A 115,343-nucleotide genomic window follows, 5' to 3' on the forward strand; every position below is an offset into this window, starting at 1 on the left:
TCCTTATCTATTTAAATCGTGTCAATTAAGAAACAATACATAATTACAAAGAGAATTAACATAAATACAAAATAGGACCTGTCAATTTAATTTAAAAAAAGATACCCCCCCTATTAGTAAGAGGGGGGTATCAGTCCAACATCTGCGATACCCAATATAAAAAGCTATTAACGCTCCGCTGTGGCTCGTTGCCACGAGAGGCAGTTCGATAAGAGCAAAAGCCCCACTTACACAACAACATTTAGTAAATGATGGCCGTGCCACTTTAACGGTATCCCAGAGGGAGCCCTCCGTGAAAGCAAGTCATTGACAAAATGCCGTTGTTCCAGTTCTTCGTAGTCACTCAGGTAAGCGCGGGCTAAAAGCTGCAAAAAAACGCAGCATTAGACCTTACTTACTGACTGATACAAAGGGGCTTAAAGATGTTAAACCATGTAAATATTGAAGTACTTACCAAGAAAGACGTATTAGACGAAGTTGTAGAAGCTAAAAGCGTTCCTGAAGCTCTTGCTATGGCGTTTGGTGGTAAAGAGTCTGATTACTACCCCTGTAATAACATTAGCGAAACTGGCGTGCTCTATTGTACTGAATGCAACGGAGTTTATGAGATGTTTGCAAAAGTTATAGAGGGTAAGTAATGGCTTATACGATCAGAACAAACGAAGAAGACGAAAAAGCGATAAAGCTCTTAATGTCTATGATGAATGAAAAGTCAGCTTCAAAAGTATTACTGAAATCAGCAAAGCTACTTCCTGCGAAATTTGAAAAAATTTATGCGCTAGAAAAAAAACTTAAGTCATTGAAAATAAGACTCGCAAATATACAGTACTACAAGCAAGAATATGACAATGCTAAGAGTGCCTTAGACAATCTTATTGATGAGGATATTTGATTGCAAAAATGAACCAGGTTCAGGAGCCGGCGAAGCAAAAATGATTGCAATGTTATTTCCTGCAGGTGTTTCCCTGGATTAATTTTGATTGCAGTTAATTAAGAGAAGCAATATTTGTAAATGGTAGGTTAGGTTTCGTCGTTTCGCTCTCCCGAGCGGCCTCCGAAACCGTAGCTGAACAAGTTATAAAATGATAATCATTAAGACCAATAAGCTTAGCTTTACAGGGACCAGACCAATTCACTTTATAGCCATAATCTTCTGGATGATAAATCTCATCGTTTTTGTAAAACACGTAATCAAAACCGTCACTATGCTTAACAGATGCTGAAATATATACACTATCAAGATCATTAATGTGCTTTATTTCTGGCTTTAAAGCTTTGTCTTTTGGTGAGTCTGGCTGAGTAACAACTTTTGTCTTTTCTTCTGTTCCAAATATTAACCCCGTAATACTAAAATTAATATCATCAGGTAAAAACAAACCGCCGCTAATCAGCCCTACTAAAAAAGTAAGACGCTTAGCCCTACCGAACGCAGCAAGCCACTTAACTGTGTTTTCTTTGAATCTTCGTTTTTCATAATCCCACTTCTTAATTGTACAACCGTAAACGTTGTATGCTGGCAACATAGAATGTAAACCGCAGTCGTTTGAACCGAATACCTGCCTTGTGTCGTAAGCATTGAATAAATTGTTACCACGATAAACCCATCTATCATTCAAAGGAGCAGTTGAATGTGTACCGTAACGAACCTCAGCCACATGTATACGAGGTGGCCTAAGTGGTATACCCAACATACCGAAAAATGGCGTAAAAAACGGTATTCTGAGCCTATCGGCCCGCCTGCAAGTAGCAACTAATTCTCCAAGCCCTTCACGAACCTGCTTATCTATCATTTCAATATGCTGAATGATAAACATAACGTCCCAACCTGCCTTCCTAATATGAAGCATTTTATTAATGACTGGTTGGCGACTCTTATCGCGGTATTCCCTAGTATTGAACCACGTTCCACATTCATCAAGTACTATAAGCCCTGTTTTAGACTCATCATAATCGCCTTCATATGGAGCTGGTAAATTTTCAAAATCATCAACTGTAGGTTTATCAGGTAATCGAAATATACGAGTTTTTTTTGCCCAAGGGTTACCAAAGTTTTCAACATATAAATCTAGATTAGTTGCTACCATTCGCCCTTCGGCCAAATAATCTCTAATTTTGCCAACAGTACAAAGAGACTTACCGCCTCCTAACTTCCCTGTTACCAGATGTACAGTCATTAGCTTACAGCTTTAGCTTGAAACTCTAGAGCTTTAACAGTTAGCGACCAAGTAAGACAAGCAACCTCAACGCTAACTAAAACAGACAAACAAGAAACCGTATTACTAGGAAGTGCCATACCAATTGCTGCGACCTCTGCAGGCGCGCCAGTCATGACAGATGCGGCTATTCCAGAAAGGAAACTTAATAAAGTGTTAGTCGCAGCATATAAAGCGGTAACAACAAGTAATATTATAGCTAGCCGCTTAGCAGCCTTTGTAAAGAAAAAGTCTATTGCTGCCTTTACTAACTCTGATATTACAGAGCCTAAAGCACCAAGACCGAGAATCGCTTGAATAGCCATTAATCAACCCCTTTCAATGTACCAGTAACCCTATAGAACGCGTATAGAGTAGTTAAAACTGCAAATATCCAATACAAGTAAGGCTGCACTTTTTCAGCAGCTCCACACACATCAACTTGAGCTGAGGTATTAGGAATTAAAATCGAGTTTGCACAGCCTGAAGGGGTCAAAGCCGAAATAACCGAATCTAGGCTATCACCGTAATTATTCTCATTAAGTGTTTCTGCTAAATTAAATTTTTCATCGGCCAGCGCTTCATCAACTTTTGTTTCTAGACTTTGGCCAACAGCGTCAATTTCTGATTTAGTACTTGTAGATAGAGTATCCAAGTTAGTAGATTCTGTTAAACCATCTAAACGAGATTCAACCCCTGAATTATCTACATAAACAGAAGCATAAGCAGAAGAACCGCCCGAATACGTTGGGTCGTCTTGGCCGTCTCCATCAGCATCTAAATCATCATCATTTGCTATTCCATCACCGTCAATGTCTGGATCTAAATAATCCGCTAAACCATCATTATCAGTGTCAGGTGATAAGCAAACAAAAGCAGAACCAGTAGAAGTCTCAATATTTCCACAGCCTTCATCACAAGTGCCAGACGAATCACAAACGTTTACAGGGTCTTCTACGCAAGATGGTAAACCGAATCCTAAATCCTGACATTCGTCACCAGTCTCGTCGACTGTTGGTAAATTTTCGTTGAAATATTCTTCTAATTCAGAATCTACATAACAAAGACCACTCGGAACACTTCCATATGATTCACCATCTGTAGACATTACATATTCACAATAGGAACCATCATCCTCTTTTTTACATACACTAGTTGACGTATACGACAAAACCGGAATTAAATCGGAACCATAATCACTATCGTCACATGAGTCCCGTTCATTAATGTCTGATGCATCAAAACAATAATTATCTGTACCAATATTAGCCATAATTACATAGGTAGCATTAGCACCGGAGAAACCATTCGGAGGACAAACATCAATTAATGTATACTCTCCTTGAACTTGAATAGCCCCGAGACTAATTAGAGAGCCGTTTTGACTCCAGCCGCAGTCGGTCTGGTCTGAATTGCAATTATATTGTGAAGTTCTAACTGTCGCGTTGTCTACAGAAGCATAACAACGGTCAGGATCTGTAAATTCTTCTAGTACAGCAGATGAACCTGAAGACTCTAGAACGTATTTAACACTTGAATTTGAAGTAGCGATTTTGTCAGAAACGACTTGAGAACGATATTCTGTAACATACTGTGTAGCACCCTGACCGTTATAGGTACATGAGCTAGATTGACCAGCAGCAACACCATAATCATAGTCAAACAATTCATCTCCAGAGCTACCTGAAGGGTTATCATTTCCAATACCATCAATAGAATGTGCAAAAAAAGGCACTAATAGCACCATGAATACTATTAATGCCTTCATAACTTAACTAATACCTTTTTTAGCCCAAGAACGAACTAAAATGATACCGATTGAAGCAACAAGACCAACTGCCAAAATTGCATAACCGAAGGTTTCAGCTTCGCCTATTTTTGCAATTATTGCAGCTTCAACCTCCGCCAAATCAGCCATTGCAGACCCAGAAGCGGCAAGTAACGAACCAGCTAAAAGTGTCTTTGGTGACTTCATGGCAGAGAATGCCTTTTTACGTAATGCCAATTTGTTAAGCATATTTAATACTCCTTAAAAAAATGAATGTGAATATCTTCGGATTAGCATCATCACATAACCAGCGCCATAACCAGCACACCACGCTAGAACAGCTAACCCCAAGATTGTTGATAAAACATCAACATTGATTAAGGCGACGAATTCTTCACTTGTCATTGAAAAGCATTCCCCGCCCTAAACCCTAGAAACCCACTAAGCGCACATATCAACGCAATAGTGAGAGTTACAGAATCACCAGCCCCAAGACCAGCTTGAGAGAAAGTGAATTCCTGATATTCATCATGTGTAACAAGTAAATACTCGTTTGAATCTACAGAACCGCACTCGTCAGAAGTTGTAGAAACTTCATAATAAAGTTCACTGTTATCTTGATAAGTTGCGGAATGAAGCATACATCTCATATTTATTTACTCGTTACGGAATAAGTGATTGTTATTAAGCAAGCTTCTTAACATCTGTTACGATGTTTTTACTTGGGTCTTTCGGGTTGGCATTAAGGAAAAGTTCAACTTCTGTTAGTGGCTTAACTTGGTTAAATTTCTGAAATACTTCCTGAGAATTGACCATTTCAATTTGCTTCACTTCAAAGCCATTCTTTTGAATGTTGTGGTCACCTTGTATAAAGTTCTCAGCTGGAACCAAGTACTCAACATACGAAAAGTTATAAGGTTTAGGTGTCCCTGATTTTTTAGAAACCCCTTCACCTTTTGATGCACATAAAAACACTGCTCTTAAAGCCATAATTGTTACCTTTTGTTTAGGTTGATAAAACGAGTGCATCGGATTTGATGCGAGTTGGAAAATCATCGTCATCAAGTTCAGCCGTGAATAAATCGACTATTTCCTGTGATGAATATTGATGAATTTGTTTGAGTAAATTAATTACTCTGCGACTGTGAAGTACTGCGTATTTAATGCAGTGTTCAGCAGTGGCATTTAATTTTTTAGACTGAAGCTGTATGCGTTCTGGTTGCGTGCCAAATTGGTTTAAGCATGGATAGCTACCAGCAAAATATTTGCTTGGATTGAGCAGCGCATCGAGTGGAATTTCTCTGTCTATGTTTCTTAGTTCTACTTCCCAGCGAACCCAATCAGGATTCTTTTCATCTTTAAGGTGTAAGCCTTTTTCATAGACTCTTAGCATTTTCCCATTGGTACGTTTGCCAACATAGAAAGAACGGCCAGCACTGGCACAGAGACGACCATTTTTAGCGAGCACACCTGATTCATAATAAGCGTAGCTAGGTGGAGTTGTGACTGTGAAAAGTCCTTGCTTAAACATCTTGCGACAGGTATCGATATTGAAGTGGCCTTGAAAATCATCGTAAGCCATATCGATTCTGGTAATTCTGACATAACCTAATTCAATACAAAGGTCGTGTAGTTCTTCGAACTTAATAGAGCCACACGCTTTACCCGTGAGTGAGACCATAGCACCAAAATTTTCAGCGCCCCAACAAGCCACACCTACCGGAACACTATCAAACTCTAGGTTTGCACTATTTGGATATCTAAAGCGGCCGTAATGATTATTTTTCACAGTCCACATTTCATGATCTGAATAACTGAATTCTTCGCCTGACGCATCTTTCCAATCCGATAAATCTTTGTAGTGCTTACTCATGCGTGTGTTTAGCTGTGAGATGAATTTAGAGATGTTATCGAACAATATATTATCTGTTGTGGTGACCATTTCTTCTGTAAGAAGGGCTTTATAGTGGTCGCGGAAATTAATGGTTCTATCTGCTTCAAAGTGTAGTTTTGCTTCCATTTTTAAGCGTTCTAGCTCGACATAATCAAAAGACAGTGTCAGATAGTCGATAATGCACTTATCAGTCGAAGGCGCCAGAGTCATAGAGTCGCTGCCAGTTTTCGGGGGTAACTTCATAAAATTCTATCTCTTCGCCGTAGGCTTTAAGGCAGTGATGGACAAGTTGAGCGTATGAATCGAACTCAAGAGGGAAATCAATAGAATCTGGCTGAAAAGACCACATGCCACATACTCGGTCAAAGTAAATAATGCGCTTCTTATGCGGCTCATTGTCGAAGGTGAAGCAATTGTTTGGCATTTGGTTACACCTTGGTCAATTGTAGTTACTGTTGTTGCTGGCTTTATCGCTATACAGCGACTGGTGCAAATGCCGTCAACGCAATGTTTGCAAGTCATGATAAACCCACAAATAATTTAACGGGTTGAAGGATTTTCTCGCCATTCTTAAGGGCTTTTAGCAATCTTGATGCTGTAGGACTGGAAAATATTATTTGTGTTGGTCTATCGGTGAATTCGAGGCTTTGCTCGTAATTTTCAGGGCATGTATTACAAAGCTCTAAGTATTCTTCAAGCGTTACAGTGCAAGCTGTTTTATGTGTGACAGTTTCGTAAAATACTTTGTTTAGTATTTCCGATGAATCCTCAAGGTTAATTATGGCGTTTTGTGTCACCACTGCTGTTAAATTATTCATTTTGAGAACACGCTAACGCCAGAGGCGCGAAGACGTTCAACCGTGATTTTTGTTAGGTCTACGTATCGAGTGACGCGCTTACCTTGACCCTTTGTTCTAGAAACAGCGTTTGCATGTCGGTACTCTGGAATATCACCTTTATCTAATTGGCCTCTAATCGCTCCCTCGGTTTCACCTGTCATTTTTGCGTACTCAGACGGGCTCACGTAAGGTGCTGGTATAGCTAGTAATACTTGCATGGCATATACTTCTTTTAGTGGTTTATAGGGTTATCCCAATAGGTTTAATATTAGTTATCCCTATAGGGATAATGCAAATAACATTTACATCTATAGGTATTCTTTTATGGAATTAGACGCTATTTTAGAGAGGTTGATGCTAGTAACTGGGCAAAAATCAAATAGGTCTTTATGTATTTTTTTGGGGATTCCACCGACAACAGCAGGCAATTGGAAAATGAGAGGAACAATTCCCTATCAAGCCTGTTTAATTGCTGAAGAAAAAACTGGCTATTTAATGAAGTGGCTATTGACTGGCGAGGGTCCCCAAAAACATGGAGAACCCATCATTAAAACTGTAGATGAAGAAAAGTTAATTGAAGACTTTGTTGAAGTAGTCGCTCAAGGTTTTAACCTTAAGTTTATGAAAATGACCGAAGATACGACAGAAGAAACAATGGGGTATTTAGCTAAAATGCTTTATACCAAAACCACTGGGCAAATATCTATTCCTAAGGCTAATGCTGAAAGTAAAAATCAGAAGCCGAAAGTTACTATGAAGTATCCGTGAAGTTGTTAGGGTAATAGGAAATTAAATGACAAAAGAGCAACAATATAAATACAAAGGAAATAGATGCTCAATATGTGGTATGACTGTCCAAGAAATGGTGAGCCGTTATGGTACCTTCAGTCGAATGTTCGAACTTCACCATATTGATCCGGATAAAAAAGATTCTAATTACAATAATCTCATAAAACAAAACCTTTCAGCAAAGCAACTTGATGAAATAGATAAATGCATTTTACTTTGTCGCGTTTGTCATGGCGTGGTACATGCGCAAGATGTAAAAATAAATGGAGAAATAAAATTAAGCTTCAATGGTCGTGAAGTATCGCAAAAAATATCAGGTTGGTTAGTTATCGATCAGAAAAAACAATCATTCCAATTTTTATGCGAGGAAAAATTATTAATTGAGCCTTACGTTGATCAAGTTGCAAAACAAAGCAAAGGAATTATATTCGGTGTGGATATAAATGACGGCAATCATCTGATAAGTCAAATAAAGCTTTTAAAAAATAACGAAAGTTACAAGGTTTGGAAAGCTGAAACAAATGAGTTAATGCTTCAAGTGACAAGAAGAGACCAAACTCTTATATTTGAAATTAAAATAGCCTTCAGGTTTTGTGAATTGGATGGTAGTGGACTACCAAAGGGTGAAAGGTATTGGTATCGGAATGGAATTATTCTCTATGAAAATGGAGAAGTTCAAACAGAAGGTGTATTAATAAACCATCTAGACATTGATTATTTACCTTAACAAGCCAGCCAATAGGGCAAATAAAAATGTTTAGATATTTCGCTACAAAGTTGGCTTCAAGAAAACTATTCCCCAAATACAATAACAATGTGTCTTTCTCTTTCCTCTTCAAGGTCGGTCAGAACCTGTAATTACTTGAACTAGATAAATCAGTTAAATTCTTGTCCGTTGGTAAATTTTTAGTGAATGCTTCCCATTTTTCTAACTCTCTTGCTCTCTGTAACGGTGGCATACCTTGCAAAGATTGAAACCAATTTACAGAACGGTTATGAGCGGCGTGGGGTATATTGATTAACGTTTCATCATGCTTGAATAAACCTATAAACAAAGCTATTACAAATCCAATTTGAATTGTTGATTTAGCAAACAAAATAATAAACCACGTCATTTCATGATTAATGGTATACCTGTCAATACAATCAATAATATTAAAAGCTACGGTTGTAAGGAATGCTATTCTTATTAACTTAAACGAAATGCTTTTCACTAAAGAAAGTCTTTTATGAAAGTAATCTAAAATCCAGACCGCAATTAGGCTAAATAAAATCCATGAGCAATACCATACCACTCGGCCGGAATGGATTCCCAAAGTAAGGATGAATTCAAATAGAGGGTTCTCTAAAAGAGTAATGATTTCAAAAAAAATCATTACTATAGAAGATACAACATGGCTATTTAACCGCTTAAACAAAAGAATACTCGTTATCAACGACAACGAGTAAAAATATATGAAATAGCTTTCAACTCCTATAAAGAATTGTTCCATTGAATTCCTTGACCAATAACTACAGGTGGCCTCTTAGTACCTAAGCCTGCATTAGCTGAGAAACTTGAGACAATCAATACTGACAAAAGAGTAAATATATATCCGATTTTTTTCATTGTTACAATCCTAATTAGTTAATTCAAGTTAAATATGGGTAATTTCCCACTCCTAAATTATCGGCAAATATTGTGGAATCAAATCAATATTTTGTTATTTTAAGGCTTTGTGATTTATAAGGTTTAGCTTTGAGCATTAAGAAGCAGAAGGACGGAAGGTATAAACTCGAAATTTATCCTGATGGTAGAGAAGGTAAAAGAGTAAGAAAGCTATTTGAAACTAAGTCTGAAGCGATCCGTTATGAAAGGCATATTTTAGATTCTGCTAATAATGACCCATGGAACAAAAAAGAAATAATAGATAATAGAAAGTTAAGCGAACTGGCCAAACGGTACTATGAACTATATGGCAAATCACTTAAGGATTCTGTTAATGCGATGCGTTATATAAATAGAACGGTAGCAGCATTAAACGACCCTAAAGGCATTGATTTAACAAAAGCTATATATACAGAATATAGAACACAAAAGATAAAGGACGGCTTTAAAAACAATACACTGAACAATGAGCTAATGCGTATTAAAGGAATGTTTAATAAGTTATTCGAACTAAAAGACATTCATTATAAGCCACCTCTTTTAGGCCTTAAAAAGCTTAAAGTTGATGATGCTGAGAAGACTTACTTAGAATTGCCAGAGCTAAAAATACTTATGGAAGCCCTTAAGAAAGCAAATAATGATTGTTATATGACTGCTAAGTTATGTGCCAGTACAGGGGCTAGATGGGGCGAAGCTGAAAGCATGGAATCCAGACGACTAAAAAAATACAGTGTGTACTACTCCAAAACAAAAAGTGCTAGAAATAGAACTGTTGGTATTACCTCTGATTTTTATAATGAATTACCCAAGAAAAGAGGCTTGATATTCTCGCCTACTTACAAGGTTTTTCTAGCTGTTTTTCATGGGTTAAAGCTTGATGTTCCAAAGGGCCAAGCAACACATATATTAAGACATACATTTGCTACTCACTTTATGAAGAATGGCGGTAACATTTTAGATTTACAAAAAATATTAGGTCATTCAGATATCAAGATGACCATGATTTATGCCCATCACAGCCCAGAGTATACTGAGCACGCTATTAAACTAAATCCAATCGCAAAGATACTTGAGTAATGGCGGCAAAATGGCGGCATTTGTTTGGTTTAAGGTGTTTTTATGTGTTTTTTGGTGTGCTTTACTATTTTTATAAGCAGAGCTTAAACCTTGTGTAGCGCTGCATGACGTGTTTTTAGAGAGATTTTTGAGCATAAAAAAAAGGCTCATTAAGAGCCTTTATTAGAACAGTAAATATTATTTTTTTCTTCTCGCTAATCCACCTAGACCTATCAAGCCAAGACCTAGCAGAGCAATTGATGCAGGGGCCGATACTTCAACCGGTACCAATTCAGAATCTATTCTAAACTCGGCAACTAATTGGTTGGACATTTCTTCAGTTGTTAAGAAACCAATACAGCCCGCTTCTAAACCAATTGTTACACAAGCAGTGTCTGTAATTAATTGAAGACCCGATAATACAGTGGTTATAGTGTATTCGTAATCATCTAAAATGAAGCTACCTGAAAACTCTACATTACCACCGACAATGTCAAAGTCTGTAGTATCAGAAGTAATTGCAAAAATATCCGCACAGCCATTTAGGTTTACACCGGTGCCGTTTAAAGTTCCATCAGGGCAGATTAAGGTATCATCTAAAAGCGCTTCGTCTACAGTGAAGCCTCCACTTAGATCATAATCCACACCATTAATAGTCTCTAAGAAACTAATTTCAAACCCTAAAGTAGGAGCATCTATTACTAGCGCTGGTCCAACGTAAGGAACCCCATCTAACTCAGTAGCGGTTAGTTGTAACGCGTCTAAAAAGCTCGCACCGATTAAAAGGCCGTCACCTGTTCCTACTACCCAGTTATTGTGAAATAAATCAGTACCTTGCTCTAGGCCTCCATTTGTAACAACTGTACCGAGTACAGGGCTAGCAGATTGGAAAGAGCTTTGGATACCATCAACACCACCGTTTATGACTACGTCTCCACTTGTGAGGCCCTCACCCCAAGTAAGATCCGTGGAAGCCGGAACTCCAAGTAAACCATTTGGTGTTGCGTCACCAGATGCGGTTACACTTCCGCCGGTTGTTTGAGTGAAGTCAGTGAAGCCTGCTTCGTTGATATAATTCCAAGATGTAATTTGTGCTGCGTTAGCGGTACCTACTGCAGCTAACGTCATTGCTGCGAATACCGTATTTAACTTTTTCATTGTTATTTCCTTTTAATAGCTAGTTAGCTGGAGTAATTCCAATTAGCTGTAGCATGTAGTGTGCCATAAGAAAATAACGTATATTAAACAGATGGTTAGGTTTTTCTGTGGCTATTTAATTTAGTATTTTGTAAAAAAAATGGACATAAATGCATTTAGTTATTAATTAGGTTTGTGGCCAGTTTTATTTTTAACCTTTGTAACAAGCCGTTATTACCAAAGGGCAGATAAGTCTTCTTTAGTTTGTTTTTGTAGGCATCAAAATGGAGCCCTGTCGGTGCACATAGAACCTCTCCCCGTTTTAATAATATTTTTAAGGCATAAGTTCCTGCGACGCCTGCACACATCTTTACAGCCATTGGCATCGAAGGCCCTGTTTCTTTTTGAAAATTCGCACTTTCGGGAATGACTAAATAATCTCTTTGTAATAATGAAGGTGAGAGGCCCACTAGAAAACGTATAAGTTGGTCATTTCTGCTGTGCTGCTCAAATCTGAAGTATTCTTCATAGGACATTTTACCGGGCATAAAGCACAGAAAAGCGACTCCCATACCTATTGGGGCTGCCGTAACATAAGGAATTCTAAGTTCTTCACACTTTTTGAATACTAGCTTTCTAGCGTCTAAAGCAAAGAAATCTAAACTATCGATATATAGATCTACATCAATTAAAAAATCATCTACATTATGCTTGTTGATCCCTTCATTAAATGACTTAATCAGAGAGTCGGGATTTATGTCTTTGGCAATGTTTTCCATTACTGCAGATTTGGGTTGATTAACTGTAGATAAAAATGCTCCAGCTTGACGGTTGAAGTTATGAACTTCAAACTTGTCAAAATCTGAAATGTTAAACTTTTCAACTCCTAGTCGAGTCATAGTTATGAGGTGTTCTCCTCCTACTCCTCCAGCTCCCGCAATTGCAATTCGTTTAGAACGTAATATTTGCTGTTCATCTGGCGTTATCCATCCAATATTTCGAGAGAAGGCACGGGTATAGTCAAACATTTTTAAGTTCCTTGAAGGCTACACACAATCAACTCAAGCTATTTTAGTAGAACTGGCTTACTTAGCGTTAAATTGATCACTAATATCTTTTTCTATTACACTTAGTATGCTTTTGAAACCAGGAGTCAAGCCTGAAAAAAGTAATTCTCGATTGATATAATACGGAGCCCTTTTACCGTGATATTCAACTACTGGGCCAACTTTTGTAAATACTATACCTACAAACTTTAAACTTCTAGCAAGTCTAGGTTCCATCATTACAAAGCAATGCTTTATCCCCATATTTAAACAAACGGAAGCGGCTGAAAGGTATAAGCCTACTGCTATAAATGGGAAGCATCTGAGTTCTTTTTCGGAATAATTATATTCATTAATTGAACCTGTAGCAGAGCCTTGAAATTTATCAGTTGCTCTTTTTCTAAATTGTTTCGGGATGGCAAGTCGAGATATCTCACACACTTCCTCTCTTGGAAAGTCTGAAGGATGTACACTTTTTTCGTTAATTGCGCTGAGGCAAAATTTCTCGATTGGAAGCATTTGTTTTGGGTCTTTACTGGTTACAACTCTTACTGTCCCAGCAAAGGCCCCAGTTGGTTTATGTTTAATTAGGCAATGAAATGCTCTTGAGTCAAATTCATCAAGTTCTTCGTTGGTAGGTTGAAGCTTCTCAAACTTTAGCTCTTCACAATATACCTTATGTCTAATTTTAAATGATTCAGATTTATGACTTCTATTAATAGCAACAACAGCAGATAGGTATTCTGAAAAATGTTTGGATATTTGGTTTGCTTGTCTGCTTATCGCAAAGTTAATGAATAGCTTAACAAGCGGGCCAATAATTGGTTTTTCAGCGTACTTTCTTAATTTTTTCACTATTTTTTGAATCCCTACCTAAGGCTCCAACTCCATCATAATTTAAGAGCTCAATTTGAAATGAGCAAAAGATAAATGTTAACTCAGTTCTAATTATTTATCATAATACTTTTATAGGTCACACGTTTAGCGTAGGTAGTTTTGGTAAATTAGCCCTAGGTATTCATGCAAGGCTCTTTCACTTCTATATAAGCTAGATGCATTAGGTAAGCCTAGTACTGGTTCAACATTTTTACGACTCAAGTGTTCAACGGGTATTGGTAGTACCTTAATATTATAGTCTTCGAAATAAGTGATGGCGCGGGTTAAGTGGCTTGCAGAGGTAACTAACGATATATACTTGCCATCCAGCATTTCTGCTAGAGCAGCGACTTCAGTTTCAGTATTATTTCCTTTAGAGTTTATGAAAATGTCATGGGAATTCACTCCCATAGTCGTTAGGAACTCCTGATTATGTGCAGCTTGTGAATAGACATCTCTTCTACCTAAAATACCACCGGCTAGGTAGATTGGTTTGTTTACTGAGTGGTACATTTGTGCTGCATAATGATTTCTCTGCATAGAGCAATTTGGCCATCTAGAAACAAAAGGTAAGTCATCATCTTCAACGTAGTTACACGCTAAGATAACAATCGCATCTGTTTGTCGCCAAACTTTAGATTCAATTTTTATTGTGGGATAGGGGTCTTCTAAATGTTTGATCAATATAACACTTGGGTAGGTCATTGAACAAAGTAATAACCATCCCAAAGGCAGAAATGAGAAGAACGACAATAATTTACTAGTAGAGAATAAACAAGCAAACCTGAGCAATACAAACATCAGTGTTGAATGTACCAAAGGGGAACTAAGTGACGTTGCTATATCTGCTAACATACGGTTTGAAATTTTTTTGATTTCTTGATTTTACTGTATTTCATAAAATGTTTTATACCAAGTAACAAATTCTCCAATTCCTTTATCTAAATTGGTTTTGGGTTGATAGCCAATGTCATTCGTTAGCGCAGAAACATCAGCATATGTATCAGGTACATCACCAGCTTGTAGTGGCAACATTTCTTTAATAGCTGTTTTATTTAATGCCTTTTCTAATGTTTCAATAAATGTGAGTAAATGAACTGGATTATGGGCCCCGATATTATAGATTTTCCAGGGAGCTTTACTGCTACTAGGATCTGGGAATTTGCCGTTCCATTTGGTATTTGGTTGAGCTATGTTGTCTATGCACATTATAATGCCATCAACAATATCATCAATATAGGTGAAATCACGGCGATGATTGCCATAATTAAATACCTTGATAGGCTCCCCATCTAAAATTGCTTTGGTAAATTTGAATAGGGCCATGTCGGGTCTGCCCCATGGACCATAAACTGTAAAAAAACGTAGCCCTGTGGTTGGTAATTTATATAGATGACTATATGAATGCGCTATAGCCTCGTTTGCTTTTTTAGTGGCCGCATAAAGTGAAACTGGATGGTCAACGTTATCGGTAACTTTGAAAGGAGTGGTTTCATTAGCACCATATACTGAGCTTGATGAAGCATAGACAAGGTGTTTGACTTTAGTATGTCGACACCCTTCTAAAATATTCATAAAGCCTATTAAGTTACTATCAACGTAAGCATGGGGATTCTCTATTGAATACCTTACTCCTGCTTGGGCGGCCAAATGTATGACTTTTTCAAATAGATTGGTTCTGAATAAATCCTCAATATTTTCTCTATCTGCCAAATCCATTTTTATAAAACTAAAATTATTGGACGATGTATGTGTTGATAATTGTTTTAAGCGTCCTTCCTTTAGAGTTACATCATAATAATCGTTCATGTTATCGATACCTACAACAGTATCGCCGCGGCTTAGCAGATATTTAGTAACGTGAAACCCAATAAATCCAGCAACCCCTGTAACTAGAACTTTCATAATAATACCCTTAGAGCTTGTTTAAGATTTTAATACCTTAAACATAAAAATATAAATGGAATGCGAAGCTAATATTTGTGATTATAACCAGATACTTGCCAGTAACTGTAACGATTATGATGGTAAATAATATATTTTTATTTAGTTTTAAAATTTTCTTAATTGTATGGCTGTTATCGAATTCGACTTTCGCTACTAAACTAAGCGATCTCGTTTCGAACATTAAGCCATCAATTGTAGGTGTGGGGTTATATGATCCGTTAGGTACGCAAACTCATCAATTAATGGGGAGTGGCTTTGTGTTTGGAGATGGTTCATTAGTTGCTACCAATTATCATGTTGTATCTATTGATTTAGACCCTACAAAAGTGCAACACCTCATTATTTTCTCAGGTCAAGGTCGTAAACCAAAAATCCAAAAGGTAAAAGTGGTTGCCACAGACCCTTTGCATGATTTAGCAATTCTTAAATTAGAGGAAGCCTTAAAACCTATAACATTGGCAACTGATGAATATGCGCCAGATGGGACAGAAATTTTACTTACAGGGTTCCCTATAGGTGCAGTACTGGGGTTATTTCCAGCTACTCATAGAGGCATAATTGCTGCTACTTCACCAGATGTTATTCCATCAGCCAATTCTCGGGGGTTATCCACAAGAATTCTCAAAAGGTTGGATGAGCAGTTCTTAATATATCAACTTGATATAACAGCTTACCCAGGTAATAGTGGTAGTCCAATATATGATTCTGAAACAGGGGAAGTCATAGGAGTGCTGAACAAAGTATTTGTTAAAGAGTCAAAAGAGTCTGTACTGGAAAAACCATCAGGAATCAGTTACGCCATACCTATAAAATATTTGAAAGCTCTCGCCAAAAGCAGCGGCTATTCTATATAATTGGAAAAATTCCATTAAGTGTCTATTATATTTACACTAATGATATATTTTGATTTTTTATTTATTAAAATCAATATCTTGTAAATTGGTTTGTTTTTTGCATTAAGTGGTAAAGTTTAAAAATTCATAATACGGATGGTGAATAGTTGTGAAACATAATAAGCAAAGTATTGTAAAAGAAAAAGAATCAACGGATTCAAGAAGGAAGTTTTTAGTTAAGAGCACAGCTACTGCTTTAGTCGCGACCTTACCCATTAAAACAAGTTGGGCTAGAAGTGGAGGTCATGGTGGTGGGTGTATGGTTTCTGGCAACTTGTCTGGTAACCAGTCTGCTGTCTGTGAAGCTGTCGTTGTTTCAGGTAAGTCACCGGAAGATTGGTACGATGATTGCCGTTCTAGTAAATATGTAAGTGCAACAGCTCGTACCGCATCTACCACTCCTTGGGGGACAATTTTTAGTTTTACACCTACTTCTGGTTATAGCCGTGGCGGTTATAAGAATAAATATAATAGATCGAGTGTTAGTTCTTCTAGCTCTTTATATGAAATTTTAGAAAAAGGCGGAGATTTGGAGCAAAACTTGGTTGCAGGGTATTTAAATGCTTTAGATAACCGTTACCCTCTGAAACCTGGCGTGACAGCTGAGATGTATGCTTCAATGTTAGAAGCCGAAGCAGAGAATGACGAAGCAGCATTAATTCAAGCATTACAGCAAACCTATACTTATAGCGGCGGTTCTAGACGTTAAGATCTAATTCGATATGTTTCACATTTCTCCATCCGTTTTTATTTATAACGCCAGCGACCAGTCTGGCGTTTTAGTATTTGTTCCTGCGTTAGGTAAGGTGGTAACTTTGACCTCTAAGGTTGGAGTTATTTTATTGGCCTTAAAGAGTGAAGAAAGTTTTGATTTCACAGCATTTAATTCTAAAATTGTGGAAATTGAGTCTGATCAAGTGAAAGAAGTTTGGCATACTCTAATATCAGAAGGTATTTTGATAGAGGATATTTAGTTGCAATTAAAAGAGTTGGAGTATGGAGACCTTTCTGAGAAAATGCATAAAGGTAATATCGGTATTGATTTAGGCGTAGCCTCATTCCGAGTTAAATCAAAATTACCAGACGTTCAAAAAGTATTTTATGAATTATATTCTGACTATTCAATTGTAGGTCAGGATGACCCAACTGATTTCCAAGTATCAATTCAGCAATCTTTTTCTTTGAGACGATGGTTTAAACCTCAAATAAGCTTCTCACTTGACCAATATACTCCGTTTTTGCCCTTACCTCGATCACAAGCATACCCATTACTTGAATGGGGGATGAATTGGTGTATGGCAGCACATCAACATAATTTTTTACTCATCCATGGGGCTATCCTCGAAAAAAATGATGAAGCGTTTATTTTTCCTGCTCCTCCAGGCTCAGGTAAAAGCACGTTATGTGCATATTTAGCTAATTCCGGGTGGCGTTTATTGTCAGATGAAATGACAGTTATTAATCTTGAAACAGGGTTAGCTCACCCATTTGTCAGGCCTATTTGTTTAAAAAATAACTCTATTGATTTGGTTAAAGAGTGGTTTCCTGATGTTGTTGTTTCAAATATTGCTAAAGATACATCAAAAGGCACAGTTGCTCATGTTAAACCTCCAGAAAGCAGTGTTTTGGATCTCTATAAAACTGCAAAAGTTAGGGCAATTGTGTTACCTCATTTTACTCTCGATAAAAAACTGGATATTTATACCCTCAATAAAATTCAAGCTTATGAGTCTTTGTCTAGTAATGCATTTAATGAAGGGATGTTAGGCTTGCAAGGGTTTAGAGCAATGACTCGATTAATAGAGCAAACAGATACAGTTGAAATTTTTTATAACGACTTAAATTCAGTCATGGAGTTTTTAACTGAGGGAGTATTTGCCCAATGATGTCTCCTATTACGCAGCAGCTGATTTCTTTGGTAAAAGGTCAAGTACCTATGACTAATAGGTTGGTAGAATGGGAATATATCATACGAGTCGCTAGAGAAGTATCCATGTTACCGAGAATAGCAGCTATGTCGGTTGACTTTTCTAACTTAGAAACATTACCCAGTTATGCATTAAATCATTTTCAAGCAGCTAAATGCTCATCAGAACTATTAAAGCAACATGTTTATTTTGAGGCGGAAGGTTTAGTGAAATTAATTAATAAAATTTCTGATGAGCCGCCCATATTCTTAAAAGGAGCAGCCTACTTATTAGCTAAATATAAAGTAGGAGAGGGCCGTGTTTTTTCGGATATTGATATTTTAGTATCAAAAGAGTTAGTCGATTCGGTTGAAAACAAGCTTCTTGTATACGGTTGGATCCATGATGAAATTGATGATTATGAACAAATGTATTATCGTAAATGGGCACATGAAATCCCTCCACTGATGCATTGTACAAGAGGAACTCAACTTGATGTACATCATAATTTAGTACCTATAATCAGTGGAAAGGCTCCTGATATTGAGTTTTTTAAGAATGATTTGGTGAGTATTTGTGATGGGCAAGCAAAAACATTAGCACCATATGCAATGGTATTGCACAGTGCAGTCCACCTGTTTTATCAAGAAGAGTATCATCACGGTTTTCGTGACTTAAGTGATTTACATTTGATGTTTAGCGAGTTTGGAGAGAATGAAGGATTTTGGGAGGCGCTCTTTCTATTAGCACAGCGGACTAATTTTACTGCTGAGTTAGGTTTGGCATGTCGCTATACAAACTTGTTTTTTAATTCCTCCATACCGGATAAATGGATGTTAAAAAGTGAAGGATTTTTGCCTTCAAGAATCACTATGGTGTTTTTTGATTGGATATTTTTTAGAATCCTGCAGCCTCAACATCCACTGTGTAAGGTATCCTATATTGGGTTAGCTAATTTAATTGCTATGATAAGAGGACATTGGATAAAAATGCCTTTGCCTATTCTTATTCAACACGTTTCAACTAAAGCATACAAAGCGATTGGCGAGATGATAGCTGGAAAAGGAGCTTTTAAGAAAAATAAAGAACAAGAGCTTCCAGAAAACCTTCCCAAAATATGATTAACCACTAAGTGTTACTTTTCTGCTAAATCACTACCTACTTCTGTTATTAATCTTCTTAGCCATATATGGCCTGCATCATGTTGTAATAATGGACTCCAGGCCATTTTTAATGCGATAGGTGGAATATCAAATGGTGGTTCTAACATAATTACATCAGGGTCCTGAGTATACAGTTTAGCTGCTTTACTTGGTAAAGTTGCCACCAAGTTTTGAGCTTTAGCTAGTTGTAGCGCCACATGATAATGCCTCGTAAATACCCGTATGCTTCTTTGTTTGCCAATTTTTGTCAGCTCTGCATCTACCCAGCCTAACTTTTGCACTTCTGTTGGATCTATTCCAACACCCACACCAAACCCTGTTTTACTGACCCATATATGCTTACTGGTTAAATAGTTATCTAGATTAAAATTGCCCACAATTGGATTTTGACTGTTTAATACACAGCAAAAAGAATCGTACCAAACCACTTTTTGATGAAATGATAAAGGAAGTTCATCAAAACGATTAATTGCCATGTCTACTTTTCCATGTTCTACATCATGGAAGGTGACATCACTAGGGGTTATTAGATCTAACGTTACATTTGGGGCTAATTTAGTTAACCGTCTAATGAGTTCCATTAGTAAAGTTGATTCGGCATAGTCACTTGCCATGATCCTAAAAGTTCTATTACTTTGAAGAGGGCTAAATTCTACTTCTGGTTTTATGGTTGTTTCTAACTTTGAGAGTACGTCCCTTATAATAGGTTGCAATTCCGTGGCTCGTTTTGTAGGGGTCATGCCGCCACTAGTTCTAATCAGTAAAGGGTCTTTAAATAAATCTCTAAGTCTTCGAAGGCCATTGCTCATAGCTGGTTGAGTAATGCTTAGTTGGTTTGCTGCTTTTGTAACGCTGCCCTCTCTAAGTAGTACGTCTAGATAAACCAGTAAGTTTAAATCTACTTTTGATATATTCATTATTATTATCTCGAGGCTAAGAGTTATTTAGTATCTGAATTTTACTCATTTTAATTTGTATTTTCATGGATTAAATGCAACAAGGATGAAATATTAAATTAATGTTTATTAAAACTGCAAATTTGGGGAAAGAGGTGAACTACTTGAAGACGTCCAAAATCAAAGCACTAATAGCTTTGATTCTGAACAATTATTGAATGATGTTTTCCTGATATAACTAATTATATCGTGAATTATCATGCATCGAATTGGTTCATCGTATTGTCTTCTCCAGAGGCCTTTAATGCTTGTTCGCCAGAGAAGTATTCTTTATGGTCATCACCAATGTTTGAACCGGCCATAGCTTGGTGTTTAACACATGCTAAGCTTTGTCTTATTTCTTTGCGTTGCACACCTTTTACGTAAGCTAACATGCCCTCATCACCAAAATAGCCTTTCGCTAACTCATCTGTTGATAATGCTGCAGTATGATATGTTGGCAAGGTTATTAAGTGGTGGAAAATGCCAGCTTCACGAGCAGCATCGGCCTGGAAGGTTTTAATTTTTTCATCAGCTAGTTGAGCTAATTCAGAGTCGTCATATTGCTCTGACATTAAAGCGGCTCTGTCGTAACCTTTTATATCTTTGCCACTTTCTAACCAAGCATCGAATACTTGCTGGCGGAAGTTAAGAGTCCAGTTGAAAGATGGCGAGTTGTTATATACCAGCTTGGCATTAGGTACAGTTTCCCGAATCGCTCTTACCATATCACCAATTTGCCCAACATGAGGTTTTTCCGTTTCAATCCATAAAAGATCTGCACCATTTTGCAGTGAGGTAATACAATCTAAAACAACGCGATCAATACTCGTATTATCTTTAAACTTATATAAACCGTTTGGTAAACGTGTGGGTTTAACTAGCTTACCGTTTTGTTTGAGAACTGAGTCACCTTCATTTAAATCATCTATTGAATTAACATCAGAGGTGTCTAGAAATGCATTGTATTGGGCGGCTAAGTCCCCTGGACTTTTTGAAACAGGTATTTTTTGGGTTAGGCTTGCACCTAGAGAGTCAGTTCTCGCTACGATGACGCCATCATCTACCCCCAGCTCAAGAAAAGCGTACCGTACAGCATTAATTTTAGCTAAAAAGTCTTCATGTGGAACCGTTACCTTTCCGTCTTGGTGACCACACTGTTTGGCATCGGATACTTGGTTTTCAATTTGAATACAGCAAGCTCCCGCTTCTATCATTTTCTTCGCTAACAGATAGGTTGCTTCTTCGTTCCCAAAGCCTGCATCAATATCCGCAATAATTGGCACTATATGGGTTTGATAGTTATCTATAGATGTTTGAATTTCTGTGGTGTCAAACCCTGCTGCTGTGGCCTTATCTAGCTCGGTGAAAAGGTCGCCTAACTCACGGGCATCTGCTTGACGTAAAAAGGTATATAGTTCTTCAATTAATGCTGGAACGGTTGTTTTTTCATGCATAGATTGATCGGGTAATGGACCAAACTCAGACCTAAGGGCTGCTACCATCCAGCCTGATAGATATAAATAGCTTTTATCAGTTGTACCCTGGTGCTTTTTAACTGATAACATTTTTTGCTGGCCCACAAATCCGTGCCAGCAACCTAGAGACTGAGTATATTGACTAGAGTCTTCATCATAATCTAGCATATCCTTGCGCATAATAGAGGCGGTATACTTGGCAATATCGAGTCCTGTTTGGAACCGATTTTGAGTTTTCATTCGAGCTGCATATTCTGGCGAAATTGCACTCCAAGTGCCATTTTGGACTGACTTTAGAGTATTGAATTTAGAGATATCTTGTTGATATTGTGACATGTGAATGTTCCTTAGTTGATGATATTTTGTAACAAGCTAGAATGCGTTGATGAAATTGCTCTAAACTTGTTGTTGAGATAATCCTATATAGGCTTTGGTTATATTTGAAATCTATATAAAGGATTTTCATTATTTATTTTATGAATGATTGGTGGGTGTTTTATCAACAATTTAAAGGTATTAAATCAAAGTTTAAGACTTTGTTTTAAGTAAAGGACTTGGTTATAGTTTGTTTTAGAATGTTAATTAGAGAGTATCTATGTCAGAGCTAATGTCATCAATTGACCAGCGTACACAACTAGTGGGCGAGAATAGGTTAGAGTTACTCATGTTTAAATTAGGCACTAGGCATACGTTTGCATTAAACGTGTTTAAAGTCAGAGAGGTGATTACAATCCCTCCAATGAATCAAATGCCTGGGGCTCATAAAAATTTAAAAGGAGTCACAAATTATAGGGGGGCATCAATCCCAGTAATTGACTTGCGTGCGGCCATTGGAATTAATTTAAACGAAGAAAAATATGAGCCCGAGAATGTAATTATTACTGAATATAATAGAAGTGTTCAAGGCTTCTTAATAGGCAAGGTGATGCACATTATTAATACTTCTTGGAGTACTATTCAACCTCCTCCAACTACTGCTGGTAAAAACAACTATTTAACAGCTATTACTCATGTTGAAATGGGTAACGATAGTGAATTAGTTGAAATTATAGACGTGGAGAAAGTACTTGCGGAAATTGTAGAATATGACACGTCTATTTCTGAGGATGTGCTAGATACAAACGTTTCAATCCACCTTAAAGGTAAAAAGATATTAGTTGTAGATGACTCGGCTACTGCTCGTTGGCAAATAAGAGAAACACTTGGTCAACTTGGGCTCGAAATTATTGAAGAAAAAGATGGTTTAAGAGCTTTAAATCGACTCAGAAAGTGGGCTGATGACGGAAAAATAGTAACAGATGAGATTTTAATGATGTTTACAGATGCTGAAATGCCAGAAATGGATGGGTATCGATTAACCTCTGAAGTTCGAAAAGATCCACGGATGAGTGAGTTATTTATCGCCCTCAATACTTCTTTAAGTGGCAGCTTCAATGAAGCTATGGTTAAAAAAGTGGGTTGTAATCGATTTATTTCCAAGTTTCAACCTGATTTGTTAGTCGATGTAGTACAACAAAGAATGAGAGAAGCTCTAAATGTTTGATTGCAGCTCTTAAGTTTATGTTGTGTCACTATAGTTTCATATAATTTTTCATTACTAATCTAGATAGCTCACGTATAATCCTACGCTTTAAATTCATCAGTGGAGATAAGATGAAGCGTATATTGAGCCTTTTAGTCGCAGGCTTCTGCAGTTCGTTAACAGCAACTGAAGCACCTAAAAATATTATTATGGTAATAGGCGATGGTATGGGGCCATCATATACTACTGCCTATCGCATGTATGCAGATGATCCTGCTACACCGGAAGTAGAAGAAACGGTATTTGACCGATTATTAGTCGGTATGGCAAGTACCCATCCCGATAGTAATACTGGATACGTAACCGATTCAGCTGCAAGCGCTACAGCATTATCATCTGGTGTGAAAACTTACAATGGTGCAATTGGAGTAGATGTAGATAAAAAGTCGGTTCAAACCGTACTGGAGTTGGCTAAAAAGCAGGGGCGTAAAACAGGGGTCGCTGTTACTTCACAAATAAACCATGCAACACCTGCGGGATTTAGTTCTCATAACGAAAGTCGTCAAAATTATAACGCTATAGCAGATAGTTACTATGATGAGAAAATTAATAACCAGTTTGTTTTAGACGTTATGTTGGGCGGTGGTTGGAAGTACTTTATTCGTGAAGATCGTAATCTAGTAGAGCAATTTCAAAAGTCAGGTTATCAATATATTGATAACTATGAACAGCTTAGTAGTGTCAAACCAAATGCTCCGTTACTCGGCCTTTTTGCAGATGTTGGTTTGCCTTGGGCTTTAGATAGTGCAGGAAAACAACGTTTACCAGCTTTGGCCAGAACAGCTGTGAAACAACTAGAAAATGATGAAGGTTTCTTTTTATTGGTGGAAGGCAGCCAAGTTGATTGGGCCGGTCATGCAAACGATGTGGCCGCTGCTATGGCAGAAATGCATGATCTAGCGCTCACGCTTGAATGGCTAGAGGCTTATGTCCAAAGACATGATAATACTCTAATGGTAATTACGGCAGACCATAGTACTGGTGGACTCACTATCGGTGCTAACCGAATTTACGATTGGGGACCATCGGTTCTTAAAGGCTTGAAAGCATCTCCCGAAGAAATATCAAAAATGTTAGTGACGGCGAAAAATAGAGCTAAGTTAGCTTCAGATCTATTAGGGGTAGACCTTACCAGCGAGGAAGAGAAGCAACTTATCGATCTTGAGTCCGATAATGCCAGAGTGTTCCACAAGGCAATTACTAAAATACTTGATAACCGTTCAGTAACTGGCTGGACCACGGGTGGCCATACAGGAGTGGATGTTCCGGTAATGGCAATTGGTCTAGGAAGTGAACGTTTCAGAGGCTACTTAGATAACACTCAAATTGCTGAAAACATTTTCGATCTATTAAAAGCGAAATAATGAGCATTAAAACATAGTTACCGTATTTTTATAAAAGATGAATATGTAAGCCAGCGTCAAGCTGGCTTTTTTCTGTCTTAAATACTATTGCTCAACTAAAAAATGCTCTAAGTCTTCACCGGTGAGTTTTTTAATTTGAGCAAATATATACCACAAGGCGGCGATTAACATGATCATGCTGGGTATGACGATCACAGGATAACTTAAAGCCGTCATTCTCCCAAGCTCTTCAGTATATGCCGTGGTGCCTGGTGCGCTAACTAAAATCACCTTGGCCAATATATAATTTAAAGCTGACGATAAGAAGAAAGAACCTGCAACGATAAAAGAACTGGTGGCCATTTTTTTCTCAAAAGCTGCTGTGGTCCCTGTTTTTTCTAAAGAATCAGAAAGGTTTTTCCAGTTTACAATTTGCTCATTCAGTACAAATACTTTTAATAGAGGTTTACTGGTTTTTTGAGTAATCAATACTGCTAGGCCAATAAGGGCTGGAATACTGGCTTCTTTGATCGCAATGTATTCTGCAGGTAACTCTAATAGGCTGATGCCACCAGTTAAAAAGACACTCACGATACCTAAAATAGAAAAGGGATTTACTTTACCTGATTGTTTAAGGTCCCAGATCCCAAAAGCGATGGGAAATATCAGTGCTGCAACAATACTCCATGCAGGTCCTAAGTACTCGTCTCCACTAAGTTTAGTTAATATAAGTACAGGGATTACAATATTAAAGGCTAAGTTGCCTAACATTCCCGGCTGTTTTTTGGGTGTAGATTGGGTCATATGTTACCTAAATGATGCAAAACTTTGCTGTTGCATAGTATATAAAAGTTAATAACTAGGGGCTAGAATTTTGAAGTTCAACCCCAGTATCTTTGTTCGTTACTACCTTGTTTTTGATGCCCATAGTTTTGCTGCAACTAGCCCAGATAAAAAGCCAAATAAATGAGATTCCCAAGAGACATATGGGCTTGATGGCAAAACACCCCATATCAAACCGCCGTAGAAAAATGCCACGAGAACCGATATCAACATGAGTTTGACTTTACCACTTAAAAAGCCAGCTAAAACTAAATAACCAAAGTATCCATAAATCACACCACTTGCACCGATATGGCTCGAAGCTCGGCCAAACAGCCAAACTAAAATTCCAGTGCCTAAAACTACCCATAGACTAACCATTAGATAACGCTTTAAGCCGTATTGCAGTAATAAATAACTGAAGATACTTATAGGGATAATGTTTGAAAAGTAATGCTGCAGGCTGCCATGAATAAAAGGTCCAAGTAGGATCCCTTTCAAACCAGGTATATATCTAGGGAAATTCCCCAGCTGATTTAACATACGGCCAGTGAATAGATTTATTAGTTCAACAAGAGTTAATACCACAAAAAGCCAAAAGATAATTTTGACTTGTTGTGAGGTGTTCATGGGTTTGTTAGTAAGTTTCATTTGCCTAATAATAACAAGAAAGCGTTACGCTATTATCACTGAAAATACTGAGTAAATTCATGTCAAATTGTCACAAAATAATATGGGGCAAGTAACGGGACATATCTTGTGTGATGGAGGACTTGTCCTCACGTACTGAAATTCCAGCAGCTTTATCATCGACTAACCAAGAACCAATTAATGTGTGATTATCTGTAAACTGTGGCAAGGCTGAATATGCTTGATAAATAAAGCCTTCTTCACCATAGGGGCCACTGGCTTGTAGAACTGTTTTGCCATTTTCAATCACACTAACATTGGCCCCTTCCCGAGAGTAGATTGGCTTTTTAACGAGTTTACTTTCAGTAGCTAAAGACAGCTCATCCTCAAAGTAAGAAGGCAGTAGATTAGGGTGGTTGGGGAACATTTTCCAAAGCATAGGCATAAGTGCTTTATTAGATAATACTGTTTTCCATATGGGCTCTAGCCAATTTACATTCGCTGTTTCAATGGCACTTCCAAACTCTTCTCTTTGAATAAACTCCCATGGGTAAAGTTTAAAAAGAGTTTGAATTTTATTATTAGCTAAGTCGCTAAAACTTCCACATTCACTTAACCCAATATCTTCCATAAAAACAAAGTCATTAAGTAGTCCTGATTCCCTAGCACAATCTTGTAAGTACTGGACAGTTCCTCTATCTTCATCGGTATCTTGGCAGCATGCAAAATGCATATGGGTCACATCATAATGTTTAGCGATAGCCGCTAATCTATGGACTAACTTTTCTTGTAAAGAGTTAAATTGATCTGCCTGTTTAGCTATATTGCCCGCATCAACATGTTCTTGTAACCACAACCATTGCCAAAATCCAGATTCATAAAGTGAGGTGGGAGTATCAGCATTATTTTCGTATAATTTGGCCGGGCCGGTACCGTGATAAGTAAAATCTAAACGAGAATACAAAGAGGGAGCTTGTTGTTTCCAAGAATCACGTATTTGCTCCCAAAATGTGTCAGGTATCTGAAATTTTTCGAGCAGTGCCTGATCGTTTACAACCTTATCAACCACATGCAAACACATTTGGTGAATGTCTTCAGTGGGAGTTTCTAAATCTTGTTCGATTTGTTTCAGGGTAAATTGATAATAGGCGGATTCATCCCAATAAGGTTCTCCATGCATGGTATGAAATTTAAATCCATACTCTTCTGCTTTACGCCGCCAATTGCTACGTTCATTAATATTGACTCTTAACATTTCAAAACATACTTGTTGAAAAAACGGTTAAAAAGCATGGATTGGGGTTAACCACCCCAGCCACCTTTTTTAGAGCTGCTGCCCCAGCTAGATTTTGCTCTAACGCTACTACCAAAACCGCCCCGCTTGATCGTTCTGCTAACTGTTGGTTTGGGCTTTAAGGCACTTTCGCTGACATTCATGGTTCGACGACGGTAATCACCAAAATCGTAACCGTCAGCACCTATCCATCGATTTCTATAGGGAGAATATCGAGAATAAGACGTGAACATTGGTTGAGAATAGTAACCTCTTGGTGATAACAAGTTACTAAGCATGTAACCCGCCATAAAAGGCATAAAAAATGAACCTGAGCTATTTTGTACTTGGTTACATTGGTTGTACCCAAATTCTGCTTCACAGTCACTCTGGGAATTATATTTTGGGCCTGTACGCTCAGCTTCTTGCAAAGCTTGTTGATAGGCGGCCTCACATTGTGTGGCAGCATCAGGATTGTCATTAGTGCAATCAGAAACATCGGTATATACAGTTGCTTTTTGTTGATCACCACATGCTGTTAAGCAAATAGCGGCAATACCTAGTGCCAAAGGTTTAACGCTAAACCCTTTGCGCATTCCCTTTAGATTTATATTGATTGAGCGTTTACTTTTATTGGATTGCATTGGGCTCTCCTAGTAACTCATACATGCGGCGTTTAACAGCCCAACAGAAATAGAAACTGCAGCTAAAATTGTGCCTGCTGATATTTCATTCTTATCAATTCTGTCCGCAATTTTAGGCATAAATGTAAAGCGCAATAATGCAAAGGCTAAAGACTGTGCAATAATCGCGACTATGCCCCAAATCACAAAGTCTATCAAAAACTCTGAGTTTGCTACTGCACCCGCCAAAGCAATACTGAAGCCAATCATAGCTCCACCAAAACCAATGGCAGCGGCTTGATTTTTATGTACTTTAACTAAAGCCCATTCATCATGGGGAGTCACAAATGCATAAATTATTTTAAATACAAATAATAACAAAATTGAAACTGCAAAATACAAAGCAAAGTTGCTTAACCCTGCTAGTGAGTTTAAAACTGCGTCCATTTTTTATCCTTTTTAATATTGTGCACTCCCAACATATGTGGGGGTATTTAAAATTTAAACAGAGCTTATTAACCGTTAATAGTAATGTCTGCTTGTCCGATATTAAAGCCTGTACTTAGCACTAAACAGCGGTCTAAATTATTGTTTACTACTTTTTCTTCAGCGCACACTAGTAATGTTTCAACTTCGTCGTCTGAGGCGTCTCTTTCATAAAGCATCACAAATTGATCTGTTTCGCTAGTGTCGCCGTCTTCTTCATAGGTTTTTTCAGTCATAGCCACTGGTGGAGATTCTTCGCCAACCGCATCCCAAACTCTATTAAAGCTTTCACCTGCTAAGTTATAAAATGGTTTAGATAAACCTGAGGCTAAAGTTTCCTTCCACTGCGCTTCGGAGCCAATGGTTTTTGTTTCGTAAAAGTACCAAAGTTTTACATCTGTTATGTGGTTTTCCGTATCGCCACCATCAAGTATGACTTGCAGATATGCATCATCATCAGTGTAAAACCTGAGGATTTTACCTCCGGTATCTAGGTTTACCTCACCCACTGCTTGAATAAAGTGGTGTGTTGCTGCTTTTTCAATGGTTAGGCTTGGCTCTAACAATCTTAACTTTAGGGGATCTAGCTCAAAAGAACCGCCCAAATATAAGCCCATTATTTCAGGTGCCTTAGGCTTAGTCGTTTTATTTTTTTTACCAAATAATTTACTAAACATTATTTGCCTCAACAAATTGTTGCCATCGCACTTTATTAATGCGTTGATGCGCTATGTAATATATTTTATCACCCGAATAAAGGGTGGTATCTAAGTCAGGGTTGACTTGAATTTTCAATTTATCATTACCCCTAGCCATACCAATTAAGGTTGCCTGATAATTGCTTTTTAAGGCTTGAAAAATACCTTCAACTTTTAAGGGAGGGACATCGTCAGGAATACGTAATGAATATTGAGCTTGCCCTAGATTGACATCTAGTAGGTCATGATGCAATACACTGGAGCCGGGATCAAACGCGGACTTAGCTAGCATCTCAACCGCGACACTAGGTGTGCACTCAACATTAGGGCAATGTTTTTGTAACAGGCCAACTAAGCTTTCATCATTGAAGTAGGCAATCATCTGAGCTTCTGGGTTGCGTTGACTACAGTATAGAGCCGTTGTCATGGTCAAGTCGTCTTCTGGATTATCCATGATAACCACGCCCGCGTTAGCGATACACGCTTTGTCCATATCCACATCGTTGCTAAAGGTTGTAACTTTCACAAATTCAACCTGATCAGGTAATGGATTGGTTATGTTGGCTCGAACACATAATACAATGTCAGGATTATCTTCTATGGAAGAGCGTTCGCGAATTAAAAGTTCTAATAGGCGAATGGTACGAGGCCCGTTCCAACCTAAAACCAAAATGTGATTTTCAACGTCAAGACTCTTCAATCCTCTTGCTCCTTTTTGCCATTGCTCTGATACCCAAGCGGCAATGCGCCCTAATACCAAACCGAATATACTTAACCCTAAAGGTATGATGTAAATAGAGACTATATACTTGCCAGAAGTAGTGGTTGGAGATAAGTCTCCATAGCCAACGGTAGAGCCTGTTACCACCAACCAATATATAAAATCAACGGGTTGGGTTAAGGCTTGCTCTCCAGCAAAAAAGAGTAATAACCAGCTAGTTACCCCATAAAAAAGAAGCGCTAGTACAACAGTGTACCAGCGCATCTCGGCGAAGACTCTGACCAACAACTTACGAAACTTTGGAAACATATTCGCCTTATTGATATATCTAGCTATTACTTACCTAATATGCGACTAAGTTCATCATCTGCTGATGTTGTGCCACCTGCTATACCTGCCTCTGCTAATCGCTTAGATAGGTCATCGCTAGACTCTTCACTTGCCAATTCTTCAGCTGCTTGTAATTCAGCATTACGTAAGTTCTGCTTTTCCTGAATTCTTGATAAGGACTCAGTAGCAGTTTTCATTTTACTGTTAGCCCCTAAATGTCTAGATGACACGGCTACCTGTGCTTTTTGAACTGACTCAGTAGCTTTTACCATATCAACCTGTTGTTCCAACCTTTTAAGGTTAGACTTTGCTTGGCTAATATTTGTAGCTAATTGTTTTTCAGATAGTTTAAATTGATCTAGATATTTTTGCTCGCCATCTTGCTCTGCACGCAAATCACTAACTTTTTGGGCACAATCTAATGCTAATTGACGGTCGCTATCTACCGCTTTGCGAGCGTGTGCTTCATATTGCTCAATTGAACTTTGTAAGTTATCTACTTTTTGCTGCGCAAGTTTACATTTCGCTAAAATCTGAGTTCTAGCATGATCTGATTTGCGTAACTCATCTTTAGCATCACGGATTTCTTGTTCAAGAATGCGAATTGCCTGGCTATCAACTACTGATTGAGCAGCTTCAGTTGCACCGCCTTTTACTGCAGTGACTAATTTTCTCCAAACTGACATATTATTTCTCCTAATTTTTACAAAACTTATTGCAAATGGCCTTCATAAGCATCTATAAATGCTTCGACATTTTGAAATAATGTTGTTAACTCAATAATGACGCTTTCTGCTTTTGACTGAGAGCTTAGAGAGCCAAATGCAGTGTAATATTCATCACCTGCTACCTGTGAAATTCCGACTGTGGTTAATGGAAATATCATGTGAGTTTTCAATATTTCTTCGTTTAATACTGCAGCATCTTTGACTTCAGATTTTGCAAACAATAACGATTCTACCAATATTTGTTCCCCGCTAATGGCGAGCCAAGCATCAATGCCATCACTATTGGCTATTAATAAACAGTTTTCTTCTCTAGTCACAACCAAATCTTGGTTGTCAGCTAAAAGGGTCTCAAGTTGGTTAAGATCCCAAGTCATGGATATTCTCCTATCAGGCTAATGACTATAATGTGTTGATGTTTATATACCGGTGCATCTTTCTTTAAACACGGGCATAGTGTAGCCATTATAAAGTTAATTAGTCAAATTGTTTTTATCAACATTTGATATTTATTTGTTTTGAATGTAAATTATAACTCACGTTTGTTCTGTTTGGTGTTTAATATGTCTAGTCAAAATGACGCAAAAAATTCTCATGTCACTGCATCTCATTCTGGAGATTGGCGGCAGCTGGTACAGCGTATTCTAAAAGCTGAAATGTCGAAACGTGGTACTAAGTATCAAGACCTCAGCGATAGATTGTCTACTATAGGGGTACATCAAAGCGCAGACAACCTTAGAAATAAAGTCAATAAAGGGATTATGGGAGCAGATTTGTTGTTACAAATCATGTATGTGCTTAATATGAGAAGAATCGAGCGAGATGATATTTTAGATATATTTGCTGATTTAGGAAGCCCACTTGAATAAGTGAAAGCTTTGAAGCATGTTTAAAATTTTGTTTTTAGTTAATGTTTAATTTTTGAAAGGTTACCCCCTAAAAAAAAGTCCGAGCAGGGCTCGGACAAGAACAGTTCTGGGAGAAACGTCAATAAAAACTGTAAGTTAATAATAAATCAGCTTGCTTAAACCGCAATTAAAATTGGGTATCTTGGGTTAACTATAGGTATAATAAAGAATACCATATGGTAAATTTGGTAAGTCTTTGAATTCTAAATTAGACAACTTGGATTCTCCTAGTCTTCTTAATATTGATTGGGAGCTAATATGCAAGAGTTTGTAGGAATTTTTTGTTTTGGTAAAAAAAGCCCGAAATGATGATGACATCACTCGGGCAAAAGCAGTTTTGGAAGAAACGTCAATAAAAACTGTAAAGTTATATTAATTCAGCACACCCAAACTGCAATCTAATTTGGGTATGCCCCTGTAACCATAGGTATATAAACTTAAACAAAGCTATAATGTTTTTATAAAAGGTAATGAGTTTAACTATCGAAATCGATGGTAATTTTTAGTGTTTAACTGGAGGATATTTCAAATGTTTTTGGTAATGTAAAAAAAAGCCCGAACAGATAAAATTATCATTCAGGCAAAGAGCAGTTTTGGGAGAAACATCAATAAAACTGTGCGTAAATAGTAATCCACACAAGTCAAACTTCAATCGAAAAAGGGTATGTAGAGTAAACTAAAGGTATAAAAAAGCACCCAAATATGAGCTGTCCTAATTTAGATGCTAATTAAGTTTACTGTTTAAGTTTTAAAAAGCGTATTTTGCTGTTAGTTGAATTCGTCCCATTGTTCCATCACTTCCTGATTCAAGTTCTTTCTTAGCGTATGCATATTCGCCCCCTAATGTGAGCTCCTTTGTTGGAGAGTACATTAAGTTAACGCGGGCACTTAAGGTGGATTTTATTGGATCAATAGAGCCATTTAAGCTCATGTCGTTGTCAGCATTAAATGCTGAGTACATAAAATTACTTCGAAATTTTTCGTTCCAAATATGACGATAGGCGACAGTGAAACCAGTAGAATCTATGGCTTCTAACTCGTTATCTTCATTAAGAATAGCCCCATTAGCAACATTAAGGCCTAAGTACCTTCCCAATCCTTTACCAGTATTAGCCATTAATCTAATATCATCTTGGCCTAGTTTAAATTTAGCGGTCAGACTCAAGCCCATCGAAGTTTCAGAAGTGTCTATATCTGTGCCATCTTGCTTGTTAATGTAAGATAATTGACGGGCTAAACCAGCTACCGCAAAATGCCCCCAATCCCCTTTAAATGTGTATCTTGCAGTAATATCAGGAAATGCATTGTCGTCTGATACTATTCGTCCGCTGGCTTGGTAGTTTGATATGGTACTTTCAGGGTTTTCTGCTGCAATTTCAAAATTTCCTGATGTATATCTAACCATCATTTGACGAACAAAAATGGTACCGTCGGTAACACCAATAAAGTCAACACTTTCAGGTAAGGCTCTTACGTCTTGAAAGGTTGACCATGTTTGTCCAATCAACCAATTGTCATATTTAATAAATGCATGTCGAATCCGTGGCGTATATGAGTTGCTGATGCGCTCATCTCCGCCTGCAGTGGCGTGAAAATCAAACTCCAACACGCCTGAAAGCTTTTTACCGTTTGCAAGTGCGGTATCAGTAGTAAAGCGAAACCGACTTTGTTTTATGTGTGCGTCAAATTGTGTTGATTCTTCAGTGCCACCTGTCGGAGTAAGGCTAGGTATGTAAAAGTCTCTGCCAATAGAGCCAGAAGACAAGGTACCATCGCTATATGAGCTAAACATGGCGTCGGCTTTTATATAGCCACTAAATTTGACATTGGTTTTTTCTAATACATTAGCCTGGGCAGCGCCCGCTAAACTTGATATTACAACTGCTACTGGTAACACTCTTTTTAGTTTCATTGTTTTTTCCTTACGATATTTGTTTTAACATTGTTTTATCATTGTTTTAACATTGGACGATTTATTAAGGTTTGCATATAGGCTGTTGGTCTATAAGACCAAAGTCTCATGTAGAAATTAAGTAGTGCGGTTAAAGTATTAGCAAATAAATTCAAGTTTGGAATAAAAATTATGACTGAATCTCGTTTCCCAGTGCCAGAACAGGCAAAAATAGGCTCTCATCTCACGCCAGAAAAATATCAAGAGATGTATCAAGAATCAGTCGACTCACCTGATATTTTTTGGGGTAGACAAGCAGCAACAATTGATTGGTTTAAAGCTCCAACTAAAATTAAGAATACTTCTTTTGACAAAAACAACCTGAGCATAAGGTGGTTTGAAGATGGGGAATTAAATCTTAGTTACAACTGTATAGATAGGCATTTACCAACAAAGGCTAACACAACTGCCATCATTTGGGAGGGAGATACGCCTGACCAAGATAAGCATATTAGCTACCAAACACTGCATAATGAAGTATGTAAATTAGCTAATGGCTTAAAAAAATTAGGAGTGACTAAAGGCGACAGAGTGGCGATTTATATGCCGATGATCCCTGAAGCCAGTTATGCAATGTTAGCTTGCGCACGTATAGGGGCCATCCACTCAATCATTTTTGGTGGATTTTCACCAAACGCTATAGCAGACCGAATTAATGATTGTGATGCAAAAGTTGTGATCACTTCTGATGAAGGACGCCGAGGCGGTGGCGTTGTGCCACTTAAAGTGAACGTAGATGAAGCTCTACAAGATGACAAATGTCCAAGCATTCAACATGTTGTTGTTTTTCAAAATACAGGTGGTGATGTTGAAAAACAAAGCAGAGATATTGATTGGAAGACTTTAACCGATAGTTGCAGTTTCAACTGTGAGCCTACCGTAATGAATGCTGAAGACCCTTTATTCATTCTTTATACATCTGGTTCAACAGGCACCCCAAAAGGAGTGGTGCACACCACTGGAGGGTACTTAGTGTATGCTTCCATGACTCATAAGTATGTATTTGACTATCGAGAAGGAGAAATATATTGGTGTGCAGCTGATGTAGGCTGGATTACGGGTCACACATATATGGTTTATGGTCCATTGGCAAATGGCGCAACTACATTATTATTTGAAGGTATACCGACTTACCCCGATGTGAGACGTATATGCCAAGTTGTAGATAAACATAAAGTAAACATACTATATACAGCACCTACAGCAATACGTGCTTTAATGGCCCATGGAGATTTTCCAGCTGAAGGCAGCAGTTGTGATTCATTGAGATTGTTGGGTTCTGTTGGAGAGCCTATTAACCCAGAAGCGTGGCATTGGTATTATGAAACTATCGGTAAAGGTCGATGCCCAATAGTAGATACTTGGTGGCAAACAGAAACTGGTGGGGTAATGATGACACCATTACCAAGCGTCACTGACTTAAAACCAGGGGCTGCAAGTACACCATTTTTTGGTATTCAGCCAGCGCTTGTAGATAGTGATGGCAAAGAATTAACGGGTGAAGCTGAAGGAAATTTAATCATTAAGGATAGTTGGCCAGCACAAGCACGTACTGTTTATGGAGACCACGAACGTTTCATTCAAACTTATTTTAGCACCTTCGATAATGCTTACTTTACTGGTGATGGTTCTCGTAGAGATGCAGATGGCACATACTGGATAACAGGCCGAGTTGATGATGTGTTAAATGTCTCTGGACACCGTTTAGGTACCGCTGAAATTGAAAGTGCTTTGGTTTCGCACTCGGCAGTTGCCGAAGCGGCAGTTGTTGGATATCCACATGATATTAAAGGGCAGGGCATTTATGTTTATGTAAGTCCTGTTGAAGGTATCGAACCTACAGAAGAGTTAACGAAAGAACTGATCAAATGGGTTAGAAAAGAACTTAGCCCAATAGCGTCTCCGGATTTAGTGCAGTGGACTTCAGGGTTACCTAAAACTCGTTCAGGTAAAATTATGCGCCGTATTTTGCGTAAGATTGCTGCCAATGAACATTCTCAATTAGGCGATACTTCGACACTGGCTGATCCTAGTGTGGTTGATAACTTAATCGAGAATCGCTTAGTCCGTTAATCACCCATTTTTGTTTTTTATTTTTATTAGTTAGTCCGATATAGATTAATATCAAGTGATGTTATTGATTTGTATCGGTTATACTGTTTCAATAACTAATTATTAACAAAAATAATCGCGATATCATGTATACACTGCTCATTGCCGATGATCACCCTCTCTATAGAGATGCTCTTAAAGGGGCTTTAAATGGTTCTTTACAATCACTGTCACTATTAGAGGCTGGCTCTCTCGCTGACACATTAAAAATCATTGAAAGCACAGAGGTTGACCTATTGCTCTTAGATTTACACATGCCAGGAAGTCAGGACTTATTTGGATTAATTCATGTGAGAAAGTTGTTTCCAGATTTGCCGGTGATGATTATTTCAGGTTTAGAAAATAAAGATATTGTCTCCAAAGTACTAAACACTGGTGCTATGGGCTTTATACCTAAAACTACAAGTTCCGAAGATATTGCCAAGGCCGTAGAAACAGTTCTACAAGGTGATATTTGGGTGCCTGACACATTAGTCAATGAACTTGATTCTCAAGATGATGCATTTACAGAGTTAGCGGCTAAAATAGCCACATTAACTCCAGCTCAGTACAAGGTTTTATGTTTGATGCGTGATGGTTTGTTAAATAAACAAATTGCCTATGAGTTAGGAATAGCAGTGGCAACTGTAAAAGCACACGTTACAGAAGTGTTTAAAAAATTGTCTATAAATAATCGTACCCAAGGCGTGTTAATTGCCTCACAATTACAATTAGAGCCGCCTAGCCCAACTAACTGTCATCACTAAGTTTAGTTATTAAAGAACCGTAAAATGTTTTGAGTATTATATTTTAGTTTTAAAGCTATTCAATAAAGCACGTAATTTAGCGGGTTTAATAGGTTTACTGAGATATTCCACTCCTTGTTGTTTACATTGCTGCAGTAAATTTTGTTCTCGATTAGCTGTCACTAAAATGGCTGGCAAAGCTTTACCCATTCGCTCTCTTAGCTTCGCGATTAACTGTAAGCCATTTTCTGAATCTGATAATTGGTAATCCACCAAAAGAGCATTGGGTTCAAATTTGGCTGCGATTGTTATGGCTTGATACGTAGTTTGTACGCAGCTATTTAAAATATTCCACTTCTCAAATAGGGTTGAAATTGCATCTAAATTTTCTGCTATGTCATCAACACACAATACTTTTAATTTCGCTAAGTCGGTTTTAACGGCTGGTAATGTGATTGGTGAAAAAGGTTGAGGTGTTGCTATGGGTAAGATTATTGAAAAACAACTTCCTTTTCCTAGTTTAGAGCGAAGTGTGATGGGTATATCAAGTTTTTCTTTTAATCTAGATACCACGCCTAGACCTAGCCCTACACCTTGTACTAGATGTTCTGTAACGCGGTAAAAGTCGTCAAATACTTTTTGTTGTTCAGATTTGGCCATACCTATTCCAGTATCCCAGACCTGCAGTAATACTGATGGGTCACCATCAGTTGAGGTGCGAATTCTAGCCGTGATTAGTATCTTTCCTGTATTAGTATACTTAATAGCGTTAGATAACAGATTCTGTACAATTCGATATAATGATGTTTTATCCGATGTGACCCAACAATCAGTAAGTCGAGTCCGAAAGTCTAATCCTTGCTCTTTTGCTTTCATTGAAAATTCATCGATTAATGGGCTAAGCAACATCCTCAAAGACATGGGCTCTTTGTTAATACTTAACTCATTTTGATCTAGTCTGGCTATATCTAATAAAGTCGCGATTAAGGTTTCGCTCGAAATAACGCTGTCATTTAGTTTATTTAATACCTCTCTTACATCATTGGCCACATCTGCTTCATCTAAAACTGATAAATAAAGTTTTGCAGCATTTAAAGGTTGCAACACATCGTGACTAGCAAAAGCTAAGAAACGCGTTTTACTAGCATTGGCTTCTTCTGCTGCTTGTTTGGCCTTGACTAGGTCGTGTTCCAATTGCGCTCGGCGGTCTATTTCCAATCTAAGCTCGGCATTAATTGCTTGTACTTCTTGGCCTCGTCGCTCAATTCTTCTTTCCAGATTTATATTGGCTTCTTTTAGTGCTTTTTGAATCTCGATATGTGAAGTAATGTCTGCGAAACTAGTTACAAAGCCGCCACCAGGCAGAGGATTACCGACCATCTCAATCATCTTTCCATCGCTACGTTGGCGCACAAATTTATGAGGGTGGCCTGCTTTTAAATGATCGATTCGTTTTTTAACTAAAGTTTCTACTTCACCAATACCACATTCACCTCTTACGGCATTAAAATAGACCATTTTCTCTATAGGAGTACCGACACTTATTAAATCGTCTGGGTAGTCGAACAACTGCAAATAACGTTTATTCCACGCTACTAGATTAAGATTTTTATCTATTACGCTTATCCCTTGTTCTAAATTCTCGATAGAAGTGAAAAGTGCTGAAGCATTAAATTGGATAGCTTGGGTGGTATCGTCGAAAAATGTTACCACTTCTTCAAAGTTGAGTTTTTTACCAATTAGTACACTATCTATTAACCGTTTAGCACTTGAGCTCCCCAAAACTCCTCCTAGAGCTTTTTCACAAAACATTAAAAAGTCGGGTTGAGGTGGCTTCTGCCAATCTAGTTGTATGCCACTGCGGCGTTCAAAATCTACTAACAAACTTTGAGTTCGTGGTTCACCTAGAAAGGTTGAAAGTAGAGTTGATAAATCACTTACTGTTGCTAAGGTTTGCCTTTTTTTTGATTCGTCTACTTGTCCCTCTCGAGGAGACACAAATGCCTGAGACTGCAAGCGGTCAATCAGTCTGTCTGGGGCAAAATACGAGAAAACAATATAGGCAAATGTATTAATGCTTAGACTAAGGAGAGCTACCATACTGATGGCGTCAGAATGTAAAGTGTCATTAGCCAACTCGTTACTTAAAGGTAAGATAATCCACAATATCCAGGTAAACAAACCACTCAATAAACCGGCATAGACACCATGTGCATGGCCTTTTTTCCAATATAATCCACCCACAATGGCAGGAAGAAGCTGTATGACTAAAGAGAAAGCTATTAATCCTATGGAAGCTAATGAGCGACTTCCGGTCATCTGTTGTTGATAAATATATGCCAGTAGCAATAAACACCCAATAACTAAACGCCTTACAATTAAAATCACACTCGCATAATTTTTACTGGTGTTAGTAGAAGTGTCTTCATTATGTGGTTTGGACAAAATTTTAGGCATGATGACATCATTGGTGATCATAGTACTCAAGGTAAGGGTAGCGATAATAATCATAGCCGTGGCTGCAGATAAACCTCCTAGAAATACCAGCACTTGAATGAGTATAGTGTCAGATGCCATTGCTAAACTAAGGACGTAAGTGTCTGGATCTTGATCACCTAAAATGGTTTGCCCTGAAGCTGCAATGATGGGAATAACCGCGGCAGTAATAGCCAAGTACAATGGGAATAGCCATCGAGCCGTTCTAAGGTGCTTTAATTTAAGGTTATCGATGACGGCAATATGATATTGACGTGGCAAGCAAACCACAGCTGCTGCCGCCATTACAGTTTGAGCAATAAATGAAAATGAGCCAAAGTCGCTAATATCGTTAAAGTTTTTTAATGTATTTTTAAACGTCTCTTGATCCACGGATATCGACCAGCGATAGCCAATAAAGCAAACTCCAACTAATGCTGCCAACTTCAAAGACGATTCCAGTGCTATTGCCAAGATTAAACCATGCCTATGTTCTGTGACATCTGTTCGTTGGGTACCAAAATAAATAGAAAATAAGGCAATAAAACCAGTGGCTAACATTACTATAAGCTCACTATTTTCTTGTTTGGTTACTATCTGGAAAGCTGCACCAATGGCTTTTAGTTGCAATGCCACATACGGGATTGTGGCCAATAAAGCGATTATAGTGACTAATAAAGCAACTAATTGTCTTTTGCCATATCGTGAGGAAATAAAGTCGGCAATAGTTGTAATATGTTGTTTTTTGCTAACGAGAGTAAGCTTAAATATAAACCGATAACCAAATAGATACACTATTATTGGTCCAAGTAATATTGGAAGGTATTGCCATGTATTACGGGCGGCTTCGCCCACTGCACCGAAGAATGTCCAGGCAGTACAATAAATTGCTAATGCAAGAGAGTATATAACCGGATGGGAAGTAAGCTTTGTCGCTAAGGGAGATCCCTTTTCTCCCCATTTCGCTACAAAAAACAACCCAACTAAGTAGGTTAACGCTAATATAATCCAACCAAATGCCATTTATTTTCTCTATGAAAACGATTGTTAACCAAAGGCTTAGAGAACTTTACCATACCTTTAGTGAGGTTTTGTTAACTATAAGACTATGGTCTGATCTCTAAACAATAAATTGCATAAACTGGCTATTTCAGTTTTGACTCAGGAAAATGAGTGTTTCATACCCTAAATGTAACAGAGCTCAAATACTCAGCTTTTTTACACCTTGAATAGAGACATCTTGAGCTACACGACACATCACCGTAAAATGCACGACGATTTAATGGCGAGAACCTTATGAAATTATCTGATTTTCAATTTGATTTACCTGAAGCACTTATAGCTCGGTACCCTACCAAGCAACGTACAGCAAGTCGTTTGATGCACCTAGATGGTGACAGTGGAGTTGTTTCCCATAAAAAATTTAGCGACATAGTCAGTCTAGTTAATGAGGGCGACCTTTTAATTTTTAATAATACTAGAGTGATACCGGCTCGTTTGCTTGGGCAAAAGGAGTCTGGCGGTAAAGTAGAAGTATTAGTGGAGAGGGTGCTAGACCAACACAGGGTATTGGCACATGTCAGAGCCAGTAAATCACCTAAAGTTGGGACACTACTAATTCTTGAAAATCACCTAAAAGCTGAAATGGTGCAACGTCATGATGCCTTATTTGAGTTGAAATTTCTTAATGAGGAAACAGTGTTAGCATTGCTTGAGCAATATGGGCATATGCCGCTCCCACCATACATCGACAGGCCAGATGAAGAGTCTGATAAAGAGCGCTATCAAACTGTATATAACCAGGTCCCTGGAGCTGTTGCCGCTCCTACTGCAGGTTTGCATTTTGATGAAGCGATTTTACAGCAGCTTAAAGACAAAGGGGTTAATTCTGAGTTCGTCACTTTACACGTTGGGGCAGGCACTTTTCAGCCTGTTAGAGTAGATAATATTTTTGAGCATCAAATGCACTCTGAATATGCAGAGGTTTCGCAACAGGTTGTTGATGCTATCGTAGCCACTAAAGCCGAGGGTAAAAGAGTAATAGCAGTGGGTACCACCTCGGTACGTTCACTTGAGTCTGCAGCGCAAGCCTCATTAAAATTAGGTAAGCCTCTACAACCATTCTTCAGTGACACCGATATCTTTATTTATCCGGGTTACGAATTTCAGCTAGTTGACGCTATGTTAACTAACTTTCATTTATCTGAATCAACCTTACTGATGTTGGTAAGTGCTTTCTGTGGTAAGGCAAATATTGATTTTGCATATCAACAGGCAATCGAGCACAAGTATCGATTTTTTAGTTATGGAGATGCTATGTTTTTAGAGAGAGCAAAAGCCATAGATAAATAGGCTTTTGACTCTCAACTTGTTAGAACTAATTACAATTTAAATTGATTAACAATTTTGTCTAGTTCATTTGCTTTCTCACGTAAATTGTCAGATGTTTTATTATTTTGCTCAATTATATCGTTTAAACCTGATGTTTGAGTAAATATTTCTACTATCTGTTTTCCAATATCATTACCAACTTGATTTTGTTCTTCTGCGGCATTCGCAATTTCTGAATTCATATTGGTAATTTTTCTTATTGAACCTACGATATCGCTTAGAGTAGTTGACGTTTGAGATACACTTTGTTCAGCGGCTGAACTACAAGTCATGCTGCGCTGCATCCCCTCAACAGCTAACTTAGAGTTGCTTTGGAGTTTGGCAATCATTTGTTGAATTTGTTCTGTGCTACCTTGAGTTTTACTTGCTAAATTTCTAACTTCATCAGCTACTACAGCAAAGCCTCGTCCTTGTTCTCCTGCTCGAGCTGCCTCTATCGCGGCATTTAATGCTAGTAAGTTAGTCTGTTCTGCAATGCTTTCAATCACTTGTAAAATGGTGCCGATATTTTCAACATCACCACCTACGTCCTCCACAATACCATGGGCTTTTTTGATTTCAATAATCAGCTCACCCATTTCGCTACTGCTTTTCTCTATCTGATCTAGTGCATCTTTACCATGACTGTTTGCTGCGTTGGCGGCATCAGATGCAGTTTTAGCGTTAACTAATACTTCATTTGAGGAGGCATTCATTTCTGTCGTAGCAGATGCTACTGACTCAACAGATGTTTGTTGTTGGGTGCTAAGAAGTTTAATATTGTCTGTTTGCTCTACTAATAAATTGGTCTCTGAATCAACATCCAATGCTACATTGTAAATGTGCTTTATATCTTCTTGTAAGGTTTTTAAAAATGAATTTAGATTCTCTGCGAGAATACCCGTTTCAAACTTGTCTTGAACGGGAATTCTCTGTGTTAGGTCTCCATTACCGGCACTCAGTTGACGAATGGATTCCGAAACTGTATTGAGTGGGGTTAATATGGAACTTACAATAAATAAGCTTACAGCCACCATAAGAAAAATCAGAATAATGGATATTACAGTAACCGAGGTTAGTAGTGTGTTACTAACTTCTTCCACGTGCACTTCAAAAATAGCAGAGTCTTTTTCAATACTATCGACATAGATACCGACACCAATCATTAAGTCCCATTTTTCTAAAAATATTGAATAGGATAGTTTAGGTGAGGCCACTGTCTCATTGGGCTTTGCGAAGTGATAGGTAACAAACTCATTACCGTCTCCTAATTTGTTTTTGCGACCAGCTGTGACTAAATCATTAATAAGAAATACACCGTTTATGTCTTTAAAGTCGCGATAGCTGTTGCCAATTCCTGCACTACTTGTTCCACTAAAAATACGTGTTGAATCTCCATCATAACCAAAGATATAACCATCTTCCCCAAATTCCATACGTTGCATTATTTGAACCGCTTCTTCTCTACTTCCTCCTCCTTCATATAGTGGTTTTATAGAGTGATAAGCTAAATCAATTATATTTTTAAGCTCTGTCTTTTTAGTCTTAGTAATTAGTTGTGTCGCCGACGCCTTCTCCGTTTCTATCAGATTGCCTAGTTGAACATAAATGATAGATAAGAGTGCGATGCATGTAATGACAAGTGGCAGAATTGATGTCGTTAAAAGTCTATTGCGAATCGAAAGTTTATTTAAAAGCATAAGGTAAGATGGCCTTTGTTTGATATTTTGAACCTTACCTCTAGTAATAATACAAATCTATTCGAAAGCAAGCTTAATTATTTTAAGTAAGTATGGTTAGCTAGTTATTTTGCTCAGTATGGTCATCGTTAAGTATATATCGCAATATTATTGGTTAATTTAGAAACCGGATAAAATTTAGTGGTTATATAGTTTTCAAACCAGGAAGGGATTCGTATATAATCTCGCAAATTTTTTAGCTGATCAGAATGAAATATAGTTTGTTTTGAAGGGCTTGTTCGCCATCGGACTGTTTTCCGGTAAGCAGAGAGAGATAAATGAAATTTGAATTAGACAATACAGACGGCAAAGCTCGTCGCGGTCGATTGGTATTTGAGCGTGGTGTAGTAGAAACTCCTGCTTTTATGCCTGTAGGTACTTACGGTACTGTTAAAGGGATGACTCCTGAGGAACTAGATGAAACCGGCGCGCATATTTGCTTAGGTAACACCTTTCATTTGATGTTACGGCCGGGTACTGAAATCATCAAACAGCATGGTGATTTACATGACTTCATGCATTGGGATAAGCCAATTTTGACTGACTCTGGTGGTTTCCAAGTTTTCAGTTTGGGTGACCTGCGTAAGATCACTGAAGAAGGGGTGACTTTTCGTTCTCCAATTAATGGTGAAAAAATACTTCTAACACCAGAAAAGTCTATGCAAGTTCAACGGGATCTTGGGTCAGACATAGTCATGATTTTTGACGAGTGTACGCCTTATCCTGCTACAGAAAGTGAAGCAAGAGTATCTATGGAAATGTCGTTGCGCTGGGCTAAGCGCAGTAAAGCGGAGCATGGCGATAGTCCTTCGGCTTTATTCGGGATAATTCAGGGTGGAATGTACGAAGATTTACGAGATGTTTCTCTGCAAGGTTTAGAAGATATCGGCTTTGATGGTTATGCTATCGGAGGCTTATCGGTTGGTGAGCCAAAAGACGAAATGATTAAAATTCTTGATCATACTACTGAACAAATTCCTGCAGACAAACCACGCTATTTAATGGGGGTGGGTAAGCCAGAAGACATAGTTGAAGCAGTGCGTCGCGGTATTGATATGTTTGATTGTGTGATGCCAACTCGAAATGCTCGTAATGGACATTTGTTCGTTACTGATGGAATCGTAAAAATTCGTAATGCTGTTCATAAGACTGATACAGGGCCTTTAGACGATAAATGTGATTGTTACACTTGTAAAAATTATTCTCGGTCATATCTACATCACTTGGATAAGTGCAATGAGATATTGGGCTCTCGTCTTAATACCATACACAATTTACGTTATTACCAACGTGTAATGCAGGGATTACGTGATGCAATTGCAGCTAACGACTTAGATTGTTTTGTTAGTGAGTTTTACGCCCAAAAAGGATTACCAGTACCCGAATTAAAAGAGTAACGGGTATTTAATATTTTAATAATTAACAGAGTTTAGGGGATTTTATGAGTTTATTTATATCGAATGCTTACGCGCAAGATGCTGGTGGAGCTGCCGGTGGTGGTTTTGAAATGTTGATCATGCTTGGTGTGTTTGGCTTAATTTTTTACTTTATGTTGTATCGCCCACAAGCGAAACGTGTGAAAGAGCATAAAAACTTAGTAAGCTCTTTAAGTAAAGGTGACGAAGTGTTAACCCAAGGTGGCATGGTTGGTAAGATTACCAAGGTATCAGAAGACAAAGATTTTATTGAGATTGGCTTAAACGATAGTACTAATATCGTTATACAAAAGTCTGCCATATCGGCTGTATTGCCTAAAGGTACTATGAAAGCTATATAAAGCTTTAGTTGTAGGGGCTTTGGCCCCTTTTTATTGAAAAACGGAAGGAATGTCTTGTGTTAAATCAAACTCCGCTGTGGAAATACTTTGCGGTTGTCATAGTTGTTGGTATATGTGCCTTATATGCATCACCTAATTTATATGGCGAAGATCATGCGGTACAAATTTCTGCTAGTAGTAATGCGGTAATTGACGGGGCTACTTTAGACAAAGTCTCAGCTGAATTAAAGTCAGCAAATATTCCAAGTAAAAGCATTGTGTTACAAAACGAACAAATCTTAGTTCGTGTTCCTGATTCGGATACCCAGCTAATCGCCCGTGAGACCATTGAAAAAGCCCTAGGTGATGATTATTCCGTTGCCATGAACTTGGCTCCAGATACTCCAAAATGGTTAGAGTCCTTAGGGGGGACTCCGATGAAACTAGGGTTAGACTTACGTGGTGGCGTACATTTTTTGATGGAAGTAGATATGAAATCTGCTTTGTCGAAATCCTATGAAGATATGGTGGGTGATTTTAAATCAGCTCTGAGAGAAGAAGGCATTCGTTACCGCACTGTGAAGCAGATTGACGATGGAGTTGAAATTTATTTTCGTGATGAAGAAAAGTTAGATAAAGCTGAATTTTTCCTAAAAAATCGTAATCGTGACTTTGTGTTTAGCAATAAAAGTGACTTAGTTCTTCTGGTCAAGATGTCAGAGCAAAAATTACTAGAAACACGTGATTACGCAGTAAAGCAAAATATCACGATAATCCGTAACAGGGTAAACCAATTAGGTGTTGCAGAGCCAACGGTTCAAAAACAAGGCCCCGATCGCATTGTGGTTCAGTTACCAGGTATTCAAGACACAGCAAAAGCAAAAGAGATATTAAATGCGACAGCTACTTTAGAGTATAGAGAAGTTGATCTTGAACATGATGTCCGTGACGCCATCAATGGACGGGTTCCTGCAGGTTCAGAATTATTATCTTATGAAAAAGGTGGTCCTCAATTATTGAAGAAAAAGGTCATAGTAAAAGGTAGCTCTATTATTGATGCCAACAGTGGTGTTGACCAAAACGGTATGCCTAAAGTGTCGATCTCTCTTGATTCTAAGGGGGGAGCTCAAATGCTTAATTTCACTAAAAGAGCGGTAGGTAAACCTATGGCCGTGGTATTTATTGAATATAAAGCTACGGATGAACGTGACGAGAATGACAAACTGATTTTTGAAGAAAAGCGTCGTGTTATTAGCGTGGCGACTATTAATGGGGTATTCAGTAATAAGTTTGAAACCACGGGATTAGACTCCCCTAGAGAAGCCCATGACTTAGCATTATTACTTAGAGCTGGAGCATTGATTGCGCCTATTCAAATTATTGAAGAACGTACTGTTGGGCCAAGTTTAGGCCAAGAAAATATTAATTTAGGTATGCAGGCCATTATTTGGGGCTTTGTGGCAGTGCTTGTTTTCATGTTGGCTTACTATAAAAAATTTGGCGTTGTTGCAAATATCGCATTAACCCTTAATTTAGTCATGATAGTGGGCATTATGTCTATGATCCCTGGTGCTGCGCTGAGTTTACCGGGAATGGCTGGCATTGTGCTGACAGTGGGAATGGCGGTAGATGCCAATGTACTGATTTTCGAGCGAATACGTGAAGAAATAAAAGAAGGCAGAAGCCCCCAGCAGGCTATACATCATGGTTACGATAGTGCATTTTCAACTATCCTTGATGCGAACATTACAACCTTCCTTGTTGGTTTGATACTATTTGCCGTTGGTACGGGTCCTATAAAAGGTTTCTCTATCACCTTAATGATCGGTATCGCTACTTCGATGTTCACTGCCATTGTGGTGACTCGAGTCATTGTTAATGCATGGTGGGGCGGAAAACGTCTAACCAAGTTGTCTATTTAGGAGCAAAACCATGCAATTATTAAATATGAAAGAAACCGTTGCCTTTATGGCATTAAAAAAACCAGCGGCGGCATTGTCAATTTTGTTGCTTATTGGTTCACTAGTGTCACTAGCAGTTAATCAACTTAACTGGGGTCTAGACTTTACCGGTGGAACGCAAATTGAAGTGGGTTATGAGAATACCGCAAACTTAGAAGAAATCCGTAAAGTATTAGAACAGTCTGATTTTAAAGATGCGGTGGTTCAAAACTTTGGCAGTAGTACTGATGTATTGATTCGTCTAGCTTCACGTGACGGGGTTAAACCGGCTGAGTTAGGTGATGCAGCCCTTAAAGTATTGAAAGAAGCTGATGATACGGCTGAAATGCGTGGTAGTTCTTATGTTAGTTCAAGTGTAGGTGAAGAGTTAACAGAGCAGGGAGGTTTAGCTATGTTAGTGGCTTTAGTTTGCATACTTATCTATGTTGCGATGCGATTTGAATGGCGTTTTGCGCTGGGGTCAGTGGCAGCCTTGACTCATGATGTTATTATTACTCTGGGTTTATTCTCTGTGTTTCAATTAGAGTTTGATCTAACCGTATTAGCGGCTGTATTAGCGGTTATTGGCTATTCACTCAATGATACGATTGTAGTGTGCGATAGGATCCGTGAGAATTTTCGTAAGATCCGTAAGGGTGAATCAGAAGACATAATTAATACATCTCTTACTCAAACCTTGAATCGAACCATAATAACCTCGCTAACCACTATTTTAGTATTGCTAGCTTTATTCTTTTTAGGTGGTGCGACCATTCATGGTTTCGCAACAGCCTTGTTGTTTGGTGTGTTAATTGGTACCTATTCATCTATCTATGTTGCTAGTTTAGTTGCGTTAACACTAGGTATTAGTAAAGAAGACTTAATGCCTACTGAAGTAGAGAAAGAAGGCGCCGATCAAGACGCAGTGGTTTAATCCCTCATTAGAAAAATACAAAACTAAAAACCAGCACTGATTGCTGGTTTTTTTATTTCAGTAAGTGATAACACCCAGTTTATAACTGTATAAGTAGCGCTTATTCTCTGTTAATCAGGTATATTTTAATGCTGAAATTACCAATGTCTTAGTTAGGAAAAACATGATATCAACCGAAAAATACAAGTTTGGCTCAGCGATAGTTTTGAGTATTAGCTTGTTAATTTCAGCTTGTGGCGCTAAACATAAAAATGAAAATCAACAGGTTTCAAGTGAGCCTGAGGTGCAACACCATATCGTAAAAAGTCCTAATGATAATCGTGAATATACCTCTATTGTTTTAGATAACGACTTACAACTTTTATTGGTATCCGATCCAGATATTGAAAAGTCAGCGGTGGCTCTAAGTGTGGCTGTCGGTTCATTTCAAGAACCCAAAGAGTTCGGTGGTTTGGCTCACTACTTAGAACATATGTTGTTTATGGGTACCAAATCCTACCCAGAGGTGGGGGGGTATGGCGAATTTGTTACCTTAAATGGCGGAACCCAAAATGCCTATACAGAGCTCGATCATACTAATTTTATGGTAGCGGTAAATAATGAGGCCTACGACCAAGCCTTATCTAGATTTAGTGGATTTTTTTATGAGGCATTATTAAATGAAGAATACGCTGATAAAGAGCGCAATGCTGTGCACTCAGAATGGACTATGAAAAGTCCAAACGATTGGGTGATACTTGCACAGCTAGAAGGGAAAACACTAAACCCTGAGCACCCTATATCGCAGTTTAATTGGGGGAATTTAGAATCTCTTAAAGATAGCGGAAACCAAAAACTTCAAGATGCTCTATTAGACTTTTATAACCGTTATTATTCGGCAAACTTGATGAAAGCCGCCATGATTAGTAATTTGTCAATTGCTGAAATGAAGTTACTCGCAAAACGTCATTTTTCTAAAATTCCAAATAAACACACCCCTAAACCAACTATTAATGTACCGGTAGCAACTGCCGAGCAACTAAAAAAGATAGTTCATTATGTGCCACAAGCTGATATGAAACAGTTAAGTCTGCATTTTGTTATTGAAAATAACGCACATGAATTTGCAGTAAAACCTAACGGTTACGTAAACTATCTAATGGCGAATGAAATGCCAGGTACGTTAGCGTCAGAGTTACGTGATGCAGGATTTAGTGAAGCTGTATATTCAACTTACGAGGCCGGTGAATATGGTAGCTCAGGTAGCTTTATTTTGTACATCGATCTCACCGAAACAGGTGTTCAAAACAGAGACAAGGTAATGGGTGCAGTAGTGAGATATTTACGCTTACTGCGGGAACAAGGAGTCAACCCACTATATTTCAATGAAATTAAGCAATCGTTAAGTAACGACTTTCGTTTCAAAGAGAAAACTAATGACTACAACTATGCAATGCAGATATCAGCAAACCTACAGCACATACCAACTGAATATGTATTAAGTAGTGAGTATGAATATCAACGTTTCAATGCTGTGGCGATTCAAAATGTTTTAAACCAATTAACTTTAGATAATGCTCGTGTTTTTTATATAGATAAAGCGCAACCTGCAGACATTGAAATGAAGTATTTTGCAGGTAAGTATAGTGTGCAAGATATTACTGACGAAAATATTGATACATGGCGAAAATATGGGACACAATTCCACTTAAGTTTACCTAGGGCAAACACCTTAATGCCTGAAAACTTTGATCTTGCTGAAATAGCTTATATAGACAAACCTAAATTGTTAGTTAACGAAAAGGGTTATACGGTTCATTTAGGGCACTCGGCACTGTTTAAACAACCTAAAGGTCGGATATCATTCGAATTAAATAGCGGCTTTACTAAAATAAGTGCAAAAAATCATGTTTTAGCAAGCCTATTAAGCAGAGCATTAAGCCAACAGTTAATTGAGTTGCAGTCTGAAGCAGGGGCAGCAGGTATGGGGCTGAATACTAGCTTACATAATGGTTTGTCACTTACAGTGAGCGGCTTTACTGATAAACAAGGTGACCTAGTAACTCAATCATTGCAACAAATACTTTCCTTTGACATTAGTGCTGCAGATTTAGACAACATTAAAGCGAGTTTTATATCTGATATTGAAAGTAGTAAGAAGCAAATTCTACTCAACCAACTATTTCCTAAATTTAGCGAAATAGTGAATTTAGATGGGTATAGCGACAATGCATTATTGGCCGAGGTAAATGGCATTTCGCCAGCCGATCTAAAATGGTTTCGAGAGCAATTGCTGAAAAAAGCTAACTTGCGAGTCTTTGCTTATGGAAACTATACCGATAAGCAAGTTAAAGCATTGGCTGAATTAGTGTTAGCCGTGCTGCCAGATAAGCGGGATATTTCTGAGGTTTACCAAACTCCGGCTTTACATCCTTTACCAGGAAGTATTTATAGCTGGAAAGAGGACTTAGATATACCGGATGTAGGGTTAATTGATGCTTATTTAACGCCTTTGAACTCCGCTGATTTAGCTGCAGCACGTGTGTTGTCTCAGTTGATACGACCAGCATTATTTAAACAAATCAGAACAGAAGAGCAGTTAGCTTATGCTGTTAATTTTTTTGGCGAGACTTGGCGAGATCAAATGCTATTCGGTTTTTATATTCAATCACCTGCAAAAGGATTAGTTGAAGTACATGAACGTATTGAATTATTCCGTAAGGAGTTTGTATCTAAACTTGCCGCAGTGACACCAGAAACCTTTACCACCACAGTGCATGGCATTTTAGTAACCCTTAATCAACCCGCTAAAAATCTATCTCAGGAAATGGCAGAGTTTATCGAAGATTGGCGTGATCAAAAGTGGACATTTGATAGTAAGCAGAGATTAATCAAAGAGTTGGAAAAAGTGACATTAGACGATGTCATTGCAATTTATAAACGTTTGCAAGAAGGTGCCGAATTTGGGCGAGTGCTAGTACAAATGCGTGGACATAATTTTGCAGATAAAAACTTTATTGAATTGGAAGGCTCAGAAACAATAACGAATGTGGATGTCTTTCATCAAGCATTAAGCAATTAAACCTCTCTCAGTAATTTGTTTAATTACCTTAATAGTGATTAATATTCAGTCGCTTATTGAAGATATAAAGAAAAAGGCGAGTATAACTCGCCTTTCTGTTTTTTTATTTTAAGTGTTTTACTAAAGTTTGGACGATTTTAGGGCTACCTGCCACTATTTCACCTTTATGCATTGGGTCATTCCCCCCTGCAAAATCGGTTACTAAGCCACCTGATTCACGAACCAATAACTCTCCAGCAGCGATATCCCAAGGTTTAATGCCACGCTCCCAGTACCCGTCGTAACGACCTGCAGCAACATAGGCTAAGTCTAGCGCGGCAGAGCCTGAACGACGAATGTCACCCGCTTGCATAAATATCTTACTAAAGCTCTGTTGGTACTCTGGTAGTGTGTCTTTTGCTTTGAATGGGAAGGCAGTGGCTAGAATTGTTTGACTTAACTCTTTAGCTTTACTTGCTCTAATACGAAAACCGTTTAACTGTGCACCCGCACCTTTGCTGGCAGTAAACAGTTCACCACGAAGGGGATCAAAAACTACCGCTTGATCAAGTCTACCTTTATGCATAAGAGCAATAGATACAGCAAAATGAGGGATACCTTTAATAAAATTGGTAGTGCCATCTAATGGATCAATAATCCATTTAAAGTCGTTGTCACCTTCAACTACCCCCCCTTCTTCACCCACAAAGCTGTGCTCAGGGTAAGATTGCTTAATTTTATGAATAATTGCTTGTTCGGCTTCTTTATCAATACGAGTAACATAATCGTTATCGCCTTTTGCTTCTGTCATCAAATCAGTTTGATTTTCAAACCCTTTAACAATAATGTTGCCTGCCGTCCGCGCAGCACGGATCGCTATATTCAGCATAGGATGCATAGTTAACCACCAATTTTAAAAGAACAGTAAGTAGACAGCTGCTGTATAAAAAAATATAAACAGTTGCACAAAAAATCGCCGCGCAGTTTACCAGAGTGATAAGCCTTTTACTAGCAACATTGACAACTGATATAAGGGTTTAATAAGCGTAATAATCTAAAAATAGTGTGTTGAAGTAGAGTATAAACCTAAGTTAAATATAGCTTTTTTAATAATTTATTGGGCTGGTAATAAACCTAAAGTCTAATAGTAAGTTTCGGGTTATCGATTAATATTTAACTAGGTTTTGTTAGGATATAAAAAGTTTTAGGGTTATGGTTGAAGTTAGGGAGATTTTTAATCCGAGTGACTATATGAATAGAATAAAATTTGTTGTAAGTAACTGCTTGATTACAATGTTAATTCTAAGTTCATTTAATGCCTCGGCAAATACTGTTGAAGAACTCGAGAAACGTATACAGCAACTTGAAAACCTGGTTGAAAAGCTATTATCTGAGGCTTCGGTAGGAACTGAGCTTGATGTAAAGAATGAATCTGATGATGAGGATATTAATCGTTCAATCAGTGATTTGACATTGGAGCTAGAGGAGCAGCATTATTTGATAGAGGAGTTAAGTAAAAAAGACGAATACCGAATGAAAGTCGCAGGCTATGCTGATGTTGAGTATAAAGGGTCCGATACTCCAGGGGTCAGCGAAGAGTTTAGAATGCATCATTTGTCTCTTTTTTTTACTAGAAAATTTGATAATAAATTCAAATTTTTCTCTGAGATAGAATACGAAGATGCGCCCAAATTTGATGGTGTAAATGATGGTTCTGGAGACTTGGATGAGGCTTCAGGAACTATTTTCGTTGAAGCAGTAAATTTTGACTGGAATTATAGTCAAGCGTTAAATGTGAGGGTTGGTCGTTTTTTCTCTCCTGCGGGAATTTGGTCAGAAGATCATTATCCACCTTTTGTTGCCACCCAAGAACGCCCTATGCACATATTCCGTATTTTTCCGCAGTTTGTGGATGGAGTGTCTGGCTATGGGCGCCAATTTTTAACCGACTCAATTAGTGTTGATTATAATATATTTCTAGGAAATGGAGAGTCTTCTATTTCGGGTAAAAAAGACCTTAACAGTAATAAGGCGACAGGTTTTAGAGGGCGAATACAACTACCTATATGGGATGAATTTAACCTTGGTTTTACCTTATATAATGACAACGAAGATAGCGCTAATGGCAATGCCGATAAGTTTGCATATGGATACCACTTAGAAGCTCGCTATCATAATATTTCTGTTCAAGGTGAATATGCCCTTGCTAACCTCGAGTTCTCCGATGAAGTTCTTGATTATGATAGAGAGGGGTACTACGCTCAGTTTAAGTACCACTTGAACGATTGGGATCTCGGCTATCGCTATGATTACTATGATGAAAACAACCTTGGTAAAAACTCAGTTAAAAGAAATTCGATTTTTGTAAACTTCCATCTTAATGAAGCAATTACGCTTAAAGGTGAATATCACAGAAACCAATATCGAAATTCTTCAGTTGATGACGTCGGTTTTTATACCTTTTCAATCTCCACGTATTTGGGGAACTAGACTATGAGAAAGCTTAAATCACTCACATTTATTATGTTTTTATGCTTTTTTTCTGAAAACGCTTTTTCAGAGACTGTATATGTAGTAGTTAACGAAAAAAATACCGACATAATAAGTCCTGAAATGGTTAAATTGATCTACTTAGATAAAAACTCTGTTTGGTCTGACGGTACTGAAATTTTAGTGTTCGAGTTGCCTGTAAAATCTGAAGCTAGAGAAAAATTTTGCCAAGAAGTATTGAATATGTCACCTATATCGAGTCAAAGATATTGGTCTAATCGTTTTGTGAACAATACCATTCAAAATGAAGTGAAAATTAAGCCTCATCGTTTAGTAACAAGGTTTGTGAGTGCTAAAGAATCTGCGATTGGATACATTCCGGAGTCAGAAATTGATAATATGCAAGGTGTTAGAATCGTAATGACAATAAATTAAATATTATGTCCTTGGGATTATTTAAAAAGTCTATAGCCACTAAATTAATTTTATATGTTGGAAGTGCCATAACCATAGTGTTGTTACTTCAGGCATACATAAATATTAATAGATTTGAACAGTTAGTTACTCCACTAATTGTCCGTGATTTGGACAACGCTTTAGCTCGTAGCCAAATGGTGTTTGAGAGTTTATCAGAACAAATTATTGAAGATGCTCAAGTTATTACTTCTCATAATGCACTTAGTAATTACATAGATTACGAGCTACTCGATGACACCAAGGGAATGAATGAGGAGCTAGTGACCTTAGAACAATTTTTAATTTCTTTAAATGCATCTAAAAGCCATTACCTCAATATTGAAATCTTTACTAAGCGTCGCTCAATTATAAGAATTAACAATGGTGAGGTAGCTGAGTCTACCTATAGTGTTACCCCAAGGTTTATTTTCATTGATAAAGCAAAATTTGACTCCTACTACACAACAAGCATAAATCACAACGTCCTTTATACTCTCAAATATAAATTTTCGATGTCTGGCACTTTTGCAGAAGAGGGAGTGGTAGGGGCTATTTATATTGTGCGAGATGCAAGCTCAGTTTTGCAAGAGTTAGTAGAAGAATTGCAAGGCTTAAATATGCAACTTACAGTCATGGCGGGTAATGTGTTAATTGCAGGAGATCCAATAGATAGAGATTGGTTAAGTAGAGAACTTCATGATCCAGATTCGAATTTGACCATATCAGTAGGTATTAGCGAAGAAAACGCGTTTTTGTTCGTTCATGAAATGCATCGAAGTATTATCGTTTTAGCTATCTCTCTTATTTTAGTATTAGGAATATCTCAATTTTTTACTATTACACAGGTCATAGCTAAACCCCTTAAGAGCCTAATTGACTTTATGAATAAGCAAGCACTTGGCAAGGTACCAGCTTCGATTAGATATCAAACTGAGCGTACTGATGAGATTGGACTTTTTGCTCAAGGTCTAAATAATATGCTTGAACAAATACATACTAGGCAAACGGCTTTGTCAGTAAGTGAAGAAAGGTTAGCTTTAGCTTTGTGGGGCAGCGGAGAGGGGATGTGGGAGTTTTCAGTTAGCGACTCAACAATACTTTTAGTGGAAGAGAGCTGTGAAATTTTATCTATAGAAATGAGTCCAATTAAGCTTTCCCTAGCTGAATTTATTTCTAAAATTCATGAAGATGATCGAGCCAATGTAAACGCCTATTTTAAGGATTTTAAGATGGAGGCCTCTGACTTATTTGAAATCGAGTTTAGAGTCTTTGTAAGTGACAATCTAAAATGGTTAAAAATGAAAGGTAGAGTCACCAAGCAAGGTGACGAGTTAAGCAATGACAATTTGATTGTTGGTACTTTAATGGATATCAGCGACCAAAGAGAAGCAGAAAAAGAAATTAGGCTTTATGCTAAAGCATTTGACAGCAGTGCAAGTGCAATCGTGATATTAGACAAAACATTAGTGGTGCTTGCTGTTAATGAAGCTTTTAAAGAAACAACCGGTTCTAATCTGAGTGATGTGGTAGGGCGTATTCCAGATTTTATTATTAATCATTCACATTCTTCTTTTGATATAAAAGAGTTTACCCATGAAATACAAAACAATGGGAAATGGCAAAATGAATTAATTGGAATGAAGAAAAATGGAGAGCGCTTTATTAAAGATATAAGCATTAACGCTATCCTGGATACCAATGGTGCTCCCACTCACTATGTATGCGCATTTAACGATATTACCCATAAGAAGAAATCCGAAAAAGATCTCTGGACTATGGCTAACCACGACATTTTAACTGGGCTACCTAATCGCGGTTATTTCCGAAAAAGTCTAGACTCTGCAATTGTTAAAGCTAAAAATGAAGGTGAATCTTTAGCTTTGTTTTTTATCGATTTGGATAGATTTAAACAAGTGAATGACACCTTAGGGCATGAATCAGGTGATCAATTATTGAGGAAAGTCGGCGCAACACTTGTGAAGTTAGCACGAAAGACAGATTACGCGGCTCGCCTTGGAGGCGATGAATTCGCTATTATTATTGAAAACGTAGCAAATAAAGTAAACGTTGAAAGAATTGCAATGGATTTAGTTAAGCAATTTGACAAAGGGTTAATAGTAAATGACAAAGACTCAGGAGTAGGGGTAAGTATAGGTATTAGCCTTTACCCTGAAAATGCCAAAACTGCTGATGAATTAGTGCACTACGCAGATACTGCCATGTATTTCTCAAAGACGACTGGAAGTAATTTGTTTCATTTCTTTGAACCAAGTATGAGCGACCATGTTAATCGACGGAATTTAGTTGAAAAAGAGTTAAGAGAAGCCTTAAAAGAAGACAAGTTGTCTCTTTATTTTCAACCTCAAATTAGTATCACAACAGGTGTAGTCGTGTCTTTTGAAGCACTTTCACGGTGGTTTCATCCAACATTGGGAACTATATCTCCTGATGAATTTATTCCTATAGCTGAAGATGCAGGTCTAATTGTTGATTTAGGTAAACAAGTATTGAAAAAAGCCTGTCAACAAGTAAAACAGTGGCATGAGCACGGCTTTAGCACCATTAAAATTGCCATTAACGTCTCCATAAAACAATTTATGTTATCCGATGTTACCTATGATCTATCTAACATTCTCAATCAAGTAAATCTCGATGCTCGTTATATTGAACTAGAGCTCACTGAGAGTCTTTTTGTTGATGAAGCTGAAACTGTGATCAATACTTTGAAGAAGTTAAAACAATTAGGTGTTAGTTTATCTATTGATGATTTTGGTACTGGCTATTCTTCTTTGAGTTATTTGAATAAATTTCCTCTAGACGTTCTAAAGATTGATAAAAGTTTCGTAAATCAATTGAGTTCAGACAAAACAGGTATGGCTATAACCCAGTCCATAGTGGCTATCGCACATGCATTAGATCTAGAAATAGTCGCTGAAGGCGTAGAGACTGAAGAACAATTGTCTATATTGGATAAAATGGGCTGTCATTATGTCCAAGGCTACCTATATGGACCTCCCATTTCTTCTGAAGAGTCATTTGATTTTCTAGAACATAGTAACCTCTTTGAGCACCCTTAAATCTCCCCAGTGATTGATAAAGCTTTGCCTATTAATAGTAAAATCTTAACTTTAGGTGTTTGACTATTTAAGGTCATTTTTGACAATTATTTTTATTCATTGAACTTGGCTTTTCAGTTAGCTTATTTTAATTTTTCTCATGCTTTGAGCTAAGGGCTGCTTATGCTATTATCCGCGCCCAGAAAATTGCCAGCTCAGGAAGTGTGTCTCCGTCATGTTAGAAAATATTCGCGTTGTTCTAGTAAATACTTCTCATACCGGTAACATAGGCTCTGCGGCTAGAGCTATGAAAACTATGGGGTTAAGTCAGTTAGTTTTGGTTGACCCAGTATCTCCACCAGACGGGAAGTCAAGTGCATTAGCTGCTGGAGCTGGTGATGTGTTAGCGAACGCGAAAACAGTCGCGACTTTGGCTGAAGCTGTGGCTGATTGTGGTTTAGTGGTAGGAACTAGTGCCCGTTCTCGGACTTTATCTTGGCCCATGTTAGAACCAAGAGGTTGTGGTGAAAAGCTTATAGCCGAGGTTCCTAAATACCCAGTTGCTCTAGTATTCGGGCGTGAAAATAACGGGTTAAGTAACGAAGAGTTACAACTTTGTCACTTTCATGTTTGTATCCCTGCAAACCCAGATTACAGCTCGTTGAACTTAGCTGCCGCCGTGCAAACTTTATGCTATGAAGTACGAATGGCTTATTTAAACTTAACCAGAAACCAGCACCCAGAAAATCATCCTGAGAATAATGATTACCCTTTATCTGAAGAGTTAGAAGGTTTTTATAGTCATTTGGAACAAACCCTTATTAAAACGAATTTCATCATTGCTAAACATCCCGGTATGGTGATGACCAAATTACGCAGGATGTTTAATCGTGCCCGTCCCGAGTCACAAGAACTCAACATTTTACGAGGCATATTAGCGTCAATTGGTAAAACCACTTCAAATAAAGAATAACTATGTTTAACAGAATGAAAGAAGACGTGCAGAGCGTATTTCATCGTGACCCTGCTGCTCGCACAACCTTTGAAGTGTTGACTAATTACCCAGGATTACATGCTATTTGGCTGCATCGTTTGGGCCATAGACTTTGGAAAGCAAATTGGAAGTGGCTAGCGCGTTCTATATCCACGTTTTCTCGTTGGTTGACTGGGATTGAAATTCACCCTGGTGCCACTTTAGGTCGCCGCTTTTTTATTGATCATGGTATGGGTGTGGTTATTGGAGAGACTGCAGAGATTGGTAATGATGTAACTCTGTATCACGGGGTTACTTTAGGGGGCACTAGCTGGAATGCCGGAAAACGCCATCCTACTTTAGAAGATAACGTAGTTGTAGGCGCGGGTGCAAAAGTATTAGGCCCAATTACTATGCACAAGGGAGCAAAGGTTGGTTCTAATTCGGTAGTAGTGCGTGACGTACCAGAAAACGCCACTGTAATTGGCATACCAGGAAGAGTGGTGGTGTCTCAGAAAAAGCCCACTCCACCTAATCAAGGTGAAAGAGAGAAAATCGCCCAAAAGTATGGGTTTGATGCGTATGCTGTCGCCACTGATAACCCAGACCCTGTTGCTCAAGCAATAGGAGTGATGGTTGACCATGTTCATCTTATTGACACAAAAGTAGAAGAAATGTGTAAAGCCATTAATAAAATGGGTGGAGATGTGTGCGGGAAATCATTACCAAGCCTAGAGTTAGATAATTTTTCTGGCGACGAAATGGCAAAAGATATTAAAAAAGCATGTGACGCTTTTGACCCGCAAATTTAACTTAGTGATTTGAACCTTAATACTTGAGTAAAACACTAGGTTAAATACTTGACTAAAATAGTAGGGTATGTGAAGATCTGACACATCTTAGATATTAGGTTTATAAGTATGAAATTGACTTCAAAAGGCCGTTACGCGGTAACCGCGATGTTGGATGTATCATTGCATTCTCAACGTGGTCCTGTGTCTTTAGCAGAAATCTCAGAGCGCCAAGAAATTTCATTGTCATACCTAGAACAGCTTTTTTCTCGTCTTCGTAGAGAAGAACTAGTTGAAAGTGTACGTGGCCCTGGCGGTGGGTATAAGTTAGGTCGTAATGCTAGCGATATATCTATTGGTGAAGTGATCAATGCGGTAAATGAATCCGTAGATGCTACTAAGTGCCAAGGTCAGGGAGGATGCCAAGGCGGTGAACGTTGTTTAACTCACAATTTGTGGGAAGGATTAAGCGACCGCATTAGTGTGTTTTTAAACGGCATTACCCTAGGCGAATTAATGGAGCAGCATGAAGTGAAACAAGTTGCGCAGCGCCAAGACAAAAATAAACATCTTAATAATATAGCGTCAAACGACATTACTATCAGTTTGCAGCTTTAAGCGGAGTAAAAAATGAGCGAATTAAAGCTTCCAATCTACTTGGATTATTCTTCAACTACACCGGTAGACCCTCGTGTTGCCGCTAAAATGGCTGAGTGTTTGACTACAGAAGGTGTGTTTGGTAACCCAGCTTCTCGTTCTCATAAATTTGGTTGGGTAGCAGAAGAAGCGGTAGATATTGGCCGTAATCAAATCGCAGATTTAGTGAATGCAGACCCTAGAGAGATTGTGTTTACCTCGGGTGCCACCGAGTCAAATAACCTTGGTATCAAAGGCGCTGCTAATTTTTATGGTAAAAAAGGCAAGCATCTCATTACTGTAAAAACTGAGCACAAAGCTGTTTTAGATACCATGCGTCAGTTAGAGCGCGAAGGTTTCGAAGTGACCTATTTAGACCCAGAGCCAAACGGTTTACTTGATTTAGACAAGCTAGTTGCTGCTATTCGCCCAGATACAATTTTAGTCAGTGTGATGCATGTCAATAATGAAATTGGTGTGATTCAAGATATCACTGCAATTGGTGAGTTATGCCGCGAGCGTAAAGTTTTGTTTCATGTTGATGCCGCACAAAGCACGGGTAAAGTGCCAATCGATTTACAAACAATGAAAGTTGATTTGATGTCCTTCTCTGCCCACAAAACTTATGGTCCAAAAGGCATTGGTGCTTTGTATGTGCGTCGTAAGCCGCGTATACGCTTAGAAGCGCAAATGCACGGCGGTGGTCATGAGCGTGGTATGCGTTCAGGTACTATGGCAACTCACCAGATTGTTGGAATGGGAGAAGCATTTAGAATCGCTAAAGAAGAAATGGGCGCTGAAAACGAGCGTTTATTAATGTTACGTAACAAGTTATGGAGCGGTATTAAAGATATGGAAGCCGTTTACTTGAACGGTGATATGGACAGCCGCATAGCAGGTAATCTTAACGTGAGCTTTGCTTACGTTGAAGGAGAGTCATTAATTATGGCCCTTAAAGATATGGCTGTATCATCTGGCTCTGCATGTACATCAGCAAGCCTTGAGCCATCATATGTGTTACGTGCGCTTGGGTTAAACGATGAGTTAGCACATAGCTCTATTCGTTTTACAATGGGACGTTTTACTACTGAAGCAGAAATTGACTATGTTATTGGTGTTATCCGTAATGCTATCGATAAGCTACGTGAAATGTCTCCTTTGTGGGATATGTACAAAGAAGGTATTGATTTAGATTCTGTTGAGTGGGCTCACCACTAAGTTAACGCATTTTAAAATTAATGTGTTGTTGGGCTTAAGCGCGGCAACACATAACCAAAGGTAAAAGAAAATGGCTTACAGCGAAAAAGTAATTGATCACTACGAAAACCCTCGTAACGTTGGTGGGTTTGATAAGAACGATCCAAAAATTGCTACTGGTATGGTAGGTGCACCAGCTTGCGGTGACGTAATGAAGTTACAATTAAAAATTGATGATAACGGTATTATTGAAGACGCAAAATTCAAAACCTATGGTTGTGGTTCTGCTATCGCATCAAGCTCTTTGGTAACTGAGTGGGTTAAAGGTAAGTCTATCGACGAAGCAGTAGAAATTAAAAATACTGATATCGCTGAGGAATTAGCATTACCACCAGTGAAAATTCATTGCTCAATTTTAGCTGAAGACGCGATTAAAGCAGCAGTTGAAGATTATAAAAGTCGCCAAAACTAAGATAAAAATTTTTAAGTAATAGGAGTAGCCAGTGGCAATTACCGTATCCGATAGCGCAGCACAACGTGCTAAAACATTTCTCGAAAATAGAGGGAAAGGTTTAGGGTTGCGTCTTGGTGTTAAGACAACTGGCTGTTCTGGTTTAGCTTATGTTCTTGAATTTGTTGACGATTTAAATTCAGATGATCAACTCTTTGAAGACAATGGTGTAAAAATTATCGTCGACGGCAAAAGCCTAGTGTACTTAGACGGTACCCATTTAGATTTCGCTAAAGATGGTTTGAACGAGGGCTTTGAGTTTACTAATCCTAACGCTAACGGCGAGTGTGGTTGTGGCGAAAGCTTTAACGTTTAGCCCTTAGTCTTGTTATTTTTCTGCAATTCAAAAACAGTAAGCCTAATAAAATCAGATGAACTACTTCGAGCTTTTTAATATTTCCGTTTCTTTTGATGTAGATTTGTCTGCATTATCTCAAACCTATCAGCAACTCCAGCGTCTTACTCATCCGGATAAGTTTGCTAGTGGTAGCGAGCAAGACAAACTCGTTGCTATTCAAAAAAATGCACAAGTTAACGATGCGTATAGCACTTTAAAATCACCTTTACCAAGAGCTGAGCACATACTCTCATTAAGAGGTATTGATTTGCAGCATGAGCAGCAAACCATTAAAGATACCGCTTTTTTGATGCAGCAAATGGAATGGCGAGAAGCGTTAGCTGAGTTAGACGATAATAGCGATCCTTTGGACGTATTAGCGTCACTTGAAGATGAAATTAAACATAACGTAAAAAGCGATTTAAGCAAACTACAAAGTTTGTTAGCAAGTGAGCAAGAAGCAGCAGCACTACAGGCAGCTGATGTTATCCGTAAGCTAAAATTTTTATATAAAATGTTAGCCGAAATAGAGCTCAAAGAAGAAGCCTTAAACGACTTCTAAATTCATTTATTTAAATCAAAAGAATCGAATCATGGCATTACTGCAAATAGCTGAACCCGGTCAAAGCGCCGCTCCTCATCAACGTAAATTAGCGGTTGGAATTGATTTAGGCACAACTAATTCATTAGTGGCTTCTGTTAGAAGTGGCGAAGCATTAACTCTGCCCGATGAACAGGGTAATCATTTATTGCCGTCTGTTGTGAGATATTTACAACAAGGCGTTACTGTTGGCCTAGATGCTAAACAACAGGCAAGTATTGACCCGTCTAACACAATAGTATCGGTTAAACGCTTTTTAGGTCGTTCAGTAGCAGATATAAAAAAAGCGTATCCACATTTACCTTACCAATTTACCGAAGCTCAATCTCCGGCAATCACAGTTGCATCAGGCAATGTAAACCCTGTTCAAGTTTCCTCAGAAATTTTGTCAGTATTAAAACTGCGTGCTGAAAAAACCTTAGGTGACGAACTTCAAGGTGCCGTGGTAACCGTTCCTGCTTATTTTGATGATGCACAACGTCAAGGCACCAAAGATGCCGCAACATTAGCTGGGTTAAAAGTTTTAAGGTTATTGAACGAACCTACAGCCGCTGCCATTGCTTATGGTCTAGATTCTGGCCAAGAGGGGGTGATTGCCGTTTATGACTTGGGCGGTGGTACCTTTGATATTTCTATCTTACGACTCAGTAAAGGTGTGTTTGAAGTACTTGCTACTGGTGGTGATTCAGCGTTAGGTGGTGATGATTTTGATGCTGTGTTAGTTGAGTTTATTCGTGAGCAAGCAGGTTTAACAGGCGATTTATCAAAAGAACTGCACAGAACCTTATTAGATAAAGCCAAACAGGCTAAAGAATCGCTAAGCCAAGAATCTATTGTGACCGTAGAATTTACCGATGATGCTGGTAAATCCCATGGGATACAGATAACTATTGAGCAATTCGAAAGCCTAATAGCACCTTTAATTAAAACTACATTAAGAGCTTGTCGCCGTGCATTAAAAGATGCTGAGCTTGAAAAGGAGCAAGTACTTGAAGTGGTTATGGTGGGAGGATCTACTCGGGTGCCAGCAGTTTGCCAAAAAGTAGGGGAGTTCTTTGAACGTACTCCGTTAACCTCTATTAACCCAGATAAAGTAGTAGCTGTGGGCGCTGCCATACAAGCTGATATTTTGGTGGGAAATAAGCCCGATAGTGACATGTTACTTTTAGATGTGTTGCCTTTATCTTTGGGTATAGAAACCATGGGCGGGTTGACCGAGAAAGTTATTCCTCGTAATACCACTATTCCAGTGGCAAAAGCCCAAGAGTTTACCACTTTTAAAGATGGTCAAACTGCAATGATGATCCATGTGGTACAAGGTGAGCGTGAGTTAGTAAGTGATTGCCGTTCATTAGCAAAGTTTGCCTTACAGGGTATACCGCCAATGGCTGCAGGTGCTGCTCACATCCGCGTCACCTTTCAAGTTGATGCCGATGGATTGTTAAACGTAACTGCCATGGAAAAATCTAGTGGTGTAAAAGCTGATATTCAAGTTAAGCCTTCTTATGGCTTAGATGATAGTGAAATCGCTACTATGCTTAAGGCATCAATGGAGCATGCCCAAGATGACATGCAAGCCAGAATGCTAAAAGAACAGCAAGTAGAAGCCGCTAGGGTTTATGAAACCTTAACTGCTGCATTACATGCCGACGGAGCCACATTGCTAAATAAGGAAGAAAGACAAATCATTGAACAAGGTTTAGTTGAATTGCAAACCTTGGCTCAAGGTACAGATAAAGAAGCGATTAAGACTGGTATTGAAAATGTAGATAAGTTGAGTCAAGTTTTTGCAGAGCGCAGAATGGATCAATCAATTAAAAATGCCTTTTCGGGGCAATCAGTTGATCAAATTTAAATTAATTTACGGAATGTTAGGAAACCTGTTATGCCACAAGTAATCTTTTTACCACACGAAGAGTTGTGCCCAGATGGAGCAGTATTAGAGGGCGAAAAAGGTACCTCTGTGCTTGATTTAGCCTTAAAGAATGGCATTGGAATTGAACATGCTTGCGAAAAGGTATGCGCTTGTACCACTTGTCACGTGGTGATCCGTGAAGGCTTTGATTCTTTAGAAGAAGGTGACGAGTTAGAAGAAGACATGCTTGATAAAGCCTGGGGGCTAGAGCCAGAGTCTCGTTTAGGCTGCCAAGCAATTATTAAAGACGAAGATCTAGTAGTAGAAATCCCTAAATACACAGTGAATCAGGTGAGTGAAGGTCACTAAGGCTTTTAATTATCTAAAAATTTGTATTAAATAGAACCAGCAGTTTGCTGGTTTTTTTATGAGCAGGGTCAAATTAAACTGTTTTTATATACAGTTGTTGTGCTAGGCTTGTTTCATTGATTGCAGAGGAGATAAAAGTTATGGCCGTTATTACACGTTATGTAGTAGAACACAAAGGGGTGGAAAAGTTTGTGAGTGCAGATAAAAAAGCAGCTGATCAATACGACAAAATGTTAGACGTTGCCGATAACTTAAGTGAGTACATTGAAGGTAAAGGTTTTACCTTGGATGGACCAGTACTTGAAGAGTTGTCTATTATGCTGTCTAAAAATAAAGACTCGCTTACTAAATTATTAAAAGGTACTACAGCAGAAAGTTTGTTAGCTGAAGAGAAAGCTGAAGTAGTAAAGATTGAGAAAAAGAAAGCTTAAGTAGCTTTTTTTTGAGTACGGTGACTATGCATATCATTGGTTTATAATGTGTATGGTAAATATGCCTTTTCTTTCCTTCTAAACAAATGATTTTTCTTTTAATTATTAAGCTTATCCTTACTTACTCCCACTAATAAAAAGGTGTTCGTTTTTTATTCGACTATACTTTTATACCTCAATGTAGTATTTCAAAATTGGGGAATAAAATTAAATGGAGAGCTAAAAACATGAAGTTACACCTATCAAAATTACTATGCATTGTTTGCCTTTTTTCAGCACCTACTTTTGCTAAAGACAGGTTAGAAGTTTACAAAGATTACGATATAGGCACAGAAATAACGTTAATGACTACAGTGAAAGTAGATCCCAATATGGAGGAGGTATATCTGGCAGGTTTAGCCCAAAGTTGGGTAAAAGCTGTAAAGCTACAAAAAAAGCTAGGGTTTATTAAGGACTGGAAAATTCTTGGAAGTGATTTTCCGTTAAGTGGTGATTTTAATTTAATTCTAATTGTAACGTTTGAAAACTCAGCTGATATGGAGCCATCTAAGAAGAAATACATGGCTTTTATGGATGCGTGGGGTAAAGAGAATAATGAACAATCTCAGGAATTATCAGCTAAATACCCAGAGGTAAGGACTTTGACTGGGGAATACGTTTTAAGAGAAGTTATAATCGACTAAAATATTCTAGTTTAAATGCCAACGTAGCGTTGGCATTTCTGATCAAGCTATCACAAAACCAAAACCAAATTTACTGAGACTTTTACTTTCTTGAATTGACCGTTTTAGAGTCATTTTGAGTACTCTATAGCTTTCTCAAATTTTGATGTGCAGGCGTAGCTCGATATGAAGTTTTCAATTTGCGAATATGCGCTTAATTTTCCTTTATAATAGCTGCTTTTACGAATCTAGTAACTTTGTTACAGTGTTCATAACAATCGTATACAGTCAATTTAATATTATCAGTCTACCCGCTTTCTAATTTAAATAGGTTAACTATTCAGTGCAAAACCTCAATGGTACAACAGCTCATAGCCAATACTTTTATTCAAAATTAAGACTCTCAAGTTTATTAGTAATTTCAATATTACTTATTGCATCATGTGGAGGTGGTGGAGACAGTCAAAAAGGTGGCCCAGAAATTAGTTACACAGTCAGTAACCAAAGGGTATTTGAAGAAGGCTTTTTTGTTATAGATGCTTGGGAAACGCCAACGGCTGGTGTGACTATGAGCCAAATATCAGGTCCGACAGCGACAAAGTTGAGCAATGTAAATGTTTTTGCTACGCGTTGGCAAGCGCCTTCACTTGAATTAGATATCACCGAAATAATGGAATTTGAATTGAAGGCTATAGATGATGACGGAAACGTCTCTACCGAAGTAGTATCTGTAGAAGTGATAGGCTTTAGTGGGGTAGGGCGAGTAATAGGTCAATACTCACCAAGTTTACAACTATATGAAGCTAATAGTTTTAATCAATTGTATGGCGTTAGGAATACACTAGAACCACAGTTTATCGATGAACAAGAAATCGTTCTATTTGGTAAAGACAATTATAGTTTTACGGATTATAGGCTTTCAGACACATTAACCGTTGCAGGAACATACCGTAATATCAGTCAGTTAGTTACAAATGCCTTGTCTTTTAACCTTCTTGGCTCACGTGATTTTAATAAAGAGTTGTTAGTGTTGGATGAAGTGAACAATACTGTTAATTGGCTTACGTCTAATAGTTCAATATCAGATAATGCAAGCTTATTGGAGGCTGATAGTTTTTCAATTGAAGCCCCTTGTTCATTTTTAGGGCGGGTTGATACCGGACAAAACTTTGTTTGGGTTGGCCAGCGTGATAGAGGGTTATCAGTTGTAAGGCTAGAGCCTATTATAGTAGATGACGTCACAACATTTGAAACTGAAGTTATCGACGAAATAGGCAGTGGTCGTAGCTTATGTCATCTCATGACTACAGTGTTTCCTGAAGATATTTATATACGTGACTATTACGATGACTCTGCATTCTCCAATTTAATTGCCGTTGATTACAACTCTAACTCTCTTGTTCTGTATGGTGATACCAACGAAGACCGACATTATGAAGAGCTCAGTGTTATTCCAATACAAGGAGCTACCGATGGGAGCATGAAAATAGTAGATGTGTTTTCCTCTGGTACTGCGAGCGAGTCGCCACATTATTTGGCAATTTTAATGAGTGATGGTGAAGTTGATGGAAAACACAGCCTTACAGTTATTGGCCAATTTGATAACAATGAATTTGAACAGCAAGTATTTAGTTGGACTTCAGGTGTACCACAATCATTAGTGCATGGATCTTTTATTGGCATTAGGCCTGGTGACCAAACTAGAAAAGATTTTGCCGTTGTGACTAAATCCCCTGGTCAAGTATTAGTCTTTGAAAATATTATACCTGACGGGGCGAGTATCGGAGAAACTCCAGTATATTCCGAGCCTGTTTCTTTCGATATTGAAGATGGAGCAGGCTCAGCTGTTACTGCTTATGAGGACTTTATTTTGAAAACCATTGAGCAGGGAGATGTGATTTACATTTCTTATCCTGATACAGGTGTTGTTAGGTCTTACACTCCATCGTTTGAAGAATTAAATTCTTTTAATTAACTTTACTTGTTCGCTCCTAACAGACTAAATCATAGTTTAAATTTTTTCTAGACTAATGGCTGGTTTGTTCTGGCATATACCGTGCCCGCTTTTTAGGCTTTAGAGTATTTAGATCTGCTAGTACTAATCCATCTATGCAATGGTTAAAGTCAGGGTCGATGTTAAAGTCAATGAAGTGAACCCCTCCATCTTGATAGGTTTCGGTATATTGTTTATACAATGTTGGAACGGCCATCCCCATATTAGCAAGCGTGTGTTTAAGTAGGGTGAAATCCGTTTTGTAGTCGTCGCCACTAAAATTATGTTGATAGCCATGGGGAAGCAAGTAGGGGGTTTTAGCATGGGCTATGTTTGATTTACTCCCAAAATATAAACTGTAAAACTGTACCAGTAAGTCTTTGGCCGCTTTAGGGTAGTGGTCACTTACACTTACCGCTCCAAATAAATAGCGGTACTCTGGATGATGCTGAATAAATGCGCCTAGTCCAAACCATAAGTAGTCTAAGCTGCGTTTACCCCAGTATTTAGGCTGAACAAAGCTTCTGCCAAGTTCCAATCCTTGTTCGAAGTATGTATCCATTTCTGGGCCATAATCGAACAGACTAGCAGAATACAAACCCTCAACACCTTGTTTTTCAATGATGCTTTTTGCTGGCCCAAAGCGGTAGGCTCCGGCAATTTCTAAATCTTCTTGATCCCATAATATTAAATGGTAATAGTGGGTGTCGTAGGGGTCAATATCGCGGCGTTTATCTGTTCCTTCGCCTACTGCTCTGAAGGATACTTCTCGCAACCTGCCAATCTCTCGCATTATGGGAGAGCTTCCTTTGTGCTGGTAGAGAAACATAACTTTACCATCTTTAGTCACGCCTAATCGTTGGCAATTTTGTTTGAGACTAAGATACAACTCCGCTCTGTTTTCTGCTGGCGCTATGGATTTTTGAGTCTTAAATATAGCTTTTTTACCGTGGCCTATTTTGTATAAGTGTTTTTTAAACAAAGATACATGTTGAGCGCGAGTGATCTTATTGTTGTCATATGACTCAAAAGGTATCAACTCACCAATTCTCATTGGCAGATGATGACGCTTATGTTTGAACATTTCTTTGACTAACAACATAGTTGCTAAGGGCTTGTAAATCATAGACAAACCGTAAAATAGATGGGAGTTTTTGGCATCGATAAATACAGGCAAAATGGGGGATTTTGCTTGTTTGGCAATGCGTAAAAAGCCGCTTCTCCAACGCGTATCGCGAATTCCTTGGGGGCGCAATCGAGAGACCTCTCCTGCGGGAAATACAATCACAACGCCTTCGGTTTGTAGGTGTGCTTGAATGTTTTCAATATGTTCTTTAGCCGTTCCGCCACTCATATTATTTACTGGCAATAACATAGGGTGTAGTGGCTCAAGTGCCATTAACATTTGGTTGGCTACAACTTTTATATCTTGTCTTATTTCACTTACCAGCTTGATTAGTGCTAAAGCGTCTAATGAGCCTATCGGATGATTGGCAATAATGACAAGTTTCCCCTGATATGGAATATGCTCTTTTTCAACGTCTCTGGTTGAGTAGCTTATATTGAAGTATTCCAGTACTTGCTCTACAAAGTCTAACCCTTGGTAGTGAGGGTAGGTTTGACCAAACTCTTGGATTTCACGTTCATGGAGTAAGCGCCTTAGTATAAATCGTAAGGTTTTAGATAATAAGGGTTTATTGGCTACCTGAGGGTAATGCTTTTCAAGGACATCAGATACAGAAAACATAGAACACTAGTCAAATTCATTATTAGCTTTGCTAAAGGGTATTACCTGAATATGACAATTTAGTGCCAAAACGATGGCTGTTTTGTGACAAGTAAAAATGACTACGCCCAGTTAATGTTAATGGGCGTAGTGCAGGTGAGTCTTAATCCAAAGCTTCTCGAAGTCGCTTTTTGAGTTCAACTTGTTCGTCATGAGTTAATGGTTGGCCATGCTCGTTAGTAATAATGAATAAATCCTCAGCCCTCTCACCAATAGTAGTGATTTTAGCTTGATGCAACTTATACTTTAAGGCAATAAATTGCTCCGTAATGGTGGCTAAAAGACCTGGTGCATCTAAAGCTTCAAGCTCAACAATTGAAGTATTTGTTTTGCTGGTGTAAAAACGAACTTTAGTGGGCACGTCTAACTGCTTCATTTGGCGTGACATTTTTCTTTTATTAGTATGTTGCACCCCAGGTTTGTTGAGCTGTTCTTCTACGGCTTCTTTTAAGCTCTTAAGTCTTGATGGGGAGGTTATTCTGTCTCCATTGTGTTCTTGAATAATAAAACTATCGAATATATACCCATCATGAGTACGCATAATTTGTGCGTCTCGTATTGAGCAGTTTCTACTGTCTAAAACTGAAGCGATTTGCGCAAACATTCTAGCGCGATCTTTACCGTAAACGATAAGTTCTGCACCGGCTTTAGATGTCCCTTCACTGGTGCCTACCAATAAAAAATCATCTGTCATAGGATGTGACGCTAGAATAACATTTGCATGCCAAGCGATTTGCTCTGGTTTGAATCGAGCGAAATAGTCGTCGCTTAGTCTCTGCCAAAATTGAGAAATCTGGGTGTTATTCATTCCGTTAGCCAATAAAGACTCTCGGGCTATGGTTTGATGTTCGTTTATTCTATCTTGCAGAGCGACCTTACACTCTAGACCATTATCTAAAGCTTTTTGAGTGAGCAAATAAAGCTCTCTTAGTAAAGATGCTTTCCAGTCATTCCATAGGTTGTCATTGGTGGCTCTAATATCAGCTAGGGTTAACACATATAAATGATTTAAGTTATTGTGAGTACGCACTGCTTGTGCGAATTCATTAATGACTTCAGGATCGTATATGTCTCTTCTTTGGGCAATCACAGACATGAGTAGATGGCTTTCTACTAACCAGCGAATTAGCTCGGTATCTTTGTCCTTTAAGCCATGGTAATCACAGAACTTTTTAACATCTACTGCCCCTAATTTTGAATGGTCACCGTTACGGCCTTTACCTATGTCGTGAAAAATAGCTGCGATAAAAAGCAAATCAGGTTTACTGAGACTTTTCATTATATTGCCACAGCGCGGAAAATCCTTGTTCCCAGGTAAGCTGTAATGATGAATATTCTTAACTAGTCTGTGGGTATGCTCATCTACAGTATAAGCGTGAAAGAGATCAAACTGCATCATTCCCACTATGTGGTCCCACTCTGGAATATAAGCTTGTAAAATACCGTGCTTATGCATGATATCCCATCCAAGACCAAAGAAATTTGGATGCCTTACCAATGCTAAAAATAGTGTTCGGCAAGACTCTATTTCCACATAGTATTGGTTACTGAAGGTCCGCCTTGCTTGTCTTAGTTGCTGTAAGCAGCTTGAGTGAAGCCCTTTGACTTCTGGAGTGCTGGCAACAAGAAGCAAAAACTTGAGAATATCCTCTGGTGATGCAAATACATTTTCATGCTTTGGAGCAATTAAGCCATCGAGTAGTTCATAGTCTTGATTAACGTCAACACCTTGCTTAACTTTCAGTGCTAATACATCTTGTCCAAACCTTTGCAGCAACATATCGTTTAGTTCTCTGATACGTCTGACAGTCCTAAAAAATGACTTCATCATGCGTTCAACAGAGGCTTTACCATCATTTCCGAACCCTAAGCGAGTAGCTACGTCAGTTTGGTAGTCAAATAGTAAGCGGTTTTCACTGCGTCCAGCGACTAGGTGCAGGGCGAAACGTATGCGCCATAGGGTTTCACGACATTCTATTAATTCAGAGAACTCTTCAGGAGTAAAATAGCCATGTCTGACCAACTCTTTGCCATCAATAGCATTAAAGTGTTTTTTAGCCACCCAACCTATCGATTGAATATCCCTTAAGCAGCCCGGGCTTTCTTTGACATTGGGTTCTAAATTATAAGATGTGTCTTTGAATTTTGCGTGGCGCAACTTTTGTTCTTGATATTTTGCCAAGAAAAAGTCTTTGCTACTCCAGTAACCTCTACTTTGAAGTTTTTGTTGCAGCGCTATAAAGTTATCTTCGCTACCCGTTAATAAACGGGCTTCAACTAAGTTCGTTGCAATGGTGACATCTTGCTTAGCTTGTTGGATGGTTTCTTTTATAGTACGAACTGATTGACCTATATCTAGGCCTATATCCCATAGAAATGTGATAAATGTGCCGATTTGCTCTTGTTGCTCTTTTGATAACGCTTTTTTACTGAGTATCAGTAGGTCGATATCAGAATAAGGTTGTAATTGTCCGCGGCCATAGCCACCTACAGCCAATAAACTTATGTGTTTTTGTGTAGATAACCCCATTAGCTGCCAAATTTGACCTAATAGAGCATCAATAAAGGTGGCTCTTCCTAAAATTAAGTCGTCGATATTTGCCGTACTAAGGTCAGTATTAGTAAGCCAATCATAACTCTTAGTTATTAATCCTTTGCAGGCTGCAAAATTATCAATGTTATTGATTGATTTAACTTCGTTTAATAAATTTTGTAGCGACAATGTCTACCCCTTGCAAAGGACTATTTTCAAATGGTTAATGTACGAGACACAAACTAATGGTTAATGATGCGATCTATGTTTTCATCATCACGAAGTGTTAGTATTTCCACGCCATTTTCTGTGACGAGTAAAGTATGCTCCCATTGGGCACTTAAACTTCGGTCTTTGGTTACCACTGTCCACTGATCAGGAAGGATTTTAGAATAGCGTTTACCGGCATTTACCATAGGTTCGATAGTAAAACACATACCGGCTTCTAAGGTTTCTCCAGTATTAGGCTTACCATAATGCACCACTTGTGGATCTTCATGGAAATTAGCTCCAATACCATGGCCACAATATTCACGAACGATCGAATAATTATGGCTTTCAGCATGCTGTTGAATAGCATGGCCGATATCGCCTAATCGAGCGCCTGGCTTTACCATTTTAATGCCTATATATAGTGCCTCCTGAGTCACTCTAATTAAACGCTCTGTTAGTATTGAGGGTTTACCTACTACAAACATCTTGGACGTATCACCATGGTAGCCGTCCTTAATCACTGTCACATCTATATTTACAGAATCACCATCTTTAAGTTTTTTATCAGCAGGAATACCATGACAAATAACGTGGTTAACTGAAGTACAAATAGATTTAGGAAAGGGGGGGTGACCATAATTTAATGGAGCGGGAATACATTTTTGCTCATTGACTATATAATCATGGCAAATTTGATTTAACTCGTTGGTAGTAACGCCTTTTTTAACGTACGGCCCAATCATTTGCAGTACGTCAGCAGCAAGTCGGCCTGCTACACGCATCTTTTCAATTTCTTCAGCGGTTTTTATGGTACCTGACAAAACGATGATCCTAATTTATAAAATATTTGGTAGTGATTGCATATTGTAACTTTTTGGAGAGGTTCTCGCTAGGGTCTAATTTTAGGGAATTGGTGCATATATAGTGGATTTTTAGACTAAAACTTGAATCCTCAAAATACTCATGTTATAAAGCGCACCGCTGAAATTAATGGGGACATTATTGTCTTCAAATTATCGCGAAGTAGCTAGGTTTTCTAGCATTAATATCACACATACATCGACACATATTTCGGGGTGTCTTTCTAGGGTAAACCTAAGAGGATCGAAATCTGGGATGTATGGAGGCCTAACCCCATATTGAGGAATCTATATAATGGCAAATGTATCTATGCGCGACATGCTTCAGGCAGGCGTACACTTCGGACACCAGACTCGTTACTGGAACCCAAAAATGAAACCTTTCATCTTTGGTGCACGTAATAAAGTTCATATTATCAACCTAGAAAAAACTGTTCCTTTGTTTAACGAAGCACTTAACTTCGTTGGTGGCGTTGCTGCTAAAAAAGGAAAAATTCTTTTCGTTGGTACTAAACGTGCTGCAAGTGATGCAGTTAAAGAAGCTGCAGACAAATGTGACCAATTTTATGTTAACAAACGCTGGTTAGGCGGTATGTTAACTAACTGGAAAACAGTTCGTCAGTCAATCAAACGTTTAAAAGAGCTTGAGCAACAAAGCCAAGACGGAACGTTCGAAAAATTGACTAAAAAAGAAGTATTAATGCTTCAGCGTGAAATGACTAAGCTTGAAACAAGCCTTGGTGGAATTAAAAACATGGGCGGTTTGCCTGATGTTTTATTCGTAGTTGACGCTGACCACGAGCATATCGCTATCACTGAAGCAGGAAACCTAGGTATTCCAGTTGTATCTATTGTTGATACTAACTCAAATCCAGATGGTGTTGATTATATCGTACCTGGTAACGATGATGCTATCCGTGCTGTGCAACTTTATTTGAATGCTGCAGCTGATGCGGTAATCGAAGGTCGTGAGCAAACTGTTGAAGCACAAGCTGAAAAAGGTGAATTCGTAGAAGCAGCTGAGTAATTAGCTAAATCAAGAATGCACTATGGCAATCATAACTGATTGCCGAATTGAATAAAAACAAACGGGGGCCAACGCCCCTGTTTTCATAGATGTTTAAAGTTAAATTATATTGCTGAGGAAACAAAAATGGCAGTTACTGCAGCCCTAGTTAAAGAATTGCGTGAGCGCACAGCCGCTGGCATGCTTGATTGTAAAAAAGCATTGGTTGAAACTGATGGTGATATCGAACTAGCAATCGAAAACATGCGTAAAAATGGCCAAGCTAAAGCCGCTAAAAAAGCAGGTCGTATTGCTGCTGAAGGTGTTATTTTGACTAAAGTTGCTCCTGGTGTAGCAACTATGATCGAATTAAACAGTGAAACTGATTTTGTTGCTCGTGATGACGGTTTTGTTGCTTTTGGTCAAAAACTAATCGACGTTGCTTCTGCAAATAAAATTAGTGATATGGATACATTAAATAATGCTGACATTGATGGCGTTAAAGTAAGCGAAGCTCGCGACACTTTAGTTGCTAAAATTGGTGAAAACATCAGCCCTCGTCGTGTTATTACTGTTGAAGGTGATAACCTAGGTGCATATGTTCACGGTGCACGTATTGGTGTTATTGCTATCTTACAAGGTGGTGATGAAGAGTTGGCTAAGGATATTGCAATGCATGTTGCTGCATCTAACCCTCAATTCGTTAAGCCTGAAGATGTTGCAGCTGAAGTCGTTGAAAAAGAAAAAGAAATTCAACTAGATATTGCTATGAAATCAGGAAAGCCTGCTGAAATCGCTGAAAAAATGGTTCTTGGCCGTATGAAGAAATTCACTGGCGAAATCAGCTTGACTGGTCAACCTTTCGTAAAAGATCCTTCAACATCTGTTGGTGACTTACTTAAATCAAAGGGTGCAGATGTTATCAACTTCGTACGTTTTGAAGTGGGTGAAGGTATCGAGAAGAAAGAAGAAGACTTCGCAGCTGAAGTTGCCGCTCAAATGGCAGCAGCTAAAAAGTAAGCAGATAAGCTTCAAAACAATTTTTATTTATGCTGAAACATGCATTTTAAAGTTGTTTGGGTATAATACTGGCACCTCACTTTGAGGTGCTTTTTTATATGTACTAAAAAGGGTTCGCAACCCTAAGAGATCTTCGTCTTTTTCATATTAAGGAAATACCACCTATGAGTGTCGCACCTAAATCTACTTATCGCAGAATATTATTAAAATTGAGTGGCGAAGCCCTAATGGGGGATGAAGGCTTTGGTATTGATCCCAAAGTACTAGAGCGCATGGCGCTAGAAATTAAAGAAATCGTAGAGTTGGGTATTGAAGTTGGTTTAGTTATCGGTGGCGGTAACCTATTCCGTGGTGAAGGACTTGCTAAAGCAGGAATGAATAGAGTCGTTGGCGACCATATGGGAATGCTAGCCACAGTCATGAATGGTTTAGCTATGCGTGACGCCTTACACAGAGCATTCGTAAATGCTCGTTTGATGTCAGCATTTCCTTTAAATGGCGTGTGTGATTCATACAACTGGGCAGAAGCTATTAGTTTGTTAAAGTCTGGACGTGTTGTAATTTTTTCGGCTGGAACAGGTAACCCATTCTTTACAACTGACTCAGCGGCTTGTCTTCGTGGCATCGAAATTGAAGCCGACGCAGTTCTTAAAGGAACTAAAGTAGATGGTGTCTATGATTCTGATCCAGCAACTAACCCAGATGCAAAATTATATAAAACCCTTTCTTATGATGAGGTTTTAGACAAAGAATTGAAAGTAATGGATTTGGCTGCATTTACCCTTGCCAGAGACCACAATGTCCCTATTCGCGTATTTAATATGAATACCCCAGGCTGTTTGAAAGCCGTAGTGATGGGCGAAGATGTAGGCACAGTGATCTGTCATTCATAAAACAATAGCAATAATAGGAATACTACCGTGATTGATGAAATTAATGATGATGCGCGTCAGCGTATGGAAAAAAGTATTGTCTCTTTAAAAGGGCAGCTTTCTAAAATTAGAACGGGTCGTGCGCATCCTAGTTTACTTGATAGCATTATGGTGCCTTATTATGGCGCGCCGACTCCGCTAAAACAGTTAGCTAATATCGTTGCAGAAGATGCTCGTACCTTAGCATTAACCGTGTTTGATCAAAGTGCAGCTCAAGCTGTAGAAAAGGCGATTATGCAGTCAGATTTGGGGCTTAACCCTATGAGTGCCGGAGCGGTTATGCGCATACCTATGCCAGCATTAACCGAAGAGCGTCGTAAAGACCTAATTCGAGTCGTTCGCGGTGAAGCTGAGCAAGGAAAAGTCGCGATTCGTAATATCCGACGTGACGCTAATGGCGATATTAAAGAGTTACTCAAAGAAAAAGAAATCGGTGAAGATGATAGTCGTCGTGGTGAAGAATCGATTCAAAAATTGACAGATATATTTGTTAAACAAGTTGATGAAATCTTATTAGCTAAAGAAAAAGACCTAATGGAAGTATAACTGGGCCTTTTTCTATTTCATGAATACATCTAATTTATCAAACTCAAGTATAACACCTGAACATGTTGCCATTATTATGGATGGCAACGGTCGTTGGGCTAAAAACAAAGGTAAAATCCGCACTTTTGGCCACAAAGCTGGTGTTAAAGCGGTAAGAGCGTCAGTTTCTTATTCCCTTAAAAATGGAGTTAAATTTCTTACTTTGTTTGCGTTTAGTAGTGAAAACTGGAACCGACCCGAAGAAGAGGTTGGGGTGCTTATGGAGCTATTTAAAATGGTTCTAGGAAGTGAAGTTAAAAAACTGCATAAGAATAACGTGAGATTAAGAGTGATTGGCGATACGAGTCGCTTTGATACAAAATTAGTTGAGAAAATTCGTGCGGCAGAGGTACTTACCGCAGAAAACGACGCATTAACACTCAATATAGCTGCAAATTATGGCGGCCGTTGGGATATTGTTAATGCTGCCAAAAGTCTTGTTCAGAGTGTCCAAGCTGGCGAGCTAAGCTTAGATAATATTAATGAAACGGTTTTTAATCAGTTTACTAGTACCAATGGCGTGCCTGAAGTTGATTTATTGATCCGTACCGGCGGTGAGCAACGCATAAGCAATTTTTTATTGTGGCAAATTGCTTATGCTGAATTATATTTTTCCGAAGAGTTTTGGCCTGATTTTAATGAAGAAGTTTTTCAATCTGCTGTGGATACGTTCAATGAACGTCAAAGACGCTTTGGTAAAACAGGCGAGCAGATTAGTGAATGACAAGTCTTTCAAGAGTAAGGCTTAAGGCGGAAAAATGTTAAAGCAACGAATTATCACTGCGCTTATTTTAGCGCCCTTGGCTCTGTTTGCCATTTTATTTTTACCTCTGTTTAGTTTCCAACTGGTCATTGCCGCAATTATAGGTCTTGGTGCTTGGGAATGGTCAAGTATGTCAGGTATTACCAGAACCACTACTAAGTATGCCTATGCAATATTAGTCGCGGCTGTATGTGTTTGCCTGTCTATTCTTTTGCCAACGGATCTTATTTGGTATCAAGGACAACTTAATAGTCTATACATTTATATATTAAGTGCCGCTGCAATTTGGTGGGCTATTTCATTTTTCATGATACTTGGCTATCCAAAGTTCAGCTCAATTTGGTATTGCAGTAAAGTTTTAAGGGGGATCTTCGGGTTTTTTACATTGATCCCTACTTGGGTCGCGGTGGTATCATTACGCACGAGTTTGTATGATGTTGATCCTTATTACGGCGCTTCTTTAATTTTTTATGTGTTAGGTATTGTCTGGGCGGCAGACATTGGTGCATTTTTCGTGGGTGTTAAATTTGGTAAACATAAATTACGTCCCAGAGTTTCTCCTGGTAAAACTTATGAGGGATTAATGGGAGGTATTTTTGCGTCTTCTGCGATTATTGCTTTTGCTGCATTGCACTACCAAGTAGATCCTTCTCGTATATGGCTACATGTGGTAATTGGTGCCTTAACTGTTGGTGTGTCAGCTTTAGGTGATTTGAATGAAAGCATGTTCAAACGGTGTGCTGGCATTAAAGATAGTGGCACTTTGTTACCAGGTCATGGCGGAATAATGGACAGAATAGATAGCCTAACTGCAGCCTTTCCTATTTTTGCGTTTTGCTATGTTATGTGGATGGCTTAATGTCTCAAGCTATTCAAAAGGTCACTATATTAGGGGCAACGGGATCGATAGGAAGAAGTACTATCGATGTCCTTCTAAGACACCCTGAAATGTTCAAAGTGTTTGCGTTAACCGCAAATAGCAATATCGATCTTTTGTTACAGCAAGCTCTAATATGCTCTCCTGAGTATGTTGTTGTAAGCGATCTTAAGTATTACCAACAAGCTAAAGAATTATTTGCTCAAAGTACGTTAAACTGTGAAGTACTCGCAGGTAATGATGCCCTTGAGCTGGTTGCAAGTGATGCCAATGTCGATGTGGTCATGGCAGCTATTGTAGGAGCCGCTGGTTTATTGCCCACTTTGGCAGCTGCAAGAGCAGGTAAAAAGGTGCTACTAGCCAATAAAGAGTCTTTGGTTATGTCTGGTGATTTGTTTATTCAAACAGCAAATAAATATAAAGCCCAGCTGTTACCCATTGATAGTGAACATAACGCTATTTTTCAATGTTTACCTGCAGACTTCACTTATGGTGACTTACCTGCATCAGGTATAAGCAAGATTTTACTGACCGGTTCAGGTGGACCTTTTTTAAATCTACCATTACAAGATTTATCTCATGTTGGTCCAGAGCAAGCTTGCGCTCATCCAAATTGGAGCATGGGTCGCAAAATATCTGTGGACTCAGCCACTATGATGAATAAAGGCTTGGAGTTCATTGAAGCTCGCTGGTTATTCGGTTTACAGTCTGATGATATTCAAGTGGTGTTGCACCCCCAAAGTATTATTCATTCTATGGTGCAATACCTAGATGGGTCAGTAATAGCCCAAATGGGTAATCCAGATATGCGTACGCCTATTGCTCACGCGTTAGCTTACCCCCAAAGAGTCGAATCCGGGGTAGCTGCTTTAGATTTTAATCAGCTAACAGATTTTACTTTTAGCCAACCTAGTAAAGAACGCTACCCTAATTTAACCTTAGCAATTGAGGCCAGTAATGCAGGGCAATATGCCACTACTAGCCTTAACGCTGCTAATGAGATCGCCGTAGATAGCTTTTTGCAGGGACAGATTAGCTTTACACAGATAGCAGAAGTTAATAATGAATGTTTGCAGCAAATTACCAGTCATAAGCTAGATACTATTGATGAGGTGATTGCGAGTGACCAAAATGCTAGACGAGTTTCCTTAGAAATTATAAAAAGAATAAACCCTCCAGCCATGTTGAGAACTAAGTAAATGTTAGAATTTTTATGGACAGTGGCAAGTTTTGTTATTGCTTTAGGTATTTTAGTCGCTGTTCATGAGTGGGGGCATTTTTGGGTAGCCCGTCGTTGTGGAGTCAAAGTAGAAAGGTTCTCTATTGGGTTTGGTAAAGCCCTTTGGAAAAGGACTGATAAGTTAGGCACTGAATATGTCGTTGCTGCTATCCCTCTAGGTGGCTACGTAAAAATGTTGGATGAGCGGGTCGATGAAGTAGCGGTAGAGGACTTGCCTTATGCATTCAATCGCCAACATGTATTAAAACGTATTGCGATTGTGGCAGCAGGCCCAATAGTGAATTTTTTGTTTGCTATCTTCGCTTTGTTTATTATGTATCTGATTGGCTTAGAAACAGTTAAGCCCGTGGTTGCAGACATTAAGCCCGAGAGTATTTTTAGTCAAAGTAACATTACTAAAAATGCCATTATTACCCAAGTCGGGGATCGTAAAGTAGCAGATTGGGAAGATGTAAATTATGAGCTAATTTCTCATATCGGCAAAGATTTGATGCATATAAAGTGGACAGAAGCTAATCATGTTATTGAGCGCTCAGCAGTTGTTAATATTGAAACTTGGCAGTTTGATCCAGATAAAGGCTCTCCGATTGCGAGTTTAGGTTTAGTTCCTTTTCGACCGGAAGTCTCAAAAATCATAGGTTACGTGCTGCCAGACTCTGCCGCAGATGCCATTGGGTTGCGGCCAAATGATAAAATTCTGCGTCTAGATGGAACTACTATGGAAAATTGGGAACAAATAGTGGGATATGTTTCATCTAGAGCGAACCAGTTTGTGAAGGTGGATGTATTGAGAGGCGGCGAAACCGTAAGGTTAGAAGGCTCAATAGGTCAAAATGAAGTTGAAGGAATAGTCAAAGGATATATGGGGTTCACCCCCACCTTTGAAGCTTGGCCTGCAGGTATGTTGTTTACACATCAATATGGCGTTATTGACGCTGTAACCAAAGCAATGGATAAAACTTGGCGTATGATGACACTCAGTGTCGAAATGTTAGGTAAATTGCTTACGGGTGATGTTTCAGTAAAGAACTTAAGTGGCCCTATCGCAATTGCGCAGGGTGCCGGGATGAGCGCAAGCTCTGGGTTGGTATACTTTTTAGGATTTTTAGCGCTAATTAGTGTGAACTTAGGCATAATTAACCTTTTGCCCTTACCCGTACTAGACGGTGGACATCTACTGTATTTCGTTATCGAACTTTTTAGTGGTCGTCCTGTCCCGGAGTCAGTACAAGAAATAGGATTTAAAGTGGGTGGCGTATTGTTGCTGCTATTAATGAGCATCGCAATCTTTAATGATATTGCGCGTTTATAATTTTTATCGGTCAGTTAGGCCAAGCATGTTTTGTTTTTGTGCTTTTAGGAAGAATACTAATAAATGAAGTTTATACAGTTAGTTGTTGCCGGATTAATATTATCCATTACTAGCGTTGCAAAAGCTGCCCCTGGTAGTGAATTTGTAGTCGAAGACATTAAAATAGAAGGTTTACAGCGTGTTGCTTTAGGTGCAGCACTCACTTACTTACCCATTAACGTGGGTGATGAGATGAATAGCTTTAGGGTTTCACAGCTTATTCGGTCTATGTATTCTTCAACCCATTTCGAAAATATCGAAATTTTACGAGATGGCAATACATTGATAGTGCGAGTTAAAGAGCGCCCAACTATCAGTAACATAGTGTTTGAAGATAATGACGATATAAAAGATGAGCAACTTCAAGAAAGCTTAAATGATGCCAATATCTTAATTGGTGAGCCTTTAGACAGAACGGTATTAACCTCTATTGAGAACGGCCTTAAGGACTTCTTCTATAGTATCGGTAAATATAATGCTGATGTAACGGCTATTATTACTCCTTTACCTAGAAACCGAGTTGACTTAAAACTATTGTTTGAAGAAGGTGACTCAGCAAAAATTCAACAGATTAATATTGTGGGTAACGAAACTTTTACTGATAGTGAGCTACTTGACCCAATCGAACTAAAATTTAATACCGCTTGGTGGGATTTCTTATCTGAGACTCGTTACCAGAAACAAACCCTAACAGGTGATATGGAAACCATAACTAGTTACTACAAGGATAGGGGGTATATACGTTTTAACATTGATTCAACTCAAGTCACTATGACTCCTGATAAAACCGGAATTTATGTTACCTTGAATGTCGATGAAGGTGAGCAATATACCATTTCTGATATAGAGCTAATCGGTGACTTACTTGGGCACGAAGACTATATAAATGCTGTTTTACCATTGAAAAAAGGTGAAATGTATAATCAAGCAGAAGTCACCTATACCGAAGAGTTTATCAGTAAGTATTTAGGGCGATATGGCTATGCCTACCCAACAGTAACCACTATTCCTGACATCAATGATGAAGACAAAACTGTAAAATTAGTGTTATCTGTAGACCCAGGTAAGCGTATTTACGTGCGCCGCATTAACTTTGCCGGTAATACCAGCACGGCAGATGAAGTGTTACGTCAATCTGTATCTCAAATGGAAGGTGCATGGTTGTCAAACGCCACCTTAGAGTCATCTAAGAATAGTTTGTCACGTTTAACTTATATGGAAACCGTAGATTTTGAAACCGTGCGTTTGCCAGGTGAAGAAGACAAAGTTGACGTAAATTTTGCTGTAAAAGAACAACCTTCTGGCGCTTTCAATGCGGGCATAGGTTATGGTGACCGAACTAAATTAAGTTTAAATGCGGGTATTCAACAAGATAATTTCTTGGGTACAGGTAAGCGCATCGCATTTAATATAAGCACAGTGTCTTATCAGAAAAGCATTCAGCTCTCATACACAGACCCTTTCTTTACTATTGATGGTATTAGTTTAGGGGGAACAGTGTCTTATAGTGAATTTGATGGTAGTTCAGCTAACTTAATTCAATACAACAGTAAACAATACTCTCTAGGTGCCAATGTTGGTTACCCAATAAATCAGTTTAACCGTATCAATTTTGGACTGACCTATAGTAATGTTGAGTTATTCCAACGCCAAGCCTATGTTCAGACTACACGTTTTAATGACCAGTTTGTTGATGAAGAAAACCCCGACTCTGCAATTAATTATGATAGCTTTCTAGCTTCTGTTGCTTGGTCTCGCTCAACCTTAAACCGTGGTGTATTCCCAACTGCAGGTTCATCGCAACGTGCATCATTTGGTATTACTACACCCAATTCAGACGTAAACTACTTTAAAACTGAAATTGATGGTAAGTGGTATTTTCCACTTTCACGTAATCAACGTTGGTCTGTATTAGCAAGGTTAAAAGCAGGGTATGGTAATGGTTATGGTGATGCGGGTGGTGTAGATCAAATCTTACCCTTTACACAACATTTTACAGCGGGTGGTTCAGATTCTTTAAGAGGGTTTGAAAATAACACAGTTGGCCCTCGCGGGTTACAAGTTACACCATCAGTAGCGGTTACAGATCCAAATGGTAATGATATTTTAGGGGATAGCTCAAGTGATGTGGTTGCTATTTCTACCCGTTCTTTAGGTGGTAATGCCATGGTGTTGGGGGGAGTTGAGTTAATCGTACCCACTCCATTTGTTGAGGTTGATTTTGATAACTCAGTGCGTACCAGTTTATTTGTTGATGTGGGTAACGTATGGGACACTGAATTTGATTACGATGCTTACAAAGATCTAACTCTGAGCACTAGTTTTAACGATGACCCATTATTAGATTATAGTGATCCATTCCTTTATAGAGCTTCAGGCGGGATCTCTGTACAATGGTTATCACCCATGGGACCTATGGTGTTTAGTTTTTCTAGAGCCATTAAAGAACGTGAAGGTGATGATTCCAAATTCTTTACCTTTAATATTGGTCAAACATTTTAATTTTTTGGTTGCTTAGTCAATCACTATAAGACAGGAGTTTCTTTTGAAAAAATTTACTAAGAGTTTAATAGCGGGTGCATTACTAACTACAGCCATGACAAGTTCAGCTGTTTTTGCAGAGCAAAAAATTGGGGCGGTTAATGTTCAAGGTATCTTCCAGAACATGCCTCAAGCTGCAAATATTCAAGAAGCTATTGCTATTGAATTTAAAGATAAAACTGAAGAAGTTAGTCGTTTAGAAAAAGACATTAAGTACTATCTTGAAAAGAATCAGCGTGATGCAGCTACTATGAGTGCAGCTGAGAAAAAAGAACTTGAAGAAAAGATTATTGCACTTCGTGGTGAATATACTGCTAAAGCCCAACCTCTTCAGCAAGAAATTCAGCAACGCCTGCAAGAAGAACAAAACAAGTTACTTGGTCTTATAAAGCAAGGTGTTGATGCCGTTGCAGCAAAAGAAAAGTATGACGTTATCTTGAATGCCAACTCAGTAGCTTTTATTAATCCTGACCACGATATTTCTAAGTTAGTTTTAGAGCAAGTTAGTAAAGTTAACTAAAATTATTAGTTAACTATTGTATTTATTGAAATGGGAGGTGTTTTGAGCCATTCAGTTAGTTTAATAGAGTTAGCCAATCACATTGGTGCAGAACTGCATCTAGCGAATAATGATACTCAAAATACTCCAATTACCGGTCTGTCTACATTAGTCAGTGCGGGTAATGGTCAGATTTCATTTTTATCGAATAGCAAGTATCGTAGTCAACTTCAGGATTCGATGGCACAAGCTATTATTTTACATCCCGACGAACTGTCTCACTGTTCACGTTCAGCACTTGTAATGAATAACCCATATATAGGGTTTGCAAAGGCTGCACAATTACTAGATACCACTCCGGCTGCAGCCCATGAGATATCACCTCACGCAGTTATTGCAGATGATGTTGTGCTTGGTGAAAATGTGAAAGTTGCGGCGAATGCTGTCATAGAGACAGGGGTTAAATTAGGCGATAACGTTCAAGTTGGTCCTGGGTGTTTTATTGGCAAAAATGCAGTCTTGGGTGCAAATACAAAATTATGGTCTAACGTCAGCATTTATCATGATGTAGTGTTAGGTTCAGATTGTTTGATTCAAGCTAATACTGTAATAGGTAGTGACGGATTTGGTTATGCTAATGAAAGTGGCAAGTGGATCAAAATTCCTCAATTAGGCAGTGTGATAATTGGTGATAGAGTTGAAATTGGCGCAAGTACTACCATTGACCGTGGTGCCATTGATAATACTATTTTGGCAGACGGCGTGATTATTGATAATCAGTGTCAGATTGCTCATAACGTTGAAATAGGTGAAAACACCGCCATGGCTGCTTGTTCTGTTATTGCAGGAAGTACGGTGGTTGGAAAAAATTGTAGCATGGCTGGGCTAGTAGGAATTAATGGTCACATCAATATATGTGATGGTGTTGTTTTTACTGGCATGAGTATGGTGACTAAAAGTATTTCAGAACCTGGAGTATATTCGTCAGGTATACCTGCCGCTGCAAATAAAGAATGGCGTAAAAATATGGTAGCTCTGAGAAACATTACTACCCTCAATCAGCGTGTAAAAACGTTAGAGAAATCCCAACAAGGTAGTTAGAAAGCTACCCAATAGTGAGTTTAGGAGAACCCCCTTTGGCTAATAGTTTAAACACTCTTGCAGTAGAAGAGATCATGGAGTTGTTACCCCACCGCTACCCTTTTCTATTAGTAGATAGAGTGACAGATTATACTATCAATGAATCCATTGATGCCTATAAAAACATTACCTTTAATGAACCTTGTTTTACTGGACATTTTCCAGGCAAACCTATTTTCCCTGGCGTGATGATACTTGAAGCCTTAGCTCAAGTTGCTGGTGTGCTAGGGTTTAAAACTCAAGGTAATAGTGATGATCTATACTTGTACGCAGGTGTTGATAAGGCACGTTTTAAAACACCCGTTGTTCCAGGTGATCGTTTAGACATGCGTGTAGAGCTAATTAAAGAACGTCGTGGTATTTGGAAGTTCCGTGGTATTGCCAGTGTAGACGGAGTTGCTGCGTGTGAAGCAGAGTTTATGTGTGCTATGAGGAAACTGTAAAAAGTGATCCATTCAACGGCTATTATTCATCCTTCCGTAAAACTGGGCAATAATGTCAGTATCGGGCCTTATTGTTTTATCGATGAAAATGTCAGCATAGGTGACAACACAGTACTTGAATCTCATGTAGTGGTTAAAGGTAAAACCACTATAGGTAAAGGTAATCACTTTTATCAATTTTCATCTATAGGTGAAGATTGCCAAGATAAAAAGTATGCAGGTGAGCTGACTGAACTAATCATAGGTGATAACAACATTATACGTGAGTCGGTGACACTTCACCGTGGAACAGTTCAAGATAATAGTGTGACGACTATTGGGTCAAATAATTTACTGATGTGTTACGTCCATGTTGCCCACGATTGCTCTATTGGAAGCAATAGCATATTAGCGACTAGTGCTATTTTGGCGGGGCATGTGCACATAGGCGATTGGGTCATTATGGGAGGTGCTACTGCTGCACATCAGTTTTGTCGTATTGGCGATCATAGTTTTGTAGGTGGCGGTGCTATCATTCTTGCTGATGTACCTCCTTTTGTTATGTTAGGTAACGACAGCAAACCTCGCACTATAAATGCTGAAGGCTTGAAACGTAGAGGCTTTGATAGTCAAACCATTATGCAAATTAAACGTGCTTATAAGGTGTTATATCGCCAAGGGCATAGAGCAGAAGATGCAGTTAAATTGTTATTAGAAATGCCTGGCGATTTACCAGAAATAAAGCTTATAGCTGATTTTGTTGCCAGCTCTTCTAGAGGTATTGCGCGCTAAGCCATGAGCGACAAAATACTAAGGATAGGCATAGTCGCGGGTGAAGCCTCCGGGGATATACTCGCCGCAGGCTTGATTAAACAATTAAAGCTTCAGTATCCAAACGCTACCTTTGAAGGTATTGCCGGGCCAAAAATGTTGGCCCAAGGCTGCCATTCATTATTTGAAATGGAAGAGTTATCGGTAATGGGACTTATCGAAGTACTTCCTAAACTCCGTCGATTAATGTTTATACGTAAATCATTATTGCACTACTTCTTAGAAAACCCACCTGATGTATTTATAGGCGTTGATGCACCTGACTTTAATTTAGGCCTCGAAGCTAAATTAAAAGCGCAAAATATCAAAACTGTACATTATGTAAGTCCTACAGTCTGGGCATGGCGAGAAAAGCGAATTTTTAAAATAGCCAAAGCTACTAACTTAGTGTTGAGTATTTTCCCCTTTGAAAAACAAGTGTACGACAAACACAATATCCCCTGTGAATTTGTTGGGCATACTATGGCTGATGATATTGAATTAAAGCCAGATCAACCAAAGGCTAGACAATCCCTGCAAATTTTAGATAAACAATTGGTGTTAGCGGTTTTACCTGGTAGTCGTAAGCGAGAAGTAGAGACCCTTCTAGATATATTTATCAAAGCATCTCTTTTATTAAAACCTCAACTTGAAGACTTTAAAGTGGTGATACCAGTTGTTAATAGGCAGCGTAAAGCACAAGTTGATGACTATATTCGCCAGCACTTACCAGAATTAGATATTCAAATTGTAATAGGTCATGCCAGAGACGTGATGATAGCGGCAGACGCCGTATTGTTAGCCTCAGGAACGGCAACATTAGAGGCTATGTTTTGTAAAAAGAATATGGTGGCAGCTTATAAGCTGAGTGGGCTAACGTATCAAATGATGAAGTGGCTTTACAAAGCTAAGTATTTTACTTTGCCTAATGTATTAGCTGATGAACCGCTTATTCCAGAGTTATTGCAAGATGACGTTAATCCTCAAACTATAGCGGACCTACTTCTACCCATGTTGAAAGAGAAAAACTCTAAAGCACAGCAAGTGCTTATTGAAAAATTTACAATATTGCATCAATCCCTTAAAAAAGGGGCTGATAGACAAGCTGCCATTGCCATATCTAACTTGATTGAGGCAGAGGTATGAGCCGTTTATTAGCAGGGGTAGATGAAGTAGGGCGTGGCCCTCTGGTAGGAGATGTCGTTACCGCAGCGGTTATTCTTGACCCAAATCAGCCTATTGCAGGCTTGGCAGATTCTAAAAAATTGTCTGAAAAAAAGCGCGTCGTATTGGCTGCTGAAATCAAACAAAAAGCATTGGTTTGGTCAATTGGCCGAGCTAGCCCCAAAGAAATTGATGAGCTAAATATTTTACACGCCACCATGTTAGCCATGACCAGAGCAGTAGAAGGTTTAGTTATACAGCCAGATCATGTCATGGTTGATGGAAATCGCTGTCCCCCTTGGTCATACTCTAGTGAAGCAATTGTGAAAGGCGACGGACTGATAGCGGAAATATCAGCCGCTTCGATTATCGCTAAGGTTACCCGAGATCAAGAAATGCTTGATTTAGATGCACAATATCCAGAGTATGGTTTTGCAAAACATAAGGGATATCCAACCGCTTTTCATCTAGCTAAACTGTTAGAATTAGGTCCGTTACCCGAATATCGAATGAGTTTTAAGCCAGTGCAACAGTCTCTTATCTCGCGCCATGGCCAATTAGCAGGCGCATAAATGACAGAACAACTACCTTCAACTTCCACCAGTTTTGTGCACTTACGTGTGCATAGTGATTTTTCTATGGTAGATGGGTTGAACAAAGTGAAGCCTATTATGGCTCGGGTTAAAGAGTTAAATATGCCCGCGGTCGCCATTACCGACCAAATGAATATGTGCGGTTTGGTTAAGTTTTATGGGCAAGCCCATGGAAATGGTATAAAACCTATTATTGGCACTGATTTTTGGGTGCAAAGTGACGAAATGGAAGGGCGAATTTTTCGTCTCACACTACTTGCCTTAGATAATCATGGTTACAAAAACATTACCTTGCTTATCTCAAAAGCTTATTTACGAGGTAACCTGCAAGATAAACCAGTCATTGATAAGCAATGGTTAGCAGAGCACAACCAGGGCGTGTTGATAATCTCAGGCGGTAAATCAGGTGACTTAGGTATTGCTTTAACCAAAGGTAATCACACCACTGCTTTGGCAATTACTCAGTTCTATCAAGAGTACTTTGCTGATCGTTATTATATTGAGTTAACGCGAACCGCAAGACTCGGTGAAGAAGACTATATTCACCGGGCGGTAGAGTGGGCAGGTCAACATGATTTACCCGTAGTGGCCACCAACGAAGTGTGCTTTATTAAAAAAGAAGGATTCGACGCGCATGAGATTCGCGTTGCTATTCATGATGGCTTTACATTGGTCGACCCCCGCAGACCAAAAGAATACAGTGAGCAACAATATTTACGCTCTGCAGAAGAAATGGCCGAGCTTTTTGCCGATATACCAGAAGCATTACAAAACACAGTAGAAATTGCTAAACGATGTAACGTTACTGTGCAGTTAGGTACTTACTTTTTACCTGATTTCCCAACCGAAGGTATGGATATCAAAGACTTTTTAGTTAAGGTATCCAGAGAAGGGCTAGAAAGGCGTTTAGCGTTTTTATTTCCTGACGAACAAGAGCGAATAGAGAAGCGCCCTGAGTACGATGAGCGACTTGAAATCGAATTAGGCGTTATTAACCAAATGGGGTTCCCTGGTTACTTTTTGATCGTGATGGAGTTTATTCAGTGGAGTAAAGATAACAATATTCCAGTTGGCCCAGGTCGAGGGTCAGGTGCAGGGTCATTGGTGGCTTACGCGTTGGATATTACCGACTTAGACCCATTAGAATACGATTTATTATTCGAACGTTTCTTGAACCCAGAACGGGTATCTATGCCAGACTTCGACGTCGATTTTTGCATGGACAGACGTGACGAAGTTATCGACCACGTTGCTGAAATGTATGGTCGTGATGCGGTATCGCAAATTATCACCTTCGGAACCATGGCCGCAAAAGCCGTGGTACGAGACGTAGGTAGGGTGTTAGGGCACCCATATGGTTTTGTTGACAGACTATCTAAACTAATACCACCCACGCCAGGCATGACCCTTGAAAAGGCCTTCTTAGAAGAGCCAAGGCTGCAAGAAGCCTACGACGAAGATGAAGAAGTAAAAGAACTCATCGACATGTGTCGTATCTTAGAAGGGGTAACCCGTAATGCTGGTAAACATGCTGGTGGTGTGGTTATCGCCCCCACAGTTATCACTGATTTTGCTCCTTTGTATTGTGATGACGAAGGTAAAAATCCGGTTACTCAATTTGATAAGAATGACGTGGAAACCGCTGGGTTAGTAAAATTTGACTTCCTCGGTTTACGTACTTTGACCATTATCCAATGGGCCATTGATATGATTAAGCTGGGTAAAAATATCGATGTTGATATCGCGTCTATCCCCTTAGAAGATCCTCGCTCATTTAAAATATTACAAAATGCCGAAACCACGGCTGTGTTCCAATTAGAATCACGGGGTATGAAGGAGCTGATTAAGCGCCTTAAGCCTGATTCATTCGAAGATATCATCGCACTGGTAGCGCTATTTAGACCTGGGCCTTTGCAATCAGGCATGGTTGATAACTTTATCGACCGTAAACATGGCCGTGAAGAAGTGTCTTACCCAGATGCCGAATACCAACATGAATGTTTAAAAACAATTCTTCAGCCTACCTACGGCATTATTTTGTATCAAGAACAGGTAATGCAAATAGCCCAAGAAATGTCAGGTTATAGCTTAGGTGGCGCTGATTTATTACGTCGAGCTATGGGTAAGAAAAAAGCCGAGGAGATGGAAAAGCAGCGGGGCTCATTTGAAGCCGGCGCTGAAGCCAACGGTATTGATCCTAACCTAGCAGGTAAAATTTTTGATTTGGTTGAAAAATTTGCGGGTTATGGTTTTAACAAATCTCACTCTGCAGCTTATGCCTTAGTTTCATATCAAACTCTGTGGCTCAAGACCCATTATCCTGCCGAATTTATGGCGGCTGTAATGTCTGCTGATATGGACAATTCAGATAAAATTGTAACCTTAGTAGATGAATGTGATCGCATGGGGTTAACCATTTTACCTCCTGATGTGAATGCGGGTAGTCACAAGTTCACAGTTGATGAAGAAGGTCGCATTGTATATGGCATAGGCGCTGTTAAAGGGGTGGGTGAAGGCCCAATCGAAGCTATTATTGAAGCTAGAGAGCAGCAAGGTAAATTTAGTGATTTATTCGACTTTTGCGCCAAGATTGATGTCAAACGTATTAACAAGCGCATACTAGAAAAACTGGTATTAGCTGGGGCCTTAGATAATTTAGGTCCGCACCGTGCTTCACTAATGGCATCTTTACCCGACGCACTAGCGGCTGCAGGGCAACATGCCAAAGACCAAACTTCGGGTCAGTCGGATATGTTTGGGTTACTCACTACTGAGCCTGAGCAAGTACAACAAGCTTTTGCAGACGTACCTGAGTGGCCAGAGAAAGTATGGCTAGAGGGTGAGAAAAACACCTTAGGTTTATACCTAACCGGCCACCCAATTAATCAGTACGTAAACGAAATCAAACATTACGCGCCCACACGCTTAGTTGATTTAAAACCGACTCACAGAGATCAAACTGCTTATGCGGTTGGGTTAGTGCTTGGTGTAAGAGTTATGACTAACAAGCGAGGCAGACGTTGGGCTTTAGTGACTTTAGACGACAAGAGTGCCAGAATCGACGTTAGGTTTTTCCCCGATATGCTAGAACAATACGAAGAATTGCTGCAAACGGATAAAATATTGGTCATAAGTGGACAGGTCAGCTTTGATGAATTCTCCGGTGGCAATACAATGTCGGCCCGCGACGCCATGGACTTAGTTCAGGCTAGAGAGAAAAATGCCAAGTGTTTGCAGTTACAAATGCAATCTAGCTGGTGCAATTCATCAACCGTGGGTAAACTACAGACAATATTTCAGCCATATCAAGGTGGAAGTTGCCCGGTACAGGTACATTATGTCCATCCGGATGCAAAAGCAGACTTAACCTTGGGCGCTCAGTGGTATGTTACGCCACAAGATGAGTTAATATACGACCTACAACAGTTGTTAGGTAAGCCGCAGGTTAATTTAGAATTTCATTAGTCTAGCCAGTAAATGAAGAATGAAATAAGCAACAAATTATTATTAGGTGTTCAATGAGTGTAAATTTTTTGGAATTCGAAAAGCCCATCGCTGATTTAGAAGCGAAGATTGAAGAGTTAAGATTGGTCAATCAAGGGGGAGAGTTCGATGTTAGTCTTGAAGAAGAAATAACTAAACTTCGAGAAAAAAGTGCAGAATTAAGTCGTAAAATCTTTGCAGATTTAGGAGCTTGGCAGGTACAGCAAATCGCCCGTCATCCCATGCGTCCGTATACCTATGATTACATTGAGCTTATTTGTACTGACTTTGATGAATTGGCAGGTGATCGCGCTTTTGCAGACGACAAAGCAATAGTGGGTGGTCTAGCTAAAATTGATGAGCAGCCAGTGATGATAATTGGCCATCAAAAAGGCCGTGATACCAAAGAAAAAATCAAACGTAACTTTGGTATGCCTAAACCAGAAGGATACCGCAAAGCATTACGTTTAATGGAAATGGCAGAACGTTTCAATTTACCCATCATCACCTTTATTGATACTCCAGGTGCATATCCAGGAGTAGGCGCTGAAGAGCGTGGTCAAAGTGAAGCCATTGCCAAAAACCTAAAAGTCATGGCTGGCCTGAAAGTCCCCGTTATTTGTACCGTAATCGGTGAGGGCGGTTCTGGTGGTGCACTTGCTATCGGTGTGGGTGACAGAGTAAACATGCTGCAATATAGTACATACTCGGTTATTTCTCCTGAAGGTTGCGCGTCAATCTTGTGGAAGAGCGCTGAAAAAGCCCCACAAGCCGCAGAAGCTATGGGTGTAAGTGCAGGGAAAATTAAAGAACTGGGCCTTATCAATCATATTGTTGAAGAGCCGTTAGGGGGAGCCCATCGTGACCACGTCAGCATGGCGGCAAACTTAAAAGCCACAATTAAACAACAGTTAGCACAACTAGGTAGCTTATCTACGGAAGAGTTGCTTGATGAACGCTACAAACGTTTAATGTCTTTTGGCTACTGTTAAGCTTTAGACTCACGTTATACTACAAAGCCATTTGCTGGTTTAAGGCAGATGGCTTTTTTGTTTTTGGGATATTATGTCACTACTAACCACATTAAACGTACATTTATCAGTGTCACCCTTGAGTGAAGCTAATGATATTGTGGTCGCCTATAGCGGTGGTGTAGATTCTCATGTGTTATTGCATGCTCTCAGTGAGCTTAAGCAACACCAAGCCAATTCTTTTAATTTACACGCAATCCATATTCACCATGGCCTCAACCAAAATGCCAATATGTGGCAAGAACATTGCCGTGCAGTATGCCTAGAACTTGGTGTGAGCTTTCAAACAGCGAACGTAGCAGTTAATGCACAAGCTAGGCAAAGCTTAGAGGCTCAAGCCCGAGATGCCCGCTATCAAAAGTTAGTGGAGATGGCGCCAGCTGATAGCCAAATATTGCTGGGGCAACATCAAGATGATCAGCTAGAAACCTTTTTATTGCAGTTAAAAAGGGGGGCAGGGCCTAAAGGCCTGTCGGCCATGAATCAACAATGGTCTGTTACAAATACTAGTGGGGCTGAGCTGAAAATCGTTAACTTTTATCGACCGCTTTTAGAGATTAGCCAGAAAGACATTTTAGAATACGCCCAGCAGCAAAAGCTGAAATGGGTTGAAGACGAATCAAATCAAGACGCGCAATTCGACAGAAACTTTTTAAGACTAGATGTGTTACCTATTTTACAAAACAGATGGCCAGAGTTAGCAAGTTCGGTCTCTCGCAGTGCTCAGTTATGTGCGCAACAGCAAAAAATGCTAGATGAAATCTGTGCAGAAAAACTAGCCATTATTCAAAGCTCAAAAAGTAGTTTAGACCTCAATGAATTACTCAAGTTAAGTGAAAAATGGCTACACCAATTGGTGCGCTATTGGCTATCGCAGCAAGGTATTGCGAGCCCTTCATTAGCGGTGTTACAGCAACTATTGCCCCAAGTGCTGTTAGCCGCAGAAGACGCCAACCCAATACTTCAATGGCAAACTTGGCAATTTAGACGTTTTAATCAGCAACTTTATGTAATCCCTGTACCTATTGAATTACCTGAGTTTGAAAAGCTTTGGCAAGGGGAAAGCGGTATGGTTTTGCCAGAAAATTTGGGTTGCTTATGTTTTACCCAAGATAATAACGAATTAGATACTAACCAAGTATTCTTAGCTATAAACCCAGATTTAGGGCCATTAACCGTGCGCCTAGGGGGTTATTCAGCCAAGTTTAAACCCAAAGGTAGTCAATATAGCAAACCCATAAAGCAATGGTTTAAGCTATGGAAGGTGCCCCCATGGATACGTGATAACACTTTGATAATTATCCAGAACCAAGATGTTATTGGGTTAATAGGCGAAGGTAAGTGCTACCAAGCTGCGGTTAAGCTGAACCAGGTTCGCCCCATATTTATTAGCCTACAAAAGTAGTTTAAATACCTAATGCAGCTTTGGTTAGCGCTTTAGAAATACGGCTTTTATACTCCTCAAAGTCCGATTGTTGAGTCTCAGTTAGAGTTGAAGTCTCTAAAGTTTCTATACACCCTTTTGCGTGCTCAGTTTCTTGTTCGGTTAAGCCTTCTTCTTCAGCAATAATAGCCAGTACCTTTAAAATACTCACCATAATACTTTTGTTATTGGGTGATAACTGGGTGGCTTGGCACAACAAATTATAGGCTGGTTGATAACGTTGATTTTTGTAATAAGAAGAAGCCATTTCGGCGATTTCTCTAGGATTATAACGAATATCTTTTCGCTCCCTAGATTCTTGGTCTATGTAGGCGGTTAACACCTTACCTGTGAAAGAGTCATGAGACATAAACTCCTTCATTTGTTCAAGTAATAACATGGATTGTTCCCACATGCCTACTTCATGATAAGCCTTAACTTTATCTAAGTTATCTTCAAAGTACTTTTGTGCCTTTACCGGTAAGCTTTTTTGAAAATGTCTATGTAAAGCTTTTTCTGCTTCTCTTTTATTTTGCCTAGAATTCATTATTCGAATTTCAATGATACTTATCTGTTCACCTAATTCATTAGCAGCACCAAAGTCTGACTTTAGCTCTTTTATATTTCTTTCTGTTCTAGCTATTAATTTGTTCGCTTCTGGGTTAGACAGGGTTGGCGCAAGATCGATAGCAGAACGTATTACGTTAAGCTGCAGTAACGGGGTATCATGAATAGAGTTTTTAGCATATTTCAACATGTTTCTCGTGGCAACATATTGGCCTAACCTATCGTGATTTAACCTAGCCAAATTCCAAGAGTTTTTATTACGTTCGATACTGCGGGGCGCTAATTTAGTCGCTTCTTGAATGATTTGGTAACCCATTTGAAAGTCTTCTTTACCAATATAGTATTCAGCCAGTAAATCGTAGGTTGCAAACTTAGTGTCTTCACGTTCAAGCAGTTTATCTGTTAATTCAGACGCTTCTGTAATCATATCTTGCTTTAAAAGTGAATTGGCCAAACCCACATGGACCCAAGCATAATCATAGGTAGCCAGTAATTTATTATAGAAACGCTGGGCCTCTTTATACTCACGTAAATTGATTAAACTACGCCCTATTAAGCGGTTTATGTGTGGATGATATAAAACTAAGGTTTCGTCTTTTAATTGTCTTTCAGCGTAATAGATTGCCGTCGCATACTCTTCCTGCTCGAAGCAATATCGCAATGCATAGAGTTTTTGCTCGATCATTAACAGTTGTTGTATACGATGTTCAACTTTAGACTGATCTAATGGTTTTACCCAAAAATCTGTGGGCTCCATTTCTACAACGCAATTAACTAATCCTTCACTGGTATCGGCGCTGAGAAAAATGACACAGGTGGTTTTTTTTATATGCCCCTTAAACTTCATCTCTTCTAAAAGGTTAAAACCGTCTTTATCGCTTTTAACGTCAAAGGCAATTAACACCATATCAAACTTAGTTGCGTTACATAAACGTAACGCAGTATAGGCGTTATGGGCACTTTGAATTTTTTTAATACCCGCATCAATTAGGGCTGCTTTTACTACTGTATGTACCAACGCCTGCCCATCAATAATCAGCACATTTAATTCATTCCAAGGCTTTTGATCGGGGATTTCTATCAAGCTTTCATTCCTTTAAAATCAAATATATATCTACAGGTAATTAATTTATTATCCTATACAGCTAAAGTCTAGTTTTTATACGTTAAAGCAGTTGGAATCAGTGTTTTTAACCGTTAGGTATAAATTTGGGAAGGTATCCATGAGGTTTAGACTTTTTTCTCTATAAAAATCGACCTAATTGCCCGTAAAAATTATTGACGACATAGCCTTAATTAATCTACTAGGGATCAAATCAATCGATAAAAATAAAAGCTTTCTGAAAGGCATATAAATTAGCAAAATAGAGATTTTTAAGGATGAGGGGTAATAGTTACATCAACTAAAGTTTATTCTTCTATATCCCTAAGTACTTTATCAATACGCACTTTGTATTCATTGAATAGGGCTTGCTGTTGCTCAGATAATTTCACATCAACTAAAAATTTAATACTCTCTTCAGCGTGTAGGCTTTCAGCTTCAGTTAACCCCGATTCTTCAGCAATAATTGCTAACACTTTGAGTATAGTAATCACTATGTTTTTATTGTTTGGAGACAATTTATTGGCTTGGCATAGAAAGTTATAAGATGGCTTGTAGCGCTTGTTCTTATAATGGGATGATGCCATTTCGCCCAACTCTTTTGGGTTGTAACGAATATTTTCCCGTTCCTGTGACTCTTGTTCTAGGTAAGCAGTGAGTACCTTGCCTGTAAAGGAATCATCGGAAACGCCACCTTTCATTTCATTAAGTATCGACATTGATTTTTCCCACATTCCCGCTTCGTGGTAAGCCTTTACTTTATCTAATTCATCTTCAAAACTACTTTGTATATCTAAGGCTGAGTTCTCTTCTATAAGGGCCTCTGCCACTTTTTTATTATTTCTTAAGCTCATTAACCTAATGTTTATTATGGTTAGTTGCTCTTTTAGTTCATTCGCCACAGTGAAATCAGATTTAAGCCGCTCGATACTTCTTTCGGTATTTGCGAGAAGTTTATTAGACTCAGCTTCGGGTAACGTTGCAGCAAGATCTATAGCCGAACGAATAACGTTCAGTTGCAGAACAGGAGAGTCATGAATAGAGTTTTTTGCATACTTAGACATGTTTTTAGTTGCTATATATTGACCTAAACGGTCGTGATTTAGCCGTGCTAAATTCCACGATTTTCTATTTCGTTCAATACTACGAGGGGCTAATTTTGTGGCCTCTTGAATAATTTCGTAACCCAATTGAAAGTTTTCTTTAGCAATATGGTATTCAGCTAACAAGTCATAAGTCGCAAACTTTGTATCTTCTCGCTGTAGTAACTCATTGGTTAAGGTAGTTGCTTCATCCATTTTATCTTGTTGCAGTAGCGTAGCGGCAAGACCAACCTGTACCCAGGCGTAAGAGTATGTTTCAGCTATTTTTTCATAAAAAGCTTGTGCTTCTTTGTATTCTCGTAAATTAAATAAACAGCGACCAATTAAGCGATTTATATGGGGGTGATATAGTACTAAAGAATCATCTTTTAATTGTCGCTCAGCGTAATAAATAGCAGTAGGGTACTCTTCTTTATCGAAACAAAATCGCAAAGCGTAAAGCTTTTGTTCAATCAGCAAAATCTGCTGAATACGATGTTCAACTTTTGATTTATCCAATGGCTTAACCCAAAAATCTGTAGGCTCCATTTCAACAACACAATTAACTAAGCCTTTATTGGTATCAGCACTGAGAAATACAACACAGGTGGTTTTGGTAATATAACCTTTGAACTTCATCTCTTCTAAAAGGTTAAAACCATCTTTATCACTTTTCACATCAAATGCGATAAGCACCATATCAAACTTGGTGGACTCACATAATTGCAATGCTGTATACGAATTATGAGCACTTTGAATATTTTTAATACCTGCATCTAGTAACGCGGCTTTTATCACCGTATGTACCAGTGCTTGTCCATCAATAACTAGAATTTCTAATTTATTCGAAGGTTTTTGTTCAGGTATTTTTATCAAGCTTTCATTCCTTTATAAATCAAATGTTTACCTACAAGTAGTTAATTTATTATGCTAGAACATGAATGTCTAGTTATCATACTTTAAACTAAGTGGGGGCAAAATTTCTGAGGATAAGGTATAGAAATACATATATAGATTTTACATCTTATCTTTTAGTTTTATGTACAAAAATAAAAGCATATTAACTGTATTTAACCATGCTTACATGGCCGTGGATCCCTATTACCTTCTTTTTACGTTAGCTATTCTAAGGTTGAGGTGCCACCCTATCAAATGGTCTTTCTCAGTACAGAACCCACGTGAGCAGCTTACTGCTGATTCCTGTAAATGAAGCTGCTCCGTCGTAATTGCAATGTCTTGAATAGGGATTGGGCAAAACCCGAATGATAGATAATAGGTTTTGCCATTTGCATGAATTGAATGGTTATTCTCTTTGTTTATTACACCGTTATTGTGTGGTGACAATAAGTGTCTATTCGCTCCCGTTAAATTATATGATTCAATTTTTAAAATTAATGGGACACCTGCCTAGTTAGTTTATTTTTGTCATTTAGCAATATTGAGTTGGCTACTAATTGCCTATTACGCAACAGTTTTGCGTTATCAGGATCCAACGCAATAGCCTTATCATAATGATGCATTGCTCCTACAAAATCATGCTCTTGGTTAAGTAGTTGAGCCAAGGCCACATGAGCTGGGTAAAAGTTGATGTTTAGTTTTAGGCTGTGTGTAAAGTCACTTTTTGCTTTGTTATATTGACCTTGTGCCATGTATATAATTCCTCGGTTTAATCGAGTAATTGACTCCGCCTCTTTGGTTACCCAATCATTATCAATGACCTTAGTACAGGCAAGAGTCGTTAGGTTACGTACATCAGTCTTTTGATGTAACAACACGGTTTGCTGAAAGCATTTTTCTAAGTTACCGTTCATTTGGCTAACCGAAAGGTAACTCGCACCAGCAGGTAATACTGGTAAGCTCAAGATGGTGGCAATCGATAAACTCATAAATTTTGTCATGGTACGCTCCAATATTTGGGTAGGTGATTTAAAACTCCTATTCACTCTAAAATTTTCACCCAAAAGTTAAGCCCGATACTCGGCAAACCCCTTAAACGAACGTTCGCGTACACGCACTACATCTAGCCGAACCTCGCTTAGCTGGTATCCTTGTATATAAAATGACTTAATATGACATTGAATAAAGCCTTCAACTATTATCTCTAGGGGGAACAAAAGCGTGTTTTCTTACATACTTAATTTCTACGATTTCATCGTATTAACCACTGCTCTTTTGGCTGTTCTGTATTCAATCCCTTTAATGATAAAAAGAGATATAGAAAAAAGTGATGTATTACTCTGTGCATTTTTAATCTGTCAGGGGTTGATCGCTCTCAATATTGTTTTTCTGCATAACGAAACATTGGGCCCACAAACCATCCAGAAATTAGCGCCTTTTCATTCAGTCCTCTTAACAATCCTTTATGGCCTTCAGGGATTTCTATTTTTGTGGTACTGCCGAGCAATGATGGGGATACCCATTCAAATGTTGACCAAAGCCAGTGTTGCTGGTTTAGCCACAGTGTTAATCGTGATTGTTTATGGCATAGGTGTTTTATTTGGGGCAGAAAACTTAACAAAACCTTACCTACCCAATGCATGGATAGCTACCTTAATATCGGTTATAACAGGGATTTACGCGCTGCACTGCTTAAGCCATTACGACAGTAATATTCGCCGTCGTTTTTCCACCATCGAAAATATTAAATTGTCTTGGCTCTGGTATTGCGGGCTAGGATTTGTATGCCTATGTGCCTTGTCATTATTGAGTTCTCTAAGCGGTGTTCTAGGGTTTTATTATTTAGCAGAACAAGTTGGCACCTTTAAAAATTTACTGCCTATGTTCTTGATGAGTATTATGGTGGTATATAGCCAAACTCTGCGCACCGACAGAGATAGAAAAGCGTCTAATAGCCACACCTACATAGAAAGAGAAGAAAGGCCTTTCACTGTCAGTGAAGAGCAAAAGTCCAAATTAGAAGATCTCATGCTGCGGGTTAAAATATATCAAGATCCAGAGCTTAGGTTAGACGGTTTGGCTGACAGTATGAAAATGTCACCAAGAAGTATTTCAGCCTTGCTAAACGGTTACTACCAAAAGAATTTTTACGACTTTATAAACTACTACCGGGTACTCGACGCACAAGAACAACTACGTAATACACATACCTCAGATAAAACCATACAAAGAATATTCGAAGATGCTGGCTTTAACAGTAAAACCACCTTTAACACCCTATTTAAAAAACTCACAGGCCACACCCCTAGCGAATACCGAAAGTTAACATCAGTATCAGAAAAGTGAGTGAAACCTTGTGGTGAAGGTATCGTTTAGTGTGAATGTTTTATTGTTATAGTGGCTGTTGAATTCGGGTTGTAGTTTATTGATTTAATTATAGTTTATTACAATGGGGCTCGATAAGTATGCGCTAAAAAATGTCACAAACTTCATTTACTACTTAGATAAGATAATACACAGCTCTAGTTTGTTATGAAGGCAGAACAAGGAAAGGCAGAAAATGGGTTTCATTGTCATTTATCAAACACTAAGGCACGGCAGAATATTCACTTGGTTTACTGCATTTTTGATATTAGAAGCTTGCGATTATTTTCTATATTTTACTATTTTTATATACAGTTTGGTCTCTGGTTCAGCATATTCGCAAGGTCAAGGTATCCCCCGTATTTCGTTATAGCACCATTTCATGTGCGGTTAAAAAATTAAGCTATACAGTTACTTAGAAAACATGCTAAAAATGGAGAAAATTAATATGCGGTGTGTCCCCGTGTTTAGTTACGGGGTAAGCAGGCTGATGAAACTGTTAGCTTTACAGGAGTCTATTTTGGCTAAACCGATATCATTTGGAATTTTTAAATTTAATACACGTAAAGCTTGCGAAGATGAAGCTCGCAATCGTGTTAATTCATATTCAGCGGGTTCTATAATATCGACTACTGATAAAGAGTTTTTTGAAGCCCTATTTACGCTACATGGTGAGTATGATGAAAAAATAGGGTGTGGTATTAAAGATATTGAAGTGGTCTTAGACTTTCATAAAAACAAGTGTCTATCCATAATTAGAAATGATAACTCTAAAGTAATTATTAGCTGGAGACATTGTGTTAAACCTTATACAAAGAAAATGGTTGTGTCATATTCTTTCAGAAGAGCGGTTAAAACTACTGTAATGGAGTTTAAAAGCATGGCTCTTTCAGGTGGTGCTACTTGTCCAGTATCAAATAATGAATTGTCTTTTGATAATAGTCATGTTTCATATACATATGTTTCATTTGATGATTTGCTCAGTAACTTCCTTGCGACAAAAAATTTAGGTTATGAGGACATAGAGTTAATTGATCCCGATGCAGCTGATTCTGATCAACGAGGAGTTCTTCAAAATACTTTACTCACTAATAGTTGGCATGAGTACCACAAAAACCATGCGAAATTAACATTATTAAGTGCAGATGCAAATCTGAGAAAGTAAAGCTAACACATATGAGCCTCCGGTCGGTCAATAGGTATTAGTCATCTTTTGATCACTTTTTCAAGATCAATCCAAATCACTGAGCTAAGCCGTACACTTCATCTGTCATATTGGCTGTTAAGTCATCGCTTACAGCAAACACATATAGAGGCTCTCTTATGTGATCTCATCACAGCCTGTTATTTCACCATCCGTGATAACAACAGGGGCACTAGACATTCATCGGTTAACCCAGCATTGGCACTATTCAAGAATAGGGTTGGATAAATCCACCAGTTAGTTGCAGGCTCAGGCTAGGTGTAAACGATTTAGCTCAGAGTATTGATGCACGCCCATTCGGTGTCTAATCAAGCAATGTAGTTGCCTGGCGGTGGCATATAAAGGATATCAAGGGCTTGTTTAGCCAGTGATAAATTCACTACCGTTTATAAATGCTCTGCCTGAGGCCCTAGTTAGACGTTCAGCTCACCGAATGACGTGACTAACCTGCTAGAAATCGACTTTCATCAAATGCCTTTTGTCGTTTTAACATGAAGTAGACACATCGGCCAAGTTTGTGGGCGAGCGCTGAAAGCGCTTTTGCTTTACTCATGCGTTTTTGTAGTTTGTTGAGGTAAGCTTTCGCTTTATCGTTACCTCTAAAATAGAGCACGGCCATTTCAGAGAAGGCCCATTTTAGGTGAGCGTTACCAATTTTGTTTCCTTGGGTACCATATGTTTTACCTGCTGATTCAGCTTTGCATTTTACGAGTCGAGAATACGATGCAAACTTCTGCACAGATTCAAAACGTTGAATATCGCCGATTTCATACAAGATAGTGAGGGCGAGTATTTGCCCGACACCAGCGATGGATTTGAGCAAATAATAATCTCTGGCATTATGCTGCTTGGCTTGTTTTTCAATGAACCATTCGACTTTGCGTAGTTCAGTTTCGATATGGCCTACCATGGTTAAGTCGATATCAACATTACGTTGTACAGAGGGTTCAGAAAACACCCCACGCATTTGTTCACGAGCGGGTTGATAACGTAAATTAAGAGTATGGGGACGATAATTATATTGGCTAACGGTGTTGGTGACATGTGCTTTTAAATCCGCCCCAAAGCGCACTAACTTGGTACGTCTGCGGAGTAAATCACGAGTCGCGCGTAATTCATTAGGGTAGTTATATGCCAAGGGGAAATTGCCTCCGCGTAATAATTTGGCAATTTTAAATGAATCAATTTTGTCATTCTTGGTTTTACCGCCATGTATGGCCTTCATATACAAGGCATGGCCGAGCACAAAATCAATATTGTGTAATTGGCAAAAGTCGCTAATCCAGTACCAGCAGTGCATACATTCGACGCCAACAACAATATTACCCAAATAAGGTTGTAGCAAAGAAAGTAGTTGTTCTGGTGAATCTTTTATTTTTTTATGTACGAGTACCTCACCGTGTTCGTCAATAATGCAGACATAAAGTAGGCGAGCGTGTAAATCAATTCCACAATAGTATGGATGTGTATTAGTATAAAAGTTCATTGAGCTTCTCCGTTCGGTTTTGTCACCAATCAGAGTAGCCGAAAGTTACGCTGATTGGGGAGGCTCAATGAGTATCAAGCACATGAATAAAGCGGCTGTGTGGTCAGACACACCTATAGTAAGTCGATCGTGCGCGGCTCATACCAATTGGAATTAGGAATCACTGCGAATGGCAGATAAATCGGAAAGGGAAAAAAGGCGGTTAGGCTGGCATGAAGAAGTCAGAGAGGTACCCAAAGCAGGGTCCCTCATTGTTTTTATTCATGGTTTAGGTGGAAACTATAAAAAGACTTGGGGTGAGTTCCCTGATTTTTTGGAGCAAGACGATAAATTCAATAATACTGATATCTATTTATTTGGATTTAAATCTGGTTTTTTGCGTTTCTTTGTTTCTCCAATAGAAGCGCTTGGGCAAAGGCTTCGTACGGTCTTATTAGATGCTTCATGCAAATATGAACAAATAACGGTCATATCACATAGTCTAGGTGGACTCGTCGTAAAAGAAGCTATCGCTAGTATTTTGAAAACAGGGGACGCTCATCGTGTCAATTTACATCATGCAATATTTTGCTCAACACCTCACCTAGGATCGGTAACGGCACGTTTCTTAGCATTTTTAGGTGGACACATTAATCAACTTAAAGTTCTTCAGCCTAAAATAATAGACGCCCATACACTTTGGCTAGCAAGGATAAATTCACACAAGACAAGTCCAAATGACATTGTCCATGAGCGCTATTCCAAAAATATTGATATTACGAATATATGGGCCTCAAATGATCGAATCGTTTCATTTGGCAACGCTACTGCGCTACCGAGTCAGCATACGATAACTATTGAAGGCTCACACACAATGATGGTTAAACCAGAAACAATGGACCATCACGTATATACGACATTGTCTGAGCAGCTGGTGAAAGCTCCTGTTCCAAAACCAATAGAGTCATCACCATCTATTCAAATATTGGCTGATTCTGCAAAATTGGGAGATGAACTAAAAATTCTTAATACTCTGGAGATCCCAGTAAAGTATCGAGCATTGGTGAAGAGAGTAGAACTGAAAAACAGTGAGAGCGAAGGAGAACAATGAATACGTTCCAAACTACCAACACACAACCTGTATTTCGCCTTATAGCCATTACCGGAATAAGAGACTCTCAGGAATTACTTCCTCAGGAAATAACAGAACGTCGCGATATAAATATTACATATTTCCGATACGGTTTTACTTCAATACTCACCAAAAATAAGATGTACGATAAGTTTAAGAAGTCATTTGATGAGATATTAGATGGAAATTATGATATTGGCATAATTGCATGGAGCCTAGGAGGATATATGTTGAAAAGGTATCTCGTAGAGTATAATGAGCCTGACCTGCTTCAAAGGATTAAGCTGGTTGTTTTTGTTGGCACACCTTCTGGCTCGCCTAATCCTTTCTCTAGATTTATAAATTTTGGACTTGGTGGGCTTCTTAAACTAAAAGACTTGTACTCTAAAGCTCAAGTTTATGAGAACGCATGGAATGAAATTGTTAATAGTCACAATCTTAATGTATATACATTATTTGGAGCTTATGACTCGATTGTTCCTTTAACTTCAAGTTACAACTCCGATCCCAACAGAGTATATGTCGTTGATGAAGATCACTTTTCTTTACAAGTACCAAAGCCTGATTCGATGACAAGTAAAGTGCTATGCAAATTAATAGGCGACCTCAGCCGCGAAGAAAATAACTTAAAGTTTGATGAAGAATTAAGTATAGAAAAAATAGTAAATGAGGAACTGGCAGAGGAGCCATTGACGATTGCAAGATTCGCGGCTGATGAAAATACTGATGACAATATAAAATTCATATCTGAGTTATCAAACAACATCAAAGAAACTTCAAAATTAGTCTCATCTTTAAATAATGACTCTAATAGTATCGGAAATATTTTAAATGTAATAAATGGAATTAGTGAACAAACCAATTTACTTGCATTAAATGCAGCTATCGAAGCGGCGAGAGCAGGTGAACAAGGGAGAGGCTTTGCTACTGTTGCTGATGAAGTAAGAAATTTAGCACAAAGAACTCAAGAGTCGACAAGTGAGATTGATAAGATGCTTAGATTAATGAATGAAAGAGCGTTAGAAACTGCTTCAATATTAAAAATAACGTCCAGCAGTATAGAGAATACAGAAAGTCGAGTAACAAATGCTTTCGAATCAATCACAGAAATATCTAGTGCTATTGAGGCGATCTCAGAAATGAGCGCACGAATCGCTAGTGCAACTTCAGAGCAAACCCCTATTTCAGAAGAAATCAGTAATGCTGTACTTAATATTAACAAAGTGACAGAAAACACAAAAAGGCTTGTGGAAATTGCCAACAGGAGCCTAGCTGGTAAGCCGGTCAGTTTCTTAAGAACACATAACAAGCAGGTTAAATGAAGCGTTGAACGTCCGCAGTTTGTCTTCTGCCGACTATCCGCATTGTGCCAAAAGCAGACATTACGGCTACTCTGTTCATGTGGTCAAATTCACTATGCCACTACAGTTTTGTTGTCTATTGCTAAATTGCATTGAAATTTAAATCAAACCTACTCGGCATCATTTCTGCCTGCCATAACTCCGGTTCGAAAGGCCCATTTTTAATCATTTCGATTAATTGTTCTCGGTGTTCTTGAGGCATATTACAACCAAAATAAACATTTGTAATCTCATCTCCATTGAGAACAAGACTCGTGTCGTTATTTGCTAACTGTAAGGGTGCTCCAGGCTTGTATATAGAGCGATACTCGTCTTCGTATTTCCAATCCTTGGATTTAGTTAAAATAGGTTCGATAATTTTCATGTCCAAATCAAGATGAAGCTTATCTTCCTTATTGTGATTAGCGATTTCCTCTGACTTAAAGTAAAGCTTTCGAATGTCACCAAACATAGGGAAGGTTAGAGAAGGAAACTTGTCGGTATAGCGAACTTTATATACTTGTGAAAGCAACTGCCCCTTTGTGCTGTACTCTACACAATATCCTTTGTGTGAATCGGCATAGTGAGACCAAAATAGCAAGTTATCTTTACGTTTCGTAAAGCAGCAGAGCCGAAAGCTTTGAAACTCTTCAAGCAGCTTTTGCTCGACATCAGAAATTATCGAACAATTAAGTTCAAAAGAGTAAGCTCTGCGAATAGCATCTTGCATATCTATACGTTCATTGAGCATTAGAGACACTAGATCTTCTCTTAACGCATTCATTTCTTTATCAGTTTTTGGCCACTCTAAAATAGGTCTACATTCAAAGGGATCATTGAAATAAGATGGTTCATTGTGAAATAAGTTCTTGTCGCAAAATAATGCTTCGTGGTAATGAACAGTTTCTGGGTCAAAGGCTGAAAATCTGTACAAGCTCTGCGTACCGTCATCATAAGGGCGCTTGTATTTTTTCAGAAACAATTTGGACATCACTTCGATCATAATTCCTCCCTGATGTTGCTGTGTATCGCATTGTAACAGAGGGCCTACAACGAAGAAAAGTAATGCCCTTATTAGATATAAAGAATGTTGCTCGTAAAAATTAGGGGCAAAAATTGTAACGATACGAAGGACTATATATCGCTCAAAGCCGTCCGTCGCCTCAGTGCCATTTACTGCCGTTCACCCACATTCATCTGAACTGGTGCTTATAGCAGTATGCAGAAGTTAAGTTAACCCGAAGGTATCTGCATTTTGCAGCAAATTGCCTTCACTCACACCTTCGAGCCGGAACCTCAGCTGATACGATATTGCTGACGTAAGACGTTCCTTAATTTAACGCATTCTGTTCGATTAAAGCAGGCTTTGAACGAACGATTCCGCCCCTCGATAAATGGCAAGAAAAAAGACGCTAGCAGAGGGCGACTAGCTAATGCTCAATCAACTTCGAGATAAAACTCGCTTGAATATTCAACGGTTGCGTTAAGTTTTGCTTTGAAGCTTTTGTAAAAGGAATCAAAGGCCTTCTGACTACTCCATCGGCTAATTAAGGTCACATCTGGTGAACGTTGATAACCAAACATGGAAGTAACTGAGTCGGCGCTTAATTCAGCACTGCCGCCAGCCTTTTCAATAGCGAGTTTAAGTTCAGTGGCAAAATTGGTATCGCCTGTCCAGTATGCACCAAACACATAGATTTGCTCTGGGTCGAAACGAATATTAATATCTTGTTTTACTTCGAAGTTAACCATATTGAACGTAGACCAAATATCTAATCTTCGAGAGCGTATGTCCGGAGCCAAAACCAAAAGCTCAGCGAACCGTTTTTGCCGGTCCTGCCAGTCTCCCGGCCAACTTCCAACGGCTAAAACTCTTGGGGAATACATACCGCTAATGGGTTTTCGCACGACATTAAAAAACGTATTCGCTGTGTAGCCAAGTTGGCTTCCCAATGGACCAATATCTTCAAAATAGGCTTTTTGATAAGTTCTGCCTTCTTCTTTTAAGGTTAGAAGCAAAATATCAATTACATGATCTTTACCTATTACTAAATCTCTTGTTTTCGCTGCGCTCTGTAATGAAAAGACCAGCGTAAATACGAGACCTATCATGACCGTACTATTTTTAATTCGCATACACATTTTCCTCAACTAAGGTGAGAAGCAGTGTCCACTAAATGTGTCATTGCGTCTTGCATATTCAGACAAACAACAGATTAACAGGATAAACGCTGTTTTGGATTAAAAGTATATGTATCTATTGAATTTTTTAGCAGCATGGATGGAGAGGATTTCCAAGATATTACACGTCATTCCCGCGAAGGCGGGAATGACGGAGAATAGAAGGGACGATGTCACCGTCTGCTTCCTCAGTATAGGTGATCGTCACCGCTACTTAATCGTATGTCCGCTTTTCGCTCAAAGCCGTCCGTCGCCTCAGTGCCAATTGCAGTCATTCCTCACTTTTGAGTGGTTGCTTCTGCTTCACGCCCAAAGCGGACCAAACGAATTGTTAAATCGAAAGGATTACACAGTCAAGAGCAGAAATTTGAATGGCAGATTTCACTGCTGTTGTAAAAACAAATAAACAGCAAATGGCACTTCTTTACCAAAACCGTATCTGAGTTAAACAATAGACACTTAGTTACTGAATTCGATTGATACAACATTTCTTAAATTTCTTTCCACTTCCGCAAATACATAGCTCATTGCGACCAATTTTTTTTGTTATCTTTGCTTTAGGGATATTAGCCAAAACTTGCTCGCTTGTTTCATCATATACCCAATCGAACTCTATGTAGTCGGCTGTATTGAATAGTTTAGTGTGCTTTTTATCATCATAATGTTTTACACCAATCACAATACATTTTCTTGCTTTAAATCGTCAGGGTCAGAGCGGTTGATATCGAGTTAATGTTTAACGACTAGTCATCACCGTAACATCGGCTTCGCCGATGTCCATCTTAGGTGGCTTCCCACTGCTCTTCCACCTTTAAAGTATCAGCAAAATGGCTTATTCATAACGTGTATGTGATGTGGTAACTAAGTCGCGCAGCAGGAGTTATTCGATTGATTTGGAAGAAGCTGCTTAATTCAGGGTGTCTAGGTAGCCTTTACTTTACCTGAAGTGGTCAACTAAAAGTTGTGCATATCCATCTCGTGTTTTTTGATCAATAAAATGATTGTCATTGACAGACAGGTGGTAAGTTGAGTGTGTAAAGTTATGCTGCTTAAGATAGGTCATTATCTTATTGGCCATGAGGGATGAAGGCCAAATATGGTCATTTTTTGCTGAAATTAATAAAAGAGAACCATTGATTTTTTCGAATTGAAATTGGGCATAAGAAGCTGAATTTTGAGTTAATGCTGCTGTAGACCGCTCATAAATACTCTCTTCAGATTGGCGAGGAAAAGTAACCGAGGGTAAAGGCTTCCCTTTAATAGTCCACGCATGGGGGCTAATTTGACCATGCCAAGCAACCGATGAAGGAACTATACCAGCCACAGCGGTGATTCTGGGATCGTTTGTTGCACTAAGAAATGCTAACTCTGAGCCGCGTGATACGCCTAGAATACCCAAATTATTGGTATTAACTTGTGGGTGATTTTGTAAATAATCTAAGGCATCGCTCACTGTTTCTATCGGTATTTCATCTAATGTATTTGGTAAGCCCTGAGATCGAAAATAAGCTAAACTCATGGCAACAATCCCATGGGCAGCCAACAGTTCAGGGTAAACTGTATTACGATGTCCACTCGAACCTCCCAGCACTATCACCGCAGACATTTTTCCTGATTGTTTTGGTATATACAATGTGGCGCTAATTTGTTCTGTTTGTAAATCAGTAGTTACAAAACTAACCTTAGCGTTTGCAATAAAAGTGTTGCAGGCTAACAATAAAAAACATGTTATTTGTTTATAGGGCATAGCGAAGTCTATTTAATAAGGTCCATTGATAGTAGATAGGATACATTCGCTAATTCCTCAGCGCTAATTATCAAATAACAGAGTTAATAGTTTATGGAACCGGCGGAGCAGAACCGTTGATTTACTTTTTACGCTTTGAAATGTTCATATTTTCATTGGTACCTTTTAAGTGCTTTGTTGTAACACCCTCATGTAAGGCTGTATGGTATGTGAATAAGGCTGATTAATCATAACCAATCTTATTCATTTTCCAAAATAATCCGCAGATGGTTTATTCGCTGACACCACAAATTTCGATGATACATAGGATGTAAATCCGTATGCAATTCAAGAACTGTTGTTTGCATACACGTTCATCTGGCATGGCAAATTATCAGGGTCAGAGTTAAATTAAACTTGTAAGATATTGATTTATAGTGGCTTACTATTTGTTGCAGTGACATTATCCCGTTTAAAGTTTTAACTATTGTTTACACATACCGATACTTTATTGAACCTCACTCCTGAAGGTCAGGCCTTGTCGCTTTTAACCATTGGGGAATGACATGGGATTAAAAGGTTACTTGGCTTTTATATTGCCTAAAGTTCACGAGATTTTTATACAAAAAAGCCCTCAATTTTGAGGGCTTTGATTTTTGGGCTTAGTTACGGTTACAACTTAATGATGTTGTTACCTGTGTCGCGGTCAATAAAGCGTACGAATGGGTCTATGCCCGCGTAGTTGGGGACTTCATCAACCGTTAATTCAATGGTGGTGTCTCCACTTTCAATGGTATGTAGGCCTTTGTAAATCACCTTATTGTCGGCTGCAAAGTTGTTGGGGTCGTCACTAAATAGCACTATCTCTACTTCTTGTGAGAAGGGCTGTTCGGTTTCTTTACCTTTGCCGTCTGCTGCAAACTGTTGGGCCGATACGGTGAACAATACTGTGGTTTGTCCGTTTTCATCGGTTGCCTGTGATATTTCTTTGGCTTGTAGGTCGTAGATGGTGATCTGCGAAAACAAGTCTTGAATATAAGCTTGCTCTTCTACCGTAGCTACTGCGTTTAAATGCCTGACTAAATCAAGTGTGGTGGGGTACAAGTCTTCTCTAAATTTATATTCATTTAGCAAGGCTTGTAGTGCCTGATTAAGTCGAGTTTCACCTAGCTTGTTGACTAGCGCCATCATCACAACCGAGCCTTTTTGATAATGAATATATTGCTGGTTTTCAGAGCGCAGCAATGGCATTTCTTCAATACGTTCTGCGCTGCGGCCTTGTAGGTACCGGTCTAGCTCGTGGGTTAAGAATTTACGGAGTTTTGTTTCACCGTATTTTTGTTTCATCACCATTAACGCGCTGTACTGAGATAGGCTTTCAGACAAAATTGCGCTGCCTTGTACATTGGCAGCATTAAGCTGGTGGCCCCACCATTGGTGAGCGACTTCGTGAGCAGTCACGTAGTAAACAGGGTCAATGTTTTCAGGATCTCGCAGGTCGGTTATAAAGCCTATGTTTTCTGAGTAAGGCACAGTATTCGCAAAGCTTTGTGCAAAACTGCGGTAACCCGGAAACTCAATGATCCTTAATTGCTTGTGCTGGTAGGGGCCAAATGCTTGTTGAAAATAATCGAGTGAGTCTTGGCTAGACTCTATCATTCGGTCTATGTTCCAGTGATGATCTTTATGGTAGTAAACTTCAATGCTTATGCCTTTATATTCAACCTTTTTACTTTCAAGTTTGGCAGACATAATACTGAAGAAGTTAACCATAGGGGCATCCATTTCGTACCTGTAATAGTTGCGTCCGTTTTCTTGCCATTCTTTTTGTAAATACCCAGGCACAATAGCAAATTGATCGGCGCTGGTGGATACAGTGGCGCTAAAGTCAATAAACTCGACTCCCTTACCAAAAAAGCTTTCGGTATAACGTGAGGTGTCTTCTAGTTTATAGGCTCGCTGCAATGGCGGTAAATCCCGTTTGCGTCTTTCATGCTGATCAGTAATGCGGTAATCCTCATTAAAACCAAAAGACGGGAACAAGGTAAAGTTATTAATAAAGGTGCCGTTTTTGACTAAGGTGCTGTCTTCACCTCTGTCTTTAAAGCCATTGTGGTACCTAGATACCGTTATAGTGCCTTGCCTTTCTTCGTTAGGGGCAAGTGGCTCGCTGAGTTCATACCAACCCACATTATATTTACTGTCGATTTCACCTAAGGTGCCACCGGGTATGTCAACGGTATAGGCTTTAGTGTGCTGTGGAATATTCACTAAAAATCGCGTGATAGGTGTGTTAGTGCGGTTAATGACTTTTACTTTGGCGTTGGCATCTATGCGCCTACTTTCAGGGAATATATCAATAGCGGCATCAACACTCACTATGGTTGGTATAGGGGCATCACGAAATTCAACGAAGTCTTTTTCGTAATCTGCTTGGGTATTTAAGGTGTCGTCTTGGCTATAAAAGGTATTCAATACTTTGGTGTTGTAATGAATGTAAGCACCGCTACTAATAAATACCACTAAAGCTACTGCAGCAATACTCTTACCTTGAGTGCCTAGTTGATAATTTAATAAGCTAAAACGTTGTTTTAACGAGGTTTGCGGGCCTCGCTTCCATAAGCCATAACTCAGCACACTTAGCACTACCGCTAAGGCTGACCAGTACAACATGTACCAATTTTGGGTTTGCATAAACCAGCCATAGCCGTTTAATCCTGAGTATTGCAGGGTAGGGGCGGCTGCAAAATTGAACATATTATGTTCTATGCCTATTTGCGGAAACACAATAGACACAAATATGTAGCCAACAAAAATTAGCATACCCACGTACTTATTAGGGCTGAGTACTTGAATCAAAAAGGCTAATACTATGGTTAAGCAAAATGGCAGCACGCCAAAATATAAAAGGCTTATTAGGTATTGACCAAACTCGATGTTTTCGTAGCCACTTAACAGTTGTTTGATGATGGCAAGGGCCATGCCTACAAAATGTAAAGACACAATCACTAACATCACAGCTATGAGTTTAGATAGCCAAAAGGTGACATTGTGCACGGGCATGCTGTCTACAATATCGCCCATGCCTACGTTGCGTTCACGCCATACTACTTCTGCTGTGTAGTAAGTAATTACAATTATGGTCATAAGCGAAAATGCGCCTATGATGATTTGCACTAAGGTTTGAGTTAAGGGCCAATTTGGAGAGCCATAAACACCGTTTATATTGAAAAAACTCGCCACTAATTGAAATGCAGAGAATAGTAACAACACCGCAAATGCAGGGCTGAACATCACTTGTTTTATCTCAAATTTAGTACGAGTGATAAACTGTGAAAACCCATTGTCTGCTGTAGACTTAATGGCAATATTAATGGTTTTAGGAATGACACTGGCGTTTTCTTTGCGTGCTTTTTTGCTGGCTTTATTTGGCGTTAAGTTTAAGGGTTTAAACAAGCCGCCTCCAGCTAGTAATATAAAACCGCCCACGGCCACCCATAACAGCCTATTTTGTAATACCGCACCACCTAAAGAAACCATTAAGGCGTTCTTTTCAAAGGCAGTCCAATATCTTGCATATTCACGAAATGAATTGAGCCCAAATGGGTCAAGTAAGGCACGAATAGTGCGCTGTTCGGGTTCGTTAAAGACCTGCCCAGCGACTACATAAAGTATAAACAACCCTAGTGCACAGATATAACCCGCCATCATGTTTCTAAATAGGTTGGTGACTGCATAAAACAAAGCTGCTACAACAAAAATGGTGGTAGTAGAGAATATTAAAAAAGGTTGTAGGTACATCATTAGGCTATTGGGGCCAATGCGTTCGCCGTCTACCCATGGCATTAAGGTGCCAATAAATGTACCTAAAGGCACCATAGCAAATACCGTTAGACATATAAGATATGCCCCTAAAAAACGCCCTAGGTTGTAACTAAAGGGTTTAATAGGTTTGGTATAAATGATTTCAGACATGAATGATGTGTGGTTACGGGTGGCGGTACCCGATACAAAATTCACCACCATAAACATGCCAAACACACTTAAAATTAATAGAATTTGGGTGACAGCAAAGGGGCTGTTAAACAGTACATTACCACCTGAGCCAATTTGCACTTGGTCTATGGTAATGGCTAAAAAAGGTAACAGAAAAAACACTAAGCAGGTCACAATAAACGAGGGCTGGCGGGTAAAATAACGCCATTCAAAACCTAACATTTGGCTAAACATGATTGCGCTTCCTTATGCTGCTTGGTTTGAACGAGAGCTGTGCAAAGTAGAAAAGTACACGTCTTCTAAGGTAGCTGGGGTAGCTTCAAACCCTTCTGGTGCTTCTGCTGCCATGACATTTAAAACCGTGCGGCCTGCAAATAGGCGTTTTGAAATAACCGGAAGCGTGCTTTCAAGCTCTGCCGCTTCATCTATTGATACGGTTTTGCGCCAAATTTGTCCCGTTAGCTTTTCGGTAACCTCAATGGGGTTGCCTTGTAATAAAATTTGACCGCTGCCCAGTACAGCCATGTTTGAACAAAGCTCTGATACATCATCTACGATATGGGTAGATAAAATGATGACTTTTTCTTCACCTAAGGTGACCAATAAATTATGAAAGCGGTTACGCTCTTCAGGGTCTAGGCCTGCTGTGGGCTCATCAACAATAATTAAGTCTGGGTCGCCTAATAGTGCTTGGGCAATGCCAAAACGCTGGCGCATACCACCAGAAAATCCACTTACCGCTTTTTTACGATGTTGAAACAAATTGGTGTGAGCCAGCAGTCCATCTACCGCTTCTTTACGCTCCCCTTTATTGGCTATGCCTTTTAAAATGGCGAGGTGATCTAATAAGTCATAGGCGTTAACCCTAGGGTAAACTCCAAAATCTTGAGGTAAATAGCCTAAACGTTTACGTAATTCGTTGGGTTGGCTGAGAACATCGGTACCATCAAATTGGATTGTGCCTGTGTCTGGCTGCTGCAGGGTAGAAATGGTTCGCATTAAACTGGATTTACCGGCTCCATTTGGGCCAAGTAATCCAAACATTCCTTTTGGAATATCTAGATTTACACCATTTAAGGCTTTTACACCATTGTCATAGGTTTTGGTTACGTTAGTGATTTTTAGCATGTCGTGTTCCCTGTTATTGTTTTTTATCAATTTAAATATGACGAAATACTAAGCATTAGTCTATAGATGCAACATTTTCTTACGAAAACCAATATTTTATTTTAGAGGGTGCCGTATTCGGTATATACTACGCGGCCTTAAATTTTATCAATTTTTACGCTTTTTAGAGGTCGTTTTTCATGCGCACAGACTATTGTGGCAACATCAATTCTTCTTATATCGGACAAACTGTCACCTTGTGTGGTTGGGTTAATCGTAGCCGTGATTTGGGCGGTGTTATCTTTCTTGATTTACGAGACCGCGAAGGTGTGGTTCAAGTGGTGTTTGATCCTGATTTAGTCGAGGTATTTGACGTAGCAAATAGTTTACGTAATGAGTTCTGCGTGCAGTTGACTGGATTAGTGAGAGCTCGTCCCGAAGGCCAAGTAAATAAAGATATGTCTACCGGCGAAATTGAAATGCTGGGTAAGTCTTTGACTATCTTAAATAAAGCTGCGCCGCTACCTTTAGATTGGAATCAAGAAAACTCTGAAGAGCAACGTTTAAAGTATCGTTATTTAGATTTGCGCCGCCCCTTGATGAGCGACAGACTTAAATTTAGAGCTAAAGTCACCAGTAATGTACGTAATTACCTAGAAGGCGATGGCTTTTTAGATATCGAAACGCCTATTTTGACCAAAGCTACACCTGAAGGGGCCCGTGATTACTTGGTGCCTAGTCGAACTCACAAAGGTCAGTTCTTTGCTTTGCCGCAGTCACCTCAGTTGTTTAAGCAGTTGTTGATGATGTCTGGTATGGACAAATATTATCAAATCGTAAAATGTTTCCGAGATGAAGATTTACGTGCTGATCGTCAACCAGAATTCACCCAAATTGATATCGAAACCACCTTTTTAGATGCAGATGGTGTGATGTCTATTACCGAAGGTTTGGTGCGTGACTTGTTCCAAAAAATGCTTAATGTTGATTTGGGTGATTTCCCAAGTATGACATACGCCGATGCGATGCGTCGTTTTGGTAGCGATAAGCCAGACTTACGTAACCCATTAGAATTAACTGATGTGGCAGATTTACTGAAAGACGTTGAGTTTAAGGTGTTCTCGGGCCCAGCAAACGATGCGAAAGGTCGTGTTGCAGTAATACGTGTACCGGGCGGAGCTAAATTGTCTCGTAAACAAATTGATGACTACGGTAAGTTTGTTGGCATTTATGGTGCTAAAGGCCTAGCGTGGATGAAAATCAACGACCTTGATGCAGGTATGGAAGGCCTTCAGTCGCCAATTCTTAAGTTCTTAAATGAAGACGTAGCTAAAGGCATTGTTGAGCGCGCAGGCGCACAAAGTGGCGATATTTTATTATTTGGTGCCGACACCAATACAGTAGTAACCGAAGCGCTAGGCGCACTTAGATTAAAACTAGGTGAAGACTTAGACTTACTAGAAGGCGAGTGGAAGCCTCTATGGGTGGTTGACTTCCCAATGTTTGAGGAAGTTGATGGCCAGTTTTATGCGTTACACCATCCCTTTACTGCACCACGTGATATGACCCCAGAAGAGTTAGCGGCTAACCCAGCTGGTGCCTTGTCTAATGCATACGACATGGTATTAAATGGCTGTGAGTTAGGTGGTGGTTCGGTTCGTATTCATAATCAAGAGATGCAAGCCTGTGTGTTTAAGTTACTAGGTATTAGCGATGAAGAAGCCGAGATGAAATTTGGGTTCTTACTAGAAGCCCTTAAATTTGGTGCTCCGCCCCATGCTGGCTTGGCCTTTGGTTTA

General features: G+C 38.8%; 104 protein-coding genes (1 of these 104 only partly in view). 59 read left to right on the top strand and 45 right to left on the bottom strand.

Annotation, left to right across the window (positions count from 1 at the left end):
• Positions 1-422 precede the first annotated feature (422 nt).
• Both EOK74_RS13415 and EOK74_RS13420 read left to right on the top strand, forming a co-directional pair.
• Positions 423-638 (top strand): hypothetical protein, encoded by a 216-nt coding sequence (locus EOK74_RS13415; protein ID WP_133470532.1) that lies wholly within the window; start codon positions 423-425, stop codon positions 636-638.
• On the top strand, positions 638-892 hold the full coding sequence (locus EOK74_RS13420; protein WP_133470533.1) for a hypothetical protein: 255 nt from the start codon (positions 638-640) through the stop codon (positions 890-892). Before EOK74_RS13415 ends, EOK74_RS13420 begins: the two co-directional genes overlap by 1 nt.
• 94 nt (positions 893-986) lie before the next feature.
• On the opposite strand, the gene EOK74_RS13425 is transcribed toward EOK74_RS13420, so the two are convergent.
• The 11 genes from EOK74_RS13425 to EOK74_RS13470 form a co-directional block, all read right to left on the bottom strand.
• Positions 987-2,174: a zonular occludens toxin domain-containing protein gene (locus tag EOK74_RS13425; RefSeq protein ID WP_133470534.1), complete on the bottom strand. Its 1,188-nt coding sequence runs from the start codon at positions 2,172-2,174 to the stop codon at positions 987-989.
• Positions 2,174-2,518, bottom strand: a complete 345-nt coding sequence (locus EOK74_RS13430) for a DUF5455 family protein (RefSeq protein ID WP_133470535.1) — start codon at positions 2,516-2,518, stop codon at positions 2,174-2,176. The genes EOK74_RS13425 and EOK74_RS13430 overlap by 1 nt, the downstream gene beginning before the upstream one ends.
• Positions 2,518-3,960: a hypothetical protein gene (locus EOK74_RS13435; protein WP_133470536.1), complete on the bottom strand. Its 1,443-nt coding sequence runs from the start codon at positions 3,958-3,960 to the stop codon at positions 2,518-2,520. Before EOK74_RS13435 ends, EOK74_RS13430 begins: the two co-directional genes overlap by 1 nt.
• Positions 3,961-3,963: 3 nt before the next feature.
• Entirely contained in the window at positions 3,964-4,209 is a 246-nt protein-coding gene (locus EOK74_RS13440; RefSeq protein WP_133470537.1) for a hypothetical protein, read from the bottom strand.
• A gap of 12 nt (positions 4,210-4,221) precedes the next feature.
• Positions 4,222-4,365: a hypothetical protein gene (locus EOK74_RS20855; RefSeq protein WP_166638769.1), complete on the bottom strand. Its 144-nt coding sequence runs from the start codon at positions 4,363-4,365 to the stop codon at positions 4,222-4,224.
• Entirely contained in the window at positions 4,362-4,601 is a 240-nt protein-coding gene (locus tag EOK74_RS13445; RefSeq protein WP_133470538.1) for a hypothetical protein, read from the bottom strand. The genes EOK74_RS20855 and EOK74_RS13445 overlap by 4 nt, the downstream gene beginning before the upstream one ends.
• Before the next feature lie 43 nt (positions 4,602-4,644).
• Positions 4,645-4,950, bottom strand: a complete 306-nt coding sequence (locus EOK74_RS13450) for a hypothetical protein (RefSeq protein ID WP_166638770.1) — start codon at positions 4,948-4,950, stop codon at positions 4,645-4,647.
• Positions 4,951-4,966: 16 nt separating this feature from the next.
• Entirely contained in the window at positions 4,967-6,097 is a 1,131-nt protein-coding gene (locus EOK74_RS13455; protein WP_133470540.1) for a replication initiation factor domain-containing protein, read from the bottom strand.
• A complete protein-coding gene (locus tag EOK74_RS13460; RefSeq protein ID WP_133470541.1) occupies positions 6,042-6,278 on the bottom strand; it encodes a hypothetical protein in 237 nt (78 codons plus the stop codon). The genes EOK74_RS13455 and EOK74_RS13460 overlap by 56 nt, the downstream gene beginning before the upstream one ends.
• Before the next feature lie 94 nt (positions 6,279-6,372).
• Positions 6,373-6,672, bottom strand: a complete 300-nt coding sequence (locus EOK74_RS13465) for a hypothetical protein (protein ID WP_133470542.1) — start codon at positions 6,670-6,672, stop codon at positions 6,373-6,375.
• Positions 6,669-6,911 (bottom strand): hypothetical protein, encoded by a 243-nt coding sequence (locus EOK74_RS13470; protein WP_133470543.1) that lies wholly within the window; start codon positions 6,909-6,911, stop codon positions 6,669-6,671. The genes EOK74_RS13465 and EOK74_RS13470 overlap by 4 nt, the downstream gene beginning before the upstream one ends.
• A gap of 106 nt (positions 6,912-7,017) precedes the next feature.
• On the opposite strand from EOK74_RS13470, the gene EOK74_RS13475 reads away from it, so the two are divergent.
• A complete protein-coding gene (locus EOK74_RS13475) occupies positions 7,018-7,461 on the top strand; it encodes a helix-turn-helix domain-containing protein (protein ID WP_133470544.1) in 444 nt (147 codons plus the stop codon).
• A 25-nt stretch (positions 7,462-7,486) separates the two neighbouring features.
• Positions 7,487-8,209 (top strand): HNH endonuclease signature motif containing protein, encoded by a 723-nt coding sequence (locus tag EOK74_RS13480; RefSeq protein WP_133470545.1) that lies wholly within the window; start codon positions 7,487-7,489, stop codon positions 8,207-8,209.
• 118 nt (positions 8,210-8,327) lie between these two features.
• Here the strand turns inward: EOK74_RS13480 and EOK74_RS13485 are convergent, their stop codons facing one another.
• Entirely contained in the window at positions 8,328-8,975 is a 648-nt protein-coding gene (locus tag EOK74_RS13485; protein ID WP_133470546.1) for a hypothetical protein, read from the bottom strand.
• A gap of 245 nt (positions 8,976-9,220) precedes the next feature.
• Between EOK74_RS13485 and EOK74_RS13490 the strand changes: the two genes are divergently transcribed.
• Positions 9,221-10,207, top strand: coding sequence for a phage integrase (locus tag EOK74_RS13490; protein ID WP_133470547.1), 987 nt, complete (start codon positions 9,221-9,223; stop codon positions 10,205-10,207).
• 177 nt (positions 10,208-10,384) lie between these two features.
• Here EOK74_RS13490 and EOK74_RS13495 read toward each other — a convergent pair whose 3' ends face one another.
• From EOK74_RS13495 to EOK74_RS13515, 5 genes are all read right to left on the bottom strand, one after another.
• Positions 10,385-11,344: a THxN family PEP-CTERM protein gene (locus EOK74_RS13495; protein ID WP_133470548.1), complete on the bottom strand. Its 960-nt coding sequence runs from the start codon at positions 11,342-11,344 to the stop codon at positions 10,385-10,387.
• Between the two features lie 155 nt (positions 11,345-11,499).
• Complete coding sequence (locus EOK74_RS13500; protein WP_133470549.1) at positions 11,500-12,351, bottom strand: ThiF family adenylyltransferase; 852 nt, start codon at positions 12,349-12,351, stop codon at positions 11,500-11,502.
• 57 nt (positions 12,352-12,408) lie between these two features.
• Positions 12,409-13,224, bottom strand: coding sequence for a PEP-CTERM/exosortase system-associated acyltransferase (locus EOK74_RS13505; protein ID WP_133470550.1), 816 nt, complete (start codon positions 13,222-13,224; stop codon positions 12,409-12,411).
• 126 nt (positions 13,225-13,350) lie between these two features.
• Positions 13,351-14,100: a YdcF family protein gene (locus EOK74_RS13510; protein ID WP_133470551.1), complete on the bottom strand. Its 750-nt coding sequence runs from the start codon at positions 14,098-14,100 to the stop codon at positions 13,351-13,353.
• 30 nt (positions 14,101-14,130) lie between these two features.
• Entirely contained in the window at positions 14,131-15,150 is a 1,020-nt protein-coding gene (locus EOK74_RS13515) for an NAD-dependent epimerase (RefSeq protein ID WP_133470552.1), read from the bottom strand.
• A 116-nt stretch (positions 15,151-15,266) separates the two neighbouring features.
• Here EOK74_RS13515 and EOK74_RS13520 point away from each other — a divergent pair, with 116 nt between their 5' ends.
• From EOK74_RS13520 to EOK74_RS13540, 5 genes are all read left to right on the top strand, one after another.
• The gene (locus EOK74_RS13520; protein WP_133470553.1) at positions 15,267-16,046 is read left to right on the top strand and encodes a S1 family peptidase; all 780 of its coding nucleotides are present in this window, start codon (positions 15,267-15,269) and stop codon (positions 16,044-16,046) included.
• 148 nt (positions 16,047-16,194) lie between these two features.
• A complete protein-coding gene (locus tag EOK74_RS13525) occupies positions 16,195-16,794 on the top strand; it encodes a hypothetical protein (RefSeq protein ID WP_133470554.1) in 600 nt (199 codons plus the stop codon).
• 13 nt (positions 16,795-16,807) lie between these two features.
• Positions 16,808-17,059, top strand: a complete 252-nt coding sequence (locus EOK74_RS13530) for a hypothetical protein (protein ID WP_133470555.1) — start codon at positions 16,808-16,810, stop codon at positions 17,057-17,059.
• Positions 17,060-17,971 carry an HprK-related kinase A gene (locus EOK74_RS13535; protein ID WP_133470556.1) on the top strand — a complete coding sequence of 304 codons (912 nt, stop codon included), beginning with the start codon at positions 17,060-17,062 and terminating at the stop codon, positions 17,969-17,971.
• Positions 17,968-19,113, top strand: coding sequence for a nucleotidyltransferase domain-containing protein (locus tag EOK74_RS13540; protein WP_133470557.1), 1,146 nt, complete (start codon positions 17,968-17,970; stop codon positions 19,111-19,113). The genes EOK74_RS13535 and EOK74_RS13540 overlap by 4 nt, the downstream gene beginning before the upstream one ends.
• Before the next feature lie 14 nt (positions 19,114-19,127).
• Here EOK74_RS13540 and EOK74_RS13545 read toward each other — a convergent pair whose 3' ends face one another.
• Positions 19,128-20,072 (bottom strand): LysR family transcriptional regulator, encoded by a 945-nt coding sequence (locus tag EOK74_RS13545; RefSeq protein ID WP_133470558.1) that lies wholly within the window; start codon positions 20,070-20,072, stop codon positions 19,128-19,130.
• Positions 20,073-20,308: 236 nt separating this feature from the next.
• Complete coding sequence (locus EOK74_RS13550) at positions 20,309-21,904, bottom strand: isocitrate lyase (protein ID WP_133470559.1); 1,596 nt, start codon at positions 21,902-21,904, stop codon at positions 20,309-20,311.
• Positions 21,905-22,163: 259 nt separating this feature from the next.
• Here EOK74_RS13550 and EOK74_RS13555 point away from each other — a divergent pair, with 259 nt between their 5' ends.
• Together EOK74_RS13555 and EOK74_RS13560 are read left to right on the top strand one after the other, a co-directional pair.
• The gene (locus tag EOK74_RS13555; RefSeq protein WP_133470560.1) at positions 22,164-23,111 is read left to right on the top strand and encodes a chemotaxis protein CheV; all 948 of its coding nucleotides are present in this window, start codon (positions 22,164-22,166) and stop codon (positions 23,109-23,111) included.
• A 110-nt stretch (positions 23,112-23,221) separates the two neighbouring features.
• Positions 23,222-24,514 carry an alkaline phosphatase gene (locus EOK74_RS13560; RefSeq protein WP_133470561.1) on the top strand — a complete coding sequence of 431 codons (1,293 nt, stop codon included), beginning with the start codon at positions 23,222-23,224 and terminating at the stop codon, positions 24,512-24,514.
• Positions 24,515-24,598: 84 nt separating this feature from the next.
• On the opposite strand, the gene EOK74_RS13565 is transcribed toward EOK74_RS13560, so the two are convergent.
• From EOK74_RS13565 to EOK74_RS13605, 9 genes are all read right to left on the bottom strand, one after another.
• Positions 24,599-25,297, bottom strand: a complete 699-nt coding sequence (locus EOK74_RS13565) for a VC0807 family protein (protein WP_133470562.1) — start codon at positions 25,295-25,297, stop codon at positions 24,599-24,601.
• 102 nt (positions 25,298-25,399) lie between these two features.
• Positions 25,400-25,966 carry a rhomboid family intramembrane serine protease gene (locus EOK74_RS13570; RefSeq protein WP_133470563.1) on the bottom strand — a complete coding sequence of 189 codons (567 nt, stop codon included), beginning with the start codon at positions 25,964-25,966 and terminating at the stop codon, positions 25,400-25,402.
• Between the two features lie 70 nt (positions 25,967-26,036).
• Positions 26,037-27,200, bottom strand: a complete 1,164-nt coding sequence (locus EOK74_RS13575) for a glutathionylspermidine synthase family protein (protein WP_133470564.1) — start codon at positions 27,198-27,200, stop codon at positions 26,037-26,039.
• 47 nt (positions 27,201-27,247) lie between these two features.
• Positions 27,248-27,862 (bottom strand): DUF1190 family protein, encoded by a 615-nt coding sequence (locus tag EOK74_RS13580; RefSeq protein WP_133470565.1) that lies wholly within the window; start codon positions 27,860-27,862, stop codon positions 27,248-27,250.
• A 9-nt stretch (positions 27,863-27,871) separates the two neighbouring features.
• On the bottom strand, positions 27,872-28,288 hold the full coding sequence (locus EOK74_RS13585) for a DUF350 domain-containing protein (protein ID WP_133470566.1): 417 nt from the start codon (positions 28,286-28,288) through the stop codon (positions 27,872-27,874).
• A 68-nt stretch (positions 28,289-28,356) separates the two neighbouring features.
• Positions 28,357-29,004, bottom strand: coding sequence for a YjfK family protein (locus EOK74_RS13590; protein WP_133470567.1), 648 nt, complete (start codon positions 29,002-29,004; stop codon positions 28,357-28,359).
• Positions 28,997-30,055 carry an ion channel gene (locus tag EOK74_RS13595; protein ID WP_133470568.1) on the bottom strand — a complete coding sequence of 353 codons (1,059 nt, stop codon included), beginning with the start codon at positions 30,053-30,055 and terminating at the stop codon, positions 28,997-28,999. Before EOK74_RS13595 ends, EOK74_RS13590 begins: the two co-directional genes overlap by 8 nt.
• Positions 30,056-30,081: 26 nt before the next feature.
• Entirely contained in the window at positions 30,082-30,762 is a 681-nt protein-coding gene (locus tag EOK74_RS13600; protein ID WP_133470569.1) for a PspA/IM30 family protein, read from the bottom strand.
• A gap of 26 nt (positions 30,763-30,788) precedes the next feature.
• The gene (locus EOK74_RS13605) at positions 30,789-31,178 is read right to left on the bottom strand and encodes a YjfI family protein (RefSeq protein WP_133470570.1); all 390 of its coding nucleotides are present in this window, start codon (positions 31,176-31,178) and stop codon (positions 30,789-30,791) included.
• A gap of 186 nt (positions 31,179-31,364) precedes the next feature.
• Here EOK74_RS13605 and EOK74_RS13610 point away from each other — a divergent pair, with 186 nt between their 5' ends.
• Positions 31,365-31,670, top strand: a complete 306-nt coding sequence (locus EOK74_RS13610) for a DUF6471 domain-containing protein (RefSeq protein WP_133470571.1) — start codon at positions 31,365-31,367, stop codon at positions 31,668-31,670.
• Between the two features lie 787 nt (positions 31,671-32,457).
• Here EOK74_RS13610 and EOK74_RS13615 read toward each other — a convergent pair.
• Positions 32,458-33,621, bottom strand: a complete 1,164-nt coding sequence (locus EOK74_RS13615; RefSeq protein ID WP_166638771.1) for a DcaP family trimeric outer membrane transporter — start codon at positions 33,619-33,621, stop codon at positions 32,458-32,460.
• 171 nt (positions 33,622-33,792) lie between these two features.
• Here EOK74_RS13615 and acs point away from each other — a divergent pair, with 171 nt between their 5' ends.
• Both acs and EOK74_RS13625 read left to right on the top strand, forming a co-directional pair.
• The gene (gene acs, locus EOK74_RS13620) at positions 33,793-35,733 is read left to right on the top strand and encodes an acetate--CoA ligase (protein ID WP_133470572.1); all 1,941 of its coding nucleotides are present in this window, start codon (positions 33,793-33,795) and stop codon (positions 35,731-35,733) included.
• Positions 35,734-35,858: 125 nt separating this feature from the next.
• Positions 35,859-36,518: a response regulator gene (locus EOK74_RS13625; protein ID WP_133470573.1), complete on the top strand. Its 660-nt coding sequence runs from the start codon at positions 35,859-35,861 to the stop codon at positions 36,516-36,518.
• Between the two features lie 36 nt (positions 36,519-36,554).
• Here the strand turns inward: EOK74_RS13625 and EOK74_RS13630 are convergent, their stop codons facing one another.
• Entirely contained in the window at positions 36,555-39,995 is a 3,441-nt protein-coding gene (locus EOK74_RS13630) for a PAS domain-containing hybrid sensor histidine kinase/response regulator (RefSeq protein ID WP_133470574.1), read from the bottom strand.
• A gap of 273 nt (positions 39,996-40,268) precedes the next feature.
• Here EOK74_RS13630 and queA point away from each other — a divergent pair, with 273 nt between their 5' ends.
• A complete protein-coding gene (gene queA, locus EOK74_RS13635) occupies positions 40,269-41,324 on the top strand; it encodes a tRNA preQ1(34) S-adenosylmethionine ribosyltransferase-isomerase QueA (RefSeq protein WP_133470575.1) in 1,056 nt (351 codons plus the stop codon).
• A gap of 29 nt (positions 41,325-41,353) precedes the next feature.
• On the opposite strand, the gene EOK74_RS13640 is transcribed toward queA, so the two are convergent.
• Positions 41,354-43,042 carry a methyl-accepting chemotaxis protein gene (locus EOK74_RS13640; RefSeq protein ID WP_133470576.1) on the bottom strand — a complete coding sequence of 563 codons (1,689 nt, stop codon included), beginning with the start codon at positions 43,040-43,042 and terminating at the stop codon, positions 41,354-41,356.
• 317 nt (positions 43,043-43,359) lie between these two features.
• Here EOK74_RS13640 and tgt point away from each other — a divergent pair, with 317 nt between their 5' ends.
• The 5 genes from tgt (at position 43,360) to EOK74_RS13665 (ending at position 50,772) form a co-directional block, all read left to right on the top strand.
• Positions 43,360-44,478: a tRNA guanosine(34) transglycosylase Tgt gene (gene tgt, locus EOK74_RS13645; RefSeq protein ID WP_133470578.1), complete on the top strand. Its 1,119-nt coding sequence runs from the start codon at positions 43,360-43,362 to the stop codon at positions 44,476-44,478.
• A gap of 44 nt (positions 44,479-44,522) precedes the next feature.
• Positions 44,523-44,858 carry a preprotein translocase subunit YajC gene (gene yajC / locus EOK74_RS13650; protein WP_133470579.1) on the top strand — a complete coding sequence of 112 codons (336 nt, stop codon included), beginning with the start codon at positions 44,523-44,525 and terminating at the stop codon, positions 44,856-44,858.
• Positions 44,859-44,914: 56 nt separating this feature from the next.
• A complete protein-coding gene (secD, locus tag EOK74_RS13655; RefSeq protein WP_133470580.1) occupies positions 44,915-46,759 on the top strand; it encodes a protein translocase subunit SecD in 1,845 nt (614 codons plus the stop codon).
• A gap of 10 nt (positions 46,760-46,769) precedes the next feature.
• Positions 46,770-47,711: a protein translocase subunit SecF gene (gene secF / locus EOK74_RS13660; RefSeq protein WP_133470581.1), complete on the top strand. Its 942-nt coding sequence runs from the start codon at positions 46,770-46,772 to the stop codon at positions 47,709-47,711.
• Positions 47,712-47,874: 163 nt separating this feature from the next.
• Positions 47,875-50,772, top strand: coding sequence for an insulinase family protein (locus tag EOK74_RS13665; protein ID WP_133470582.1), 2,898 nt, complete (start codon positions 47,875-47,877; stop codon positions 50,770-50,772).
• A 103-nt stretch (positions 50,773-50,875) separates the two neighbouring features.
• On the opposite strand, the gene suhB is transcribed toward EOK74_RS13665, so the two are convergent.
• Positions 50,876-51,649 (bottom strand): inositol-1-monophosphatase, encoded by a 774-nt coding sequence (gene suhB / locus EOK74_RS13670; RefSeq protein WP_133470583.1) that lies wholly within the window; start codon positions 51,647-51,649, stop codon positions 50,876-50,878.
• Positions 51,650-52,002: 353 nt separating this feature from the next.
• On the opposite strand from suhB, the gene EOK74_RS13675 reads away from it, so the two are divergent.
• The 15 genes from EOK74_RS13675 to EOK74_RS13745 all read left to right on the top strand — a co-directional run bounded on the left by EOK74_RS13675 (position 52,003) and on the right by EOK74_RS13745 (position 67,091).
• Positions 52,003-53,241, top strand: a complete 1,239-nt coding sequence (locus EOK74_RS13675; RefSeq protein WP_166638772.1) for a porin — start codon at positions 52,003-52,005, stop codon at positions 53,239-53,241.
• 3 nt (positions 53,242-53,244) lie between these two features.
• Complete coding sequence (locus tag EOK74_RS13680; RefSeq protein ID WP_133470585.1) at positions 53,245-53,676, top strand: hypothetical protein; 432 nt, start codon at positions 53,245-53,247, stop codon at positions 53,674-53,676.
• A gap of 5 nt (positions 53,677-53,681) precedes the next feature.
• Entirely contained in the window at positions 53,682-56,774 is a 3,093-nt protein-coding gene (locus EOK74_RS13685) for an EAL domain-containing protein (RefSeq protein WP_133470586.1), read from the top strand.
• Between the two features lie 214 nt (positions 56,775-56,988).
• Positions 56,989-57,726, top strand: a complete 738-nt coding sequence (trmJ, locus tag EOK74_RS13690) for a tRNA (cytosine(32)/uridine(32)-2'-O)-methyltransferase TrmJ (protein ID WP_133470587.1) — start codon at positions 56,989-56,991, stop codon at positions 57,724-57,726.
• Between the two features lie 2 nt (positions 57,727-57,728).
• Entirely contained in the window at positions 57,729-58,538 is an 810-nt protein-coding gene (cysE, locus tag EOK74_RS13695; protein ID WP_133470588.1) for a serine O-acetyltransferase, read from the top strand.
• Positions 58,539-58,646: 108 nt separating this feature from the next.
• The gene (gene iscR / locus EOK74_RS13700; RefSeq protein ID WP_133470590.1) at positions 58,647-59,135 is read left to right on the top strand and encodes a Fe-S cluster assembly transcriptional regulator IscR; all 489 of its coding nucleotides are present in this window, start codon (positions 58,647-58,649) and stop codon (positions 59,133-59,135) included.
• 12 nt (positions 59,136-59,147) lie between these two features.
• Positions 59,148-60,371: an IscS subfamily cysteine desulfurase gene (locus tag EOK74_RS13705; RefSeq protein ID WP_133470592.1), complete on the top strand. Its 1,224-nt coding sequence runs from the start codon at positions 59,148-59,150 to the stop codon at positions 60,369-60,371.
• A gap of 70 nt (positions 60,372-60,441) precedes the next feature.
• Positions 60,442-60,822 carry a Fe-S cluster assembly scaffold IscU gene (gene iscU / locus EOK74_RS13710; protein WP_133470593.1) on the top strand — a complete coding sequence of 127 codons (381 nt, stop codon included), beginning with the start codon at positions 60,442-60,444 and terminating at the stop codon, positions 60,820-60,822.
• A gap of 31 nt (positions 60,823-60,853) precedes the next feature.
• A complete protein-coding gene (gene iscA / locus EOK74_RS13715) occupies positions 60,854-61,177 on the top strand; it encodes an iron-sulfur cluster assembly protein IscA (RefSeq protein ID WP_133470594.1) in 324 nt (107 codons plus the stop codon).
• A gap of 55 nt (positions 61,178-61,232) precedes the next feature.
• Complete coding sequence (gene hscB, locus EOK74_RS13720; protein WP_133470595.1) at positions 61,233-61,760, top strand: co-chaperone HscB; 528 nt, start codon at positions 61,233-61,235, stop codon at positions 61,758-61,760.
• A gap of 31 nt (positions 61,761-61,791) precedes the next feature.
• Positions 61,792-63,654, top strand: a complete 1,863-nt coding sequence (gene hscA, locus EOK74_RS13725) for a Fe-S protein assembly chaperone HscA (protein WP_133470596.1) — start codon at positions 61,792-61,794, stop codon at positions 63,652-63,654.
• A gap of 30 nt (positions 63,655-63,684) precedes the next feature.
• Entirely contained in the window at positions 63,685-64,023 is a 339-nt protein-coding gene (gene fdx, locus EOK74_RS13730) for an ISC system 2Fe-2S type ferredoxin (RefSeq protein WP_133470597.1), read from the top strand.
• 140 nt (positions 64,024-64,163) lie between these two features.
• On the top strand, positions 64,164-64,454 hold the full coding sequence (locus EOK74_RS13735; protein WP_133470598.1) for a YebG family protein: 291 nt from the start codon (positions 64,164-64,166) through the stop codon (positions 64,452-64,454).
• Between the two features lie 227 nt (positions 64,455-64,681).
• On the top strand, positions 64,682-65,137 hold the full coding sequence (locus tag EOK74_RS13740) for a hypothetical protein (RefSeq protein ID WP_133470600.1): 456 nt from the start codon (positions 64,682-64,684) through the stop codon (positions 65,135-65,137).
• 322 nt (positions 65,138-65,459) lie between these two features.
• Positions 65,460-67,091: a hypothetical protein gene (locus EOK74_RS13745; protein WP_133470601.1), complete on the top strand. Its 1,632-nt coding sequence runs from the start codon at positions 65,460-65,462 to the stop codon at positions 67,089-67,091.
• A gap of 52 nt (positions 67,092-67,143) precedes the next feature.
• Here the strand turns inward: EOK74_RS13745 and olsF are convergent, their stop codons facing one another.
• From olsF to map, 3 genes are all read right to left on the bottom strand, one after another.
• Positions 67,144-68,856 (bottom strand): bifunctional ornithine lipid synthase OlsF, encoded by a 1,713-nt coding sequence (gene olsF, locus EOK74_RS13750; protein WP_133470602.1) that lies wholly within the window; start codon positions 68,854-68,856, stop codon positions 67,144-67,146.
• 142 nt (positions 68,857-68,998) lie between these two features.
• The gene (glnD, locus tag EOK74_RS13755; RefSeq protein WP_133470603.1) at positions 68,999-71,617 is read right to left on the bottom strand and encodes a [protein-PII] uridylyltransferase; all 2,619 of its coding nucleotides are present in this window, start codon (positions 71,615-71,617) and stop codon (positions 68,999-69,001) included.
• Positions 71,618-71,670: 53 nt separating this feature from the next.
• Positions 71,671-72,462 carry a type I methionyl aminopeptidase gene (gene map / locus EOK74_RS13760; protein WP_133470604.1) on the bottom strand — a complete coding sequence of 264 codons (792 nt, stop codon included), beginning with the start codon at positions 72,460-72,462 and terminating at the stop codon, positions 71,671-71,673.
• Positions 72,463-72,796: 334 nt separating this feature from the next.
• Here map and rpsB point away from each other — a divergent pair, with 334 nt between their 5' ends.
• The 18 genes from rpsB (at position 72,797) to tilS (ending at position 93,363) form a co-directional block, all read left to right on the top strand.
• Complete coding sequence (gene rpsB, locus EOK74_RS13765; RefSeq protein WP_133470605.1) at positions 72,797-73,528, top strand: 30S ribosomal protein S2; 732 nt, start codon at positions 72,797-72,799, stop codon at positions 73,526-73,528.
• A 126-nt stretch (positions 73,529-73,654) separates the two neighbouring features.
• Positions 73,655-74,527, top strand: coding sequence for a translation elongation factor Ts (gene tsf, locus EOK74_RS13770; RefSeq protein WP_133470606.1), 873 nt, complete (start codon positions 73,655-73,657; stop codon positions 74,525-74,527).
• 164 nt (positions 74,528-74,691) lie between these two features.
• The gene (gene pyrH, locus EOK74_RS13775; RefSeq protein ID WP_133470607.1) at positions 74,692-75,420 is read left to right on the top strand and encodes a UMP kinase; all 729 of its coding nucleotides are present in this window, start codon (positions 74,692-74,694) and stop codon (positions 75,418-75,420) included.
• 27 nt (positions 75,421-75,447) lie between these two features.
• Positions 75,448-76,005, top strand: coding sequence for a ribosome recycling factor (gene frr, locus EOK74_RS13780; protein ID WP_133470609.1), 558 nt, complete (start codon positions 75,448-75,450; stop codon positions 76,003-76,005).
• A 19-nt stretch (positions 76,006-76,024) separates the two neighbouring features.
• On the top strand, positions 76,025-76,768 hold the full coding sequence (uppS, locus tag EOK74_RS13785) for a polyprenyl diphosphate synthase (RefSeq protein ID WP_133470610.1): 744 nt from the start codon (positions 76,025-76,027) through the stop codon (positions 76,766-76,768).
• A 34-nt stretch (positions 76,769-76,802) separates the two neighbouring features.
• A complete protein-coding gene (locus EOK74_RS13790) occupies positions 76,803-77,666 on the top strand; it encodes a phosphatidate cytidylyltransferase (RefSeq protein WP_133470611.1) in 864 nt (287 codons plus the stop codon).
• Positions 77,667-77,677: 11 nt separating this feature from the next.
• The gene (gene ispC / locus EOK74_RS13795) at positions 77,678-78,883 is read left to right on the top strand and encodes a 1-deoxy-D-xylulose-5-phosphate reductoisomerase (protein WP_133470667.1); all 1,206 of its coding nucleotides are present in this window, start codon (positions 77,678-77,680) and stop codon (positions 78,881-78,883) included.
• A complete protein-coding gene (gene rseP, locus EOK74_RS13800; RefSeq protein WP_133470612.1) occupies positions 78,884-80,236 on the top strand; it encodes a sigma E protease regulator RseP in 1,353 nt (450 codons plus the stop codon).
• 63 nt (positions 80,237-80,299) lie between these two features.
• Positions 80,300-82,777, top strand: coding sequence for an outer membrane protein assembly factor BamA (gene bamA / locus EOK74_RS13805; RefSeq protein ID WP_133470613.1), 2,478 nt, complete (start codon positions 80,300-80,302; stop codon positions 82,775-82,777).
• Positions 82,778-82,820: 43 nt separating this feature from the next.
• Positions 82,821-83,336, top strand: coding sequence for an OmpH/Skp family outer membrane protein (locus EOK74_RS13810; protein WP_133470614.1), 516 nt, complete (start codon positions 82,821-82,823; stop codon positions 83,334-83,336).
• A 42-nt stretch (positions 83,337-83,378) separates the two neighbouring features.
• On the top strand, positions 83,379-84,416 hold the full coding sequence (gene lpxD / locus EOK74_RS13815) for a UDP-3-O-(3-hydroxymyristoyl)glucosamine N-acyltransferase (RefSeq protein WP_133470615.1): 1,038 nt from the start codon (positions 83,379-83,381) through the stop codon (positions 84,414-84,416).
• Positions 84,417-84,451: 35 nt separating this feature from the next.
• Positions 84,452-84,898 (top strand): 3-hydroxyacyl-ACP dehydratase FabZ, encoded by a 447-nt coding sequence (gene fabZ / locus EOK74_RS13820; protein WP_133470616.1) that lies wholly within the window; start codon positions 84,452-84,454, stop codon positions 84,896-84,898.
• Positions 84,899-84,901: 3 nt separating this feature from the next.
• Positions 84,902-85,669, top strand: a complete 768-nt coding sequence (gene lpxA / locus EOK74_RS13825) for an acyl-ACP--UDP-N-acetylglucosamine O-acyltransferase (protein ID WP_133470617.1) — start codon at positions 84,902-84,904, stop codon at positions 85,667-85,669.
• Positions 85,670-85,672: 3 nt separating this feature from the next.
• Complete coding sequence (gene lpxB / locus EOK74_RS13830) at positions 85,673-86,833, top strand: lipid-A-disaccharide synthase (protein WP_133470618.1); 1,161 nt, start codon at positions 85,673-85,675, stop codon at positions 86,831-86,833.
• Positions 86,830-87,423, top strand: coding sequence for a ribonuclease HII (gene rnhB / locus EOK74_RS13835; protein WP_133470619.1), 594 nt, complete (start codon positions 86,830-86,832; stop codon positions 87,421-87,423). The genes lpxB and rnhB overlap by 4 nt, the downstream gene beginning before the upstream one ends.
• On the top strand, positions 87,424-90,909 hold the full coding sequence (gene dnaE, locus EOK74_RS13840) for a DNA polymerase III subunit alpha (RefSeq protein ID WP_133470620.1): 3,486 nt from the start codon (positions 87,424-87,426) through the stop codon (positions 90,907-90,909). It abuts the gene before it with no gap.
• Between the two features lie 53 nt (positions 90,910-90,962).
• The gene (accA, locus tag EOK74_RS13845; protein WP_133470621.1) at positions 90,963-91,919 is read left to right on the top strand and encodes an acetyl-CoA carboxylase carboxyl transferase subunit alpha; all 957 of its coding nucleotides are present in this window, start codon (positions 90,963-90,965) and stop codon (positions 91,917-91,919) included.
• Positions 91,920-91,992: 73 nt separating this feature from the next.
• The gene (gene tilS / locus EOK74_RS13850) at positions 91,993-93,363 is read left to right on the top strand and encodes a tRNA lysidine(34) synthetase TilS (RefSeq protein WP_133470622.1); all 1,371 of its coding nucleotides are present in this window, start codon (positions 91,993-91,995) and stop codon (positions 93,361-93,363) included.
• Between the two features lies 1 nt (position 93,364).
• Here tilS and EOK74_RS13855 read toward each other — a convergent pair whose 3' ends face one another.
• The 3 genes from EOK74_RS13855 to EOK74_RS13865 all read right to left on the bottom strand — a co-directional run bounded on the left by EOK74_RS13855 (position 93,365) and on the right by EOK74_RS13865 (position 98,030).
• On the bottom strand, positions 93,365-95,032 hold the full coding sequence (locus EOK74_RS13855; protein ID WP_133470623.1) for a response regulator: 1,668 nt from the start codon (positions 95,030-95,032) through the stop codon (positions 93,365-93,367).
• Between the two features lie 326 nt (positions 95,033-95,358).
• Positions 95,359-97,008, bottom strand: coding sequence for a response regulator (locus tag EOK74_RS13860; protein ID WP_133470624.1), 1,650 nt, complete (start codon positions 97,006-97,008; stop codon positions 95,359-95,361).
• A 515-nt stretch (positions 97,009-97,523) separates the two neighbouring features.
• Positions 97,524-98,030 (bottom strand): tetratricopeptide repeat protein, encoded by a 507-nt coding sequence (locus EOK74_RS13865; RefSeq protein WP_133470625.1) that lies wholly within the window; start codon positions 98,028-98,030, stop codon positions 97,524-97,526.
• 487 nt (positions 98,031-98,517) lie between these two features.
• Between EOK74_RS13865 and EOK74_RS13870 the strand changes: the two genes are divergently transcribed.
• Both EOK74_RS13870 and EOK74_RS13875 read left to right on the top strand, forming a co-directional pair.
• Positions 98,518-99,375: an AraC family transcriptional regulator gene (locus EOK74_RS13870; RefSeq protein ID WP_166638773.1), complete on the top strand. Its 858-nt coding sequence runs from the start codon at positions 98,518-98,520 to the stop codon at positions 99,373-99,375.
• A 508-nt stretch (positions 99,376-99,883) separates the two neighbouring features.
• Positions 99,884-100,558, top strand: a complete 675-nt coding sequence (locus EOK74_RS13875) for a DUF3223 domain-containing protein (RefSeq protein ID WP_166638774.1) — start codon at positions 99,884-99,886, stop codon at positions 100,556-100,558.
• A gap of 481 nt (positions 100,559-101,039) precedes the next feature.
• On the opposite strand, the gene EOK74_RS13880 is transcribed toward EOK74_RS13875, so the two are convergent.
• Entirely contained in the window at positions 101,040-102,083 is a 1,044-nt protein-coding gene (locus EOK74_RS13880) for an IS110 family RNA-guided transposase (RefSeq protein WP_133470628.1), read from the bottom strand.
• A 169-nt stretch (positions 102,084-102,252) separates the two neighbouring features.
• Here EOK74_RS13880 and EOK74_RS13885 point away from each other — a divergent pair, with 169 nt between their 5' ends.
• Together EOK74_RS13885 and EOK74_RS13890 are read left to right on the top strand one after the other, a co-directional pair.
• The gene (locus tag EOK74_RS13885) at positions 102,253-103,173 is read left to right on the top strand and encodes an esterase/lipase family protein (RefSeq protein ID WP_133470629.1); all 921 of its coding nucleotides are present in this window, start codon (positions 102,253-102,255) and stop codon (positions 103,171-103,173) included.
• Positions 103,170-104,516, top strand: coding sequence for a methyl-accepting chemotaxis protein (locus EOK74_RS13890; protein WP_133470630.1), 1,347 nt, complete (start codon positions 103,170-103,172; stop codon positions 104,514-104,516). The genes EOK74_RS13885 and EOK74_RS13890 overlap by 4 nt, the downstream gene beginning before the upstream one ends.
• A gap of 121 nt (positions 104,517-104,637) precedes the next feature.
• Here the strand turns inward: EOK74_RS13890 and EOK74_RS13895 are convergent, their stop codons facing one another.
• From EOK74_RS13895 to EOK74_RS13920, 6 genes are all read right to left on the bottom strand, one after another.
• Entirely contained in the window at positions 104,638-105,525 is an 888-nt protein-coding gene (locus EOK74_RS13895) for a DUF2971 domain-containing protein (protein ID WP_166638775.1), read from the bottom strand.
• A 446-nt stretch (positions 105,526-105,971) separates the two neighbouring features.
• A complete protein-coding gene (locus EOK74_RS13900; RefSeq protein WP_133470632.1) occupies positions 105,972-106,670 on the bottom strand; it encodes a hypothetical protein in 699 nt (232 codons plus the stop codon).
• Positions 106,671-107,178: 508 nt separating this feature from the next.
• Complete coding sequence (locus tag EOK74_RS21210; RefSeq protein WP_166638776.1) at positions 107,179-107,394, bottom strand: YecA family protein; 216 nt, start codon at positions 107,392-107,394, stop codon at positions 107,179-107,181.
• A 258-nt stretch (positions 107,395-107,652) separates the two neighbouring features.
• On the bottom strand, positions 107,653-108,462 hold the full coding sequence (locus EOK74_RS13910; protein WP_133470633.1) for an acyl-CoA thioester hydrolase/BAAT C-terminal domain-containing protein: 810 nt from the start codon (positions 108,460-108,462) through the stop codon (positions 107,653-107,655).
• Positions 108,463-109,113: 651 nt separating this feature from the next.
• Entirely contained in the window at positions 109,114-112,671 is a 3,558-nt protein-coding gene (locus tag EOK74_RS13915) for an ABC transporter permease/M1 family aminopeptidase (protein WP_133470634.1), read from the bottom strand.
• A 12-nt stretch (positions 112,672-112,683) separates the two neighbouring features.
• Complete coding sequence (locus EOK74_RS13920) at positions 112,684-113,565, bottom strand: ABC transporter ATP-binding protein (protein ID WP_133470635.1); 882 nt, start codon at positions 113,563-113,565, stop codon at positions 112,684-112,686.
• 179 nt (positions 113,566-113,744) lie between these two features.
• On the opposite strand from EOK74_RS13920, the gene aspS reads away from it, so the two are divergent.
• Positions 113,745-115,343, top strand: the 5' portion of a protein-coding gene (aspS, locus tag EOK74_RS13925; RefSeq protein WP_133470636.1) for an aspartate--tRNA ligase. The gene runs 183 nt beyond the window's last position; the window shows 1,599 of its 1,782 coding nt (coding positions 1-1,599); the start codon lies at positions 113,745-113,747; its stop codon lies beyond the right edge, outside the window.

The organism is Paraglaciecola marina, assembly GCF_004360155.1.
In the GTDB taxonomy this organism is placed as follows: domain Bacteria; phylum Pseudomonadota; class Gammaproteobacteria; order Enterobacterales; family Alteromonadaceae; genus Paraglaciecola; species Paraglaciecola marina.

Excerpts from the sequence above, each read along its gene's own strand:
- EOK74_RS13415 (WP_133470532.1), top strand. The coding sequence starts at position 423 with ATGTTAAACCATGTAAATATTGAAGTACTTACCAAGAAAGACGTATTA.
- EOK74_RS13420 (WP_133470533.1), top strand. The coding sequence starts at position 638 with ATGGCTTATACGATCAGAACAAACGAAGAAGACGAAAAAGCGATAAAG.
- EOK74_RS13425 (WP_133470534.1), bottom strand. The coding sequence starts at position 2,174 with ATGACTGTACATCTGGTAACAGGGAAGTTAGGAGGCGGTAAGTCTCTT.
- EOK74_RS13430 (WP_133470535.1), bottom strand. The coding sequence starts at position 2,518 with ATGGCTATTCAAGCGATTCTCGGTCTTGGTGCTTTAGGCTCTGTAATA.
- EOK74_RS13435 (WP_133470536.1), bottom strand. The coding sequence starts at position 3,960 with ATGAAGGCATTAATAGTATTCATGGTGCTATTAGTGCCTTTTTTTGCA.
- EOK74_RS13440 (WP_133470537.1), bottom strand. The coding sequence starts at position 4,209 with ATGCTTAACAAATTGGCATTACGTAAAAAGGCATTCTCTGCCATGAAG.
- EOK74_RS20855 (WP_166638769.1), bottom strand. The coding sequence starts at position 4,365 with ATGACAAGTGAAGAATTCGTCGCCTTAATCAATGTTGATGTTTTATCA.
- EOK74_RS13445 (WP_133470538.1), bottom strand. The coding sequence starts at position 4,601 with ATGCTTCATTCCGCAACTTATCAAGATAACAGTGAACTTTATTATGAA.
- EOK74_RS13450 (WP_166638770.1), bottom strand. The coding sequence starts at position 4,950 with ATGGCTTTAAGAGCAGTGTTTTTATGTGCATCAAAAGGTGAAGGGGTT.
- EOK74_RS13455 (WP_133470540.1), bottom strand. The coding sequence starts at position 6,097 with ATGAAGTTACCCCCGAAAACTGGCAGCGACTCTATGACTCTGGCGCCT.
- EOK74_RS13460 (WP_133470541.1), bottom strand. The coding sequence starts at position 6,278 with ATGCCAAACAATTGCTTCACCTTCGACAATGAGCCGCATAAGAAGCGC.
- EOK74_RS13465 (WP_133470542.1), bottom strand. The coding sequence starts at position 6,672 with ATGAATAATTTAACAGCAGTGGTGACACAAAACGCCATAATTAACCTT.
- EOK74_RS13470 (WP_133470543.1), bottom strand. The coding sequence starts at position 6,911 with ATGCAAGTATTACTAGCTATACCAGCACCTTACGTGAGCCCGTCTGAG.
- EOK74_RS13475 (WP_133470544.1), top strand. The coding sequence starts at position 7,018 with ATGGAATTAGACGCTATTTTAGAGAGGTTGATGCTAGTAACTGGGCAA.
- EOK74_RS13480 (WP_133470545.1), top strand. The coding sequence starts at position 7,487 with ATGACAAAAGAGCAACAATATAAATACAAAGGAAATAGATGCTCAATA.
- EOK74_RS13485 (WP_133470546.1), bottom strand. The coding sequence starts at position 8,975 with ATGGAACAATTCTTTATAGGAGTTGAAAGCTATTTCATATATTTTTAC.
- EOK74_RS13495 (WP_133470548.1), bottom strand. The coding sequence starts at position 11,344 with ATGAAAAAGTTAAATACGGTATTCGCAGCAATGACGTTAGCTGCAGTA.
- EOK74_RS13500 (WP_133470549.1), bottom strand. The coding sequence starts at position 12,351 with ATGTTTGACTATACCCGTGCCTTCTCTCGAAATATTGGATGGATAACG.
- EOK74_RS13510 (WP_133470551.1), bottom strand. The coding sequence starts at position 14,100 with ATGTTAGCAGATATAGCAACGTCACTTAGTTCCCCTTTGGTACATTCA.
- EOK74_RS13515 (WP_133470552.1), bottom strand. The coding sequence starts at position 15,150 with ATGAAAGTTCTAGTTACAGGGGTTGCTGGATTTATTGGGTTTCACGTT.
- EOK74_RS13520 (WP_133470553.1), top strand. The coding sequence starts at position 15,267 with ATGATGGTAAATAATATATTTTTATTTAGTTTTAAAATTTTCTTAATT.
- EOK74_RS13530 (WP_133470555.1), top strand. The coding sequence starts at position 16,808 with ATGTTTCACATTTCTCCATCCGTTTTTATTTATAACGCCAGCGACCAG.
- EOK74_RS13540 (WP_133470557.1), top strand. The coding sequence starts at position 17,968 with ATGATGTCTCCTATTACGCAGCAGCTGATTTCTTTGGTAAAAGGTCAA.
- EOK74_RS13545 (WP_133470558.1), bottom strand. The coding sequence starts at position 20,072 with ATGAATATATCAAAAGTAGATTTAAACTTACTGGTTTATCTAGACGTA.
- EOK74_RS13550 (WP_133470559.1), bottom strand. The coding sequence starts at position 21,904 with ATGTCACAATATCAACAAGATATCTCTAAATTCAATACTCTAAAGTCA.
- EOK74_RS13555 (WP_133470560.1), top strand. The coding sequence starts at position 22,164 with ATGTCAGAGCTAATGTCATCAATTGACCAGCGTACACAACTAGTGGGC.
- EOK74_RS13560 (WP_133470561.1), top strand. The coding sequence starts at position 23,222 with ATGAAGCGTATATTGAGCCTTTTAGTCGCAGGCTTCTGCAGTTCGTTA.
- EOK74_RS13565 (WP_133470562.1), bottom strand. The coding sequence starts at position 25,297 with ATGACCCAATCTACACCCAAAAAACAGCCGGGAATGTTAGGCAACTTA.
- EOK74_RS13570 (WP_133470563.1), bottom strand. The coding sequence starts at position 25,966 with ATGAAACTTACTAACAAACCCATGAACACCTCACAACAAGTCAAAATT.
- EOK74_RS13575 (WP_133470564.1), bottom strand. The coding sequence starts at position 27,200 with ATGTTAAGAGTCAATATTAATGAACGTAGCAATTGGCGGCGTAAAGCA.
- EOK74_RS13580 (WP_133470565.1), bottom strand. The coding sequence starts at position 27,862 with ATGCAATCCAATAAAAGTAAACGCTCAATCAATATAAATCTAAAGGGA.
- EOK74_RS13585 (WP_133470566.1), bottom strand. The coding sequence starts at position 28,288 with ATGGACGCAGTTTTAAACTCACTAGCAGGGTTAAGCAACTTTGCTTTG.
- EOK74_RS13590 (WP_133470567.1), bottom strand. The coding sequence starts at position 29,004 with ATGTTTAGTAAATTATTTGGTAAAAAAAATAAAACGACTAAGCCTAAG.
- EOK74_RS13595 (WP_133470568.1), bottom strand. The coding sequence starts at position 30,055 with ATGTTTCCAAAGTTTCGTAAGTTGTTGGTCAGAGTCTTCGCCGAGATG.
- EOK74_RS13600 (WP_133470569.1), bottom strand. The coding sequence starts at position 30,762 with ATGTCAGTTTGGAGAAAATTAGTCACTGCAGTAAAAGGCGGTGCAACT.
- EOK74_RS13605 (WP_133470570.1), bottom strand. The coding sequence starts at position 31,178 with ATGACTTGGGATCTTAACCAACTTGAGACCCTTTTAGCTGACAACCAA.
- EOK74_RS13610 (WP_133470571.1), top strand. The coding sequence starts at position 31,365 with ATGTCTAGTCAAAATGACGCAAAAAATTCTCATGTCACTGCATCTCAT.
- EOK74_RS13615 (WP_166638771.1), bottom strand. The coding sequence starts at position 33,621 with ATGAAACTAAAAAGAGTGTTACCAGTAGCAGTTGTAATATCAAGTTTA.
- acs (WP_133470572.1), top strand. The coding sequence starts at position 33,793 with ATGACTGAATCTCGTTTCCCAGTGCCAGAACAGGCAAAAATAGGCTCT.
- EOK74_RS13625 (WP_133470573.1), top strand. The coding sequence starts at position 35,859 with ATGTATACACTGCTCATTGCCGATGATCACCCTCTCTATAGAGATGCT.
- EOK74_RS13630 (WP_133470574.1), bottom strand. The coding sequence starts at position 39,995 with ATGGCATTTGGTTGGATTATATTAGCGTTAACCTACTTAGTTGGGTTG.
- queA (WP_133470575.1), top strand. The coding sequence starts at position 40,269 with ATGAAATTATCTGATTTTCAATTTGATTTACCTGAAGCACTTATAGCT.
- EOK74_RS13640 (WP_133470576.1), bottom strand. The coding sequence starts at position 43,042 with ATGCTTTTAAATAAACTTTCGATTCGCAATAGACTTTTAACGACATCA.
- tgt (WP_133470578.1), top strand. The coding sequence starts at position 43,360 with ATGAAATTTGAATTAGACAATACAGACGGCAAAGCTCGTCGCGGTCGA.
- yajC (WP_133470579.1), top strand. The coding sequence starts at position 44,523 with ATGAGTTTATTTATATCGAATGCTTACGCGCAAGATGCTGGTGGAGCT.
- secF (WP_133470581.1), top strand. The coding sequence starts at position 46,770 with ATGCAATTATTAAATATGAAAGAAACCGTTGCCTTTATGGCATTAAAA.
- EOK74_RS13665 (WP_133470582.1), top strand. The coding sequence starts at position 47,875 with ATGATATCAACCGAAAAATACAAGTTTGGCTCAGCGATAGTTTTGAGT.
- suhB (WP_133470583.1), bottom strand. The coding sequence starts at position 51,649 with ATGCATCCTATGCTGAATATAGCGATCCGTGCTGCGCGGACGGCAGGC.
- EOK74_RS13675 (WP_166638772.1), top strand. The coding sequence starts at position 52,003 with ATGAATAGAATAAAATTTGTTGTAAGTAACTGCTTGATTACAATGTTA.
- EOK74_RS13680 (WP_133470585.1), top strand. The coding sequence starts at position 53,245 with ATGAGAAAGCTTAAATCACTCACATTTATTATGTTTTTATGCTTTTTT.
- EOK74_RS13685 (WP_133470586.1), top strand. The coding sequence starts at position 53,682 with ATGTCCTTGGGATTATTTAAAAAGTCTATAGCCACTAAATTAATTTTA.
- trmJ (WP_133470587.1), top strand. The coding sequence starts at position 56,989 with ATGTTAGAAAATATTCGCGTTGTTCTAGTAAATACTTCTCATACCGGT.
- cysE (WP_133470588.1), top strand. The coding sequence starts at position 57,729 with ATGTTTAACAGAATGAAAGAAGACGTGCAGAGCGTATTTCATCGTGAC.
- iscR (WP_133470590.1), top strand. The coding sequence starts at position 58,647 with ATGAAATTGACTTCAAAAGGCCGTTACGCGGTAACCGCGATGTTGGAT.
- EOK74_RS13705 (WP_133470592.1), top strand. The coding sequence starts at position 59,148 with ATGAGCGAATTAAAGCTTCCAATCTACTTGGATTATTCTTCAACTACA.
- iscU (WP_133470593.1), top strand. The coding sequence starts at position 60,442 with ATGGCTTACAGCGAAAAAGTAATTGATCACTACGAAAACCCTCGTAAC.
- hscB (WP_133470595.1), top strand. The coding sequence starts at position 61,233 with ATGAACTACTTCGAGCTTTTTAATATTTCCGTTTCTTTTGATGTAGAT.
- hscA (WP_133470596.1), top strand. The coding sequence starts at position 61,792 with ATGGCATTACTGCAAATAGCTGAACCCGGTCAAAGCGCCGCTCCTCAT.
- fdx (WP_133470597.1), top strand. The coding sequence starts at position 63,685 with ATGCCACAAGTAATCTTTTTACCACACGAAGAGTTGTGCCCAGATGGA.
- EOK74_RS13735 (WP_133470598.1), top strand. The coding sequence starts at position 64,164 with ATGGCCGTTATTACACGTTATGTAGTAGAACACAAAGGGGTGGAAAAG.
- EOK74_RS13740 (WP_133470600.1), top strand. The coding sequence starts at position 64,682 with ATGAAGTTACACCTATCAAAATTACTATGCATTGTTTGCCTTTTTTCA.
- olsF (WP_133470602.1), bottom strand. The coding sequence starts at position 68,856 with ATGTTTTCTGTATCTGATGTCCTTGAAAAGCATTACCCTCAGGTAGCC.
- rpsB (WP_133470605.1), top strand. The coding sequence starts at position 72,797 with ATGGCAAATGTATCTATGCGCGACATGCTTCAGGCAGGCGTACACTTC.
- tsf (WP_133470606.1), top strand. The coding sequence starts at position 73,655 with ATGGCAGTTACTGCAGCCCTAGTTAAAGAATTGCGTGAGCGCACAGCC.
- pyrH (WP_133470607.1), top strand. The coding sequence starts at position 74,692 with ATGAGTGTCGCACCTAAATCTACTTATCGCAGAATATTATTAAAATTG.
- uppS (WP_133470610.1), top strand. The coding sequence starts at position 76,025 with ATGAATACATCTAATTTATCAAACTCAAGTATAACACCTGAACATGTT.
- EOK74_RS13790 (WP_133470611.1), top strand. The coding sequence starts at position 76,803 with ATGTTAAAGCAACGAATTATCACTGCGCTTATTTTAGCGCCCTTGGCT.
- rseP (WP_133470612.1), top strand. The coding sequence starts at position 78,884 with ATGTTAGAATTTTTATGGACAGTGGCAAGTTTTGTTATTGCTTTAGGT.
- bamA (WP_133470613.1), top strand. The coding sequence starts at position 80,300 with ATGAAGTTTATACAGTTAGTTGTTGCCGGATTAATATTATCCATTACT.
- lpxB (WP_133470618.1), top strand. The coding sequence starts at position 85,673 with ATGAGCGACAAAATACTAAGGATAGGCATAGTCGCGGGTGAAGCCTCC.
- rnhB (WP_133470619.1), top strand. The coding sequence starts at position 86,830 with ATGAGCCGTTTATTAGCAGGGGTAGATGAAGTAGGGCGTGGCCCTCTG.
- dnaE (WP_133470620.1), top strand. The coding sequence starts at position 87,424 with ATGACAGAACAACTACCTTCAACTTCCACCAGTTTTGTGCACTTACGT.
- accA (WP_133470621.1), top strand. The coding sequence starts at position 90,963 with ATGAGTGTAAATTTTTTGGAATTCGAAAAGCCCATCGCTGATTTAGAA.
- tilS (WP_133470622.1), top strand. The coding sequence starts at position 91,993 with ATGTCACTACTAACCACATTAAACGTACATTTATCAGTGTCACCCTTG.
- EOK74_RS13865 (WP_133470625.1), bottom strand. The coding sequence starts at position 98,030 with ATGACAAAATTTATGAGTTTATCGATTGCCACCATCTTGAGCTTACCA.
- EOK74_RS13875 (WP_166638774.1), top strand. The coding sequence starts at position 99,884 with ATGAAACTGTTAGCTTTACAGGAGTCTATTTTGGCTAAACCGATATCA.
- EOK74_RS13880 (WP_133470628.1), bottom strand. The coding sequence starts at position 102,083 with ATGAACTTTTATACTAATACACATCCATACTATTGTGGAATTGATTTA.
- EOK74_RS13885 (WP_133470629.1), top strand. The coding sequence starts at position 102,253 with ATGGCAGATAAATCGGAAAGGGAAAAAAGGCGGTTAGGCTGGCATGAA.
- EOK74_RS13890 (WP_133470630.1), top strand. The coding sequence starts at position 103,170 with ATGAATACGTTCCAAACTACCAACACACAACCTGTATTTCGCCTTATA.
- EOK74_RS13895 (WP_166638775.1), bottom strand. The coding sequence starts at position 105,525 with ATGTCCAAATTGTTTCTGAAAAAATACAAGCGCCCTTATGATGACGGT.
- EOK74_RS13900 (WP_133470632.1), bottom strand. The coding sequence starts at position 106,670 with ATGCGAATTAAAAATAGTACGGTCATGATAGGTCTCGTATTTACGCTG.
- EOK74_RS13910 (WP_133470633.1), bottom strand. The coding sequence starts at position 108,462 with ATGCCCTATAAACAAATAACATGTTTTTTATTGTTAGCCTGCAACACT.
- EOK74_RS13915 (WP_133470634.1), bottom strand. The coding sequence starts at position 112,671 with ATGTTTAGCCAAATGTTAGGTTTTGAATGGCGTTATTTTACCCGCCAG.
- EOK74_RS13920 (WP_133470635.1), bottom strand. The coding sequence starts at position 113,565 with ATGCTAAAAATCACTAACGTAACCAAAACCTATGACAATGGTGTAAAA.